Source organism: Pseudomonas sp. BNK-7 (assembly GCF_048072025.1).
Lineage (GTDB): Bacteria > Pseudomonadota > Gammaproteobacteria > Pseudomonadales > Pseudomonadaceae > Aquipseudomonas > Aquipseudomonas danubii.
This window is the reverse complement of record NZ_CP182252.1, coordinates 2172298-2287640: the sequence shown is the minus strand read 5'-3', so window position 1 is coordinate 2287640 and position 115343 is coordinate 2172298. Positions and strand designations below refer to the sequence as shown.

103 protein-coding genes (2 of these 103 only partly in view) are annotated in these 115343 nt (G+C 62.4%); 49 read left to right on the top strand and 54 right to left on the bottom strand.

Annotation, left to right across the window (positions count from 1 at the left end; all coding sequences use genetic code 11):
* Together ACMGF8_RS10560 and ACMGF8_RS10555 are read right to left on the bottom strand one after the other, a co-directional pair.
* Nucleotides 1-325, bottom strand: partial view of a PspA/IM30 family protein gene (locus ACMGF8_RS10560; protein WP_102861313.1) — the 5' end (the start) only. It extends 371 nt beyond the left edge of the window; 325 of the gene's 696 nt are visible here — the first part of the coding sequence; the start codon lies at nt 323-325; its stop codon lies beyond the left edge, outside the window.
* Between the two features lie 15 nt (nt 326-340).
* Nucleotides 341-961, bottom strand: coding sequence for a YjfI family protein (locus ACMGF8_RS10555; protein ID WP_102861312.1), 621 nt, complete (start codon nt 959-961; stop codon nt 341-343).
* A gap of 318 nt (nt 962-1279) precedes the next feature.
* Between ACMGF8_RS10555 and ACMGF8_RS10550 the strand changes: the two genes are divergently transcribed.
* Nucleotides 1280-2479, top strand: a complete 1200-nt coding sequence (locus tag ACMGF8_RS10550) for a CaiB/BaiF CoA transferase family protein (RefSeq protein ID WP_102861311.1) — start codon at nt 1280-1282, stop codon at nt 2477-2479.
* A gap of 76 nt (nt 2480-2555) precedes the next feature.
* Nucleotides 2556-3407: a TIGR02285 family protein gene (locus tag ACMGF8_RS10545; protein ID WP_374704511.1), complete on the top strand. Its 852-nt coding sequence runs from the start codon at nt 2556-2558 to the stop codon at nt 3405-3407.
* Between the two features lie 168 nt (nt 3408-3575).
* On the opposite strand, the gene ACMGF8_RS10540 is transcribed toward ACMGF8_RS10545, so the two are convergent.
* Nucleotides 3576-3863 carry a DUF3509 domain-containing protein gene (locus tag ACMGF8_RS10540; RefSeq protein ID WP_102861309.1) on the bottom strand — a complete coding sequence of 96 codons (288 nt, stop codon included), beginning with the start codon at nt 3861-3863 and terminating at the stop codon, nt 3576-3578.
* A 218-nt stretch (nt 3864-4081) separates the two neighbouring features.
* Here ACMGF8_RS10540 and ACMGF8_RS10535 point away from each other — a divergent pair, with 218 nt between their 5' ends.
* Complete coding sequence (locus ACMGF8_RS10535) at nt 4082-4735, top strand: response regulator transcription factor (RefSeq protein WP_180988524.1); 654 nt, start codon at nt 4082-4084, stop codon at nt 4733-4735.
* Nucleotides 4736-4753: 18 nt separating this feature from the next.
* Here the strand turns inward: ACMGF8_RS10535 and ACMGF8_RS10530 are convergent, their stop codons facing one another.
* From ACMGF8_RS10530 to xerD, 6 genes are all read right to left on the bottom strand, one after another.
* Nucleotides 4754-6019 carry an EAL domain-containing protein gene (locus tag ACMGF8_RS10530; RefSeq protein ID WP_102861307.1) on the bottom strand — a complete coding sequence of 422 codons (1266 nt, stop codon included), beginning with the start codon at nt 6017-6019 and terminating at the stop codon, nt 4754-4756.
* Nucleotides 6020-6108: 89 nt separating this feature from the next.
* Nucleotides 6109-9723, bottom strand: coding sequence for an ATP-binding protein (locus ACMGF8_RS10525; RefSeq protein WP_207815511.1), 3615 nt, complete (start codon nt 9721-9723; stop codon nt 6109-6111).
* 91 nt (nt 9724-9814) lie between these two features.
* Complete coding sequence (gene thrC, locus ACMGF8_RS10520) at nt 9815-11224, bottom strand: threonine synthase (protein WP_207167113.1); 1410 nt, start codon at nt 11222-11224, stop codon at nt 9815-9817.
* A 107-nt stretch (nt 11225-11331) separates the two neighbouring features.
* Nucleotides 11332-12636, bottom strand: a complete 1305-nt coding sequence (locus ACMGF8_RS10515; RefSeq protein ID WP_060842565.1) for a homoserine dehydrogenase — start codon at nt 12634-12636, stop codon at nt 11332-11334.
* Between the two features lie 135 nt (nt 12637-12771).
* Nucleotides 12772-13503 (bottom strand): thioredoxin fold domain-containing protein, encoded by a 732-nt coding sequence (locus tag ACMGF8_RS10510; RefSeq protein WP_102861304.1) that lies wholly within the window; start codon nt 13501-13503, stop codon nt 12772-12774.
* 149 nt (nt 13504-13652) lie between these two features.
* Complete coding sequence (gene xerD / locus ACMGF8_RS10505; protein WP_102861303.1) at nt 13653-14549, bottom strand: site-specific tyrosine recombinase XerD; 897 nt, start codon at nt 14547-14549, stop codon at nt 13653-13655.
* Between the two features lie 107 nt (nt 14550-14656).
* On the opposite strand from xerD, the gene ACMGF8_RS10500 reads away from it, so the two are divergent.
* Nucleotides 14657-16459, top strand: coding sequence for a cation:proton antiporter (locus ACMGF8_RS10500; protein WP_207815512.1), 1803 nt, complete (start codon nt 14657-14659; stop codon nt 16457-16459).
* Between the two features lie 57 nt (nt 16460-16516).
* On the opposite strand, the gene ACMGF8_RS10495 is transcribed toward ACMGF8_RS10500, so the two are convergent.
* Nucleotides 16517-16930, bottom strand: a complete 414-nt coding sequence (locus ACMGF8_RS10495) for an acyl-CoA thioesterase (RefSeq protein WP_102861301.1) — start codon at nt 16928-16930, stop codon at nt 16517-16519.
* A gap of 326 nt (nt 16931-17256) precedes the next feature.
* Here ACMGF8_RS10495 and ACMGF8_RS10490 point away from each other — a divergent pair, with 326 nt between their 5' ends.
* Nucleotides 17257-19383 (top strand): DUF4132 domain-containing protein, encoded by a 2127-nt coding sequence (locus ACMGF8_RS10490; protein ID WP_416759512.1) that lies wholly within the window; start codon nt 17257-17259, stop codon nt 19381-19383.
* A gap of 58 nt (nt 19384-19441) precedes the next feature.
* Here ACMGF8_RS10490 and rplS read toward each other — a convergent pair whose 3' ends face one another.
* The 5 genes from rplS to ffh all read right to left on the bottom strand — a co-directional run bounded on the left by rplS (nt 19442) and on the right by ffh (nt 23012).
* Nucleotides 19442-19792, bottom strand: a complete 351-nt coding sequence (gene rplS, locus ACMGF8_RS10485; protein WP_007927677.1) for a 50S ribosomal protein L19 — start codon at nt 19790-19792, stop codon at nt 19442-19444.
* 45 nt (nt 19793-19837) lie between these two features.
* On the bottom strand, nt 19838-20611 hold the full coding sequence (trmD, locus tag ACMGF8_RS10480; protein ID WP_170001093.1) for a tRNA (guanosine(37)-N1)-methyltransferase TrmD: 774 nt from the start codon (nt 20609-20611) through the stop codon (nt 19838-19840).
* Nucleotides 20593-21129 carry a ribosome maturation factor RimM gene (gene rimM / locus ACMGF8_RS10475; protein WP_102861299.1) on the bottom strand — a complete coding sequence of 179 codons (537 nt, stop codon included), beginning with the start codon at nt 21127-21129 and terminating at the stop codon, nt 20593-20595. Before rimM ends, trmD begins: the two co-directional genes overlap by 19 nt.
* A 5-nt stretch (nt 21130-21134) precedes the next feature.
* Nucleotides 21135-21386 (bottom strand): 30S ribosomal protein S16, encoded by a 252-nt coding sequence (gene rpsP, locus ACMGF8_RS10470; RefSeq protein ID WP_007927680.1) that lies wholly within the window; start codon nt 21384-21386, stop codon nt 21135-21137.
* Between the two features lie 249 nt (nt 21387-21635).
* A complete protein-coding gene (gene ffh, locus ACMGF8_RS10465; RefSeq protein ID WP_102861298.1) occupies nt 21636-23012 on the bottom strand; it encodes a signal recognition particle protein in 1377 nt (458 codons plus the stop codon).
* Nucleotides 23013-23220: 208 nt separating this feature from the next.
* Here ffh and ACMGF8_RS10460 point away from each other — a divergent pair, with 208 nt between their 5' ends.
* The 3 genes from ACMGF8_RS10460 to ACMGF8_RS10450 all read left to right on the top strand — a co-directional run bounded on the left by ACMGF8_RS10460 (nt 23221) and on the right by ACMGF8_RS10450 (nt 26890).
* Nucleotides 23221-24033, top strand: a complete 813-nt coding sequence (locus ACMGF8_RS10460; protein ID WP_102861297.1) for a cytochrome C assembly family protein — start codon at nt 23221-23223, stop codon at nt 24031-24033.
* Between the two features lie 9 nt (nt 24034-24042).
* Nucleotides 24043-25272: an HlyC/CorC family transporter gene (locus ACMGF8_RS10455; RefSeq protein WP_207167111.1), complete on the top strand. Its 1230-nt coding sequence runs from the start codon at nt 24043-24045 to the stop codon at nt 25270-25272.
* Between the two features lie 301 nt (nt 25273-25573).
* Entirely contained in the window at nt 25574-26890 is a 1317-nt protein-coding gene (locus tag ACMGF8_RS10450) for an MFS transporter (protein WP_115581666.1), read from the top strand.
* A 77-nt stretch (nt 26891-26967) separates the two neighbouring features.
* Here ACMGF8_RS10450 and purT read toward each other — a convergent pair whose 3' ends face one another.
* The 5 genes from purT to ACMGF8_RS10425 form a co-directional block, all read right to left on the bottom strand.
* On the bottom strand, nt 26968-28149 hold the full coding sequence (gene purT, locus ACMGF8_RS10445) for a formate-dependent phosphoribosylglycinamide formyltransferase (protein ID WP_102861294.1): 1182 nt from the start codon (nt 28147-28149) through the stop codon (nt 26968-26970).
* Between the two features lie 99 nt (nt 28150-28248).
* Nucleotides 28249-28716, bottom strand: a complete 468-nt coding sequence (locus ACMGF8_RS10440; RefSeq protein ID WP_047301943.1) for a VUT family protein — start codon at nt 28714-28716, stop codon at nt 28249-28251.
* Nucleotides 28717-28848: 132 nt separating this feature from the next.
* Complete coding sequence (locus ACMGF8_RS10435; RefSeq protein WP_102861292.1) at nt 28849-29064, bottom strand: DUF1289 domain-containing protein; 216 nt, start codon at nt 29062-29064, stop codon at nt 28849-28851.
* Complete coding sequence (locus tag ACMGF8_RS10430) at nt 29061-29585, bottom strand: gamma carbonic anhydrase family protein (protein ID WP_102878493.1); 525 nt, start codon at nt 29583-29585, stop codon at nt 29061-29063. The genes ACMGF8_RS10435 and ACMGF8_RS10430 overlap by 4 nt, the downstream gene beginning before the upstream one ends.
* Nucleotides 29586-29640: 55 nt before the next feature.
* Nucleotides 29641-30240 carry a CoA pyrophosphatase gene (locus ACMGF8_RS10425; RefSeq protein WP_102861290.1) on the bottom strand — a complete coding sequence of 200 codons (600 nt, stop codon included), beginning with the start codon at nt 30238-30240 and terminating at the stop codon, nt 29641-29643.
* 146 nt (nt 30241-30386) lie between these two features.
* Here ACMGF8_RS10425 and ACMGF8_RS10420 point away from each other — a divergent pair, with 146 nt between their 5' ends.
* The 7 genes from ACMGF8_RS10420 (at nt 30387) to nagE (ending at nt 38915) form a co-directional block, all read left to right on the top strand.
* On the top strand, nt 30387-30938 hold the full coding sequence (locus tag ACMGF8_RS10420) for an NUDIX hydrolase (protein WP_102861289.1): 552 nt from the start codon (nt 30387-30389) through the stop codon (nt 30936-30938).
* Nucleotides 30939-30987: 49 nt separating this feature from the next.
* Nucleotides 30988-31491 carry a L,D-transpeptidase family protein gene (locus tag ACMGF8_RS10415; protein WP_305948917.1) on the top strand — a complete coding sequence of 168 codons (504 nt, stop codon included), beginning with the start codon at nt 30988-30990 and terminating at the stop codon, nt 31489-31491.
* Between the two features lie 274 nt (nt 31492-31765).
* Nucleotides 31766-32497 (top strand): GntR family transcriptional regulator, encoded by a 732-nt coding sequence (locus tag ACMGF8_RS10410; RefSeq protein ID WP_102861287.1) that lies wholly within the window; start codon nt 31766-31768, stop codon nt 32495-32497.
* Between the two features lie 29 nt (nt 32498-32526).
* A complete protein-coding gene (nagA, locus tag ACMGF8_RS10405) occupies nt 32527-33633 on the top strand; it encodes an N-acetylglucosamine-6-phosphate deacetylase (protein WP_102861286.1) in 1107 nt (368 codons plus the stop codon).
* A complete protein-coding gene (locus tag ACMGF8_RS10400; RefSeq protein WP_102861285.1) occupies nt 33614-34636 on the top strand; it encodes an SIS domain-containing protein in 1023 nt (340 codons plus the stop codon). Before nagA ends, ACMGF8_RS10400 begins: the two co-directional genes overlap by 20 nt.
* 27 nt (nt 34637-34663) lie before the next feature.
* Nucleotides 34664-37186: a phosphoenolpyruvate--protein phosphotransferase gene (gene ptsP, locus ACMGF8_RS10395; protein ID WP_416759503.1), complete on the top strand. Its 2523-nt coding sequence runs from the start codon at nt 34664-34666 to the stop codon at nt 37184-37186.
* A gap of 22 nt (nt 37187-37208) precedes the next feature.
* Entirely contained in the window at nt 37209-38915 is a 1707-nt protein-coding gene (gene nagE, locus ACMGF8_RS10390) for an N-acetylglucosamine-specific PTS transporter subunit IIBC (protein WP_207167108.1), read from the top strand.
* A 123-nt stretch (nt 38916-39038) separates the two neighbouring features.
* Here the strand turns inward: nagE and ACMGF8_RS10385 are convergent, their stop codons facing one another.
* Both ACMGF8_RS10385 and purL read right to left on the bottom strand, forming a co-directional pair.
* Entirely contained in the window at nt 39039-39350 is a 312-nt protein-coding gene (locus ACMGF8_RS10385) for a YqfO family protein (RefSeq protein ID WP_102861282.1), read from the bottom strand.
* A 5-nt stretch (nt 39351-39355) separates the two neighbouring features.
* Nucleotides 39356-43252 carry a phosphoribosylformylglycinamidine synthase gene (purL, locus tag ACMGF8_RS10380; protein WP_416759500.1) on the bottom strand — a complete coding sequence of 1299 codons (3897 nt, stop codon included), beginning with the start codon at nt 43250-43252 and terminating at the stop codon, nt 39356-39358.
* A 286-nt stretch (nt 43253-43538) separates the two neighbouring features.
* Between purL and mltF the strand changes: the two genes are divergently transcribed.
* The gene (gene mltF / locus ACMGF8_RS10375) at nt 43539-44999 is read left to right on the top strand and encodes a membrane-bound lytic murein transglycosylase MltF (RefSeq protein ID WP_207167107.1); all 1461 of its coding nucleotides are present in this window, start codon (nt 43539-43541) and stop codon (nt 44997-44999) included.
* A 64-nt stretch (nt 45000-45063) separates the two neighbouring features.
* Here the strand turns inward: mltF and pdxJ are convergent, their stop codons facing one another.
* The 8 genes from pdxJ to lptF form a co-directional block, all read right to left on the bottom strand.
* Nucleotides 45064-45810, bottom strand: coding sequence for a pyridoxine 5'-phosphate synthase (gene pdxJ / locus ACMGF8_RS10370; protein ID WP_416759498.1), 747 nt, complete (start codon nt 45808-45810; stop codon nt 45064-45066).
* A gap of 133 nt (nt 45811-45943) precedes the next feature.
* The gene (gene recO, locus ACMGF8_RS10365) at nt 45944-46633 is read right to left on the bottom strand and encodes a DNA repair protein RecO (RefSeq protein WP_102861279.1); all 690 of its coding nucleotides are present in this window, start codon (nt 46631-46633) and stop codon (nt 45944-45946) included.
* Between the two features lie 118 nt (nt 46634-46751).
* The gene (gene era / locus ACMGF8_RS10360) at nt 46752-47654 is read right to left on the bottom strand and encodes a GTPase Era (protein WP_019094760.1); all 903 of its coding nucleotides are present in this window, start codon (nt 47652-47654) and stop codon (nt 46752-46754) included.
* On the bottom strand, nt 47647-48336 hold the full coding sequence (rnc, locus tag ACMGF8_RS10355; RefSeq protein WP_102861278.1) for a ribonuclease III: 690 nt from the start codon (nt 48334-48336) through the stop codon (nt 47647-47649). The genes era and rnc overlap by 8 nt, the downstream gene beginning before the upstream one ends.
* 216 nt (nt 48337-48552) lie before the next feature.
* Nucleotides 48553-49407, bottom strand: a complete 855-nt coding sequence (gene lepB, locus ACMGF8_RS10350) for a signal peptidase I (protein WP_102861277.1) — start codon at nt 49405-49407, stop codon at nt 48553-48555.
* Between the two features lie 5 nt (nt 49408-49412).
* On the bottom strand, nt 49413-51212 hold the full coding sequence (gene lepA, locus ACMGF8_RS10345) for a translation elongation factor 4 (protein ID WP_102861276.1): 1800 nt from the start codon (nt 51210-51212) through the stop codon (nt 49413-49415).
* A gap of 167 nt (nt 51213-51379) precedes the next feature.
* On the bottom strand, nt 51380-52441 hold the full coding sequence (gene lptG / locus ACMGF8_RS10340; protein WP_102861275.1) for an LPS export ABC transporter permease LptG: 1062 nt from the start codon (nt 52439-52441) through the stop codon (nt 51380-51382).
* Nucleotides 52434-53552 carry an LPS export ABC transporter permease LptF gene (gene lptF, locus ACMGF8_RS10335; RefSeq protein WP_102861274.1) on the bottom strand — a complete coding sequence of 373 codons (1119 nt, stop codon included), beginning with the start codon at nt 53550-53552 and terminating at the stop codon, nt 52434-52436. Before lptF ends, lptG begins: the two co-directional genes overlap by 8 nt.
* Nucleotides 53553-53859: 307 nt before the next feature.
* Here lptF and ACMGF8_RS10330 point away from each other — a divergent pair, with 307 nt between their 5' ends.
* The 5 genes from ACMGF8_RS10330 to rlmF all read left to right on the top strand — a co-directional run bounded on the left by ACMGF8_RS10330 (nt 53860) and on the right by rlmF (nt 60499).
* Nucleotides 53860-55350, top strand: coding sequence for a leucyl aminopeptidase (locus tag ACMGF8_RS10330; RefSeq protein WP_102861273.1), 1491 nt, complete (start codon nt 53860-53862; stop codon nt 55348-55350).
* A gap of 60 nt (nt 55351-55410) precedes the next feature.
* Complete coding sequence (locus ACMGF8_RS10325; RefSeq protein ID WP_102861272.1) at nt 55411-55839, top strand: DNA polymerase III subunit chi; 429 nt, start codon at nt 55411-55413, stop codon at nt 55837-55839.
* Nucleotides 55840-55846: 7 nt separating this feature from the next.
* Entirely contained in the window at nt 55847-56332 is a 486-nt protein-coding gene (locus ACMGF8_RS10320) for a DNA polymerase III subunit chi (protein ID WP_102861271.1), read from the top strand.
* Nucleotides 56333-56451: 119 nt separating this feature from the next.
* The gene (locus tag ACMGF8_RS10315; protein ID WP_102861270.1) at nt 56452-59298 is read left to right on the top strand and encodes a valine--tRNA ligase; all 2847 of its coding nucleotides are present in this window, start codon (nt 56452-56454) and stop codon (nt 59296-59298) included.
* 175 nt (nt 59299-59473) lie between these two features.
* Nucleotides 59474-60499, top strand: a complete 1026-nt coding sequence (gene rlmF, locus ACMGF8_RS10310; RefSeq protein WP_102861269.1) for a 23S rRNA (adenine(1618)-N(6))-methyltransferase RlmF — start codon at nt 59474-59476, stop codon at nt 60497-60499.
* Nucleotides 60500-60593: 94 nt separating this feature from the next.
* Here rlmF and ACMGF8_RS10305 read toward each other — a convergent pair whose 3' ends face one another.
* Nucleotides 60594-60875: an HU family DNA-binding protein gene (locus ACMGF8_RS10305; RefSeq protein WP_003440137.1), complete on the bottom strand. Its 282-nt coding sequence runs from the start codon at nt 60873-60875 to the stop codon at nt 60594-60596.
* 394 nt (nt 60876-61269) lie between these two features.
* On the opposite strand from ACMGF8_RS10305, the gene yejK reads away from it, so the two are divergent.
* The gene (gene yejK / locus ACMGF8_RS10300) at nt 61270-62274 is read left to right on the top strand and encodes a nucleoid-associated protein YejK (RefSeq protein WP_060837659.1); all 1005 of its coding nucleotides are present in this window, start codon (nt 61270-61272) and stop codon (nt 62272-62274) included.
* Nucleotides 62274-62627 carry a glutaredoxin family protein gene (locus ACMGF8_RS10295; protein ID WP_102861268.1) on the top strand — a complete coding sequence of 118 codons (354 nt, stop codon included), beginning with the start codon at nt 62274-62276 and terminating at the stop codon, nt 62625-62627. The genes yejK and ACMGF8_RS10295 overlap by 1 nt, the downstream gene beginning before the upstream one ends.
* 105 nt (nt 62628-62732) lie before the next feature.
* Here ACMGF8_RS10295 and ACMGF8_RS10290 read toward each other — a convergent pair whose 3' ends face one another.
* The 5 genes from ACMGF8_RS10290 to ACMGF8_RS10270 form a co-directional block, all read right to left on the bottom strand.
* Nucleotides 62733-63668: a glutathione S-transferase family protein gene (locus tag ACMGF8_RS10290; protein WP_102861267.1), complete on the bottom strand. Its 936-nt coding sequence runs from the start codon at nt 63666-63668 to the stop codon at nt 62733-62735.
* An 87-nt stretch (nt 63669-63755) separates the two neighbouring features.
* On the bottom strand, nt 63756-64076 hold the full coding sequence (locus ACMGF8_RS10285; RefSeq protein WP_102861714.1) for a GIY-YIG nuclease family protein: 321 nt from the start codon (nt 64074-64076) through the stop codon (nt 63756-63758).
* 54 nt (nt 64077-64130) lie between these two features.
* Entirely contained in the window at nt 64131-64601 is a 471-nt protein-coding gene (locus ACMGF8_RS10280; protein WP_102861266.1) for a nuclear transport factor 2 family protein, read from the bottom strand.
* A 99-nt stretch (nt 64602-64700) separates the two neighbouring features.
* Nucleotides 64701-65972, bottom strand: a complete 1272-nt coding sequence (locus ACMGF8_RS10275) for a CynX/NimT family MFS transporter (RefSeq protein WP_102861265.1) — start codon at nt 65970-65972, stop codon at nt 64701-64703.
* Nucleotides 65973-65985: 13 nt separating this feature from the next.
* Nucleotides 65986-66645: a FadR/GntR family transcriptional regulator gene (locus ACMGF8_RS10270; protein WP_102861264.1), complete on the bottom strand. Its 660-nt coding sequence runs from the start codon at nt 66643-66645 to the stop codon at nt 65986-65988.
* A 165-nt stretch (nt 66646-66810) separates the two neighbouring features.
* On the opposite strand from ACMGF8_RS10270, the gene ACMGF8_RS10265 reads away from it, so the two are divergent.
* Both ACMGF8_RS10265 and ACMGF8_RS10260 read left to right on the top strand, forming a co-directional pair.
* Nucleotides 66811-67122 (top strand): type II toxin-antitoxin system MqsR family toxin, encoded by a 312-nt coding sequence (locus tag ACMGF8_RS10265; protein ID WP_102861263.1) that lies wholly within the window; start codon nt 66811-66813, stop codon nt 67120-67122.
* Entirely contained in the window at nt 67119-67601 is a 483-nt protein-coding gene (locus ACMGF8_RS10260) for a type II toxin-antitoxin system MqsA family antitoxin (RefSeq protein ID WP_102861262.1), read from the top strand. Before ACMGF8_RS10265 ends, ACMGF8_RS10260 begins: the two co-directional genes overlap by 4 nt.
* Nucleotides 67602-67666: 65 nt before the next feature.
* Here the strand turns inward: ACMGF8_RS10260 and ACMGF8_RS10255 are convergent, their stop codons facing one another.
* The 4 genes from ACMGF8_RS10255 to ACMGF8_RS10240 form a co-directional block, all read right to left on the bottom strand.
* Nucleotides 67667-68431: an amino acid ABC transporter ATP-binding protein gene (locus ACMGF8_RS10255; protein WP_207167099.1), complete on the bottom strand. Its 765-nt coding sequence runs from the start codon at nt 68429-68431 to the stop codon at nt 67667-67669.
* Between the two features lie 10 nt (nt 68432-68441).
* Complete coding sequence (locus ACMGF8_RS10250; RefSeq protein ID WP_102861261.1) at nt 68442-69539, bottom strand: amino acid ABC transporter permease; 1098 nt, start codon at nt 69537-69539, stop codon at nt 68442-68444.
* Nucleotides 69540-69549: 10 nt separating this feature from the next.
* Complete coding sequence (locus tag ACMGF8_RS10245) at nt 69550-70731, bottom strand: amino acid ABC transporter permease (protein ID WP_102861260.1); 1182 nt, start codon at nt 70729-70731, stop codon at nt 69550-69552.
* A 65-nt stretch (nt 70732-70796) separates the two neighbouring features.
* A complete protein-coding gene (locus ACMGF8_RS10240; protein WP_102861259.1) occupies nt 70797-71825 on the bottom strand; it encodes an amino acid ABC transporter substrate-binding protein in 1029 nt (342 codons plus the stop codon).
* Nucleotides 71826-72299: 474 nt separating this feature from the next.
* Here ACMGF8_RS10240 and ACMGF8_RS10235 point away from each other — a divergent pair, with 474 nt between their 5' ends.
* From ACMGF8_RS10235 to ACMGF8_RS10215, 5 genes are all read left to right on the top strand, one after another.
* On the top strand, nt 72300-72956 hold the full coding sequence (locus ACMGF8_RS10235) for an alpha/beta hydrolase (RefSeq protein ID WP_102878469.1): 657 nt from the start codon (nt 72300-72302) through the stop codon (nt 72954-72956).
* 97 nt (nt 72957-73053) lie between these two features.
* On the top strand, nt 73054-74550 hold the full coding sequence (gene rhlB, locus ACMGF8_RS10230; RefSeq protein WP_102861257.1) for an ATP-dependent RNA helicase RhlB: 1497 nt from the start codon (nt 73054-73056) through the stop codon (nt 74548-74550).
* Between the two features lie 121 nt (nt 74551-74671).
* On the top strand, nt 74672-75625 hold the full coding sequence (locus tag ACMGF8_RS10225) for an ornithine cyclodeaminase family protein (RefSeq protein ID WP_416759485.1): 954 nt from the start codon (nt 74672-74674) through the stop codon (nt 75623-75625).
* Nucleotides 75626-75659: 34 nt separating this feature from the next.
* Nucleotides 75660-76787, top strand: a complete 1128-nt coding sequence (locus ACMGF8_RS10220; RefSeq protein ID WP_416759483.1) for an NAD(P)/FAD-dependent oxidoreductase — start codon at nt 75660-75662, stop codon at nt 76785-76787.
* A 90-nt stretch (nt 76788-76877) separates the two neighbouring features.
* Nucleotides 76878-77507, top strand: a complete 630-nt coding sequence (locus ACMGF8_RS10215) for a helix-turn-helix transcriptional regulator (protein WP_102861254.1) — start codon at nt 76878-76880, stop codon at nt 77505-77507.
* Nucleotides 77508-77583: 76 nt separating this feature from the next.
* Here ACMGF8_RS10215 and ACMGF8_RS10210 read toward each other — a convergent pair whose 3' ends face one another.
* The 4 genes from ACMGF8_RS10210 to moaC all read right to left on the bottom strand — a co-directional run bounded on the left by ACMGF8_RS10210 (nt 77584) and on the right by moaC (nt 79746).
* On the bottom strand, nt 77584-78360 hold the full coding sequence (locus ACMGF8_RS10210) for an ABC transporter substrate-binding protein (RefSeq protein WP_102861253.1): 777 nt from the start codon (nt 78358-78360) through the stop codon (nt 77584-77586).
* Between the two features lie 219 nt (nt 78361-78579).
* Nucleotides 78580-79032, bottom strand: coding sequence for a molybdopterin synthase catalytic subunit MoaE (gene moaE, locus ACMGF8_RS10205; RefSeq protein ID WP_102861252.1), 453 nt, complete (start codon nt 79030-79032; stop codon nt 78580-78582).
* 1 nt (nt 79033) lies between these two features.
* Nucleotides 79034-79276, bottom strand: a complete 243-nt coding sequence (locus ACMGF8_RS10200; RefSeq protein WP_102861251.1) for a MoaD/ThiS family protein — start codon at nt 79274-79276, stop codon at nt 79034-79036.
* Nucleotides 79273-79746: a cyclic pyranopterin monophosphate synthase MoaC gene (gene moaC, locus ACMGF8_RS10195; protein ID WP_416759479.1), complete on the bottom strand. Its 474-nt coding sequence runs from the start codon at nt 79744-79746 to the stop codon at nt 79273-79275. The genes ACMGF8_RS10200 and moaC overlap by 4 nt, the downstream gene beginning before the upstream one ends.
* Before the next feature lie 190 nt (nt 79747-79936).
* Here moaC and ACMGF8_RS10190 point away from each other — a divergent pair, with 190 nt between their 5' ends.
* Nucleotides 79937-80383 (top strand): DMT family transporter, encoded by a 447-nt coding sequence (locus ACMGF8_RS10190; protein WP_047301890.1) that lies wholly within the window; start codon nt 79937-79939, stop codon nt 80381-80383.
* A gap of 9 nt (nt 80384-80392) precedes the next feature.
* Here ACMGF8_RS10190 and ACMGF8_RS10185 read toward each other — a convergent pair whose 3' ends face one another.
* The 3 genes from ACMGF8_RS10185 to ACMGF8_RS10175 all read right to left on the bottom strand — a co-directional run bounded on the left by ACMGF8_RS10185 (nt 80393) and on the right by ACMGF8_RS10175 (nt 84292).
* Nucleotides 80393-81310 carry a LysR family transcriptional regulator gene (locus ACMGF8_RS10185; RefSeq protein ID WP_102861249.1) on the bottom strand — a complete coding sequence of 306 codons (918 nt, stop codon included), beginning with the start codon at nt 81308-81310 and terminating at the stop codon, nt 80393-80395.
* Between the two features lie 116 nt (nt 81311-81426).
* Nucleotides 81427-82821 carry a PhoH family protein gene (locus tag ACMGF8_RS10180; protein ID WP_102861248.1) on the bottom strand — a complete coding sequence of 465 codons (1395 nt, stop codon included), beginning with the start codon at nt 82819-82821 and terminating at the stop codon, nt 81427-81429.
* Between the two features lie 346 nt (nt 82822-83167).
* Entirely contained in the window at nt 83168-84292 is a 1125-nt protein-coding gene (locus ACMGF8_RS10175; protein ID WP_102861247.1) for a polysaccharide deacetylase family protein, read from the bottom strand.
* Nucleotides 84293-84452: 160 nt separating this feature from the next.
* Between ACMGF8_RS10175 and yaaA the strand changes: the two genes are divergently transcribed.
* The 13 genes from yaaA (at nt 84453) to ACMGF8_RS10110 (ending at nt 102817) form a co-directional block, all read left to right on the top strand.
* Nucleotides 84453-85232 (top strand): peroxide stress protein YaaA, encoded by a 780-nt coding sequence (yaaA, locus tag ACMGF8_RS10170; protein WP_102861246.1) that lies wholly within the window; start codon nt 84453-84455, stop codon nt 85230-85232.
* Between the two features lie 813 nt (nt 85233-86045).
* On the top strand, nt 86046-87362 hold the full coding sequence (locus tag ACMGF8_RS10165; protein WP_102861245.1) for a nucleotide sugar dehydrogenase: 1317 nt from the start codon (nt 86046-86048) through the stop codon (nt 87360-87362).
* Nucleotides 87363-87504: 142 nt separating this feature from the next.
* Nucleotides 87505-88986, top strand: a complete 1482-nt coding sequence (gene alg8, locus ACMGF8_RS10160) for a mannuronan synthase (RefSeq protein WP_115581653.1) — start codon at nt 87505-87507, stop codon at nt 88984-88986.
* Between the two features lie 35 nt (nt 88987-89021).
* On the top strand, nt 89022-90191 hold the full coding sequence (locus tag ACMGF8_RS10155; protein WP_102861243.1) for an alginate biosynthesis protein Alg44: 1170 nt from the start codon (nt 89022-89024) through the stop codon (nt 90189-90191).
* Between the two features lie 83 nt (nt 90192-90274).
* A complete protein-coding gene (gene algK / locus ACMGF8_RS10150) occupies nt 90275-91714 on the top strand; it encodes an alginate biosynthesis TPR repeat lipoprotein AlgK (protein WP_243433797.1) in 1440 nt (479 codons plus the stop codon).
* Nucleotides 91715-91875: 161 nt separating this feature from the next.
* Complete coding sequence (locus ACMGF8_RS10145; protein WP_207815831.1) at nt 91876-93330, top strand: alginate export family protein; 1455 nt, start codon at nt 91876-91878, stop codon at nt 93328-93330.
* A 41-nt stretch (nt 93331-93371) separates the two neighbouring features.
* Nucleotides 93372-94946, top strand: a complete 1575-nt coding sequence (gene algG, locus ACMGF8_RS10140; RefSeq protein WP_374704512.1) for a mannuronan 5-epimerase AlgG — start codon at nt 93372-93374, stop codon at nt 94944-94946.
* Nucleotides 94947-94957: 11 nt separating this feature from the next.
* Nucleotides 94958-96406 (top strand): alginate O-acetyltransferase, encoded by a 1449-nt coding sequence (locus ACMGF8_RS10135; protein WP_207167096.1) that lies wholly within the window; start codon nt 94958-94960, stop codon nt 96404-96406.
* 8 nt (nt 96407-96414) lie between these two features.
* Nucleotides 96415-97539, top strand: coding sequence for a mannuronate-specific alginate lyase (locus ACMGF8_RS10130; RefSeq protein WP_207167095.1), 1125 nt, complete (start codon nt 96415-96417; stop codon nt 97537-97539).
* A 210-nt stretch (nt 97540-97749) separates the two neighbouring features.
* Nucleotides 97750-99315 (top strand): MBOAT family O-acyltransferase, encoded by a 1566-nt coding sequence (locus tag ACMGF8_RS10125; RefSeq protein WP_115581649.1) that lies wholly within the window; start codon nt 97750-97752, stop codon nt 99313-99315.
* Between the two features lie 11 nt (nt 99316-99326).
* Nucleotides 99327-100502 carry an alginate O-acetyltransferase gene (locus ACMGF8_RS10120; protein ID WP_416759473.1) on the top strand — a complete coding sequence of 392 codons (1176 nt, stop codon included), beginning with the start codon at nt 99327-99329 and terminating at the stop codon, nt 100500-100502.
* Nucleotides 100503-100517: 15 nt separating this feature from the next.
* A complete protein-coding gene (locus tag ACMGF8_RS10115) occupies nt 100518-101186 on the top strand; it encodes an alginate O-acetyltransferase AlgF (RefSeq protein ID WP_253083702.1) in 669 nt (222 codons plus the stop codon).
* 179 nt (nt 101187-101365) lie between these two features.
* A complete protein-coding gene (locus ACMGF8_RS10110) occupies nt 101366-102817 on the top strand; it encodes a mannose-1-phosphate guanylyltransferase/mannose-6-phosphate isomerase (RefSeq protein ID WP_108544362.1) in 1452 nt (483 codons plus the stop codon).
* Nucleotides 102818-103368: 551 nt separating this feature from the next.
* Here ACMGF8_RS10110 and ACMGF8_RS10105 read toward each other — a convergent pair.
* From ACMGF8_RS10105 to ACMGF8_RS10095, 3 genes are all read right to left on the bottom strand, one after another.
* Nucleotides 103369-103641 (bottom strand): DUF3077 domain-containing protein, encoded by a 273-nt coding sequence (locus ACMGF8_RS10105; RefSeq protein WP_108544359.1) that lies wholly within the window; start codon nt 103639-103641, stop codon nt 103369-103371.
* 390 nt (nt 103642-104031) lie between these two features.
* The gene (locus tag ACMGF8_RS10100; protein WP_108544357.1) at nt 104032-104616 is read right to left on the bottom strand and encodes a putative adenosine monophosphate-protein transferase Fic; all 585 of its coding nucleotides are present in this window, start codon (nt 104614-104616) and stop codon (nt 104032-104034) included.
* Nucleotides 104609-105088, bottom strand: coding sequence for a YhfG family protein (locus ACMGF8_RS10095; RefSeq protein WP_180988522.1), 480 nt, complete (start codon nt 105086-105088; stop codon nt 104609-104611). Before ACMGF8_RS10095 ends, ACMGF8_RS10100 begins: the two co-directional genes overlap by 8 nt.
* Before the next feature lie 422 nt (nt 105089-105510).
* Between ACMGF8_RS10095 and ACMGF8_RS10090 the strand changes: the two genes are divergently transcribed.
* From ACMGF8_RS10090 to ACMGF8_RS10075, 4 genes are all read left to right on the top strand, one after another.
* A complete protein-coding gene (locus ACMGF8_RS10090) occupies nt 105511-105975 on the top strand; it encodes a multidrug transporter (RefSeq protein ID WP_102861233.1) in 465 nt (154 codons plus the stop codon).
* Between the two features lie 36 nt (nt 105976-106011).
* Nucleotides 106012-106836: an SDR family oxidoreductase gene (locus ACMGF8_RS10085; RefSeq protein ID WP_207167092.1), complete on the top strand. Its 825-nt coding sequence runs from the start codon at nt 106012-106014 to the stop codon at nt 106834-106836.
* Between the two features lie 177 nt (nt 106837-107013).
* Nucleotides 107014-108042, top strand: a complete 1029-nt coding sequence (locus ACMGF8_RS10080) for a sel1 repeat family protein (RefSeq protein ID WP_242553902.1) — start codon at nt 107014-107016, stop codon at nt 108040-108042.
* A gap of 275 nt (nt 108043-108317) precedes the next feature.
* A complete protein-coding gene (locus ACMGF8_RS10075) occupies nt 108318-109343 on the top strand; it encodes a sel1 repeat family protein (protein ID WP_242553901.1) in 1026 nt (341 codons plus the stop codon).
* Nucleotides 109344-109536: 193 nt separating this feature from the next.
* Here the strand turns inward: ACMGF8_RS10075 and ACMGF8_RS10070 are convergent, their stop codons facing one another.
* From ACMGF8_RS10070 to ACMGF8_RS10055, 4 genes are read right to left on the bottom strand one after another with little or no spacing between them, the layout of a single operon-like run.
* Nucleotides 109537-110397 carry an HlyD family secretion protein gene (locus tag ACMGF8_RS10070; protein ID WP_102861229.1) on the bottom strand — a complete coding sequence of 287 codons (861 nt, stop codon included), beginning with the start codon at nt 110395-110397 and terminating at the stop codon, nt 109537-109539.
* 10 nt (nt 110398-110407) lie between these two features.
* Nucleotides 110408-110608 (bottom strand): DUF1656 domain-containing protein, encoded by a 201-nt coding sequence (locus ACMGF8_RS10065; protein ID WP_007930063.1) that lies wholly within the window; start codon nt 110606-110608, stop codon nt 110408-110410.
* A complete protein-coding gene (locus ACMGF8_RS10060) occupies nt 110598-112805 on the bottom strand; it encodes an FUSC family protein (RefSeq protein WP_115581644.1) in 2208 nt (735 codons plus the stop codon). The genes ACMGF8_RS10065 and ACMGF8_RS10060 overlap by 11 nt, the downstream gene beginning before the upstream one ends.
* Before the next feature lie 11 nt (nt 112806-112816).
* The gene (locus ACMGF8_RS10055; RefSeq protein ID WP_207167091.1) at nt 112817-114328 is read right to left on the bottom strand and encodes an efflux transporter outer membrane subunit; all 1512 of its coding nucleotides are present in this window, start codon (nt 114326-114328) and stop codon (nt 112817-112819) included.
* Between the two features lie 265 nt (nt 114329-114593).
* Between ACMGF8_RS10055 and ACMGF8_RS10050 the strand changes: the two genes are divergently transcribed.
* Nucleotides 114594-115343, top strand: the 5' portion of a protein-coding gene (locus ACMGF8_RS10050) for a LysR family transcriptional regulator (RefSeq protein ID WP_102861226.1). The gene runs 219 nt beyond the window's last position; 750 of the gene's 969 nt are visible here — the first part of the coding sequence; it begins with the start codon at nt 114594-114596; the stop codon falls past the right edge of the window.

Sequence of the window (115343 nt, the reverse complement as noted above, 5' to 3'; positions counted from 1 at the left end):
GCTCGCGCTCGACCGCCAGGTCATTTTCCAGATTGGCGATCTTCTGCGCCACTTCCTGGGCAAGATTTTCATTACCCGCTTCCAGGGCCTTGAGGGCGTAGCTTTCATACTCGGCGATCTTCGCCGCGCTGCCATTGGCGCGCTCGGCGGCGAGTTTCTGCCGGGCCATGATTTCGGCCAGGGCTTCCTTGGACTTGCGCAGTTCCTGGTCGGCGTCGCGGATTTCCTGATCGAGAATCCTCAGGGCCTGGCTGTCCACCATGGCTTCGCCCGCCTCATTGGCGCCACCGCGCAGGGCGGTAAGCAACTTGCTCCATACGTTCATGTGCATTCCTCCAGGTCAGGCCTGAGCCTTCAGGTAGCCTTCATAGGCCTCGGTAGCCCTGATCACGTTGCTGGCCAGGGTTTCGATCTCGTAAAGCACGTTGGAGAGGATCGAGGTGGCGCTGAGCGCACCGAACATCATGTAGAAGCGCTCGCCGCCCAAGCCGGTTTCCAGGCCGATGCTCGACAGCGGGAACAACTGGCGGCTGAGCAGCACTTCTTCATTGAAGGCTTGCACATCGGTGACTTCGCTTTGCGGCCAGAGCAGGGCTTCGACCAGGATCTGCTCGCCGGACAGGGCGACAAACAGCGGCAGGTCGCCGTATTCGCGCATGGTCACGTGCAAGCTCGGTTCGGCGCCTTCAAGCAGTTCAATGCTGGCTTCGCCGCTGCTGAACAACTCGGTGGCCATCAGGGCCTGGCACAGCGATCGGGCATTCCAGATCTGCGGCATGCTCATTTCTCCATCCTTTTCCACAGGAGCCAGCCCGTCAAAGGGCTGACGCAGTTTGCGTTCAACCGCCAGCAACGCCTGGGCGTTCTCGGGCAGTATCCAGACTTCCTTTTTCACCAAGCCCTGATCACGCAGGCGCTGGCGGAATAAACGTTGGTAATGGGCTGAGGATTTGTTTTCCATGGCGCACAGACTAGAGCATCACATGTAAGACTTTCAATTCATCACATGTAATTTTTTAATGAGGTATTTGTAACAATAGTTTTCTATCGACCCACTCGGAACAAAACGTCGAACCTGTCACGGGGCATAGACCAGATCGAAGGATTTGCAACCGCCCTTCTCATGAAAGGCGCCATTAAACCCGCCACCCAAGAGAATGAGAAGCACAATTATCCCGCCATCGACCTGAAAATAATGAATGAAGGCCACCGTCCAGCGCTGCCTTAATGGCAACCAATGGTCTAGGCTAGGCGGATTTTCCTGCCCAGCGGATGCCCCATGAACAGCCTCAGCAAGCCCCTCGCCGGATTGAAAGTGATCGAACTCGGCACCTTGATCGCCGGCCCCTTCGCCTCGCGCATCTGCGCCGAGTTCGGTGCCGAGGTGATCAAGGTCGAGTCTCCGGACGGCGGCGATCCGCTGCGCAAGTGGCGCAAGCTGTATGAAGGCACTTCGCTGTGGTGGTTCGTCCAGGCCCGCAACAAGAAATCCCTGACCCTGAACCTCAAGCATCCCGAAGGCTTGGCGGTGCTCAAGCAACTGCTGGCCGAAGCCGACATCCTGATCGAAAACTTCCGCCCCGGGGTCCTGGAAAAGCTCGGCCTGGGCTGGGACGTGTTGCACGCCCTCAACCCCAAACTGGTGATGGTGCGCCTGTCGGGCTTCGGCCAGACCGGCCCGATGAAGGACCAGCCGGGCTTCGGCGCCGTGGGCGAGTCCATGGGCGGCCTGCGCTATATCACCGGCTTCGAGGATCGTCCGCCGGTACGCACCGGGATTTCCATCGGCGACTCCATCGCGGCCCTGTGGGGCGTGATCGGCGCGCTGATGGCCCTGCGTCATCGCGAGGTCAACGGCGGCCAGGGGCAAGTGGTGGACGTGGCGCTGTATGAGGCGATCTTCGCCATGATGGAAAGCATGGTTCCGGAGTTCGACGTGTTCGGTTTTATCCGCGAGCGCAGCGGCAACATCATGCCCGGCATTACCCCGTCTTCGATCCACACCAGCGCCGATGGCAAGCATGTGCAGATCGGCGCCAACGGCGATGCGATCTTCAAGCGCTTCATGCTGCTTATCGGTCGCGACGACCTGGCCAACGATCCCGCCCTGGCCAGCAACGACGGACGCGATACCCGCCGCGATGAACTCTATGGCGTGATCGACCGCTGGGTGGCCTCCCTGCCCCTGGACCAGGTACTGCAGCAGCTGAATCAGGCTGACGTCCCGGCGAGCCGGATCTTCAGCGCCGAGGACATGTTCCACGACCCGCAGTTCCTCGCTCGGGAAATGTTCCTCCAGGCCAAACTGCCCGACGGCAAGCCCTTCAAGATGCCCGGCATCGTGCCGAAACTCTCTGAGACGCCCGGCTCCGCGGACTGGGTCGGCCCCGAGCTCGGCGAGCATTCGACAGAAGTCCTGGCGAGCCTGGGCTACAGCAGCGAACAGATCCAACACTTGCGCAACTCTGGGGCGATCTAAGCTGAAAAACCGGTTTTCCATCAGCGCCCTGTCCGGCGCCCATCCACCCTTCCTACGCCGTCGCCTTAGGTGCTGCGTGACGTTTCTGCTCGCCCTGCTGTGGCTGCCGAACGCCTCCAGCGAACCCAAGGAGACGCTGTTCTGGCTGCTGCGAGACCTGCCGCCGCTGAGCATTTTCGAGGGCGAGCAGAAAGGACAAGGGGTCATCGACCTGCTGATGCCGCAACTGATCGCCAGCCTGCCGGAGTACCCACAACAGATAGTGCGGGTCAATCGCGCCCGGGGCTTGCAGATGCTGCGCGAGCCGACCTTCGTCTGCGACCCGTCGCTGATCATGAACAAGGAGCGCGAACAGTGGGTGACCTTCTCCATCACCAGCTTCCGAGTCCTGAGCAATGGCCTGGTGATCCGCCGCGCCGACCATGAACACCTGACCCCGTTCGTCCGGGAGGGCAAGGTCGATCTGCGCGCCCTGCTCGCCAGCGGCCAGGAAAAAGTCGGAGTGGTTGCCGAGCGCAGCTATGGCCAGCAAGTCGATAACCTGCTGCAAGCAGCCCCCGCGGACTCGGTCAATGCCCACCACGGCAACGACGCCCTGGGCAGCCTGTTGCAGATGCAGCGCCTGGGGCGCCTGCGTGTGTTGCTGGGCTACTGGCCGGAAATTCGCTACCAGGCAATGCAGCAAGGCATGGACCCGCAGGAGCTGGAGTTCTATCCGATCCAGGGCACCCAGCAGTATCAGGAGATCCATATCGGCTGCAGCAAGACCGCCCAAGGGCGACAAGCCATAGCCCGGATCAACCAGGCCCTGCTCAAGCTGCGTGAGGATCGCCTGGTTGAGCTGTATGCCGCCTGGCTGGAGCCGGAGATGCGCGACCCATACCGTGCCGACGCCCGGGCCTATTTCCGCGATCTGCACGACCACTGACAAATCCCGGGCAAAAAGAAACCCCGAGAAGTGGGGAGACGACTCGGGGTTAAACGCGGTCTTTGACGACCGGTATCAGCCGGCTACAAGCACCGGAGCACAATGCCTGATCCTGCTGATACTGAGTCTGACTGACCGGGTGACAGGAAGGTTCCGCAAAAATTTGCATCAGTTGCGCTGATCGAACACCTTGCCTTCAGCTGCATGGCGCAACGCGGCGATCACACAGGGTTCCAGCCGGCCTTCGGCGATCAGCACGTCACGGTGCAGACCATCGACTACGTCGGTAAGCAGGCGCTTGTCGGTGAGCTGGGCCTGATTGACCTCACGCTCCAAGACCATGGCGCCAGCCGCGTTCTTCAGGGTCACCAGGCATTCGCCATGGCCGCCGCAAGGCGTCAGTGTGACCTGGTACGGACTCAGCGACTCGCTCAACAAAAGACTGATACTTTCCATCTAGATCACCACTCAATAGCTCGAATTAGAGGTTCGAAAACAAAAATGCCGGTAGCTTTCTGACATTCAAGTGACCATCGCTCAGAGAAGAAAGTTCGCCACACCTACTGCTGCCGACCTGAGTCATTCGAGCATGCACGGGTAACATGACAGATATAAAACGGCCGACCAGGCGCAAACCACGCCGCCGTTGCATTGGAGCCCAAGCTTTGAAAGCAATGTCGAACAACAAATTGCGCATCATCCTTGCCGACGATCATCCGATCTTCCTGATTGGCTTGCGTGCCGTGCTGGAGCAGGACGACAGCCTGGCCATTGTCGGTGAAGCCCGCTCGCCTTCTGCCCTGAGCCAGCTGATGCAGGAAGTCGAGTGCGACGTGCTGGTCACGGACTTCATGATGCCCGAGGAGCAGCAGAACGACGGCCTGCGCCTGATCGAGCAATTGCGCCGGCATCATCCCGACCTGCCCATCGTGGTGGTGACCATGCTCAATCACGCCGGGCTGTTTCGCTCGATCCTCGACCTGGGGGTGATGGGGTTGCTGAGCAAGGCCAGCCTGGCCGATGAACTGCCGTCAGCCATTGCCCATGCGCGACAGCACAAACGCTATGTGGCCCAGGCCATCAAGCGAGCATTGAGCCTTGCCGGTGAAGTGGGACCGGATCGACTGGTCTCCAAGGATCAGTTGTCGCCCCGGGAACTGGAAGTGATCCGCCTGCTGGCCGCCGGCCATGCAGTGGGAACCATCGCCACTCAGCTCAACCGCAGCAAACAGACGGTCAGCGCACAGAAAGTCAGCGCCATGCGCAAACTGGGCCTGGCCAGCGAAGCCGCGCTGTACATCTATGTCCAGGAACACGGGCTGTCCTAGGCGCTACGGGCAGCGACCTTAAGCACACAGACCGGCAGCCTGCCCATCCAGGCCATTGCTGCCCACGCCTGGGGTCTCGGCCAGCCATTGGCGCATCTGGGCGGCGCTCATCGGCGGGGCGATGAAACAACCCTGCAGATGAGCCGCCCCCAGGCCCCTGGCCGCCACACAGTCGGACTCGGTCTCGATACCGGTCACCACCACCCCCAGGGACATGCGTCGCGCCATGTTCATCGCACCGCCGACCAGCGCCCGCTTGCGCTCATCCGCGGCCATGCCGGCGACAAACACCGGAGGGATCTTCAGCTCGGTGAACGGCAACTCCAGCAAGCGCTGCAGGCTGGTTCCACCGGTGCCGAAATCGCCGATGGACAACTTGCAACCAATCATCCGCAGGCGCAGCAGCGCCTCCACATGGGCGGTATCGGTCTGCAGTTGTGTGGTGTCGATGACTTCCAGGGTCAGCATCCGGGCCGGCACTTCGAAGCGCCTCAGCAACGCCTCCAACTGACGGGGGAACAACGGCCGCTCGAGGATGCCGGTGGGAATGTTCACGGCAACCGGCAGCCAGTAGCCCAGCACCAGTTTCACCCCGGCCACCAGTTCCAGTGCCTGCTCCAGCATGTGCCAGGTGAAGACCTCTTGCAGGCCGGCGAACTCGATCAGCGGAAGAAATTCGCCGGGCATCAGCAGGCCCCGCTCAGGATGCTGCCAGCGTGCTAGCGCCTCGACACCTTGAAGCTCGCCATGCTCATGGATGACCGGCTGAAAATGCGCAACCCCACAACCCAGCACCGCCGCAAGCCCCTCATCCTGAGTCACGTCCTCGAAGACAAAGGGCTCAAGGCCCAGCAAGTCCCGGAGCAATGTCTGGTTCAGTTCGGGGCCGGCTGCCCTGGCGTGCTGTTGATAGGCACAGAGCAAGTCGCCGAGCACAGCAGCCGAAGCCGGCTTGGGCAAGCACGCGAGCACTTTCAAGCCCAACTCGCGAGCCATGCCGGCTGTACCTTCAAGGACATCCGGCTCTGCGTCGCTGAGAATGATCAGGGCCTTGGCCAGTTGCTGCTGGGCCAGTTCGCGGATCAACTCCAGGCCATCGGTCTGCTCCAGGTACAGATCGCAGATGGCGATATCCACCGGCCCCTTGCTGTCCAGCGAGCGCCGCGCGGACTGCTGGTTCTCGGCGGTCAGCACGTTGAAGACACCATTGGCGTTGAGCATCTGGTGCAAGGCCATCAATTGGAACGAGTTGTCTTCGAGAATCAGCACTTTTAGCGAATGCATGGGGCAACCTCCGATCGGCGCAGGTGGGAACAGTCCACTACGGGCCGATACGGTAATCAGACAAGTCCTAATCACACATAGGACAAGTCTTATTCGTCCAGAGCCATCTGAATATCGCTGCGTAAAATCCCCATGACCTCAAGCAGCAGCGGCCATTGACGGCCCAGCGCCTGCTCCTGGCGCTCCTTGACCAGCACCTCCAGCTCGATACAGGCCTTGGCCAGGGGCAAGGCGTCGATCAGGCAGCACACACCCTTGAGCCGATGCAAGGTGCCTCTCAGGCGCTCCCAATCCAGCACCGCCAAAGCCTCTTCCAGCGCTTGCTGCTCTTGGGCAAGGTTACGCAACAGCTCCTGCAACATGCGCTGCAACACGTGTTCGTCGGCCTGGGTCATGCCGCGCAAGGTCTGGATGTTGAAGGATGGCGACGGCAGGAAACGGGCCAGAGACTGGGCCAACTGATCCAGGGTCACCGGCTTGACCAGCAACTGATCCATGCCGGCGCGCTCACAACGCTCGCGCTCGTCTTCGAACGCGTTGGCCGTGCAACCGATCACCGGGCAGGGCGAACGCCCTTCCTGCGCCTCGATCTGGCGGATGGCCTCGGTCAGGGCGTAGCCACTCATGCCCGGCATGTTGCAATCGGTCATCAGCACATCAAAGGTCCCGGAGCGCCAGCGCTGCAACGCCTCACGGGCGTTGTCACAGGCCACGACCCGATGCCCGAGAAACATCAGCTGCTGGCTCAGGACCATGCGGTTGGCGCTCAAGTCATCCACCACCAGCACTTCGATGCTGCGGCTCGGCGGACGCTCGGCAGGCGGCGAGACTTGCGGATCGAGATCCTCGCTGACCCGCTCCAGATACAGCTCGATGACAACAACGGTTCCGGCTCCTGGCTCACTCAGCAGGTGAATGCGCCCGCCCATCAACTCGATCAACTGCCGGCAGATGCTCAGACCCAGCCCGGTGCCGCCATAGGTTGAAGAGGTCATGGCATCGGCCTGGACAAAGGGCGTGAATATCCTCGCTTGCTGCTCGGCACTGATTCCCGGGCCGGTATCCGCGACGCTGATACGCAGACACGGGATACCGGACTCATCCGGCTGGCGCTCCACCGTCACCCGCACTTCACCTTCAGCGGTGAACTTCAAGGCGTTGCTCAACAGGTTGTGCAGCACCTGGCGCAAGCGCAACGGATCAAAGAGATAACGCCCCCGGGCTTCCTCGTGGAAGACCAGCTGCAAATGCACGCCCTGGTTGCGCGCAGTCACTTCGAAGAGCTGCCGGACGCTGTCGAAAAAAGGCTTGAGGGCGGTGACCTGCGGCACCAGCTGCATATGGCCGGCCTCGATCTTGGCCAGATCAAGGCTGTCCCCCATCAGGCTGATCAACTCCTGGGCAGACTGATAAGCCACCCGCAGAGCCTCGGAAAAAGGCGCGCCACGCACCCTGGCCTGCTCTTTCTCCAGTTCCAGCAAGCCAACGATGGCGGTCATCGGCGTGCGGATCTCATGACTCATGGTGGAGAGAAAAGCACTCTTGGCGGCATTGGCCTGGTCGGCGGACTGACGCGCTTGTACCAACTGGTTCTCCAGACGCTTGCGCTCGGTGATATCGATCCAGCCACCCAGCAAGCCCTGCAGACGGCCCTCGGCACTGTAGAACGGCACCGTCCATTGATAGGCGTGGATCGATCCGTTGCGCGTCTGCACCTGGCGGTCGGCGAATACCGACTCCTCGGACGCCAGCAACTGCATGATCTCGCCATGCAGCTGGCGCGCGGTGGCTGCAGGCAGCAGATCCAGCTCTGTCAGTTGTCGCCCCCGAATCTGTTCCAGGCTCGTCCCCAACTGCTGTTCATAACTCTTGTTGCAGGTGATCAGGCGCCCTTGCAGATCACGGACAAAGATCGGGTTGGGGATGCCGTCAAGCAGGGCCCGCATGAACACCAACTGATCGTTGAGCCGTTGCTCGGCTTGCAATCGCTGCTGAATCTGCAGCTTGAGCCGACTGCTCCAGGCCAGGGAAATCAGACCGAACAGCAGCGCGGTGGAAATGGCCCAGTACACCCAGGTCGGCACCCGCTGCCAGACCGGCATCGGCACCGGCGTGGCCCCCAGCCACTTGAGACGGATGGCGCTAAGCTCCGCCACGGGCAGCGCCTCCAGCGACTTGTTGAGGATACTCAGCAGCTCGGGTTGATCCTTGCGCACGGAAAACTCGTCGGCCGACCAGGTACCTTCGACGCTGCGCCCCACCCGCAATCCATCGTCAGCGGGCCCCAACCCCAGCGCCTGGACCTGGACCTCGTTCTGAATGGTGGCCATGGCTTCACCACTGCTGACCAGGGCCCGGGCTTGCTCATAGCTGTCGACACTGCGCAGCCGAATATCGGGATAGTAGCGCCGGATGTAGCTCTCAAGGGTGTGCCGCGCCGGCAACGCCAGCACCTCACCGGCCATCTGCTCCAGGCTGCTCAGGCGGCGATCCTCGGGACGCACGACAAAGACCCAGGCGGCACCACCGAAGGCATGGGAGAAATTCAGGAACAACCGCCGGTCCTCACTGGCCGTGAGGGTAGAAGTCATCTGCGCCTGCCCACTCTCCAGCCACTCCAGGGTCTGCGCTGTGGAAAGGCTCTCCTTGTGCACAAAATGCAGGCCGGTCATGCGCGAGATACGGTTGAGCAGGTCGATGTTCAGACCGGCCCAGCGCCCCTCCTTGTCCTTGAACACATGGGGCGGATATTGCTGGGAGGCAACCATCACGTGGGGATGCTGGAGAATCCAGGCCTGCTCCTCGGCACTGAGCTCGATCCGCTCACCGGAGATATTCGCCCCCAGGCCGGTGGTCCAGCGCGCCTGTATTTCCCGCTGCAGGGATTCGTCAATGCTCTGCAGTGCCTGCTCCAGCAGGCCTGCCAGCAGGGCGTTGTCATCACGGGTGGCAAAAGCGAAGCCCGTCGGCGGCAAACGGCTTTCATCCTGAATCCGCACCGCCAGGTAAGGGCGCAGGGCCTTGTAGGCACGCACGATGATCTCATTACCGATGAAGGCGTCGGCGTCGCCCTGGTTCAATGCCTCCAGGCCGCTGTAAAGATTGGGCGAGAGCATGATCTGACTGTTCGGATACGCCGCATGCACCTGTTCGGCGTTGGCATAACCGTCCAACAACACCAGTTTCTTGCCGGCCAGATCATCACTGGGGCTCGACCCGTCGCGGCGCACCACCACCACCGCCCTGTCGGGCATGTAGTCGCTGGTGAAGCGCAGCCCCGAAAGGCCGCGCTCATAGCCATTGGCGCTGGTCAGCACATCGATGGTGCCGTTACGCAGCGCTTCGACCGCCTGCTCGCGCTCGGAAAACCCCAGGACTTCCATTGTCACGTCCAATCGCTCGCCCACCAGACCGAGGTAATCGGCGCTGATGCCCTGATAGCGATTGCGGTCACGGGTGATGTCGATGGGCTGGTAGTCATCAATGGCGATCCCCACCCTCAGGCGCGGATGCCTCGCCAACCATTGCTGTTCGGCAGGCGCCAAGGCCAGAGGCTGCAGATCGGCGAACGCCGGCACCAGCTTGAAGGGCAGGTTCTTCGCCGTGCCGGCCAGCGCGACACCCCAGAGCACGGCCCAGGCCAGCAGGCTCGCCACTAGCAGGCCCAGAACGCGCCCTACCCTGTACGTTTGACGAAGCATCATCCGGGCCTCCCTGCCCCTGGCGGGCCAAGCTTGCGCATGAAAAAACAAAGCCCGTCAGGAGACGGGCTTCGTGGACGACAAGACCAAGGGATCAGAGTGGCTTGCCACGATTGCCGTGCTGGCTGACAAAAGCCTGCACCGCTTTCAGGTCATTGGCCAGGACCGTGCAGCGTTCTTCGCGCTGGAACAGGTCGGACAGGTGCGCCGGCAGTTCCAGAGCCTTGCCGATACCGGCCTTCTCCACCGCGTCCGGGAACTTGACCGGGTGCGCCGTGCCCAGGATCACCATCGGTGTATCCAGGCTGCGACGGCACTCACGGGCGGCCTTGACGCCAATCGCGGTATGCGGGTCGAGCACCTCGCCGGTCTGCTCGAAGACTTCGGCGATGGTCTCGCAGGTCTGCTCGTCGTTCACCGCCAGGGAGTCGAACAGCTTGCGCGCTTCGCTCCAGCGATCCTCTTCGACGCTGAAACCGCCGCCTTGCTTGAAGCTCTCCATCAACCCCGCCAGCGCCGCGCCATTGCGACCGTGCAGGTCGAACAGCAGGCGCTCGAAGTTCGACGAGACCATGATGTCCATGGACGGCGACAGGGTCGCGTGCAGGGTTTCCTTGACGTACTGATTGCCGCTCATGAAACGGTGCAGGATGTCGTTGCGGTTGGTGGCGACGATCAGCTGGCTGATGGGCAGGCCCATGTTGCGTGCCAGGTAGCCGGCGAAGATGTCACCGAAGTTGCCGGTGGGCACCGAGAACGCGATGGAGCGCGCCGGGCCGCCCAACTGCAGGGCCGCGTGGAAGTAGTAGACGATCTGGGCCATGATCCGCGCCCAGTTGATCGAGTTCACCGCCACCAGACGGGTGCCCTTGAGGAAGCCCTGGTCGGCGAAACTGGCCTTGACCATTTCCTGGCAGTCGTCGAAGTTGCCTTCGATGGCGATGTTGTGGATGTTCTCGCCGAGGATAGTGGTCATCTGCCGGCGCTGCACTTCCGAGACACGGTTGTGCGGATGCAGGATGAAGATGTCGACGTTGTCGCAACGCTTGCAGCCTTCAATGGCCGCCGAACCGGTGTCACCGGAAGTGGCGCCAATGATCACCACGCGCTCGCCGCGCTTCTCCAGCACGTAGTCCAGCAGGCGCCCCAGCAGTTGCAGGGCGAAGTCCTTGAACGCCAGGGTCGGGCCGTGGAACAGCTCCAGCACCCACTCATTGCCGTTCAGCTGACGCAGCGGGGCAATGGCGTTGTGAGAGAAGGCCGCGTAGGTTTCTTCCAGGATCTTCTTGAAGTCGGCATCCGGAATGCTGCCGGTGACGAACGGGCGCATGACCCGGAACGCCAGCTCGTGATACGGCAGGCCGGCCCAGGAAGCGATTTCTTCCTGGGTAAAGCGCGGCAGGTTCTCCGGCACATAGAGACCGCCATCACTGGCCAGACCGGCCAGCAGCACATCTTCGAAATTCAGGGCCGGTGCCTGGCCACGAGTACTGATATAGCGCATGGGGACAAACCTTCGGTTTGAGCCTCAAGCCGCAAGCTTCAAGCCTCAAGTCAAAGCACATCAGCTTCTGACTTGGCGCTTGCCGCTCGCCACTTGCGGCTGCTTCATTAATTCAAATGTTCGACGCGGATACGGACCACTGGGCCGACGACGCCCTGCAGGGCCTCCAACGCGGTAATCGCATCGTTGATGTGCTGCTCCAGAACGCGGTGGGTCAGCAGGATCATCGGCACCAGGCCATCCTGTTCTTCCACTTCCTTCTGCATGATCGATTCGATGTTGATGCCGCGCTCGGAAAGAATGCTCGCCACCTGGGCCAGTACGCCCGGGTGATCCTTGGCCTGGATGCGCAGGTAGTAGGCGCTTTCGCAGGACTCGATCGGCAGGATCGGGTGATCGGACAGGGAATCAGGCTGGAAGGCCAGGTGCGGCACGCGGTTTTCCGGATCGCTGGTCATGGCGCGAACCACGTCCACCAGATCGGCCACTACCGAGGAAGCGGTCGGCTCCATGCCGGCGCCAGCGCCGTAGAACAGGGTCGAACCGGCAGCGTCGCCATTGACCATCACCGCGTTCATCACGCCGTTGACGTTGGCGATCAGGCGGTCGGCCGGGATCAGGGTCGGGTGCACCCGCAGCTCGATGCCGGCCTCGGTGCGGCGCGCCACACCCAGGTGCTTGATGCGGTAGCCCAGGGCTTCGGCGTAGTTCACGTCGGCCGTGGTCAGCTTGGTGATGCCTTCGGTGTAGGCCTTGTCGAACTGCAGCGGGATACCAAAGGCGATGGACGCCAGGATGGTCAGCTTGTGCGCGGCGTCGATACCTTCAACGTCGAAGGTCGGATCGGCTTCGGCATAACCCAGGGCCTGGGCTTCAGCCAGCACGTCTTCGAAGGTACGACCCTTCTCGCGCATTTCCGAGAGGATGAAGTTGCCGGTGCCGTTGATGATCCCCGCCAGCCAGTTGATGCGGTTGGCCGAGAGCCCTTCGCGGATCGCCTTGATCACCGGAATGCCACCGGCCACGGCGGCTTCGAAGGCCACGATCACGCCCTTCTCCTGGGCCTTGGCGAAAATCTCGTTACCGTGGACGGCAATCAGCGCCTTGTTCGCGGTAACCACATGCTTGCCATTCTCGATGGCCTTGAGCACCAACTCACGGGCCACGGTATAGCCGCCCACCAGCTCGATAACGATATCGATTTCAGGGTTGGTGGCCACGGCGAAGACATCGTTGGTAATCGCAATACCGGTCGTCTGGAACTGAGGCTTTGGCGTACGGGTAGCAATTTGCGCTACTTCGATTCCACGCCCGGCACGGCGGGCAATCTCCTCGGCGTTGCGCTGAAGTACGTTTAGGGTACCGCCACCGACAGTACCCAGCCCACAGATGCCTACTTTGACCGGATTCACTCTGAACTCCCCATAAAACGGCCGACTCAAGGCCGGCCGTGGAAAACAGCCGCAAACAGCACGGCTCTCTATTAATGCCCCTTCGGTTGCAACCGGAGGAGCATGATCGTCAAAGGCTAGCGTGACGATGCAGGATTATTTCGCACCCAGGGCCAGTTTGGCGATCTGCGGTGCCGGCTGGTAGCCGGGAATGACTTGGCCATCAGCCAGGACGATGGCCGGCGTGCCATTGACGCCGATCGACTGACCCAGGGCGAATTGCTTGGACACCGGGTTATCGCACTTGGCGGCCTTGATTTCCTTGCCGTCGACCATCTTGTCCATGGCGGCTTTCTTGTCCGCCGAACACCAGACTGCCTGCAGCTGTTCGTCACCCGGCGAACCCAGGCCCTGACGCGGGAACGCTACATAGCGCACTTCCACACCCTGCTTGTTCAGTGCCGGTATTTCCGCGTGCAGCTTGTGGCAGTACGGGCAGGTGGTGTCGGTAAATACGGTGATGTGGGTCTTGGTCTCGCCGATGGCCGGATAGACCACAGTTTCTGCGACCGGAATGCCGTTGATCAACTTGGAAATGCCCAGGCGCTCGGTTTTTTCCGTCAGGTTCACCGGTTTGCCGTCCTTGAGCTGGAACAGATAGCCCTGGACCACGAACTGGCCATCAGCGCTGGCATAAAGCACGCGACTGCCCTTGAGCTTGACCTCGTACAGCCCGGCCAGAGGACTGGCGGTGATGCTCTCCACCGGCACTTCGAGCTGCAGCGTCTCGAGGCTCTTGCGGATGGCTTTCTCGGCACTGTCATCGGCCACGGCGAAGGTGCTGAGCAACGCCAGGGAGGCGGCGGCAAAAATCTGGGTCAAACGCATGGGAACTCCTGAAGGCGGGCAAATGGGCAACTGGGAGCGGTCGCAATGGCAACGGCCCGCAAACACCCGTTTTGCAAACCGGCAAAGCCTACCACATCTGTTTGCCGGCACCGACTACGGGCGACGCAAAGCGCCACCCGGGAGCCAAATCAACCCCGCGGGTGATGCTTGGCGTGCAGATCCTGGAGGCGGGCACGCGCCACATGGGTATAAATCTGGGTGGTGGACAGATCACTGTGGCCCAGCAACATCTGCACCACTCGCAGATCGGCCCCGTGATTGAGCAAGTGCGTGGCGAAGGCGTGGCGCAGGGTGTGAGGTGACAGCGCCTTGCCGATCCCGGCGACCTTGGCCTGGTGCTTGATCCGGTGCCAGAAGGTCTGCCGCGTCATCTGCTCGCCACGCAAGCTGGGAAACAGTACATCGCTGGGCCGCCCGCCCAGCAGCTCGGCCCGGGCATCACGCATGTAGCGCTCGACCCAGACAATCGATTCCTCGCCCATAGGCACCAGGCGCTCCTTGCTGCCCTTGCCCATGACCCGCAACACGCCCTGGCGCAGGTTGACCTGTTCCAGGGTCAGGCTGATCAGCTCAGTCACCCGCAGGCCGCAGGCGTAGAGCACCTCCAGCATGGCGCGATCGCGCTGGCCGATGGCCTCGCTCAAATCCGGTGCCGCCAGCAACGCCTCGACATCGGCCTCCGACAGGGACTTGGGCAGCGGGCGCCCCAGTTGCGGCATATCGATCTGCAAAGTCGGATCGATCTCGATCAGTTTTTCTCTCAGCAAATAGCGATAGAAGCCCCGCACCCCCGAGAGGAATCTGGCCGTGGAACGGGGCTTGTAGGCTTGCTCCACGCGCCAGGCCAAATGATCGAGGATCAGCTCGCGTCCGGCCTGCGGCAACTCCACCCCCTGCTCCTGCAGCCAGCCGTTGAACAGCGCCAGGTCACTGCGATAGGCATGGCGGGTGTTGTCGGACAGGCCTTTCTCCAGCCACAGGGCATCGAGAAAACGGTCGATCAGGGGGTGGTCGATGGCGGGCATAAAGACTCGAAAGGCACGGCCCAGGGGCCACGCGTAAAAAAATAGTGAACTGCGCAGAGGGTCGCTAGTCTTTCATAGCCAGCCATTTCAAGGAACAGGGTGCATTGATGAGCGAACAACAGATTCTGCTGGCCTTCGGCGGCATCGGCGCGGCAGCACTGGGCTGCCAATGGCTGGCCTGGAGGCTGAAACTGCCAGCCATTCTGTTCCTGCTGCTGAGCGGCATTCTTGCCGGTCCAGTGCTGGGCTGGCTCGATCCCCAGGAGATGTTCGGCCCGCTGCTGATGCCCCTGGTGTCCCTGGCGGTGGCGCTGATCCTGTTCGAGGGCAGCCTGACCCTGCACCTCTCGGAATGGCGTGAAATCGGCAGCGTGGTGCGCCGCATGGTGACCATCGGCGCGCTGTCCACCTGGGCGGTGATCACCCTGGCCACCCATTGGCTGCTGGGCTTCGACTGGATGCTGGCCCTGCTGTTCGGCACCTTGACGCTGGTCACTGGGCCGACGGTGATCGTGCCCATGTTGCGAGTGGTACGACCCAAGGCCTCGATCGCCAATATCCTGCGCTGGGAGGGCATCGTCATCGACCCTATCGGCGCCCTGCTGGCGGTGGTGGTCTACAGCTTCATCATCGCCAGCGCCGCCGGCGAGGGCCTGAGCCACAGCCTGCTGACCTTTGGCGGAGTGATTCTGTGCGGCAGCCTGTTCGGCATCGCCGGCGGCTGGGCCCTGGGCACCATCATGCGTCGCCAGTGGCTACCGGAGTACCTGCACAACCTGGCGACCCTGGCCGCAGTCCTGGGAATCTTCATCGCGTCCAACCAGGTGATGCACGAATCCGGGCTGCTGGCGGTGACGCTGATGGGCATGTGGATGGCCAACATGAAGGGCGTGGACGTAAGACACATCCTGCACTTCAAGGAAAACCTCAGCGTGTTGCTGATCTCCGGACTGTTCATCCTGCTGGCAGCGCGCCTGGACCTCAAGGCACTGATCGCCCTGGGGCCGCTGGTGCTGATCCTGCTGCTGGTGATCCAGTTCATCGCTCGCCCGCTGAATGTGCTGCTGTCCACTGCCGGCTCCAGCCTCAACTGGCGTGAACGCGCCTTGCTGGCCTGGATTGCGCCACGGGGGATTGTTGCGGCAGCGGTGTCGGCCATCTTCGCCATCCGCCTGGATGAAGCCGGTCACGAGGGGGCTTTGCTGCTGGTGCCACTGACCTTTGCCGTGATCATCGGCACCGTGGTCCTGCAAAGCGCTACTGCCCGGCCCTTGGCGCGCCTGCTCAAAGTCGCGGAGCCCGCTCCCAGCGGCTTCCTGATTGTCGGCGCCAATGGCCCGGCACGCACCATTGGCAAGGCCTTGCAGCAGCTGGGCAGCCGAGTGCTGCTGACCGACTCCAGTTGGGAGAATATCCGTGCAGCACGCATGGAAGGCCTGCCCACCTATTTCGGCAACCCGGCCTCGCAGCACGCCGACGCGCATCTGGATCTGGTGGGATTGGGGCATTTGCTGGCGCTCTCACCTTCAGGCGAACTCAATACCCTGGCAGCCATGCGCTTTCGACACGACTTTGGCCATCAGCGCCTTTTTGCCCTGGCCAACAGTCAGGAGAGCCGACGCACCGACAAGCACCGCGCCAGCCACGAACATCGCGGCCAGCTACTGGGCAGCGAGGCCCTGACCTACACCAAGCTGGCCAGCCTGCTGGGCCAAGGCGCAGAGCTGTACAGCACGCACCTGACCGAAGCCTTTGGCTGGAACGACTACCAGACTTTGCACGGCGAACGCGCAACCCTGCTGTTCGCCCGCGACAGCAACGGCTGGGTGCATGTAATCACCCCGGAAAGCGGCCTCAAGCCGACGGCTGGCTGGACCCTGCTGGCACTGATCCAACCCGAGTCTCTCTAGGAAGCGGGTTTGCCGGCGAAGGGGCCCGCAGGAACGCCTTCGCCGGCAAACCGGCTCCTACGCTGCGAATCCCGGAAGCACCGGCACCGGACGTTTGTCGTCATCGATGGCGACGAAACTGAACAGACCATGAATGGCCTTTTCCCGTCCGTCGCAACTCATGCTCTCGACAAACACCTCTACCTCAACCTTGAGGCTGGTGTTGCCCACCTTCACCACCCGCCCTACCAGCTCGACAATAGAACCAGCGGCAATCGGATGATTGAAGTCGATACGGTCGGTGGACACTGTCACCAGTGGCAACCGGCAAAAGCGCGTGGCGGCGATAAACGACACTTCGTCCATCCAAGCCAGGGCGGTGCCGCCGAACAGGGTGTTGTGATGATTGGTGGTGGACGGGAATACCGCCTTGGTCACACGGGTCACCGAGAGTTCGGTACGACGCTGGATTTCTTGCTCACGAAGGGTCATCGGACTACTGCCTGAATGGATAGATCCGCGCAGGGGCACGCTGCGGGCATGGAACGCCGATGAGCGCGGCAAGGCAGCGACCAAAGGCTTGATGGGAACAATCGGGGGCTGCCTGCCTGTGGATAACAACAGGCCAGTAACGCCGGGAGGGTGTGACGCACCCTGGGCGTTCCGTGCAGGCTGCACGGCGCGGGCGATCACACTTTATTGGGTCGGCGAGTATATCGCCGCCCGGCAGGGGCCGAAAGAACCCGGCAGGGGTCAGAGGTCACGATCGGCGATAAAAAATGCGATCATCCGCGCCCCCAACAAGGAGAACCGCCGTCATGGATGCCCTTTCCGCGCCTTCGCTCGTCGAGCACCTGCAGCAACGCCTGAGCACCGCGACAACGGATCATCCGAGTTTCATTGGCGCGCCCATCGATATCAGCTCACTGACACCCGCTCAATTGGGCAGCTTGTGGCCAGCTATCCGCCGAGCACTGCGTACCCCTGAAAACCCGGCTGCGCAGCAGATGGCGAACTCAATTGTGCAGCAGGCCGCACAGCTGGAACTGTGCCCACAACTCGATCAGACCACCCTGCTGGAGGTGCTGCGCACTTGTCTGAGCGGGCAGGAGGCGGTGGAGCAACTTGCCTATCACAGCGGCAAACCGAGCAGTGCAGTGAGCCGCGAGTTACATAGAATCCTCGGCGAACCCTCGATACGCTGGGCTGCGGACTACCACCAGACGTACGTATTGGCACAATGGCTGGATGCACAAGCCCAGGCAGCCCTGCACCGTTGCGTGGAACAACACTACGCCGATGCGCCCTACGTCCGGCAGGAGTTCGAACTGCTTGAACAACTGGAACCGCAATCCCGACTGGCCCTTGCCAGCAGCGAGTACTGGACCGGTCATCACTCACTGAGCAGCGACCCCGCAACGGCGCTGGCCGACGATGCTGCCTACGTCGAGTTCTCCCAGCAGATCCTCAACACCGCCGCCCAGCGCCTGGAAGATATTCACAGCGGCGCCACCCCCTATGTGGCCGATGGCGCCTTCAGCACCCATGACACGCCAGTAATCGCCCGTGCCGCCCGGATCGCCCTGCGGCGCGATGCGCCCTGGCTACCGCCACTGATGGACACTTTGCTGACCAAGGCTTGCGTCGCCCCAACCCAGGCCAAAACCGCGCCGTCGCAATCCCTGGCCATTGCCCTGGGTCATTGCATCGAACAGATACCAACGCCGGAAAGCGTGCAAACGCTGCGCAGCGCCCTGAGCCTGGTGCGACATGCCGGCCTGCAGAAAAAACTCACGCGCAATCTCAAACCCGCCGAGCGCGGGCTGGCCCAACGCCCCGAGATTGCCCTGCGCCTTGCCCCAGTCAGTGCTCCCGGAAAAGCCCAGCACGCGCTTCTGGCCAGTTGCCTGGAGTCAGGACTGTGGCAACACTTCGAGCTGTCTTTGAGCGACTGGCGAAGGCAGCTGGTGGATTCTGCCGTGGGCGCGCCCTTTGCCCACTCGTTGATATGGGTGGCTCACAACGACTGTGGCCAACGCTGCAGTTTCCTATTGACCCAAAACGCGCAAGCTCTTGACGTGCGGGGTCAGCCGCTGTCCCTGGACGCCGGATGCCGGATTTCGCTGTGGCACCCCCTGTCGAGCGACGAAGCAGAGCGCCAAGCCTGGCAAGCCGTGATCACCGAGCGCCAGATCAGGCAACCACTGCGCCAGGTATTTCGCGAGCACTACCAGGCGCCTGACCATGAGCTGGAAAGCCCCTCCTACCAAGCATTCGCCGGGTACAGCCTATCCATTCGCCCATTGATCGGCCTGGCACGCCGCGAGGGCTGGAAGATCGACAGAGACGGTAGCCTGAGCCGGAACCTGAGCGACATCCGAGTGACTCTGAATGTCGACGTGCCACTCTATCCCGGCTTACAGGGGCACTGCTTGTCCGGCGCCACGTGCTTCGCTCGTCGCACCGAGAAACACTGGCAGCCTGTGCTGCTGAAAAATGTGCCGGTGCAGGTCTTTTCAGAGGCTTGCCGAGCCATCGATCTGCTGGTCAGCATCAGCGCTTTCGCCGTTGAAGAACTGACGCAGACCGCCGCTGGCATTCCTCTTCCCCAGGCCTCGCCAGGCAAGCGCGAAGAGCGCCTGAATCGACTGGCCGGGCACAATCTCACGCAAATGACATTGATGCGCCAACAGGTGCTGAATACAGCCTTTGCGACGCACATCAAGGCAGGAAAGCTGAGTATGGATGAGCGCCATGTGCGGGTCGGTGACTACGCCGTGCACCTGGTGACCGGGCGCGTGTCACGCGATGGAGCCGCGGTGGACCTGCCACTGGCGGCACAAAGTGGCAAATTGGCCGCCCTGCCCTGGCTGCCTTATGACGAGGTACTGCTGGAACGGATCGCCAACACGGTCTGCGCCCTGCTGAACCGCTCCGGGCATTAAATGACAGGCAACAAAAAAGCAGCCCGTAGGCTGCTTTTTTCTGCATCGGAAGCTGGACTTAAACCAGTTTTTCCTTGATGCGAGCTGCTTTGCCCGACAGGTCGCGCAGGTAGTACAGCTTGGCTTTACGCACGTCACCGCGACGCTTGACAGCCATGCTGTCGATCTGCGGGCTGTAGGTCTGGAAAGTACGCTCTACGCCAACACCGTTGGAGATTTTACGTACGGTGAACGCGCTGTTCACACCGCGGTTGCGCTTGGCGATAACTACGCCTTCGAACGCCTGCAGACGGGAACGATCGCCTTCCTTCACTTTCACCTGAACGACAATGGTGTCGCCCGGGGCAAAGGCTGGGATCTCTTTGGTCATCTGCTCTGCTTCGAGTGCAAGGATGATTTTGTTGGTCATGCTGTGCTCCTAAGGTAAATCGTCGGATCTACCATCGATACGTTGTTAACTATCGTCCCGCTCGCGGAGATATTCCTCGAGCAGCTTCTTCTCTTCTCCAGAAAGCGAGCGGCTTTCCAGAAGATCGGCGCGTCGTTCATAGGTCCGACCAAGGGACTGCTGTAAACGCCAACGCCGGATGTGTGCGTGGTTGCCACTTAGCAACACGTCGGGAACACGCTGATCCGCATACACCTCCGGTCGGGTGTAGTGCGGGCAATCCAGCAGACCGTCCGTGAAGGAATCTTCCTCCGCGGAATCCACATGCCCTAAAGCTCCGGGCAGCAGTCGCGTAACCGCATCAATCAGGACCATCGCCGGCAGCTCGCCACCGGAGAGTACATAGTCGCCAATCGACCACTCTTCATCGACATGAGCTTCAATAAACCGCTCGTCAATGCCTTCATAACGACCAGCAATCAGGATCAATGCATCCTCATTCGCCAACTCGCGTACCGCCGACTGATTCAGTTGACGGCCTTGGGGCGACAGGTAGATCACCTTCGCACCCTCCCCGGCTGCGTTTCTGGCCTGAACCAGTGCATCCTCCAGGGGCTTGATCTTCATCACCATGCCAGGGCCACCGCCAAACGGGCGATCGTCCACAGTGTGATGTCGATCCGTGGTGTAGTCTCGCGGATTCCAACAAGTGAGCTGCAAGAGCCCCTGTTTCACCGCGCGGCTGGTTATGCCGTATTCGCTGATGGCGGAAAACATCTCGGGAAACAAACTGATCACTTCTACGCGCAAGTTAGCCACGCTTAGAAGTCCGCATCCCATTCCACCTTCATCTCGCCCGCTGCCAGATCGACGGCCAACACGCATTGCTCGGTATAGGGCAACAGGCGTTCGCGATCATCCAGGCTGCCAGCGCAAGGCTTGACCACCATTACATCGTTCGAGCCGGTCTCCAGCAGGTGATCGATCTGCCCGAGCAGTTGCCCGAGGGTGTCGATGACCTTGAGACCTTGCAGCTGGTACCAGTAGTACTCGCCGTCGGTCAGTTCAGGGAACAGGTTGCGCGGCACGCAGATCTCGTAACCGGCCAGAAGACGAGCTTCTTCGCGATCATCAAGACCCTTGAGCTTTGCGACCAGGAACTTGTCGTTCCCGCGTCCGCTGACCAGCTCAACCTGTTTCACGCTACCTTCGCGCTTGAGCGTCCAGGTTTTGTAGTCCAACAGGTTTTTAATCGGATCAGTAAAGGAAAAGACCTTCACTTCGCCGCGAACGCCATGAACAGAGTAGATTTTGCCGATAACGATCAAATCATCAGCAGGAGCTGGCGTCGCGTTCATAGGGTTCAGGCTGCAGCCTTAGCCGATTCCTTCAGCAACTGAGCAACACGCTCAGAAGGCTGTGCACCAACGCTCAGCCAGTAGGCTACGCGCTCTTGGTTCACGGACAGGCGGACTTCTTGACCACGAGCGATCGGGTTGAAGAAGCCAACTTGTTCTTTGTGCGAACCGTCGCGTGGGTTACGGCTGTCGGTCACGGTCAAGTGGTAAAACGGGCGCTTTTTGGAGCCGCCAAGGGCAAGACGGATTGTTAGCATGTGAACATCGTTCCTGTAGTCGGTGCTGCAAATCTAAATGCACAGCGGGCATGGGTGCCCGAAAGGCCGCATATTCTAAGGAATATCCGGACTTTTGCAAATGACTTTTTCCGGCGCCTATCGGCTGCCACTCAGATTTGCTATGGAGCCGCCGCAAGCGGCAGCGAGTGAGCACGCCCCAATCGAGGGTTTGCTCGAGATTCCACGTCCCCGTGGAATAGCGCCGACATGACTGCCGGCGCGGATTCTTCACATTTTCGGCATACCGCCGCCGGGCAACATGCCGCCCATGCCGCGCATCATCTTGGCCATCCCGCCCTTGGCGGAGAACTTCTTCATCATCTTCTGCATCTGCTTGTGCTGCTTGATCAAGCGGCCGATGTCCTGCACCTGGGTACCGGAACCCATGGCGATCCGACGCTTGCGCGAACCGCTGATCAGCTCAGGGTCGCGGCGCTCGGCCGGGGTCATGGAGTTGATGATGGCTTCCATCTGCTTGAACTGCTTTTCAGCGGCATTCTGTGCGTTGCCCATCTGTGCCAGATTGACGCCGCCGATGTTCGGCAGCTTGTCCATCAGGCCGCCCAGACCGCCCATGTTCTTCATTTGTTGCAGCTGATCGCGGAAGTCTTCGAGGTCGAAGCCTTTGCCCTTCTTCAGCTTCTTGGCCAGTTTGTCGGCCTTTTCCTTGTCGAGGGTCTGCTCGGCCTGCTCGATCAGGCTGAGCACGTCGCCCATGCCAAGAATCCGCGAAGCGATACGTTCAGGGTGGAATGGCTCCAGCGCCTCGGTCTTCTCGCCCATACCGATGAACTTGATCGGCTTGCCAGTGATGGCCCGCACCGACAGTGCTGCACCGCCACGGGCGTCACCATCGACCTTGGTCAGGATCACCCCGGTCAGCGGCAGCGCGTCACCAAAGGCCTTGGCGGTGTTGGCGGCGTCCTGACCGGTCATGGCGTCGACCACGAACAGGGTTTCCACCGGCTTGATCGCCGCATGCAGCGCCTGGATCTCGTCCATCATCTCGCTGTCGACGTGCAGGCGACCGGCGGTGTCGACGATCACCACGTCGATGAACTTGAGCTTCGCTTCCTTTATGGCTGCTTCGGCGATGGCCACCGGCTTCTGGCTCAGGTCCGACGGGAAGAAGGTCACGCCGATGTCGTTGGCCAAGGTCTCCAGCTGCTTGATCGCCGCCGGGCGGTAGACGTCGGCGGACACCACCATCACGCTCTTTTTCTTGCGCTCTTTAAGGAAGCGCGCAAGTTTGCCGGCGGTGGTGGTCTTGCCCGCACCTTGCAGACCGGCCATCAGCACCACGGCTGGCGGCACGGCGCTGAGGTTGAGGTCTTCGTTGGCCGCGCCCATCAGGCTTTCCAGCTCGGCCTGGACGATTTTCACAAAGGCCTGGCCCGGGGTCAGACTGCGGGACACTTCGGTGCCGACCGCACGCTCCTTCACCGAGTTGACGAAGTCCTTGACCACCGGCAACGCAACGTCGGCTTCGAGCAGCGCCATGCGCACTTCGCGCAGGGTGTCTTTGATGTTGTCCTCGGTCAGCTTGGCCTTGCCGGTGACATGGCGCAGCGTCTGCGAGAGACGGTCGGTTAGGTTTTCAAACATGCTCGATCCTTTCAGGCCCAAGGTAGACCGGGGTAATGGCGGCCCAGAGCGGAATAAACAAGTGCTCGATGAGCCTGCGGCGTGGGCAGGTCGCGGATTATAGCGAAGACTGTGCGTGGCGGACACCTCGCCGTCTGCTTGCGTGGTCTTTCAGGGCTGTGGGTTCTATGCCAAACTCAGCGACTTTCGGGCTTGCCTAACAGGATTTATGCTCCCCTTGTCACCCAGTTTGCTACCCACCCTCGCCGCCGCCGTCCTTTATGCCGCTGCGACCTTCTATCAAGGCTCTCGCCTGGCCACCGGCGCCAAGGCAAACAAGCGCCTGCTGGTTATGCTGGGCATCCTGGCCCTGCTCGCCCACGGCATCAGCCTGCTGACCCATTTGCTGACCCCGACGGGCCTGGGCCTGGACTTCTTCAGCGCTGCCAGCCTGATCGCTGCCGCGGTCATCGCCCTGACCTTGCTGGCCTGCTGGCGGATTCCCGTGGAAAACCTGCTGGTGCTGCTGTTCCCCCTCGGCGCCCTGACTGCGCTCCTGGCGCAGTTCGTGCCTACCGGAACCGTGCCGGTGATCGATGAGGAACCGGGAATTCTCGCCCACATCCTGCTGTCGATCCTGGCCTACGGCATGTTCACCATTGCGGTGTTCCAGTCCCTCTTACTACTGGTGCAGGACCATCAGCTGAAGAACAAGCACCCCTCCGGGCTGATCAGGAACTTCCCGCCCCTGCAAACCATGGAAAGCCTGCTATTCGGTTTTCTCTGGGCCGGTTGGACCCTGCTGTCGCTGTCGCTGATCTCCGGCTGGCTGTTCGTCGAGAACCTGTTCGCCCAGCACCTGGTGCACAAGACTCTGCTGGCCTGCCTGGCCTGGGTGGTGTTCAGCGTGCTGCTGTGGGGCCGCAACCGCCTGGGCTGGCGCGGGCACAAGGCGATTCGCTGGACCCTCGCGGGTTTTTGCCTGCTGATGCTGGCGTACTTCGGCAGCAAGCTGGTTCGTGAATACATCCTGCACATCTGACGACCGGCCATGACCGACTCCCTGCCCTCCGGGCCCATGCTCGCGGTAATCGCCCTGCTGATCGTCTGGTCGGGGCTGTTCACTGCCATCGATGCCGCCCAGCAGCACCTGCTGACCCAACGCAACGGCTCACGCTCAGGCGACAAACCGGCGGCACAGCTGGCCTTCCCCAAGGAAAGCCTGATCCTGTGCAACACCCTGTGCCGAGTCCTGGCGGTGATCATCAGCACCTTGCTGGCGCTGTTCTACTGGGCGGAAAACGGCCCCTGGCTGGCCTGCCTGATCAGCACCAGCGGCTTGCTGGTACTGGCCGAGTACTTGCCCCGCACCCTGGCTTTGCGCTACCCGGAAAGCACTCTGAGCTTTGGCAACAGCCTGCTGGCCATCCCCATGAAGCTTGTCTATCCCCTGGCCTGGCTGCTGCAGGCCATCGGCCAGTTGCTGTTGCGCCCGTTCGCCGCCAAGGCCAGCGCGGTCAGGCACAGCGACGACGATCCGGCGCTGCTGGACGATGAGCCCGCGCCTCAGGAACACCACGCCCTGTCCGGCATCCACGCCCTGGACAACATCACCGTCAACGACATCCTGGTGCCCCGCAGCGAAGTGCAGGGCATCAACCTCGACGACCCGATCGAAGAGATCATTGCCCAACTGCGCCTGAACAAGCGCACCCGGCTACCGGTATTCCACAGTGATATCAACCAGGTCGAAGCGGTGCTCAACACCCGCCAGATCCGCCACCTGCTGCCGGACGCCAGCCTGACCAAGGAAACCCTGCTGGCCGCCTGCCACGAACCCTACTTCGTCCCCGAAAGCACCCCGTTGCAGTTACAACTGCTCAATTTCCACAAGCAGCAACGGCGCCTGGGCATGGTGGTGGACGAATACGGCGAAGTGCTGGGTATCGTCACTCTGGAAGACATCCTCGAAGAAATCGTCGGCGAGTTCGAAAACGAGCACAGCCTGGACAACCCTCATATCCAGCCACAGGCCGATGGCCGTTATGTGGTGGAGGGCGCGGCATCGATCCGTGAACTGAACAAGAGCCTGGGCTGGCACCTGCCCAGCGACGGCCCCAAGACCCTCAACGGCCTGGTCACCGAAGCCCTGGAAACCATTCCCGACAGCGCCGTGTGCCTGAAGATCGGCCGCTACCGCCTGGAGATCCTCGAAACCGAGGAAAACCGCGTCAGCCGCGTGCTGCTCTGGCACACCAGCAGCGTTCCCGCCCGGGCCTGACTCGATGCTGATGCCTGCGCCTTGAACCTCTGCAAAGGAGTTTCGAGGCCTGGCGCAGTCACGCAAGACCACCAACGACCACAGCCCTTGTTGGATCGTTAGCAGCCTTTCTATAATCGCGCTGCTTACCCAAGCCCCGCAGATCCGCGTGCTACCCGCACCGAGAACGATCCTGCAGGCATCACCCGCCACTGTTCGACGCCACTCCCATCCCGAGTGACGACCGCGCCAAACCCACATCCCTGGGTGCTCGACCATAATAATTCGCTCCACTGGAGCACAGACTGTCAGGGATATCCGCATGACGACCAACACCGCCTACAGCGCCTGCGCGCCCGCTCAACCGAGCAATTCCACCACCCGGGTGGCCACCGCCAGTTTTATCGGCACCGCCATCGAGTTCTATGATTTCTACGTCTATGCCACCGCCGCTGCGCTGGTGATCGGACCGGTATTCTTCCCCCAGACGTCCGGCACCGCCCAGATGCTCTCGGCCTTTCTGACCTTTGGCATTGCCTTCCTCGCCCGCCCCCTGGGCTCGGCGCTGTTCGGCCACTTTGGCGACCGTATCGGACGCAAATCGACCCTGGTCGCCTCCCTGCTGCTGATGGGGGTGTGCACCACCCTGATCGGCGTGCTGCCGGGCTACGACAGCATTGGCGCCTGGGCACCGATCCTGCTTTGCGTGCTGCGCTTCGGCCAGGGCCTCGGACTGGGCGGTGAATGGGGCGGCGCCGCTCTGCTGGCCACGGAAAACGCCCCGGCAGGCAAACGCGCCTGGTTCGGCATGTTCCCGCAACTGGGCCCCTCCATCGGCTTTCTCGCCGCCAACGGCCTGTTCCTGGCCCTGGCCATGGGCCTGGATGACGAACAGTTCCGCTCCTGGGGCTGGCGCATTCCGTTTCTGCTCAGCGCGGCGCTGGTGATGGTGGGCCTGTATGTGCGCCTGAAGCTGCACGAAACCCCGGTGTTCGCCAACGCCGTGGCACGCCAGGAACGGGTGAAAATGCCACTGGTGGAGCTCTTCAGCCAGTACTGGCTGCCAGTGCTGCTGGGCGCCGCGTCGATGGTGGTGTGCTACGCGCTGTTCTACATTTCCACGGTATTTTCCCTGAGCTACGGCGTCGCGACCCTGGGCTACAGCCGGGAAACCTTCCTCGGCCTGCTGTGTTTCGCAGTGCTGTTCATGGCCGCGGCCACGCCCCTGTCAGCCTGGGCCAGCGACCGTTTCGGGCGCAAGCCCGTGCTGGTTGTCGGTGCCGTGCTGGCTATTCTCTCCGGCTTCACCATGGAACCCTTGCTGACTCAGGGCTCCACCGCCGGTGTAGCACTGTTTCTGTGCATTGAGCTGTTCCTGATGGGGGTGACCTTCGCCCCGATGGGCGCACTGCTGCCGGAACTGTTTCCGACCCACGTGCGCTATACCGGCGCTTCAGCGGCTTACAACCTGGGGGGCATTGTCGGTGCATCGGCCGCCCCCTTCTTCGCCCAGAAACTGGTGGCGATGGGCGGGTTGAGCTGGGTAGGCGGGTATGTGTCGGGGGCGGCGATCCTGAGCTTGATCGCGGTGCTGTGCTTGAAGGAAACGCGCAATAACGATCTGAATCGGGTCGTCTGAGCGACCGCTTCGCGAGCAAGCTCGCTCCTACAGGTTCAATGCAAACCTTGTGGAAGCCAGCTTGCTCGCGATGTTTCTCAGAGTTCGACCACTACCGCTTGCGCAGCGCGGGTCGCCTTGGCCCGGGCGGCCTCGATCGACTCATCACGAGCCAGAGCCACGCCCATGCGGCGCTGGCCGTTGACCTCAGGCTTGCCGAACAGGCGCAGCGCAGTGTCCGGCTCGCTCAGGGCGACGCCGAGGTTGGCGAACGCGGTCTGGGTGGATTTGCCTTCTACCAGAATCACTGCCGAAGCCGATGGACCGAACTGACGGATCAGCGGAATCGGCAAGCCGAGGATCGCCCGCGCATGCAGGGCGAACTGCGACAGATCCTGGGAAATCAGGGTCACCAGGCCGGTGTCATGGGGACGCGGCGACACTTCGCTGAACCACACCTGATCGCCCTTGATGAACAGCTCCACGCCGAACAGGCCGCGGCCGCCCAGGGCTTCGGTCACTGCCTTGGCCACCCGCTCGGATTCGGCCAGGGCTTTGGGGCTCATGGCCTGAGGCTGCCAGGATTCCTGGTAGTCGCCCTTTTCCTGACGATGACCGACCGGCGCACAGAAAGTGGTGCCGCCTACGTGGCGCACGGTCAGCAGGGTGATCTCGTAGTCAAAATCGATGAAGCCCTCGATGATCACCCGGCCCTTGCCGGCACGCCCGCCTTCCTGGGCGTAGTCCCAGGCTTTCTGTACGTCATCGTCACTGCGCAGCAGGCTCTGGCCCTTGCCCGAGGAGCTCATCACCGGCTTGACCACGCAAGGGAATCCCAGGTCTTGCACCGCCTTGGAATAGTCTTCGAAGGTATCGGCGAAATGGTAAGGCGAGGTCGGCAGGTCCAGCTCCTCAGCCGCCAGACGACGAATGCCTTCACGGTTCATGGTCAGCGAAGTGGCCCGGGCGGTGGGGATTACGGTGAAGCCTTCAGCTTCCAGTTCCACCAGGGTCGCGGTAGCGATGGCTTCGATTTCCGGAACGATGAAGTGCGGCTTCTCAGCCTCGATCACCGCCCGCAGGGCCGCACCGTCGAGCATGTTGATCACGTGGCTGCGATGGGCCACCTGCATCGCCGGCGCATTGGCGTAGCGGTCCACGGCAATCACCTCGACACCCAGGCGTTGCAGCTCGATCACCACTTCCTTGCCCAACTCACCACAGCCACAAAGCAAGACGCGGGTCGCGGTTGGCGACAATGGAGTTCCGATACGAGTCATCTGAAGGTCCTCAAAGGAGCGGATCATCGAGGGCCGAGCGCCAGGCGGGCGACCCATGGGGAAAGAGCGCGGCATTTTACATGAACCGCGAGGTTTGACTCAGCCGGCGCACGCCGCTTTGCGCAAACGCCAGGCCATCGCCAGCCAGACCACGGTGACCCCGGCGAACTTCGACCCCAGGGCGGTCAGCACGACCCCGGGGGTCAGCGCATCGATCATGCCGTAGAAGATGAAGGTATCCAGGGGAATGCTCAGGGCCGAACTGATCCATAGGCGATCATGCAGGGGCCGCTTGGTGATGCTGAACACCAGCCAGTCGATGCATTCCGAGACGGCGAATGCCGTGGCACTGGCCAGAGCAATGGTCGGGTCGGAGGTGACATAGGACAACACCAGGGCCGCCAGCATGGCGACGATGGCGCCATGGCCGAAGCGTGTCTGCACCATGTCCCGCAGGACAAACACCAGCCCGCCCCAGGCCGACCAGACGATATCCAGTTGCGGCGCGACGGAAAAGGCGTAATTGATCAGCACGACGCTGCTGATATAGGTGATCAGGAAAAGCATGGGGGCCAAGGGTACCTATCGGGAAGGAGCACAGGTTACTGCAGGCCCGGGGTTGGGCCAAGAAACCCTTGCGCCGGCAAGCGGGCTCCTACGCATCGCCTGCGGGAGCTGGCTTGCCGGCGAACGGGCGGATCAGCTTGCCGAGCTGGAGCCGATCATCCACAGCAAGCCACTGGATTTGGCTCGCTCATGGCACAGGGCCAGGACTGCGCGGCGCTCGCTGTTGTCCATGCGACTCCAGCGGGTGATTTCATCCACCGTGCGCTGACAGCCGGTGCAGATGTCCTGCTCATCCAGGGCACAGATGCTCACGCAAGGCGAGGCGACGGGTCTTTCAGGGGCAGTCATTGTTCTTGCTCAACCAGGTCTCGGGCATAACGTTGAGCATTATGAACGTAGTGGGCGGCGCTGGCTTCGAGCATTTTCTTCTGAGCCTCGGTCAGTTCGCGAACCACTTTGCCCGGCGAGCCCATGACCAGCGAACCGTCAGGTATTTCCTTGCCTTCGCCGATCAGCGAATTGGCGCCGATGATGCAGTTCTTGCCGATCTTCGCGCCATTGAGAATGACCGCGTTGATACCAATCAGGCTGTAATCGCCCACGGTGCAGCCATGCAGCATGGCGTTATGGCCGATGGTCACACCGGTGCCCAGGGTCAGCGGAAAGCCCATGTCGGTGTGCATCACGGCCCCGTCCTGGACGTTGCTGTGCTTGCCGATCAGGATCAGCTCGTTGTCGCCACGCAACACGGCGTTGAACCACACACTGGCCCCCTCTTCCAGCTTGACCTTACCCACCAAGGTGGCGTTCGGGGCCACCCAACTCTGTGGATGGGTGTCGACTCGGGCATCGCCCAGGCGGTATTTCATCTTGTTGTCCTTATGGGTCAGGCAGCCGCGGTTTATGCCATGCCAAGCCATGGCTTCAGGTGTCGATAAAGGATTTCGGCGGGTGATGCAGGCTGATATCGGCGTCGTACAGCAGGTTGACCAGTTCGACCACCATGATCGCGGTCAGACCCCAGATCTTGTACTCGCCGAAGCGGTAGCTGGGGACGTACCAACTGCGGCCCTGATAGTCGATGCGGTGGGTGTGTTCACGGGGGTCCTGGCGAAAGAACTCCAGAGGGACGCTGAAAACGGCAGCGATCTCGGCATCATTGGCCTGGTATTCGACATAGTCGGGAATCACCCCGACGTAGGGTGTGACCTTGATCCCGTGCAGGGAAATCAGTGGGCTCAAGGGGCCGATGACTTCCACCAGTCCCGGCGGCAGGCCGATTTCTTCTTCGGCCTCCCGTAGCGCGGTGAAGATCAGATCCGGGTCTTCCGGATCGCGCCGACCACCGGGGAAGGCCACTTCACCACCATGGGTCGAAAGCCCGCTGGCGCGCAGGGTCAGCACCAGCTCCGGTTCATCGCTGCGGGTGATGGGCACCAGCACCGCAGCCTCGGGAAAACGTCGGTCGGTCTCCAGCGTTCTTGGCGTGTAATGGCTTACCCGATGAAGTAGCTCGTCCAGCATGAGGCATCTCGATCTGTTGGCTACCGTGCATCATGCACCAATCCAATCGGTGGCCCAACCCCTGCTCTCGGGCATGTCGCTTAACGACAACTTGCCGACAATCGGGCGGCGCGCCAAGATAGCCCCAGCCTTTTCGGATACCCCTCATGAAATTTTGCAGCCAGTGCGGCAACCCGGTGACCCAGCGCATTCCCGAAGGCGATTCGCGCCTGCGCTTTGTCTGCGATCACTGCCAGACCATCCATTACCAGAACCCCAACATCGTTGCCGGCTGCCTGGCCACCTGGGAGGGCAAGGTATTGCTCTGCCGTCGCGCCATCGAACCGCGCCTGGGCTACTGGACCCTGCCGGCGGGTTTCATGGAAAACGGCGAAACGGTGGAACAGGCGGCCATCCGCGAAACCTTCGAGGAAGCCTGCGCCCGGGTGCGCAACCTGAATATCTACACCCTGATCGACGTGCCGCACATCAGCCAGGTGCATGTATTCTTTCGCGCCGAGCTGGCGGACCTGGACTTTGCCGCCGGTCCCGAGAGCCTGGAAGTGCAGCTGTTCGATGAAGCCGATATCCCTTGGTCCGAGCTGGCTTTCCGCACCGTCGGTCGTACCTTAGAATGCTTCTTCGCTGACCGGCGGGCACAGGCTTATGCCGTACGCTCCGAATCCATTCCGCCGCTCTCTCAGCCTGCCATCAGTTAAACAATAAAAACGTGCACGGACTCTGTGCGCGCCTGGGGATATCGTGTCAATGCGCTGGTTGCTTGCCCTGCTGTGCTGTTCCGTCGTCACTCTGTCTCAGGCCTCCACGGTGGAAACCCTGGACGGCAAGGTCATCGAAAAGGTCCTGGTGCTCAAGTCCGCCCATCAACTGCAGTTGATCAATGGCGGCAAGCCCCTGAAAACCTATCGGATCTCCCTGGGCAAGAAGCCCAAGGGGCCCAAGCTCATGGAAGGCGATAAACGCACCCCCGAAGGCCTCTACTGGCTCGACTGGCGCAAGACCAGCGACCGCTACAACCTGGCCATGCACATCTCCTACCCGAACATCACCGATGCCGCCCGTTCGCGTCGCGAAGGGGTCGATCCCGGCGGCATGATCATGATCCATGGCACTCCAGACACCGAAGAGTTTCCCGAGCAGTACTTCCACACCCTGGACTGGACCGACGGCTGCATCGCCATGCGCAATGTCGACATGCGCGAAGTCTGGAGCCTGGTCAAAGACGGCACCCTGATCGAAATTCGCCCTTAATCCCCCCAGCACAAAAAATATTTTCCTCCCCGCCGCCCTCCCCCGGCGCGCATACCACTTGGCGACCCACCGCGGGTCGCCACCTCGAGCTATAGCCTTCGCGGCCAGACCTGCCTAATACCACTTCAATCCTTTATCCTCCTAAGCACCCCGAAAGCGCCGGATTTACTGCACCTCCACCTGATAGGTGGCGTTGACATGGTATTTAAGTGGTATTAGTTTTTCGGCATTACCGGGCGACAACAACCTCATAACCGCATCGGAAAACCTACAGATGAATCACCTCCTGACCCTGCGTCCCGACGACACTCAGCCGACCCCGCTGTACCTGCAACTGGCTCGCAACCTGGAAGCGGCGATTCACTCCGGCCAATGGAAAGCCGAGCAGGCGCTGCCTTCGGAACGCAACCTCAGCGAACTGCTGGGCATCTCCCGGGTGACTGCGCGCAAGGCCCTGGAAGTCCTCTTCGAACGGGGCCTGATCCGGCGCAGCCAGGGCTCGGGCACTTTCATTACCCCGCGCCTTGAGCAACCGCTGTCGCGCCTTTCCGGCTTCAGCGAAATGCTGCGCCTCAAAGGTTTCGTCCCCGGCTCGCAATGGCTGGAACGCACACTGACCCCGCCGACCCACGAAGAGCTGATCCGCCTCGGGCTGTCGCCCAACGACAAGGTGGCGCGCCTCAAGCGCCTGCGCAAAGCCGACGATGCGGTCATGGCGATCGAGATGAGTACCTTGCCGGCCAGCATCATTGCCCAGCCCGAGGCCGTCGGCGATTCGCTCTACGAGTACCTCGACAGCATCGGCCGTCCCGTGGTCCGGGCCCTGCAGCACATCCAGGCGATCAACGCGTCGGACGAATTCGCCGCCCTGGTGGGCATCGCCCCCGGCACCGCCATGCTGCTGATGACCCGGGTTGGCTACCTGGAAGACAACACACCGATCGAAGTCACCGACACCTATTGCCGCAACGACTACTACGACTTCGTCGCTGAACTGCGACGCTGAATCCGCCCCCTGGAGCCAGAGAAACGCCCATGTCCGAAGACAATATCCTCACGCCCCAAGGCTGGGTCCGCGGCCGCCTGATCCACCAGGACGGCAAGGTCGTCGCCATCGAAGGCAGCCCCTGCGACCCGGCGGACAACGACCTGCCCTACCTGCTGCCGGGCTTCATCGACCTGCACGTCCACGGCGGTGGCGGCAAGGACGTCATGCAAGGCCGCACAGCCTTCGAGACCATCACCCGTACCCATGTGCGTTTCGGCACCACCTCGCTGCTGGCCACCACCATGACCGCACCCAGCGCGGAAATCAGCCAGGTTCTGGCTGAGCTTGGAACCTACGCCGAACAGCGTCCCCAGGGCTGCGCCAGGGTCCTCGGCGTGCACCTGGAAGGCCCGTACATCAATCCCGGCAAGCTCGGTGCGCAACCCAACTTCGCCCACACCGCGCTCATGGCGGAAGTGGAGAAGTACCTGCAATTGGCGCCCATCCGGGTGATCACCATCGCCCCGGAAATCGCCGGCCACGACGCCCTGATCCGTGCTCTCAGCGCCCGTGGCGTGCGCATGCAGATCGGCCACACCCTGGGCAGCTACGAAGAAGGCGTGGCCGCCCTCGCCGCCGGCGCCACCAGTTTCACTCACCTGTACAACGCCATGAGCCCGCTGCATCACCGCGAGCCGGGCATCGTCGGTGCGGCCCTGGCTCATGCCCAGTACGCCGAACTGATCCCAGACCTGCTGCACGTGCACCCCGGCGCCATGCGCGTGGCCCTGCGCTCGATCCCCTGCCTGTATTGCGTCACCGACTCCACCGCGGCCGCCGGCATGCCCGACGGCGAGTACCAACTGGGCAGCCACACCGTGACCAAGTGCCTGGGCGGCGTGCGCCTGCCGGACGGCACCCTGGCCGGCAGCACCCTGACCATGGACCAGGCCCTGCGCAATCTGGTGAAGATCGGCCTGCCCCTGGCGGACGCTTCCCAACGCCTGTCGCAATTTCCCGCCGACTACCTCGGCATCCCTGAACGCGGCCGTCTGCAACCTGGCAGCTGGGCCGACAGCGTGCGCCTGGACCGCGCACTCACACTGACCGCCGTCATGGTCGAAGGAGAAGACATTGACTTCAAAAATGCTTGAAGAGGCCCTGTCCTCGCACGCTGCCGTAAGTAGTCAACTGCAGCACTTGGATGCGTCGCTGCTCGAAGTCGCCGGCCGCCTGCGTCGCCAGCCGCCACAAGTGGCCATGACTGTGGCCCGGGGCAGTTCCGACCATGCCGCCAGCTACTTCGCCTACCTGACCATGCAACAGGTGGGCATCCCGGTGGCCTCACTGCCGATGTCGGTGGTGACCATGCAACAGGCCCCCCTGCGGGTCAGCGGCCAGGCGGTGTTCGCCTTCTCGCAATCGGGCCAGAGCCCGGACCTGGTGAACAGCGTGCGCCTGCTGCGCAAGCGCGGTGCCCTGAGCGTGGCCATGGTCAACGCACAAAACAGCCCGCTGGAAGCCGCCAGCGAATTCTCCCTGCCGCTGTACGCCGGCACCGAGCAGAGCGTGGCCGCGACCAAGAGCTTTATCGCCACCCTCAGCGCCAGCGCCCGGCTGATCGGTCACTGGAACGAGGACAGCCACCTGCTGGAAGCCGGCCTGGCCCTGCCCGAAGGCCTGCAACAGGCCGCGACCCAGGACTGGGACCTGGCGGTCAACGCCCTGCGCGATTGCCAGCGGCTGATGGTCATCGGCCGCGGTGCCGGCTTTGCCATCGCCCAGGAAGCCGCGCTCAAGCTCAAGGAGACCTCGGCGATCCAGGCCGAAGCCTTCAGCAGCGCCGAAGTGCGCCACGGCCCGATGGCCCTGATCGACCACGACTACCCGTTGCTGGTGTTCGCCCCCCGGGGCGCCGAACAGGGCGGCCTGCTGAGCCTGGCCGCCGACATGCGCCAGCGCGGCGCCAAGGTGCTGCTGGCGGCACCGGATGACATCGGCGAACGGGACCTGACCCTGAGCCGCGCGGAACACCCGGCACTGGACCCGATCCTGGCGATCCAGAGTTTCTATGTGATGGCCGCCGGCCTGGCCGAAGCCCGCAGCATGGACCCCGACCAGCCGCGTCACCTGAGCAAAGTGACCCGCACGCACTAAGCCCTTTTGATCGATGAGTACTGCGCCATGCACAACAACAATAACGACCTGACGCTCAGTGCCCCCCTCAGCGGGCCTGTCCTGCCGCTACACAGCGTCCCCGACCCGGTATTCGCCAGTGGCGCCATGGGTGACGGGATTGCCATCGACCCGCTCAACGACACCCTGCACGCCCCTTGCGCCGGTGAAGTGATCCAAGTGGCTCGCACCGGGCACGCCGTGACCCTGCGGGCGGCCAACGGCGCCGAACTGCTGTTGCACCTGGGGCTGGACACCGTCGAACTGCAAGGTGAAGGGTTTGCCCTGCTGGTGGAGCAAGGCCAGCAGGTCAGCGCCGGCCAGCCCCTGCTGCGGGTTGACCTGGACCATGTGGCGCAGCATTGCCGAAGCCTGATCAGCCTGTTGATCCTGACCAACGGCGAGAGCTTCGACCTGCGCCCCCTGCCCCTGTCCGCGGTCAAGGTGGGCGAGCCGTTGCTGCACATCAGCCGCCGTGCCAACGCTGACCCGCAACCGCTGGCGCAAGAGCCATCCGAGCAGCAGGCCAGCGCCCGGATCAAGGTGGCCCATCGCGGCGGACTGCATGCCCGCCCAGCCGCCCTGGTGCGCCAGACCGCCCTGGGTTTCAACAGCCATTCGCAACTGACCTTCAAGGACAAGAGCGCCCCCTGCACCAGCCTGATCGCCCTGATGAGCCTGGGTATCGGTGAACAGGATGAAGTGCTGGTCAATTGCCAGGGCGCCGATTGCCAGGACGCCTTGCAGGCGATGCTGCTGACCCTCGGTACCGCCATGGCCGCAGATGCCCATGGCGAAACCCCGGCACCGGCACCGGTCGCCCAACGCCCCGTGGAAGATGGCGTGCTGCCGGGCGTCTGCGCCGCACCGGGCCTGGTGTCCGGGCCATTGGTGCGGCTCAACGCCATGGTCCTGGCAGAGGATCATGGCCAGCATCCGCCCGAGCCCCAACGACAGGCATTGAGTGCTGCCCTGGAGCAGGTGCGCGGAGAAATCCGCCACACCCTGGAGCAGGCCCGGCAACGCCGCGACCAGCAGGAACAGGACATTTTCAGCGCCCACCTGGCCCTGCTCGAAGACCCGACCCTGCTGGACGCGGCCGACGCGGCCATCGCCCAGGGACGCGCCGCCACCCACGCCTGGAGCGCAGCGATTGCCGAGCAGTGCCAGGTCCTGCAACAACTGGACAATCCGCTGCTGGCCGAACGCGCCAACGACCTGCGAGACCTGCAGCAACGCGTTCTGCGGGCCTTGCTGGGCGAAGCATGGCACTACGACCTGCCACCCGGAGCGATCGTCGCCGCCGAGGAGTTGACCCCTTCCGACCTGCTGCAACTCAGCGCCCAGGGCGTGGCCGGGCTGTGCATGGCCGCCGGTGGCGCCACCTCCCATGTGGCGATCCTCGCCCGCGGCAAAGGCCTGCCCTGTCTGGTGGCCATGGGTCCGGAAGTGCTGGGCCTGGACGGCGACCGCCAGGTGGTGCTGGATGCCGACGGCGGGCGCCTGGAACTGGCACCCGACCCGCAGCGCATCGCACAGGTGCAACAGGCTGGTGAAACCCTACGCCAGCGCCGTGCACTGCAACAGCAAAAAGCCCATGAGTCCGCCCTGACCCAGGACGGCCAGCAGATCGAGGTGGCAGCCAACGTGGCTTCCAGCAATGAAGCCCGGGACGCCCACCAGGGTGGCGCTGATGGCGTCGGCCTGCTGCGCACCGAGTTCCTGTTCGTCGATCGCCTGACCGCTCCGGATGAAGCCGAGCAGCTACAGGCCTATCAAGCGGTGCTGGATGCCATGGGCGACAAGCCGGTGATCATCCGCACCATCGATGTCGGCGGCGACAAGCAACTGGACTACCTGCCTCTGCCAGTGGAAGCCAACCCGGTGCTGGGCCTGCGGGGCATCCGCCTGGCCCAGGCCCGCCCGGAACTGCTGGACCAGCAACTGCGGGCGCTGCTCCAGGTCAGCCCGGTGCAGCGCTGCCGGATCATGCTGCCCATGGTCACCGAAGTGGCCGAACTGCTGCATATCCGTCAGCGCCTGGATCGGCTCGCGGTGGAACTGGGACTGAGCCAGCGCCCGGAGCTGGGGGTGATGATCGAAGTACCGGCTGCCGCGCTGATGGCCGAGCAACTGGCGGAACACGCCGACTTCCTGTCCATCGGCACCAACGACCTGTCCCAGTACACCCTGGCCATGGACCGCGACCACGCTGGCCTGGCAGCCCGGGTCGATGCCCTGCACCCCGCCCTGCTGCGGCTGATCGCTCAGACCTGTGCCGGCGCCGAGCGCCACGGACGCTGGGTCGGGGTTTGCGGTGCACTGGCTTCCGATCCGCTGGCCACCCCCGTCCTGATTGGCCTGGGGGTCAGCGAGCTGTCGGTCAGCCCGCCTCAGATCGGCGAGATCAAGGACCGGGTTCGCCAACTGGACGCCGGCCAATGCCGCCACCTCAGCCAACCGCTGCTCAACCTGCCCGGCGCCACCGCAGTCCGTCAGGCCTGCGAACGGCTTTGGCCTCTGCACTCATAACAAGAATTCCAGGAGAGACGCCATGTACCAGTATTTCATCGAGGGCCTGCAACGCCTCGGCCGGGCGCTGATGCTACCCATTGCCATCCTGCCGATTGCCGGCCTGCTGCTGCGCCTGGGTGACACCGATCTGCTGAACATTCCCATCATCCACGATGCCGGACAGTCGATCTTCGGCAACCTGGCGCTGATCTTCGCCATCGGCATCGCCGTGGGCTTTGCCAAGGACAACAACGGCACCGCCGGACTCGCCGGGGCCATTGGCTACCTGGTGATGATCTCGACCCTCAAGGTGCTGGACGCCAGCATCAACATGGGCATGCTCGCCGGGATCATCAGCGGGCTGATGGCCGGCGCGCTGTACAACCGCTTCAAGGACATCAAACTGCCGGAGTACCTGGCGTTCTTCGGCGGTCGGCGCTTCGTGCCCATCGCCACCGGCTTTACCGCCGTGGGCCTGGGGGTGGCGTTCGGTCTGATCTGGCCGCCAATCCAGCACGGCATCAACAGCTTTGGCCAGTTGCTGCTGGAAAGCGGCAGCTTCGGCGCCTTCGTCTTCGGTGTGTTCAATCGCCTGCTGATCATCACCGGCCTGCACCACATCCTCAACAACATGGCCTGGTTCATCTTTGGCAGTTTCACCGACCCGAGCACCGGCGCGGTGGTCACTGGCGACCTGACCCGCTATTTCGCCGGCGACCCCAAAGGCGGCCAGTTCATGACCGGGATGTTCCCGGTGATGCTGTTCGGCCTGCCCGCCGCCTGCCTGGCGATGTACCGCAACACCCGGCCGGAGCGGCGCAAGGTGATGGGCGGGATCTTCCTGTCCATGGCCCTGACCTCCTTTCTGACCGGGGTCACCGAGCCCATCGAATTCGCCTTCATGTTCCTCGCGCCCCTGTTGTACCTGGTGCATGCACTGCTGACAGGCCTGGCCATGGCCCTGACCAATCTGCTGAACATCCACCTGGGCTTCACCTTCTCCGGTGGCGCCATCGACATGGCCCTGGGCTGGGGCCGCTCCACCAATGGCTGGAAGGTGTTTCCGGTGGGGCTGCTGTATGCGGTGGTGTACTACCTGGTGTTCGACTTCTGCATCCGCCGCTTCAACCTGAAGACACCGGGACGCGAAGACAGCCCATCCGGCGAGAAATCCGAACTCAACGCCGATCAGCGTGCCGCGGCCTACATCAAGGCCCTGGGCGGCGCGAGCAACCTGATCACTGTCGGCGCTTGCACCACGCGCCTGCGCCTGGAACTGGCGGATCGCAGCCTGGCTGTGGACGCCGAACTGAAAACCTTGGGCGCCATGGCTGTGGTACGCCCCGGCAAGGGCGGCAGCTTGCAGGTGGTGGTGGGACCGATGGCCGACAGTATCGCCGACCAGATTCGTCTAGCGCTGCCGGTGGCAACCCCGGTCGCGGCGCCAGCGGCACCAGTCGAGGCGTCCCAACCGATCGAAGTCTCCAACCAGGAAGCCCAGCAGTGGCTCAACGCCTTGGGTGGTCGGGAAAATCTGTTGCAGATGGATTGCGTGGCCCTGACCCGTTTGCGGGTGCAACTCAGTGACAGCCGCAGTCTGTCGGAGTCGGCGCTCAATGCCCTGGGCTGCCAGGGTACGCGGCGCCTGGAGGGGGATGTCTGGCACGTGCTGATTGGCGAGAAGGCTGGGGGATTGCAGGCCGCTCTGCAAACGCTGCTACACAAGAAGGTGGAGGCGAGCGTCTGAAGCCGCCTTCGCCGGCAAGCCGGCACCTACACCGTTCCTATAGGTGCCGGCTTGCCTGAAAAGGCCCACAAAAAAGCCCGCTGACCGTCTCCGGTGCAGCGGGCTTTTTATCGGTGGATAACCTCAGAACGCTTCCAGACGCCAGACTTCATAGGCCGGCGTCTCGTAGGGATGGCTCTGCTTGAGGGCCGCCACTGCATCAGCAATCAGTTCATCGGCCACCACCAGCTCGACTTTCCATTCCTCCACTCGCTCCACCTGACCGGTCTGCCCGAGAAACGGCTGGCTGCCGTCCAGCGGGCGAAACTGGCCCTGGCCGAGCACCTGCCAGGCGCACTGGTCATAGGCGCCGATACGTCCGCCACCGGCGGCAAAAACGGCGCTCTTGACCTGCTCCACATGGCTGGGAGGCACGAAGAAGCTGAGCTTGTACATCAGTCTCAGTTCACCCAGGCGCGAGCGTTGCGGAACATGCGCATCCACGCCGCGTCTTCGTTCCAGTCATCCGGACGCCAGGAGTTCTGCACGGCACGGAACACCCGCTCAGGGTGCGGCATCATGATGGTGACGCGACCGTCGCGGCTGGTGAGGCCGGTGATCCCGCGCGGCGAGCCGTTCGGGTTGGCCGGGTAACGCTCGGTGACCTTGCCATGGTTGTCGACAAAGCGCAGGGCCACGCAACCGGACAGATCGGCTTCCAGCAGCGCCTCTTCGCTTTCGAACTCCGCATGACCTTCACCGTGGGCGATGGCAATCGGCATCCGCGAACCGGCCATGCCCTGCAGGAAGATCGAGTTCGACTCCTGGACCTGGACCATGGCCACCCGGGCTTCGAACTGCTCGGAGCGGTTGCGCACGAAGTGCGGCCAGAACTCGCTGCCCGGGATCAGCTCGTGCAGGTTGGACATCATCTGGCAACCGTTGCACACACCCAGGGTGAAGCTGTCGGTACGTTCGAAGAAGCCCTGGAAGGCATCCCGCGCGCGGCTGTTGAACAGCGCCGACTTGGCCCAGCCTTCACCGGCACCCAGTACGTCGCCGTAGGAGAAGCCGCCGCAGGCAACCATGCCCTTGAAGTCGTTGAGGTCGACACGACCGGCGAGGATGTCGCTCATGTGCACGTCGATGGCATTGAAGCCGGCGCGGTCGAAAGCCGCAGCCATTTCCACCTGGCCGTTGACGCCCTGCTCACGCAGCACCGCCACCTGGGGACGCACGCCTTTCTTGATGTACGGCGCGGCGATGTCCTGGTTGACGTCGAAGCCCAGCTTGACACTCAGGCCCGGGTTGTCTTCTTCCAGCAGGACATCGAATTCCTGCTCGGCGCACTCGGCGTTGTCCCGCAGGCGCTGGATCTGGTAGCTGGTTTCTGCCCACTGACGCTGCAGCAGACGACGCTGGCCGGTGAATACGCTTTCGCCGTTGTAGGAGATGCTCACTTCACCGTTGTTGATCGGCTGGCCGATCACGGCCACGCAGTCGCCCAGGCCGGCGGCGCTGAACTGGGCCAGCACGTCAGGAGTGGCGTCCTGACGCACCTGGATCACCGCACCCAGCTCTTCGTTGAACAGGATGGCGGCGATTTCCGCAGCGTTTTCCGCGACAGCGTCGAGGCTCAGGTTCAGGCCGCAGTGACCGGCGAAGGCCATTTCCACGGCAGTGACCAGCAGACCGCCATCGGAACGGTCGTGGTAGGCCAGCAGGTGACCGTCGGCGTTGAGGCCCTGGATCACCGCAAAGAAGGCTTTCAGGTCTTCGGCGTCATCGACGTCCGGCGCTTGCTTGCCGAGCTTGCCGTGGGTCTGGGCCAGGATCGAGGCGCCCATGCGGTTCTGACCGCGACCGAGGTCGATCAGGATCAGGTCGGTGGTGCCCTTGTCCATGCGCAGTTGCGGGGTCAGGGTCTGACGAATGTCCGCCACAGGCGCGAAGCCGGTCACGATCAGCGACAGCGGCGAGGTGACGCTCTTGTCCACGCCTTCTTCGTTCCAGCGGGTGGCCATGGACATCGAGTCCTTGCCCACCGGGATGGTGATGCCCAGCTCTGGGCACAGCTCCATGCCCACGGCCTTGACGGTGTCGTACAGACGCGCGTCTTCGCCCGGGTGGCCGGCAGCCGACATCCAGTTGGCGGAGAGCTTGATGTCGCTGATCTTGTTGATCCGCGAGGCGGCGATGTTGGTCAGGGTTTCGCCGATGGCCATGCGGCCGGACGCTGGGGCATCCAGCAGGGCCAGCGGCGTGCGCTCGCCCATGGCCATGGCTTCACCGGTGTAGACGTCGAAGCTGGTGGCGGTCACGGCCACGTCGGCCACCGGCACCTGCCATGGGCCGACCATCTGGTCACGGGCCACGAGGCCGGTGATGGTGCGGTCGCCGATGGTGATCAGGAAGCTCTTGCTGGCCACGGCCGGGTGGTGCAGAACGCGCTCGATGCTCTCGGCGATATCCAGGCTGCTTGGATCGAAATCATCACCCAACTCGGTTTCCCGAACCGCCGAACGGTGCATGCGCGGGGCCTTGCCCAGCAGCACTTCCAGCGGCATGTCCACCGGGCTGTTGCCGAAGTGGCTGTCGGTCACGGTCAGCTGTGGCTCGGCAGTGGCTTCGCCGACCACCGCGAATGGGCAACGCTCGCGCTCGCAGATGGCCTTGAAGCGCTCGAAGTCTGCTGCGCCCACCGCCAGGACATAACGCTCCTGGGATTCGTTGGACCAGATTTCGTGCGGGGCCATGCCCGGCTCGTCGTTAGGGATGTTGCGCAGTTCGAAGCGACCGCCACGGCCGCCGTCGTTGACCAGTTCCGGGAAGGCGTTGGACAGGCCGCCGGCACCCACGTCGTGGATGAAGCTGATGGGGTTGTTGTCCCCCAGTTGCCAGCAACGGTCGATGACTTCCTGGCAACGGCGTTCCATTTCCGGGTTTTCACGTTGTACCGAAGCAAAATCCAGGTCCGCCGAGCTGGTGCCGGTGGCCATGGAGGATGCTGCGCCGCCGCCCAGACCGATGAGCATGGCCGGGCCGCCGAGGACGATCAGCTTGGAGCCGACGGTGATCTCGCCTTTCTGCACGTGTTCGTCACGGATATTGCCCATGCCGCCTGCCAGCATGATCGGCTTGTGGTAACCACGAACTTCATCGCCACGAGGCGTGGTAATGGATTGCTCGAAGGTACGGAAATAACCGGTCAGGGCCGGACGGCCGAATTCGTTGTTGAACGCAGCGCCGCCCAGCGGGCCTTCGATCATGATGTCGAGGGCGGTGACGATGCGCTCTGGCTTGCCATACGGCACTTCCCACGGCTGCTCGAAGCCCGGGATCTGCAGGTTGGACACGGTAAAACCGGTGAGGCCGGCTTTCGGCTTGGCGCCGCGACCGGTAGCGCCTTCGTCACGGATTTCGCCGCCGGAACCGGTGGAGGCGCCAGGGAATGGAGCAATGGCAGTCGGGTGGTTGTGGGTCTCGACCTTCATCAGGATGTGCACCGGCTCCTGCACCGCACCGTATTGGCGGGTATCAGGGTTCGGGTAGAAACGCCCGGCAACGGAACCGACGATGACCGCCGCGTTGTCCTTATAAGCAGAAAGCACACCTTCGCTGTGCATCTGGTAGGTGTTCTTGATCATGCCGAACAGGCTTTTTTCCTGGCTCTGGCCGTCGATGTCCCAACTGGCGTTGAAAATCTTGTGGCGACAGTGCTCGGAGTTGGCCTGGGCGAACATCATCAGTTCGATGTCGTGGGGATTACGCTTGAGGCCCTGGAAGGCGCTCATCAGGTAATCGATTTCGTCTTCGGCCAGGGCCAGGCCCAGTTCGCTGTTGGCTTTTTCCAACGCGGCGCGACCACCGCCGAGAATGTCGATGGCCGTCAGCGGCTTGGGTTCCGCGTGGCTGAACAAGCCGGCAGCCTGCTCCAGGTTACCCACGACGATCTGAGTCATGCGATCGTGCAGCGCTTCGGCGATCAACTGCGCGTCAGCGTCGCTGAACTCTCCGGCGACGTAGAAAGCGATACCACGCTCCAGGCGCTGGATCTTCGCCAGGCCACAGTTACGGGCGATGTCGCTGGCCTTGCTCGACCAGGGCGAGATGGTGCCGAAACGCGGCAAGACCAGGAACAGACGGCCGGTCGGCTCTTGTACCGGAACACTTGGGCCGTACTTCAGAAGGCGCGCAAGCACCTGCTGTTCGTCGCCGGTCAGGACGCCGGTGACTTCGGCGAAGTGAGCGAATTCAGCATACAAGCCACTGACAGCCGGAACCTTCTGGCTCAGTTGCTCAAGGAGTTTGCTGTGGCGAAAGGCAGAAAGGGCAGGAGCGCCGCGCAGGATCAACATCTTCGGGACAGCCTCGGGAAGGGGGTGTGCTTTGAGGCCGTGCATTCTAACGTAAACCGTTGGCATCGGCACTCGAAACGCAAACCGGGGTGCCCCCGGACGTCGGCCCAGACCCGACGGCCTATAACAAAGGCTCATCAAGGTCATTGCCGTAGGTTATTTTAATCGTCACATAGACGGCCGAAGCCCCATTCTTGAGGCCTCCAGCCCAGGCCACCCGGCGCTAGCAGACAAGCCCTTCGCTGTCGAGATATGGCGGCCGTTATCCTTTGCGTATACTGCGCCAATGTTTTCCCCTATGGCTTTACGTCCGCGCTGCGCCAAGTGGCTCATCGTAACCGGACTCTTCCTGATGCTCGGCGCCTGTGTTGAGAAACCCAGCACCCTTGAGCGCGTAAAGGAGGATGGCGTGCTGCGGGTGATCACCCGTAACAGCCCCGCCACCTACTTTCAGGACCGCAACGGCGAAACCGGCTTCGAGTACGAGCTGGTGAAGCGCTTCGCCGATGATCTGGGGGTGGAGTTGAAGATCGAGACCGCCGACAACCTCGACGATCTGTTCAACCAGTTGGCTCAACCCAAGGGCCCGGTGCTGGCCGCCGCCGGCCTGGTCGGCAGCGAAAAGCGCAAGCAGCAAGTCCGGTTTTCCCATCCGTATCTGGAAGTCACCCCGCAAGTCATCTATCGCAATGGCCAGTCCCGGCCCACCAGCGCACAGAACCTGGTGGGCAAGCGCATCATGGTGCTCAAGGGCAGCAGTCACGCAGAGCAACTGGCGGAGCTCAAGCTCAAGTACCCCGGGATCGAATACGAAGAGTCCGACGCCGTGGAAGTCGTGGACCTGCTGCGCATGGTGGACGAGGGACAGATCGACCTGACCCTGGTGGACTCCAACGAACTGGCGATGAACCAGGTGTACTTCCCCAAGGTGCGGGTGGCCTTCGACCTCGGGGACGCCCGCAGCCAGAGCTGGGCCGTGGCCGCCGGTGACGACAATAGCCTGCTCAACGAAATCAACAGCTTCCTCGACAAGGTCGAGAAGAACGGCACCCTGCAACGCCTCAAGGACCGCTATTACGGTCACGTGGACGTGCTCGGTTATGTCGGCGCCTACACCTTCGCCCAGCACCTGCAGCAGCGCCTGCCCAAGTACGAGAAGCACTTCAAGGCCTCGGCCAAACAGGAAAAGGTGGACTGGCGACTCCTGGCGGCCGTGGGTTACCAGGAATCCATGTGGCAGGCCGAGGTCACCTCCAAGACTGGCGTGCGCGGACTGATGATGCTGACCCAGAACACGGCCCAGGCCATGGGCGTGTCCAACCGCCTGGACCCCAAGCAGAGCATCAGCGGCGGCGCCAAGTACCTGGCCTACATCAAGGAACAACTGGACGACAAGATCGAGGAGCCGGACCGTACCTGGTTCGCTCTCGCCGCCTACAACGTCGGCACCGGCCACCTGGACGACGCCCGCAAGCTGGCAGAACGGGAAGGCCTGAACCCGAACAAGTGGCTGGATGTGAAGAAGATGCTGCCGCGGCTGTCGCAGAAGCAGTGGTATAGTAAGACCCGCTACGGCTATGCCCGAGGCGGCGAGCCGGTGCATTTTGTGGCCAACATCCGGCGCTACTACGACATCCTGACCTGGGTGACCCAGCCGCAGTTGGAAGGCGATCAGGTCGCCGAGGGCAACCTGCACGTCCCCGGGGTCAACAAGACCAAGCCGACGGAAGACAATCCGCCGCTCTGAAAACCTTCGCTGGCAAGCCGGCTCCTACAGAGGTTGCAGGAATCAGCTTGCCGGCGAAGAGCAATCAGGCCTTGGCTGCAGCCGCCAGGATCAGCGCTTTCATCTCGGCTACCGCTCCCTTGAAACCGACGAACAGGGCATGAGCCACCAGGGCATGGCCGATGTTCAACTCATTGATGCCCTTGATCGCCGCCACCGCTTCAACGTTGTGGTAATGCAGGCCATGGCCAGCATTGACGATCAGCCCCTGGGCCAAGCCCAAGGCAACCCCGTCGACGATACGCTGCAGCTCATCGGCCACTTCACTCGGCGTCTGGGCATCGGCATAGCGACCCGTGTGCAACTCGATGGCCGGTGCGCCAACGCGCTTGGAGGCCTCGATCTGACGCTCGTCAGCGTCGATAAACAGGGACACTTCGGCACCGATTTTCGACAAGCGTTCCACCGCCGCCTTGATCCGCGCTTCCTGCCCGGCCACGTCAAGTCCTCCTTCAGTGGTCAGCTCCTGGCGGGTTTCCGGCACCAGGCAGATATGCGCCGGGCGGATGCGCTCGGCAAAAGCCATCATTTCCTCGGTGACGCCCATCTCGAAATTCATGCGGGTCTGCAGTACGTCCTTGAGCAGCAGCACATCGCGCTCCTGGATATGCCGACGGTCTTCGCGCAGGTGCACGGTGATGCCGTCGGCGCCCGCTTCTTCAGCGTCCAGCGCGGCCTTGACCGGGTCCGGGTAACGAGTGCCGCGGGCCTGACGCAGGGTGGCAACGTGATCGATGTTCACGCCGAGAAGAATGCGATTGCTGGTGGTCACGAAAGCGCTCCTGAGTAAATGAAGATTCGGCGCACAGCATACGGGGAGAACAGGGTCTGTTGCCATTTGCTCGAACGCAGAATGACGGCGCCAGCTGGGCTATCGCGGCGAGCGGCCAAAACGGCAGCCACGCCTAGGGCTTGCGAAACAGCTCGCGACTGACCAGAGGACGCCCGCCCAGATGAACTGCCAGAGCCTGGCGCATCAGGCGCTTGGCTGCCGACAACGCGCCAGGAGCGCTCCAGTCGGCCTCGGCCATGGCCAGCAGCTCGGTGCCATTGAACAGGCCCGGTTGCAGCAGGAACACCTGCTCCAGTCCGGCATCCACCTGCAGGCGATACAGGCCATCGGCAGCGATGGGCGCGCCGTGGATGTCGCTGTCCAGGGCGAAGCCGTAGCCCAGATCGTCCAGCAGGCGCCACTCAAAGGCCCGCAGCAGGGGCTCCAGGGGCCGGCCTTCGGCCAGGGCCAGCAAGGTGGCGGCGTAGTGGTCGAATACCGCCGGATGGGGATCTTCCGCCGGTAGCAGGCGGATCAGCAGTTCATTCAGATACAGACCACTGAACAGCGCTTCGCCATTGAGCCAGGATGCGATGCCGGCACTTTCCATGCGCCCGACGTTCTTCAGCTCGCCGCGGCCGCGAAACTCGACTTCCAGAGGAACGAAGGGTCGCGCCAGGGTACCGGCCTTGCCCCGTGCGTTGCGCAGGACAGCACGCAGGCGACCTTGGGGGGTAAGGAAATCCACCAATGCACTGCTTTCGCGGTAGGCGCGGCTGTGCAGGACGTAGGCAAGTTGGCCGACTGGAGCGGTGCTGGACATGGTTGCGAGGGATCTCAGGGGCAGAGAGGGAACCGGGTCCGAAAGAAGTGTTGGAACTGTTCGCCGGCCAGCCGGCTCCTACAGGGCGCTGCAGGAGCCGGCTGGCCGGCGAAGGGCGTCAGAGGTCGCCGTAGCCCAGGGAGCGCAAGGCGCGCTCGTCGTCGGACCAGCCGCCCTTGACCTTGACCCAGAGGTTGAGCATGACCTTGGAGTCGAACAGCAGCTCCATGTCCTTGCGCGCTTCCATGCCGATGCGTTTGATCCGCTCACCCTTGTCGCCAATGATGATTTTCTTCTGTCCGTCGCGCTCGACGAGAATCAAGGCATGAATATGCAGGGTCTTGCCCTGCTGCTTGAACTCTTCGATTTCCACGGTGATCTGGTACGGCAGCTCGGCACCCAGCTGGCGCATGATCTTCTCGCGCACCAGCTCGGCCGCCAGGAAGCGGGAACTGCGGTCGGTGATCTGGTCTTCCGGGAAGAAGTGGTCGTTCTCCGGCAGATGCTTGGCAATCAGGCCTTCCAGGGCTTCGAGGTTATGCCCCTGCTGCGCGGAAACCGGCACGATCTCGGCGTTCGGCAGTTGCTCCTGCAGCCAGGTCAGGTGCGGCATCAGCTCGGCCTTGTCCTCGATGCGGTCGGTCTTGTTGATCGCCAGGATCACCGGCCCCTGCACGTACTGCACGCGCTCAAGGACCAATTGGTCCTCGTCGGTCCACTTGGTGCGGTCGACTACGAAGATCACCACGTCCACGTCTTTCAAGGCCGCCGAAGCGGTCTTGTTCATGTAGCGGTTCAGCGCCTTCTCGTTGCTCTTGTGCATGCCGGGGGTGTCGACGTAGATCGCCTGGATGGCGCCTTCGGTCTTGATGCCGAGCATGTTGTGACGAGTGGTCTGGGGCTTGCGCGAGGTGATCGCCAGCTTCTGGCCGAGGATGTGGTTGAGCAGCGTCGACTTGCCCACATTGGGGCGGCCGACGATGGCGACATAGCCACAGCGTGTTGCGGTTGAATCAGTCATGGCCATTCTCCACGCCCAGGGCAATCAGTGCTGCGGCGGCCGCTACCTGTTCGGCAATACGACGGCTCACACCCTGACCTCGGCTTTTTTCATTCAATAAGGTGACTTCACATTCAACGAAGAATGTCCGGCAGTGCGGTTCGCCCTGGATATCCACCACTTCGTAGCGTGGCAGTTCACAGGCGCGAGACTGGAGGAACTCCTGCAGCCGGGTCTTGGGGTCCTTGTTGGTGTCCACCAGGGTCAGGCTCTCGAACTCCGAGGCCAGCCAGGACAACACGCGGTCACGGGCGGTTTCCATGCCGGCGTCCAGGTAGATCGCACCAATCAGGGCTTCCAGGGCATCGGCCAGGATCGACTCACGACGGAAACCGCCGCTCTTCAATTCGCCGGAGCCCAGGCGCAGGTATTCGCCCAGGTCGAAACCACGGGCCAGTACTGCCAGTGTTTCACCTTTCACCAAGCGTGCGCGCAAACGCGACAGCTGGCCTTCGCGGGCCTGGGGGAAGCGTTCGAACAACGCCTCGCCGGCCACGAAGTTGAGGATGGCATCACCGAGGAATTCCAGGCGTTCATTGTTGCGCCCGGCAAAGCTGCGATGGGTGAGGGCCAGAAGCATCAGTTCCTGGTCCTTGAAGGTATAACCGAGCTGACGCTCGAGACGGCTCAAAGAAACGCTCACGGTTTACCCACGCTGATTTCGTTGCCGAAACTCACCATCCTAGGGGCCGCGCACGAGGTGCGGGTGGCAATTAACGCTGTGTTCAAATCCACATCCTGAATATCGTTGACTGCATGCTTCTGGTCACAAAGCTGTTACGCGATGCCCGAGGGCAAGGGCGTTTTATACAAGAGCCAGAAAAGCATTCGGCGCTGTGTTCAACAGCGCCGTGTGTGATTACTTGATCAGGCCAACCCGCGAGAAGTTCGGCAGGTGGCTGAGTTTCGGTTCGGGCCAGCTCATCCAGACTGCGAAGGCCTTGCCGACGATATTCTTGTCGGGAACCATGCCCAGCAGATCCTTGGGAATACTTGGATCGTCCCAGTAGCGACTGTCGTTGGAGTTGTCGCGGTTGTCGCCCATCATGAAGTAGTGCCCGGCGGGAACCACCCAGCGCCCGTCCGGAGCGGGCCGATAGCGACTCATTTCCTTGCGGATCAAGTGCTCGGCGGCACCGAGTTTTTCCTTGTACAGCTCAGCGCTGCCCAGGGTGCCGGGTTCAGCCCCGACCAACTGCTCCGCCACCGGCTGACCATTGACGAACAAGCGTTTGTCGCTGGTGTAGCGCACTTCATCGCCCGGCAGGCCGACCACACGCTTGATGTAGTTGACGTTCGGGTCGCTTGGGTAGCGGAACACCATCACATCGCCGCGCTGCGGATCACCGACTTCGATGACTTTCTTGTCGATCACCGGCAAGCGAATCCCGTAAGAAAACTTGTTCACCAGGATGAAGTCGCCCACATCCAGGGTCGGCTTCATCGAGCCCGAGGGAATCTGGAACGGTTCCACCAGGAACGAACGCAGCACCAGGACGATGAACAGCACCGGAAAGAACGACTTGCCGTACTCAACCAGCAGCGGTTCCTTGCTCAGCTTTTCGACCACCAGCCCATCCGGCTGGCTGACGCTGCCCTGATAGTTGGCGATGGCCGAGCGCCGACGCGGTGCCAGAAACACCAGGTCGAGCAACGCCAAGAGACCGCAGACAAAGACAGCGATGACCAGCAACAGCGGGAAATTTAGTGACATAGGACCTAACTATCCAACCTGAGCACGGCAAGGAAGGCTTCTTGTGGAATTTCCACGTTGCCCACTTGCTTCATGCGTTTCTTACCGGCCTTCTGCTTTTCCAACAGCTTGCGCTTACGGCTGACGTCGCCACCGTAGCATTTGGCCAGTACGTTCTTTCTGAGCGCCTTGACGGTTGTCCGCGCCACAATCTGCCCGCCAATGGCGGCCTGGATTGCCACGTCAAACATCTGCCGAGGAATCAGTTCCTTCATCTTCTCGGTCAACGCACGCCCTTTGTAGTGGGCGTTGTCACGGTGGACGATCAACGCCAGGGCGTCGACTTTCTCACCGTTGATCAATACATCCAGCTTGACCAGATTAGCCGACTGGTAGCGATCGAAATGGTAATCCAGCGAAGCATAGCCGCGGCTGGTGGATTTCAGGCGGTCAAAGAAGTCCAGTACCACTTCGTTCATCGGCAGATCGTAGGTCACCTGGACCTGGCTACCAAGGAACAGCATGTCGTGCTGCACGCCACGCTTCTCGATGCACAGGGTTATGACGTTGCCCAGGTGCTCTTGCGGCACAAGAATATTGGCCCGCACGATCGGCTCGCGCATGTCTTCAATCGCCGACAGATCCGGAAGTTTGGACGGGTTGTCGACATAGATCGTTTCACCGTTCTTCAACTGCAGCTCGAAGATCACCGTCGGCGCCGTGGTGATCAGGTCCAGGTCGTATTCGCGCTCCAGGCGCTCCTGGATGATCTCCATGTGCAGCATGCCGAGGAACCCGCAACGGAAGCCGAAGCCCAGGGCGTCGGAGCTTTCCGGGGTGTACTGCAGCGACGAGTCGTTGAGGGTGAGTTTCTGCAAGGCTTCGCGGAAATCCTCGAAGTCGTCGGAGCTGACCGGGAACAGGCCGGCATAGACCTGCGGCTGAATGCGCTTGAAGCCTGGCAGTACTTCCACGTCCGGGGTCGAACTCAAGGTCAGGGTGTCACCCACCGGTGCCCCGTGAATGTCCTTGATGCCGGCGATGATGAAGCCCACTTCACCGGCCTTGAGGTCAGTGGTGGCGGTGTGTTTCGGGTTGAAGACGCCGACGCTGTCCACCAGGTGGATCTTGCCGGTGGATTTCACCAGGATCTTGTCGCCCTTCTTCACCCGGCCGTGACGCACACGCACCAGGGACACAACGCCCAGGTAGTTGTCGAACCAGGAGTCAATGATCAGTGCTTGCAGTGGGTCTTCGATATTGCCGGTAGGAGCCGGGATAGTGGCGACCAGGCGCTCAAGCACCTCGTCCACGCCCAGGCCGGTCTTGGCGCTGCAAGTCACGGCATCGGTGGCATCGATACCGATGATCTTCTCGATCTCTTCCTTGACCCGCTCCGGATCGGCCTGTGGCAGGTCGATCTTGTTCAGCACCGGCATGACTTCCAGGCCTTGCTCAATGGCGGTGTAGCAGTTGGCTACCGACTGGGCCTCAACACCCTGACCGGCGTCCACCACCAGCAGAGCACCTTCACAGGCCGCCAGGGAGCGACTGACTTCATAAGTGAAGTCCACGTGGCCCGGGGTATCGATGAAGTTCAGCTGGTAGGTGATGCCATCTTTGGCTTTGTAATAGAGGGTGACGCTGTGGGCCTTGATGGTGATCCCGCGCTCACGTTCAAGGTCCATGGAGTCCAGAACCTGGGCTTCCATTTCGCGATCGGCCAGGCCGCCGCACATCTGGATAAAACGATCGGCCAGAGTCGACTTGCCATGGTCAATGTGGGCGATGATGGAGAAATTGCGGATATGACTCAAATCACTCACGGATGAACACTCAAAAAGGCTGCAGGCAGGGCCCGCCGAAAAATAGCCGGGAATTGTACCTGATACTCGGCACGAGCGTCACGCTCGCCTATCAGCGTTTGTCAAATGCAAAAACGCCCCGATCAAGGACCGGGGCGTTGCGCTAATCGCCTGGTAGAGCCAATGAATCAGCCGGCTCGGCGCAATAGCCAGAAACCGGCAATGGCACAGATACCCGCCGGCACCAGCACCGCGAACAGCGGCGAGAAGCCGAACACCAGGCTCGAAGGGCCCAGCAGGTCCTGGGCGATACGGAAGGTGAAGCCCACCAATACGCCGGTGAATACCCGCTGCCCCAGGGTCACCGAACGCAGCGGTCCGAAAATGAAGGAAATCGCCATCAGCACCAGGGCCGCCGTCACCAACGGCTGCAGCACCTTGACCCAGAACGCCAGCCAGTAGCGGCCGTTGTTCAAACCCTGGTCGGCCAGATAGTGGATATAGCCCCACAGACCGCTGATGGACAGGGACTCCGGCGCCATGACCACGGTGCTCAGCAGTTGCGGACTCAGGGCCACATCCCAACGTTCATCAGGCACGCTGATGACCTCGGTGTGACCGTCACGGAAATAGGTGGTGGTGACATCAGTCAACTGCCAGTAGTTCTCGTGGAACCGTGCCTGACGGGCAAAACTCGACGACAACATGTGGTGACTGTCATCGAAGTGATAGCGAGTCACGCCATACAGCAGGCCATTGGGCTGCACTGCGTTGATATGGATGAACTCCTCGCCCTGGCGGTGCCACAGACCGCGCTTGGAGCTCTGGGCATCACCGGAACCCTGGGCCAGGGCGCGACTGGCCTGGGCCTGGGTCTCAGTGGCCGGCGCGACGTACTCGCCCACCAGCACGCCCACCAGCATCAGCACCAGCATCGGCTTCATCACCGCCCAGACGATACGACCGACAGAAACGCCGGCAGCACGCATGATGGTCAGCTCGCTGTTGCTGGCCAGGGAGCCAAGACCGATCAGGCAGCCGATCAGGCCGGCCATCGGCAACATTTCATAGACCCGGCGCGGAGCAGTGAGCGCCACGTAGCTCATCACATCCATCACGGTGTAGGTATCGCTGACACTGCCCATCTCATCGATGAAGGCAAACAGCGAAGCCAGCCCGAGGATGATCCCCAGGACCGCGAGAATAGCCATGAACACACTGCTACCGATGTAGCGATCGAGCTTAACCACGAGCCATCTCCTTCATGCTGCGACGACTCGCCATCTTCAAACGCAACGGTTCCCAGTACATCAAACCCAGACCAATCGCCAGGAACATCAGGTGAACCCACCACAGCCCCAGGGCTGGCGAGATCTTGCCTTTCTCCATGGCGCCACGTACCGCGATCAGGATAGTCAGGTACGCCATATACAGCAGGATGGCCGGGATCAGCTTGAGGAAGCGGCCCTGGCGTGGGTTGACCCGAGACAACGGCACCGCCATCAAGGTCACGATAAACACCAGCAATGGCAGGGACAGGCGCCATTGCAGCTCGGCACGGGCCCGCAGGTCATCCTTGCCGATCAAGTCAGCAGTGGGCATGGCATCGCGATCGGTGACTTCGTCGCTGACATCAGGCCGCTCCAGCAGCACGCCGTAGGTGTCGTACTTGATCACCCGGTAGTTGGCCTCACCTGGATTGCCGTCATAGCGATAGCCGTTTTCCAGGATCAGGTAGCGATTGCCATCGGGACGAATGTCCTGGTGCCCCTTCTCGGCCACCAGCACCGAAATGCCCTGGTCCTTTTTCTCCCGGCTCAGGCGTTTTTCGGAGATGAACACTCCGGAAAGATTGGTGCGATCCTCGGATAGCTGCTCGGTATAGGTCACCCGAGTGCCATCATTGAGCGCCTGGAAGCGCCCGGCCACCAGGGTGTCGAACTCGGTCAGTGCATCCTGTTTGTTCAACAGCAACTGGAACTGATTGGCCCCCTGCGGCGCCAGACTCAGGCTCAACCAGGCCACCAGCAGGGCCACAAGGGCCGCCGGGATCATGGTCATGCCCAGCAAACGCTGCTGACTCATGCCGGTAGCCGACAACACGGTCATCTCACTTTCGAGATAGAGCCGGCCGTAAGCCAGGAGAATGCCCAGGAACAGCCCCAATGGCAGGATCAGTTGCAAAAAGCCCGGCAGACGAAAGCCCATGATCAGGAACAGCGAGCCCGGGTCCAGGGCGCCCGAGGCGGCTTGTGCGAGGAACTTGACGAAGCGTCCGCTCATGATGATGACCAGCAGCACCGCACTCACGGCACTCAGGGTCAACAGGACTTCGCGGGATAGATAACGAAAGACGATCAAACCAGACACTCCAGGGTTGTCAGGCTAAGGCGGCCGAACAAGCAAACGTATCGAGCCGGCCCCAGAGACAGGGCCGCCGAAAAAAAGATGGCGCATTATCCTGTGATTGCGCGCGCCTGTCACGGAGGATGCTCACCCGACGCTCTAAAGCAGCGAACTTGGCCAAGACGAGGGTTGTCAGCCGCAACGGGCGAGGTTCAAACTGGCGGCTTTGTCGTCGGCAGCACGCGACGCCTTCTTCTATATAGACAAGCCCCGCGCCGGAGTCTTTCCTGCGCTCTTTGACCATTCATTCAGGGACCCAGACATGGAACTGGTTGTAAAAAGCGCTAGCCCGGAAACGTTGAAGACCGCCACCCTGGTGGTCGCCGTCGGCGAAGGCCGCAAACTCGGCAACGTGGCCAAGCAACTCGACGAACTCAGCGGCGGCGCCATCAGCGCCGTACTCAAGCGCGGCGATCTGGCCGGCAAGGTCGGCCAGAGCCTGCTGCTGCACGGCGTGGCCAAGCTGAAGGCGGAACGCCTGCTGCTGGTGGGCGTCGGCAAGGATGAGGAACTGGGCGACCGCCCGTTCCGCAAGATCATCAGCGGTGTACTTGCCACCCTCAAGGGCCTGGGCGGCAGCGATGCCGTGCTGGCTCTGGACGAAGTCGTGGTCAAAGGCCGCGACAGCTATGGCAAGACCCGTCTGCTGGCCGAAACCCTGGTGGACGGCGGTTACGTATTCGATCGCTACAAGAGCCAGAAAGCCGAACCCCGCGCCCTGAAGAAAATCACCCTGCTGACCATCAAGGCCGCCCAGGCTGAAGTCGAGCGCGGCGTGACCCACGCCCAAGCCATCGCCAAAGGCATGGCTTTTACCCGCGACCTGGGCAACCTGCCGCCGAACGTTTGCCACCCGACGTTTCTGGGTGAACAGGCCAAGGCCCTGGGCAAGGAGTTCAAGGGCCTGAAAGTCGAAGTCCTTGATGAGAAGAAGATCAAGGAACTGGGCATGGGCTCGTTCTATGCCGTAGGCCAGGGCAGCGACCAGCCGCCGCGCCTGATCGTCATGCAATACAACGGCGGCAAAAAATCCGAGAAACCGTTTGCCCTGGTGGGCAAGGGCATCACCTTCGACACCGGCGGCATCAGCCTCAAGCCGGGCGCCGGCATGGACGAAATGAAATACGACATGGGCGGCGCCGCCAGCGTGTTCGGCACCCTGCGCGCCGTGCTCGAACTGCAACTGCCGATCAACCTGGTATGCATCCTGGCCTGCGCCGAGAACATGCCCAGCGGCGGCGCTGCACGGCCTGGCGATATCGTCACCACCATGAGCGGCCAGACCGTGGAAATCCTCAATACCGACGCCGAAGGCCGTCTGGTGCTGTGCGACGCCCTGACCTACGCCGAACGCTTCAAGCCCCAGGCCGTGATCGACATCGCCACCCTGACCGGTGCTTGCGTGGTCGCCCTGGGCGCCCACACGTCCGGCCTGCTGGGCAACAACGACGAGTTGATCGGCCAACTGCTCAGCGCCGGCCAGCAAGCCGACGACCGCGCCTGGCAACTGCCGCTGTTCGATGAGTACCAGGAACAACTGGACAGCCCGTTCGCCGATATCGCCAACATTGGCGGGCCGAAGGCCGGGACCATCACTGCCGCGTGCTTCCTCTCGCGCTTCACCAAGAACCTGAACTGGGCGCACCTGGATATCGCCGGCACCGCCTGGACCAGCGGCGGCAAGGACAAGGGCGCCACCGGCCGCCCCGTCCCCCTGCTGACCCAATACCTGCTGGACCGCGCCAAAGCCTGAAAACCATGACCGCGGAGGGTGTCGCTTGAAGGCGGCGCCCTTTCCGGCTCAGGAATCCCAATGACCAAAGTCGACTTCTACATTCTTCCCAGCGCGGACCCTGCGGCGCGCCTGGATTTTGCCTGCAAGCTCACCGACAAGGCCTGGCGCATGGGCCATCGCATCTACCTGCATTGCAGCGACGCACAACAACGGGACGAACTCGATGCCCGCCTGTGGCGCTTCAAGGGCGAAGCCTTCGTTCCCCACGGCCCGGCAGAAAGCGAAGCCGACGGCCTGATCGTGCTGGGCTTGGGCCAGGACCCTGGCGAACACAACGACCTGCTGGTGAACCTGGACCTGAAAGTACCGGCCTTTGCACCGCGCTTTGCCCGAATTGCCGAAGTAGTGGTGGAAGACCCGACTATTCGTCAGGCGGCCCGCGAGAGTTTCCGTTTCTATCGCGAACAGGGCTATCCTCTGCAAGATCACCGTTTACAGCGACTCTGAGCACCCGATGGACACTCCCAACCCGCTGCAAAAACCCGCGCATCTGCTGGACGACCTCGAGTCGATCCGTCAACTGCTCGGCGATGACAATCTGCAACCGCCACTGCTGACCGAAACCGTGAGCGGCGAAGTGCAAATCCCCCTGCTGTTCGACATGGTCGGCAGCCAGCAACCTGACGAAACCGAAGCTGCACCCGCAGCGCAAGCCAAACCGCAAGCTGCACCGGCACCGGCACCAATTCAAGTGACGGCACCAGCCCCTGCTCCAGCTCCAGCTCCAGCTCCAGCGACCGCTCCCGCAGCCAAACCTGCCCCTGCCAGCAACAGCGCCGATGCCCTGCTGCACCTGGATACCGAACTGCGCGCCGCTGCCCAGCTGATCATGCAAGACGTGATCGACGATTTCGCCCCGCACATCGAAACCGAAATCAAGCGCCGCCTCGACGCCCGCCTGGAACGCCTGCTCGCAGCAGCCACCAGCGGCAAACCATAAGCCACACGCAAAAGTCGGGCATGGCCATCTTGTCGCTTGCCGCTTGTGGCTTGCTGCTGCCGCCCTCCGCTATACTTCCCGGCTTTTCCTGAATAAATGCCAATAGGGTCCCGCCGCGCATGGATAAGACCTACCAGCCGCACGCCATTGAAACTTCCTGGTACCAGACCTGGGAGTCCGAGAACTACTTCGCCCCGCAAGGCGCGGGCGACTCCTACACCATCATGATCCCGCCGCCGAACGTCACCGGCAGCCTGCACATGGGCCACGGCTTCAACAACGCGATCATGGACGCCCTGATCCGCTTCCGCCGCATGCAGGGTCGCAACACCCTGTGGCAGCCGGGCACCGACCACGCCGGTATCGCCACGCAGATGCTGGTGGAGCGTCAGATCGAAGCCCAGGGCCAGAATCGCCACGATCTGGGCCGGGAAAAATTCCTCGAAAAAGTCTGGGAGTGGAAGGATCAGTCCGGGGGCAACATCAGCCGCCAGATCCGCCGCCTGGGCTCCTCCGTGGACTGGAGCCGCGAGCGCTTCACCATGGACGACGGCCTGTCGGAAGCGGTGAAGGAAGCCTTCGTGCGCCTGCACGAAGATGGTCTGATCTACCGCGGCAAGCGCCTGGTGAACTGGGACACCAAGCTGCACACGGCGATTTCCGATCTGGAAGTGGAAAACCACGACGAGAAAGGCTTCCTGTGGAACCTGAAATACCCACTGGCCGACGGCGCCAAGACCGCTGAAGGCAACGACTACCTGATCGTCGCCACCACTCGTCCGGAAACCATGCTCGGCGACTCCGCCGTTGCGGTGAACCCTGAAGACGAGCGTTACAAGGCGCTGATCGGCAAGTTCGTCGAACTGCCCCTGGTCGGCCGGCGCATCCCGATCATTGCCGATGACTACTGCGATCCTGAATTCGGCACCGGCTGCGTGAAAATCACCCCGGCCCACGATTTCAACGACTACGAAGTCGGCAAGCGCCACAACCTGCCGCTGCTCAATATCTTCGACAAGAACGCCGCCGTGCTGCCGGCCTGCCAGGTGTTCAACCTGGACGGCAGCCTCAACGAAACCGTCGACGGCAAGATCCCGGCCGAGTACGTGGGCCTGGATCGTTTTGAAGCGCGCAAACAGATCGTGGCCGCCTTCGACGCCGCCGGCCTGCTGGTCAGCGTCGACGACCACGCCCTGAAAGTGCCGAAGGGCGACCGCTCCGGCACCGTCATCGAGCCATGGCTCACCGACCAGTGGTACGTCTCCACCAAGCCGCTGGCGGAACCTGCCATCGCTGCTGTGGAAGACGGCCGCATCGCCTTCGTGCCCAAGCAGTACGAGAACATGTACTTCTCCTGGATGCGCGACATCCAGGACTGGTGCATCAGCCGCCAGCTGTGGTGGGGCCACCGGATTCCGGCCTGGTACGACGAATCGGGCAAGGTCTATGTCGGCCGCGATGAAGCCGAAGTGCGAGCCAAGCACAACCTCGGTCCGGACGTTGCCCTGCAGCAGGACAACGACGTGCTCGACACCTGGTTCAGCTCGGGCCTGTGGACCTTCTCCACCCTGGGCTGGCCGGAACAGACCGACTTCCTCAAGACCTTCCACCCGACCGACGTGCTGGTCACCGGCTTCGACATCATTTTCTTCTGGGTCGCCCGGATGATCATGCTCACCATGCACCTGGTGAAGAACGAAGACGGCACGCCGCAGGTTCCGTTCAAGACCGTGTACGTGCACGGCCTGGTCCGCGACGGCCAGGGCCAGAAGATGTCCAAGTCCAAGGGCAACGTCCTCGACCCGCTGGACATCATCGACGGTATCGACCTCGAAACCCTGGTGCAGAAGCGCACCACCGGCCTGATGCAGCCGAAACTGCAGAAAGCCATCGAGAAGCAGACCCGCGCCGAATTCGCCGACGGCATCGCCAGCTACGGCACCGATGCCCTGCGCTTCACCTTCTGCTCCCTGGCCACCACCGGCCGCGACATCAAGTTCGACATGGGCCGCGTCGAGGGTTACCGCAACTTCTGCAACAAGATATGGAACGCCGCGCGCTACGTGCTGGATAAGGGCGAGGACTGCGGTCAGAACGGCGAGGCCTATGAGCTGTCCCTGGCGGACCGCTGGATCATCTCGCAACTGCAGCGCACCGAAGCCGAAGTCACCCGTCAGCTCGACCAGTTCCGTTTCGACCTGGCCGCCCAGGCCTTGTACGAGTTCATCTGGAACCAGTACTGCGACTGGTACCTGGAGCTGTCCAAGCCGGTGCTGTGGGACGAGAACGCGCCGGTTGAACGCCAGCGCGGCACCCGTCGCACCCTGGTGCGCGTGCTGGAAGTGGCCCTGCGCCTGGCCCATCCGTTCATGCCGTTCATCACCGAAGAAATCTGGCAGCGCCTGGCGCCGCTGGCCGGTAGCACCGGCAAGACCATCATGCTGCAACCTTGGCCGGTGGCTAACGAAGCCCGCATCGACCAGGCCGCCGAAGACGACATCGAATGGCTCAAGGGCCTGATGCTCGGCACTCGCAACATTCGCGCGGAAATGAACATTGGTCCGGGCAAGCCCCTGGCCCTGTTCCTGAAGAACGTCAGCACCGAAGACCAGCGTCGCCTGACCGAGAACGAAGCCTTGCTGAAGAAGCTGGCCCGACTCGAATCCATCACTGTGCTGGGTGCCGGCGACGAAGCGCCGCTGTCCGCCACCGCTCTGGTGGGCGAGATGGAAGTGCTGGTGCCCATGGCCGGCCTGATCGACAAAGGTGCGGAACTGGCCCGTCTGGACAAGGAAATCCAACGCCTGCAAGGCGAAGTGCAGCGAGTGGGTGGCAAACTGTCCAACGCCTCCTTCGTCGACAAGGCTCCGGCCGAAGTGATCGAGAAGGAACGCGCCAAACTGGCCGAAGCCGAACAGGCTCTGGGCAAGCTGGCAGAGCAGCACGCACGGATCTCCAGCCTGTAACGGCGATTCGCGCGATGTGAAAGAGGGAGGCCCATACAGGCCTCCCTTTTTTATGCGCGCAGTCCTAGCTAGCCAGAAGGCACGCTTGCATCACTTGTCGCTCGCCGCTTGAAACTTACCGTTGCTCCTGTGTGACAATGCCCGCCACTTTGAACCAGCCCCGAATCGATCCCCCATGACCGCCCCCAACACCCCAAAGCCTGCGCGCAAGAAGCCCAAACCCGCCTCCCCGGCCAAAAACGCCGCCCCCCGGGAAAAGGCCAGCCTGCATCCGCGCAATCGTCACCAGGGGCGTTACGACTTCCCGCAACTGATCAAGAGCACCCCGGAACTGGGGCAGTTCGTGATCCTCAATCCCTACGGCAAGGAAAGTATCGACTTCGCCGACCCGGCGGCCGTGCGGGTGTTCAACCGCGCCCTGCTCAAGGCCTTCTACGGCATTGCCCACTGGGACATTCCGGCGGACTTTCTCTGCCCACCCGTACCCGGTCGCGCCGACTACGTGCATTTCCTCGCCGACCTGCTGGCCAGCCACAACCAGGGTGAAATCCCGCGTGGCGCGGCGGTACGGGTGCTGGACGTCGGAGTCGGCGCCAACTGCATCTACCCGCTGATCGGCTACAGCGACTACCGCTGGCAATTTCTCGGTTCGGACATCGACAGCACCGCCCTGGCCGCCGCCAAGGCCATCGTCCAGGCCAACGGCTTGAACAAGGCCATCAGCCTGCGCCAGCAGGGCAATCCCAGGCAGATCCTCAACGGCCTGCTGGAAAGCACCGAGCGTTTCGACCTGACCATGTGCAACCCGCCGTTCCACGCCTCCCTGGATGAAGCCACCCGCGGTAGCCAGCGCAAATGGCGAGCCCTGGGCAAGGCCGATCCCAAGCGCAAGCTGCCAGTGCTGAATTTCGGCGGCCAGGCCCGGGAGCTGTGGTGCGAAGGCGGCGAGATCCGTTTCGTCAGCCAGTTGATCAGCGAGAGCGCCGGCGTCGGCCAGCAAGTGCTGTGGTTCAGCACCCTGGTGTCAAAGGCCTCGAACCTGCCGGCGATTGAAAGCGCGCTGAAAAAGGCCGGAGTCCTGGAAAGCCAGGTGGTGGAGATGTCCCAGGGACAGAAACAGAGCCGCTTCGTCGCCTGGACCTTCAAGGACAAGGCACAGCAACAGGCCTGGAGTCAGGAACGCTGGGTTAGGAAGAGCTAGAGAGGCGGGAGATTCAAAGACGATTCACCTTGCGTGAATCGGTGTCACACAAACCGTGCCCGGAGAACTTCTGAGCACGGTTTCACTGCAAGTCTTACTTGTTAACAGCGTCGGTCAGGCCTTTAGCCACAACCAGCTTGATAACTTTCTTGGCAGCGATTTCGATGGCAGCGCCAGTCGATGGGTTACGGCCAGTACGGGCAGGACGCTCGGTCACTTTCAGCTTGCCGATACCTGGCAGAGTGATTTCGCCGCCATTTTCCAATTGATCAGCAACGATCTGGGCCAGTTGGTCCAGAGCGTTACGCGCGGTGGTTTTCGGCGCGTCGATAGCTTCAGCGATATCAGCGATCAGTTGGTCTTTAGTAATAGCCATTGTGGTGTTCCTTCCCTATCAAATTCATTTGGATTGCAGAGTGCAGTGTCAGCCATCGAGCCAGATCTTGTGAATCTGGCACCCCGGTTACAACCACGACAGATCGGGGTTATAGATACCGAAATCAGGGTTTGGTTCGACCCGACAAATGCTGAATGCACGCTTAACGCTGAGACATCGCGTAAGACGGGGCAAAACTAGCACACAGACGGGGAAATATCCGCCTCTACCTAGCCATTTGGTCAGCTTTATTGCTCTAAATCGGTAAAAAAATGCATAAGCGTTACCGACAGGCCGTTCATCGCCTGGCAAACCGCGCCAAAACCAGCGGGTGCGGTACACTGGGCACTTTTTCGGGGAGTCCGCCCTCCCCCTTCAATCAGCCGAGAAGCCCATGCCGATCCGTCATTGCATCGTCCACCTGATCGACAAAAAACCCGACGGCAGCCCCGCAGTTCTGCATGCCCGAGACTCCGAACTGGCAGAGTCCGCGGCCATCGAGAACATGCTCGCCGACCTCAACGAAAGCTATAACGCCAAACAGGGCAAAGCCTGGGGCCTGTTCCATCCCGAGTCCGGCGCTTTCCCCTTCAGCGGCTGGCTGAAGGAGTATCTGGACGGCGGCCAGGACTTCACCGCATTCAGCCGGGTGGCGGTGGAGCATCTGCAGAAGCTGATGGAAGAATCCAACCTGTCGGTGGGCGGCCACGTGCTGTTTGCTCATTACCAACAAGGCATGACCGATTACCTGGCGATCGCCCTGCTGCACCACAGCGAAGGCGTGGCGGTGACCGACCAACTGGACGTGACCCCGTCGCGCCACCTGGACCTGGGCCAGTTGCACCTCGCCGCTCGGATCAACATCTCCGAGTGGCAGAACAACAAGCAGTCCAAGCAGTACATCTCCTTTATCAAGGGCAAGAACGGCAAGAAGGTCTCGGAGTACTTCCGCGACTTCATCGGCTGCCAGGAAGGCGTCGACGGTCCGGGCGAGACCCGCACCCTGCTCAAGGCCTTCAGCGACTTCGTCGAAAGCGAAGACCTGCCGGAAGAATCGGCCCGGGAAAAGACCAAGACCCTGGTGGACTACGCCAGCAGCCAAGCCAAGCTTGGCGAACCCATGGGCCTGGAAGAACTCTCGGAACTGATCGACGAAGACCGCCCCAAGGCCTTCTACGACCACATCCGCAACAAGGATTACGGGCTATCGCCGGAAATTCCCGCGGATAAACGCACCCTCAACCAGTTCCGCCGCTTCACTGGTCGCGCCGAGGGCCTGTCCATCAGCTTCGAAGCCCACCTGCTGGGCTCGAAGATCGAGTACGACGAAGAAGCCGGGACCCTGATCATCAAGGGCCTGCCGACCCAACTGACCGACCAGCTCAAGCGCCGCAACTGATGCTCCAGGGAGTACTGAAGAAGTTCCTGCTGATCCTGCTGCTGGTGGTGGTCTATCAGAACTGGGGCAAGATCGAGCGGCTGTTCAACCCTTCGGCGGTGGTCAGCGAAGAGATCCGTAGCCAGGCCTGGGTGGTGCTGTACGCCACCGACTGGTGCGGCTACTGCAAGGCTACCCGGCGATTTCTCGATCAGAAGGGCATTCCCTATCGGGAGTTCGACATCGAGAAAGACGCGGAGGCGCGTAAGGCCTATACCGCTCTGGGCGGTGCCGGGATTCCGATCCTGGACGTGAATGGCAGCCTGATCCGTACCTACGACCCCGACGCGATCATGGCTGCGCTGAAACCTTAGTCGGAGCCGGCCGGGCGGCGTTCCGCTTGCCGGCGAAAGGGCCAGTAGATCGAGCATCGATCTTGAGCACGCCTTCGCTGGCAAGCCAGCTCCTACAGGTGTGGATCACTGTGCCTGGATACGGAAACCCAACCGCGGGAAGTGCACGTGGACCAAACCGGCACGTGGATCTTCACGGCGCAGGATCAACTCTTCAGTACCGGCAAACAGCAACTCGCCCGCCACCGGATCGACTCCATAGTCGGTCGCAGCAATCACCACCTGCTGCCCTGCCACAAAGCCATTGGGATCGACAAACCGCTCATCCGGCAGCGGCGCCGGGGTCGCACCGCGCGACACCTCAAGGGCCTCTTCAGCGCTCATCTCGGTGAAGGAACCGTGACCAAAGCCCAGCACTCGCGCCAACCAGGCTGATACCGCCGGATACTCGTCCACCAGCGGCGCCGTCACCGGCGTACCCTTGAGGAACCACAGCGGGTGCGCCAGGGCGATATCGGCGATCGAGGGCTCACCAAACAGGAAGTCCCCCGGCTCGCGCTGCAGTTGCTGCTCCAGACGCGCCATGATGGTCGGCCACTGATGCTTGACCACTTCCAGGGGCAGACGACTGGCGCTGCCGCCACTGAACAACCCGGCGCGGTCGGCCATGAAGGCCTTGACCACCTCCGGCGGCATCTTGCCGAAACGTGCTGCGGCAGACTCGGGCTGGAACACCAGGGTCACCGCATGCTGGAACACCACCGAGTCGACCCAGGCGGCGAAGGTCGCGCTGATCATTTCCTGGCCTTCGGGAAACAGCGCCGGCGAGGCCTTTTCCCGCTCCAGACGCCGGGCGATCAAAGCCGTGTCGCAATAGATATCAGCACCGACCTGCAGTACCGGCGTCTTGCGATAGCCACCGGTCAGGGCCGTCAGATCAGGCTTGGGCATCACCGGGGAAATCTTCACGGAGCGCCAGGACAGGCCCTTGAAGCCCAGGAGCAAACGGGCTTTTTCCGCGAAGGGAGAGGTCGGGTAATGGTGCAGGATCAACTCTGACATGCTGGGGTCCGCCGGAAGAAGGAAAGCGCTGAGCTTAGCGCGCAATCCATGGACGGCCTACCGATCCGACTGATGAGCACCTATCAGTCAGATTGATGCTGCTGCCCCGGCAGACGCCACCAGACACTCCTTGGCGCTTTTCCTGAGCTTCTTGATCAACCGCTCCTGACGCAGAGCCTCGCTCTTGTCCCGACAAGCTTCGGTATAGACCAGGGCCACCGCCGGGCTGGAGAGAAAGAAACGCGCGCCCTTGCCACTCTGGTGCTTGGCGAAGCGCTTCACCGGGTCGTCGCTGATGCCGCAATAAAGGGCGCCATTGGCCGCACGCACCAGATACACAAACCAGGGTTTGCTGGCAGGCGCGGGCAGTTCGCCGGCAATCACGGGGTTTGGATCGGGGCTGCTCACAAAAACCATCGGGGCCTGTGGATAACAAGCCGCGATCTTAGCAGAGGATGGCTTTCAGCGACCGCTCTGGAAGGCCTTGAGGCCTTTACGGGCCTGGGCGCGAACGGCATTTTTCAACAGCGGCGTCCAGCCCAGCAAAAGCCCCTTGGCCCCCAGGGCCTGGCGCGCCCAACGCCACAGGTCGAAATGGTCGTGGTGCTCACAGATCTTGCCATCGCGAAACACGAAGCGCGCCTGGATATCGTTGACCACCGTGTTGCCGGTCTGACTGAACAGGTAGGTGGCGACCCAGTGCGCGCCACCCGAACGCTCGTCGGCATGCACCTGATCGAAGGTCAGGGAAAAGTCCTTGGCCCGGGAAGTGAGCATGCGCCACATGTCGCCGGCGTCACGTCCGCGCAATTCGCCGAAGGCCGGATCACTGAATACAACGTCCTCGGTATAGCAGGCGCTCATGGCCTCGGCATCGAGCCGCTGGAAGGCCTGGTAGAACTCAGTGATCAGGACGCGGTGGGCATCACTCATGGGCGGACTCCGGAAGGACAAAGGGATGTCTGCACAATAATCCGCACGCCCAGAGAAGACTATCGGCATTTGCCGTGCAAATACCGACAGTGACGCTCCTCAGATCCTCTCGCTTTGCGCCTGCACATACAGCGAGCGGCCGGCGCCCAGCCCGGCAATGATCGCCCCGCTGCCCAACACCGCGAAGATCCAGCCCACGGCGTTCCAGCCGCCGGTCCAGTCATGCACCAGCCCCACGGCAAACGGCCCCATGGACGCCAGGGTGTAGCCAATGCCCTGGGCCATGCTCGACAGGTTGGCGGCCACATGGGTATCCCGTGAGCGCAGGACGATCAGGGTCAGGGCCAGGCTGAAAGTGCCTCCTTGCCCAAGGCCCAGCAGAATGGCCCAGCCCCACAAGCCATCAAGCGGTGCATACAGGCAGCCGAACAGACCGCCCAAGGTCATCAGCATGACGATCACGATGGCCAGACGCTGGTCCTTGCCGCGAGTCGCCAGCCAGGGCGCCGCCAGGGAGCTGGCCAGTTGCACGATGACCGAACCCGACAGCACCAGTCCGGCCTGGGTCGGAGTCAGCCCACGACCGATCAGGATCGATGGCAGCCAACCAAACACGATGTAGGCCAGGGAGGACTGCAGGCCCATGTACAAGGTCACCTGCCAGGCCAGGCGATCACGCAGCAACCCGCGCACACGGAAGGCGACATGGTGGGCGCCGTGTTTGTGCCCCACTTGCGGCAACCAGAACAGCGCCGCCGCCAGCGCCGGCACGACCCAGAACCCCAGGCCCATGGCCCAGCTGCTACCGAAGTGCTGGCTCAGGGGCACCGTCGCGCCTGCCGCCATCGCCGCCCCCAGGCACAGGGCCATGGTGTAGACCCCGGTCATGGTGCCTGCATGGCGGGCAAAATCGCGCTTGACGATGCCCGGCAGCAGCACCCCGATCACACCGATGCTGGCGCCGGCCAGGATGCTCCCGGCAAAGACGCCGAACTCCCCCAGGGAACTGCGCAGCACAATGCCCAGGGCCAGGGTCAGGAGAATCCCCAGCACCACCCGTTCGGCGCCGAAACGCCGGGCCAGCAGCGGCGCCAACGGCGCGAACAGCCCCAGGCACAACACCGGCAAAGTGGTCAGCAACCCCGCCTTGGCGGCCGACAGGCCCAGGCTCTGGGATACATCACTGAGCAACGGCGCCATGCTCGACAGCGCCGGACGCAGGTTCAACGCCACCAGAATCAGCCCCAGCAGCAACAGCCAGGGCCGCCGCAAAGGTGGCGGGGACTGCTGGACTTCTTCGTCATCGGCCTCGGCATCGATCAACAACTCGGGAGGCGACGGGGTGTTCGGAGGGGACTGCTGGTTGGACATAAAGGTCTCGGATTCAGGATTCGTTGATCAACTGGCGGGACAGCTGCTTGGCCCGCTCGGGGTCGCCCTGCTCGATGGCGTCCAGCAGATGCTGGTGGAGATCGAAGACGTCCTGGCGGCGCGGAGTAACCGTCAAGGTCTGGCGCAACTGAGCGCCCACCACACTGGAGAAATAGCGGTACAGCTGGCTCAGGGTCGGATTGTGCGCGGCATCCACCAGGCCCTGATGAAACACCAGGTCGCAGGCGATGTAGCTTTCCAGATCGCCATGAAAATGCCCGCCGCTGGCCTGCAAGGCTTCGCTCAAGGCGCGCAGGTCCTCGTCGGTGCGACGCAGGGCCGCCAGGCCGACCGCCTCCACTTCAAGGATCTGCCGGGTTTCCCGGGCCTGCTCCAGAGAGCATTGGGACAGGGCCTGGAGCATGTCCAGTGGATCGGCCACCGCTCGCAGGTAGCTGCCGTCGCCCTGGCGGATCTCGATCAGTCCGGAGAACGCCAGCACTCGCATGGCTTCGCGCACGGTATTGCGGCTGATGCCCAGTTCTTGGGCCAGTTCCGGTTCGGTGGGCAAGCGCTGGCCGACCCGCCAGACACCGCTGTTGATGCGTTTGCGCAGTTGTTCCAGGGCCTGGTCGACCAGGGATTTTTTGATCAGGGGGGATGTTTCGCTCATGGGACTCACTCAATCATCCAATCATCGGATGAATTGTCCGACATGGTATTCAGGCTTTTCCGAGAGTTCAACGATTTAGGCTGGAGGAGGCACTTTCGCCATTGCAAACAGGTCTTGACAAAAAACCCTATAAGGGTAATTTCGATCAAGCCTCAAGGGTGTCTCATGGAAAAGAAAACACCTCATTACGACCTGTCGCTGATCAAGGCACAGGTCGTTCGGCAAGGAGCACAAGCCTTCACTCGAAGCGCATTGCGCTGCGGCAAGGAACTCGGATTGTCCCTGGCCGCCATGCAACGAGTAGTAGCCGGACTGCAGGGCAGCCTGTTCTACAAATCGATGACCACCTATGGCGATCACCGGCTGTGGCAGGACGTGTATTACACCCGCATCGATAACCGGACGCTCTACATCAAGGTCACCTACCGCCCCGGTGCAGGGCCTCCGGTGATCTCCTTCAAGGAGGCAGAGACATGAAACGACAACAATGCTACAGCTGCGGCACTCCCACCGGCATGCTGGCCTTCGAGCAGCGCAGCGAGCTCATCGACTACCGGCACCTGCAGCGTCAGCTCCATGGCCTGGCGGGCTGGGAATGCCAGGAGTGCGGTGAAATCGAATTCGATGCCCAGAGTGCAGAGCGCTATGCCGCCGCGGGCGACCACTTGCTGGAGGAGTACCGGCAGAGCGTCGCCGCCGACCTGAAGCGCATCCGCCGCAAGCTGCACCTCTCGCAGAAAGAAGCGGTCAAACTGCTGTCCGGCGGCGGGCACAACGCCTTTTCCCGTTACGAGCGCGGCGAAGTCGGCGTGCCCCAACCGCTGTACGTGCTGATGCGCCTGCTGGATCGCCACCCACGGTTGATGAAGGACGTACTGGAGCTTGGCGAACCACGGCTGGCGCCCTCAGCCTTGGGCGACCACCCCGAACCACAGCTCGGCGCAGCCGGCAGCTGAATGCCGGGCAAAAATAAACCCGGAGCCAGTCCGGGTTTATCGTCAGCACCAGCCGTGCATCAGGATCAATGCAGGATCTGGCTCAGGAACAGCTTGGTGCGATCATTTTGCGGGTTGTCGAAGAAGTCGTTCGGTGCCGCCTGCTCGACGATCTCGCCCTTGTCCATGAAGATCACCCGGTTGGCCACGGTGCGAGCAAAACCCATTTCATGGGTCACGCAAAGCATGGTCATGCCGTCTTCGGCGAGGCCGATCATGGTATCGAGCACCTCCTTGACCATTTCCGGGTCCAGGGCCGAGGTGGGTTCGTCGAACAGCATGATCTTGGGCTTCATGCACAGCGCCCGGGCAATCGCCACCCGTTGCTGCTGGCCACCGGACAGCTGGCCCGGGTACTTGTTGGCCTGCTCCGGAATCCGCACCCGCTCCAAGTAATGCATGGCAATTTCCTCGGCCTTGCGCTTGGGCATCTTGCGCACCCACATCGGCGCCAGGGTGCAGTTTTGCAGGATGGTCAGGTGCGGGAACAGGTTGAAGTGCTGGAACACCATGCCCACTTCCCGGCGAATGGCCTCGATCTGCTTGAGGTCGTTGGTCAGCTCGACGCCGTCCACCACGATGCGTCCCTGCTGGTGCTCTTCCAGACGGTTGAGGCAGCGGATGGTGGTGGATTTGCCCGATCCCGAAGGCCCGCACAGGACGATGCGCTCGCCCTGCTGGACGTTGAGGTTAATGTCCTTCAACACGTGGAACTGGCCATACCACTTGTTCACACCCTGCATCTGAATAATGCCTTCAGGGCCCACAGGCTTTTTGTTCGCTTCACTCATGGAGGTACTCCTAACGCTTGTGGCCTGTGTCCAACTTACGCTCCAGATGCATGGAGTAGCGGGACATACCAAAACAGAAAATCCAGAACACCAGGGCCGCGAAGACATAGCCTTCGGTGGCCATGCCCAGCCATTTGGGGTCGGCGGCGGCTTGCTTGACGCTGTTGAGCAGGTCGAACAGGCCGATGATGATCACCAGGCTGGTGTCCTTGAACAGGGCGATGAAGGTGTTGACGATGCCGGGAATCACCAGCTTCAGGGCTTGCGGCAGAATCACCAGGCCCATCGCGCGCCAGTAACCCAGGCCCATGGCGGCAGCCGCTTCGTACTGGCCCTTGGGAATGGCCTGCAAACCGCCACGCACCACCTCGGCCACATAGGCCGACTGGAACAGGATCACCCCGATCAACGCCCGCAGCAGCTTGTCGAAGTTCATGCCCTCGGGCAGGAACAGCGGCAACATCACCGACGACATGAACAGCACCGTGATCAGCGGCACGCCACGCCAGAACTCGATGAAGGTCACGCAGACCACGCGGATCGCCGGCAGGTTGGAACGTCGTCCCAATGCCAGCAGGATACCCAGGGGCAACGCCCCGGCAATGCCCACCGTGGCAATCACCAAAGTCAGCATCAGGCCGCCCCACTGGCTGGTGGCGACTGTGCTCAGGCCCAGGTAGCCGCCGTGCAGCAGGGTGTAGGCCAGCACCGGGTACCACACCAGGAAACACAGGCCGTAGATCGCTTTGCGAGCGAAGCGCGAGATGAACAAGGGAGCCACGCCGATCACCGCCAGCCATACGGTCAGGTCCACCCGCCAGCGCAGTTCCACTGGGTAGTAGCCATACATGAACTGGCCGAAACGCTGCTGGATGAACACCCAACAGGCACCGTCCTTGGTGCAGTCGGCACGGGTGGTGCCGACCCAGTTGGCGTCGAGGATCGCCCACTGCAGGATCGGCGGTACCACCAGATAGATCAGGTAGAAGGCAAACAGGGTCAACAGAGTGTTGAGCCAGTTGGAGAACATGTTGGCGCGCATCCACGCCAGCACGCCGATACTGCGGCTGGGCGGCGGCATATCGGGCTTGAAAGTATGAGTCGTCATGGGCGCTTCCTCACCGCTCGATCAGCGCAATGCGCTTGTTGTACCAGTTCATCAGCAGGGAAATGCTGATGCTGATTGCCAGGTACACGCTCATGGTGATGGCAATGACCTCAATGGCCTGGCCGGTCTGGTTGAGCACCGTGCCGGCGAACAGCGAAACCATTTCCGGGTAACCGATACCGGCGGCCAGGGACGAGTTCTTCGCCAGATTCAGATACTGGCTGGTCAGTGGCGGAATGATCACCCGCAAGGCCTGGGGAATGATCACCTTGCGCAGGGTCGGACCGTTGCGCAGGCCCAGGGAGCGGGCCGCCTCGGTCTGGCCGTGGCTCACCGACTTGATCCCGGAACGCACGATCTCGGCGATGAACGCCGCGGTGTAGACGGTCAGGGCCAGGGTCAGGGCCAAGAGTTCGGGGATCAGCACCCAGCCGCCGACGAAGTTGAAGCCTTGCAGCTTCGGCAACTCCCAATGCACGGGCGATCCGAAGACCAGCGCGCACAGCGCCGGAATCACCAGCAGCAACGCCAGGCCGGTCCAGAACTTGTGGAACGGCACCCCGGTGTCTTCAAAGCGTTTGTTGGCCCAGCGGCACATCAGCACGATGGCGACGATGGCCAGCACCACACTCGCAAAGAACGCCCAGAACCCTGGAGCCATCTGCGCCGCCGGCATGTTCAAGCCACGACTGCTGACGAAGAAGGTGTCGCCGAAGTTATGGCTGTTACGCGGCCCCGGCATGGTCAGGAACACCGCGAAGTACCAGAACAGGATCTGCAGCAGCGGCGGAATGTTGCGGAACACTTCCACATACACCGTCGCCAGCTTGCTGATGATCCAGTTCTGCGACAGCCGCGCCACCCCGATGATGAACCCCAGCAAGGTCGCCAGGATCACCCCGATAAAGGTCACCAGCAGCGTATTGAGCAGACCGATGACGAAGACCCGGGCATAACTGTCCGCTTCGGTGTAGGCAATCAAGTGTTGAGCGATGCCGAAACCGGCGCTGCGCTCAAGAAAGTCGAAACCCGAGGTAATACCCCGGTGCTGGAGGTTGGTTTGCGTGTTGTCGAACAGAAACCAGCCCAGCGAAACCACCGCCACAAGGGTGATGATCTGGAACAGCCAGGCGCGCACACGCGGATCGCTGAGGCTAAGCCTCTGCTTGGGTGCGCCGATTGAATTTTGCATGAAGTGCCCCAGGAATAATGGAACAGAACATCACCCGGCGGTTGGCCCGCCGGGTGATAGAACCATCAGCGCACAGGTGGTGCGTATTGGATGCCGCCGTTGTTCCACAGCGCGTTCAGGCCGCGGTCGATGGCCAGTGGCGTGCTCTTGCCGAGGTTTTTCTCGAACACTTCACCGTAGTTACCTACTTGCTTGACGATCTGTACTACCCAGTCCTTCGGCAGTTTCAGGTCTTTGCCGTATTCACCGTCCGCGCCCAGCAGACGTGCTACATCAGGGTTCTTGGTGGACTTGGCTTCAGCCTCGACATTTTTCGAGGTGATGCCCGCCTCTTCGGCGTTGAGCATGGCGAACAGGGTCCACTTGACGATGCTGAACCACTCTTCGTCGCCCTTACGCACCACCGGGCCCAAAGGCTCCTTGGAGATGGTTTCCGGCAGCACGACATAATCGGTCGGGGTCGCCAGCTTGCTGCGCTGTGCGTAGAGCTGGGACTTGTCGGATGTCAGCACGTCGCAACGCCCGGATTCCAGGGACTTGGCGCTTTCATCGGAAGTATCGAAGGTGATCGGGGTGTATTTCAGACCATTGCCGCGGAAGTAGTCCGACACATTCAGCTCGGTGGTAGTACCGGCTTGAATACAGATGGTCGCACCGTCCAACTCCTTGGCACTTTTCACACCCAGTTTGTTGTTCACCAGGAAGCCAATACCGTCGTAATAAGTGACGCCGGCGAACATCAGGCCCATACCCGCGTCACGGGAACTGGTCCAGGTGGTATTGCGCGACAGCACGTCGATCTCGCCGGATTGCAGCGCAGTGAAGCGCTCCTTGGCGTTCAACTGGCTGAACTTGACCTTGGTCGCATCGCCGAATACGGCTGCGGCCACGGCACGGCAGACATCGGCATCAATGCCGAGAATCTTGCCGGTAGCGTCCGGTACCGAGAAGCCCGGCAGACCATCGCTGACGCCGCACTGTACGAAACCTTTCTTCTGTACTGCATCGAGGGTCGCACCCGCCTGTGCGAAACCGCTTGTAGCCAGTACCGTGGCCGCCGTAACGACGGCCAGGGTGGATTTCAACATCTTCATTCAAACCTCCAGTTTTGCTCTTGTTGTGTCGGAGCTTGAGTCCTGCCGCACCCTCATGAGGCGCTGTTGACCCGTGTCGGCTTTTTATAGGGTCAAGCGGCGTAAGACCTTCGCTATGAGTCTAGTAGGAGAAATCCACGTAATGGGGGACCTACATCTCACCAATCGGCCGAACGGGCTTTAGCCCTTTGCAGTTCACAGAGCCCGTAGCGGCCGTAGGCGAACCTGTATCAGAGGAGGTGGGTATGCCATCGCCCGCGGTAGCCTGTTAGTGTTACCGCCGGCAGAGCGTGCTATCACATCCGCTCCTCTTTCTGAGCCATAGCAAAGCCCGTACCACAGTTTCGGCTAAAGCGTTTCAGCCAGTGGTCAATAGCAAAACGTTCAACCGTGCGACATCTTCTTCACCGATCAACCGGGCGCGCCCCTTAACCTCGCACTCAATCAGCGCGCACGCACATAAATGGAGCAGCCATGACCGAGCCCTTGATTCTTCAGCCCAGCAAGCCCGCAGATGCCTGTGTGATCTGGCTTCATGGCCTGGGAGCGGACCGTTACGACTTCCTGCCGGTGGCCGAGATGCTGCAGGAAAAACTCTTGAGCACCCGCTTCGTCCTGCCCCAGGCACCGACCCGTGCCGTGACCATCAATGGCGGATACGCCATGCCCAGCTGGTACGACATTTTGGCCATGAGCCCGGCTCGCGCGATCAGTCGCGAACAGCTCGAAGAATCATCTGACGAGGTCATCAGACTTATCGAAGAGCAACGCGCAAGCGGAATAGACGCATCGCGCATTTTCCTCGCGGGTTTCTCCCAAGGTGGCGCCGTGGTACTGCACACCGCCTTCCTCAAATGGCAGGGTCCCTTGGGTGGCGTACTTGCCCTCTCCACCTATGCCCCGACCTTCAGCGATGAACTGCAACTGTGCGCCAGCCAACAGCGAATTCCGGTGCTGTCCCTGCACGGCCAGTACGACGAAGTGGTGCAGAACGCCATGGGACGCACCGCATACGAGTACCTGAAACAGCACGGTGTCACCGTGACATGGCAGGAATACCCAATGGGACACGAGGTGTTACCGGAAGAAATCCGTGATATCGGCACCTGGCTGAGCGAGCGTTTGCGCTAGAAAAAGTGCCTCGCGCCAGGACCACAAGCAACAGACTACGCCGCGCCCGTTTCTTGCATTACACTGGCCGGCGTACATTCCTTAACCAATTGATGAGATGACCGTGCTCAAAGCACTCAAGAAAATCTTCGGTAAAAGCGAGGCTGAGCCGCTCGCGCCAAGCCCCAGCGCCCCTTCCCCCAGTTCCAGCAGCCGCAATGACGGCCGTCAGCCGGAGCGGAGCGCACCTGCTACCGCAGCTAAAAAAGAACCGGTGAACACACCGGCCGCCCCTTCCGCTCCCAAAGCACCGCGCCAAGAGAAGCCCAAGGCCGAGCAACCCAAACCTGAGCAAGCGCAGCGCCCGCGGCCGCCAAAACCAGCGGCCAGCACCTGGAAACTCGAAGACTTCGTGGTGCAACCCCAGGAAGGCAAGACCCGTTTCCACGACTTCAAGCTCGCTCCGGAACTGATGCACGCCATCCAGGACCTGGGCTTTCCCTACTGCACGCCGATCCAGGCCCAGGTACTGGGCTTCACCCTGGCGGGCAAAGACGCCATCGGCCGTGCCCAGACCGGCACCGGCAAGACCGCCGCGTTCCTGATCTCGATCATCACCCAGTTGCTGCAGACCCCGCCGCCGAAAGAGCGCTACATGGGCGAACCACGGGCACTGATCATTGCCCCGACCCGGGAACTGGTGGTGCAGATCGCCAAGGACGCCGCGGCCCTGACCAAATACACCGGCCTCAACGTCATGACCTTCGTTGGCGGCATGGATTTCGACAAGCAGCTCAAGCACCTGGAAGCTCGCCACTGCGACATCCTGGTGGCCACCCCGGGCCGCCTGCTGGACTTCAACCAGCGCGGTGACGTGCACCTGGACATGGTCGAAGTGATGGTGCTGGACGAAGCCGACCGCATGCTCGACATGGGCTTCATCCCGCAAGTGCGGCAGATCATTCGCCAGACCCCGCCCAAGAGCGAGCGCCAGACCCTGCTGTTCTCCGCCACCTTCACCGAAGACGTGATGAACCTGGCCAAGCAGTGGACCACCGACCCGGCGATCGTCGAGATCGAGGCCGAGAACGTCGCCAGCGAAAACGTCGAACAGCACATTTATGCCGTGGCCGGGGCCGACAAGTACAAGCTGCTGTACAACCTGGTCACCGACAACGGCTGGGAGCGGGTCATGGTCTTCGCCAACCGCAAGGATGAAGTGCGGCGCATCGAAGAACGCCTGGTGCGCGACGGCGTGAACGCCGCCCAACTGTCCGGCGACGTGCCCCAGCACAAGCGGATCAAGACCCTGGAAGGCTTCCGCGAAGGCAAGATCCGGGTCCTGGTGGCCACCGACGTGGCCGGCCGCGGCATCCACATCGACGGCATCAGCCACGTGATCAACTTCACCCTGCCGGAAGTGCCGGACGACTACGTGCACCGCATCGGCCGGACCGGGCGTGCCGGTGCCGACGGCGTGTCCATCAGCTTCGCCGGCGAGGACGACTCCTATCAGCTGCCATCGATCGAAGCCCTGCTGGGGCGCAAGATCAGCTGCGAGATGCCGCCGGCCGAGCTGTTGCGCCCGGTAGAGCGCAAACGCCCGCAAGCCTGATAGCAGGCGCGCCGAAAAAACGCAGCCCATCACCGGCTGCGTTTTTTTTCGCCTGGATGTTGCTCAAGGAAACTAAAAGTCCATAATGGACAAATAAGTTCAACTCTTTGGGAACGCCTACATGCCCAGCACGCCCTACCTGATTGCCCAGACCGAAGCCCGCCAGTTGCTCGCGCAAATCGACGTCCCGCAGATCCTGCGCAAACTGTTTCGCGACCTGGCCGCCGGACTCGCCGTACAACCGCCACAACAGCTGGTGGAGTTTCCCCAGGACGCCGGCGACTTCATCAACTACCTGGGCGTGCTGACTGAAGATCGGGTCTACGGGGTCAAGACTTCGCCCTACATCGTTCGCGCCGAAGGCCCGCTGGTCACCGCCTGGACCCTGCTGATGTCCATGGACAGCGGCCAGCCCCTGCTGCTGTGCGACGCCGCCGAACTGACCACCGCACGCACCGCCGCCACTACGGCGGTCGCCGTCGAGGCACTGGCCACGCCCGAGGCCCGGCACCTGGCAATCATCGGTAGCGGCGCCGTGGCCCAGGCTCATCTGCACTACGTGAAAGACCTGCGCCCCTGGCAGAGCATCCGCCTCTTTTCCCCAAGCCTTGCGAGCAAATCCGCCGAGGAGCTTGCGCGTCTCAAGGCCCTCGATCCGCGCCTGCAAATCGTCCCGCAGCTTGAAGAGGCTGTCGAAGATGCCGACGTGGTCATGCTTTGCACTTCGTCCGCCGGACCGGTCATCGACCCACGCACCCTCAACAAGCCGGCGCTGATCACCTCCATCAGCACCAATGCGCCACGGGCCCACGAAGTGCCGCCCGCCGCACTGCAGCAGATGCAGGTCTATTGTGACTATCGCCGTACCACCCCGGGCTCGGCCGGCGAGATGCTGATTGCCGGTGAACAGCACGGCTGGGACAACGCGGCGATTCTCGGCGACCTGCCGGAGCTGCTGAGCAACCAGGCTCAACGCCCCAGCGCCGAGCGCCATGTGTTCTTCCGCTCCATCGGCCTGGGCCTGGAAGACATCGCCCTGGCCAATGCCCTGTACCACCTGAGGCACCCGCACTAAGGGCCTGTCACTAGCACTTTTCCAGGAGCCTTGAATGATCCAGGCAGATTTCATCATCATCGGCGGCGGTATCGCCGGAGCCTCCACCGGTTACTGGCTGTCGCGCCACGGCCGCGTCATCGTGCTGGAGCGCGAATCCCATCCGGCCTATCACTCCACCGGCCGCTCTGCCGCGCTCTACACCGCCGCCTATGGCACCGCCCAGGTGCGGGCCCTGACCCTGGCCAGCCGGGACTTTTTCGACCATCCGCCGGAGGGCTTCTGCGACCACCCGCTGCTGACGCCACGAGGGGAAATGACCGTGGACTTCACCGGCGATCCGGCCGAACTGAACAACCAGTACCTGAGCGCCAAGGCCACGGTGCCGGAGATGCAACTGCTCAGTGCCGACGAAGCCTGCGCTCGTCTGCCAATCCTGCGTCGCGAAAAGATCCATGGCGCCCTCTACGACCCCAGTGCCAGCGACATCGACACCGACGCCCTGCATCAGGGCTACCTGCGGGGCATCCGCCGCCATCAGGGCCAGGTCTATACCGACCATGAAGTGCTGGGGCTGCACCGTGATGAACAAGGGCTGTGGCAGGTTCAAACCAGCGGCCAGGGCTTCAGTGCGCCGGTGCTGATCAACGCTGCCGGGGCCTGGGCCGACCAGATCGGCGCGATGGCCGGTGCCCGCCCCTTGGGCCTGCAACCCAAGCGCCGCGCGGCCTTTATCTTTGCCGGCCCGGAAGGGGTCGATATTCACCACTGGCCGATGTTGGTGAGCCTGGACGAGTCCTTCTACATGAAGCCCGACGCCGGCATGTTCCTCGGTTCGCCGGCCAACGCCGACCCGGTGGAGCCCCATGATGTGCAGCCTGAAGAGCTGGACATTGCCCTGGGCATCTACCAGATCGAAGAGGCCACCACCCTGAGTATTCGTCGCCCGACCCGGACCTGGGCCGGCCTGCGCAGCTTTGTCAGCGACGGCGATCTGCTGGCCGGTTTTGATCCACAGGTGCCCGGGCTGTTCTGGGTCGCCGGGCAAGGCGGCTACGGCATCCAGACATCTCCGGCAATGGGCCAGGCCAGCGCCGCCCTGGTGCGTGGCCACCCCCTGCCGGAGCAGTTGACCCGCTTCGGCCTGGAGTCCGCCATGCTCTCCCCTGCCCGCCTCGGTTGAACCCGCCTGCGGGGTGACGCGCCCGAACGATTGCGGCACACTCCCAGCGCCCGCTAACGGCGGGCGCTGAAGCCGCCTGGAGTACGACCCATGACCTCACCCGCAAAGGACCCAGCCCTGGATAATTTCCGGGCGATTGCCGATGCCATCGCCACGCTGTTTTTCCCTCACGCCGAGGTGGTGCTCCACGACCTGCGCACGCAGAAGATCGACTACATCGCCAACAACCTGTCCAAGCGCGAAGTGGGCGACGATGCGGCCCTGGAAGACTTGCTCAGTGGCGACAGCGACGAACGCAATATCGGTCCCTATGAAAAGCTCAACTGGGACGGCCAGAAGATCCGCAGCCTCAGCAGCGTGCTGCGCGACAGCCACGGTCAGCCAATGGCCGTGCTGTGCATCAACCTGAATATCTCGCTGTTCGAAAATGCCAAGGCCGCGCTGGACCTGTTTCTCTCACCGAGCAAACTGATTCCCCAGCCCGATTCACTGTTTCGCGACGACTGGCAGGAACGCATCAACACTTTCTTGCACAACTGGCTGCGCGAGCGCCAGCTGGGGCTGAACCTGCTGACCCGCGACCACAAGCGCGAACTGGTACTGGCGCTGCACGCCGAAGGTGCCTTCAAGGGCAAGAGCGCCTCCAACTACGTGGCCAACGTGCTGAACATGGGCCGGGCGACGGTGTACAAGCACTTGAAGGAATTGAAGGGACAATAAAGGTTCCCGAGCTCGCCCCTGCACATACCCCCTAGGAACGAGCTCGCGAAAGCGTCCTCAAGCACGCCGCAACGTCTCAATCCCCATAAATATCCGACTTGAAGTACTTGGCCTGGATCTTCTGATATTCGCCCTTGGCGCGAATCTCATCGATGGCCTTGTTCAACTCGCCCACCAGTTCACTGTTGCCCTTGCGCACCGCAATCCCGGCGCCTTCCCCAACGTATTTCGGATCTTTCAACTCAGGCCCGACAAAGGCGTAGTCGGCGCCCCGCGGCATCGACAGGAAATCCTCCAGGGGAATGGTGTCGGCGAAGATCGCGTCCAGGCGCCCGGCCGCCAAGTCCATGTAGATCTCTTCGTTGTTGCTGTAGCGCACCACCTTGATGCCCTTGGGCTCGAAGACCTCGGTGGCGAAACGGTCGGTGGTGGTGGAGCGCTGCACGCCCACGGTCTTGCCCTTGAGGCTGGCGTACTGGTCGTCCACCACCGCGCCCTTCTTCATCACCAGGCGCGACGAAGTGAAGTAGTACTTGTGGGTGAAATCCACCGATTTACGCCGTTCCGCGGTGATGGTCATGGAGGACAGCGCGGCGTCGATCTTCTTCACTTTCAACGAGGGAATCAGGCCGTCGAACTCGCCCTCGATCCACTCGCACTTGACCTGCATCTGCGCGCACAGGGCATTGCCGATGTCGTAGTCGAATCCGCCGATCTTGCCGTCGGCGGTCTTGAAGGCAAACGGCGGATACGCCGCCTCGATGCCCAGGCGCAAGGTTTTCTCGGCAGCCATCAGGCTGCTGCACGCCAACAAGCTCAAGGCCAGGCCACTGATGAGGGGGAGTTTTTTCATGTTCGTTCTCTCGCGGGTTGTTGTTGGTTTGGCAAGACAGAAGGAAAGGATGAAACGGAGGACGCTGCATTTGTACTTGTAAATCCATACTGGACTTTTACGTACATATCGTCAACGGCGCGCACAGCGACTTTTCCCCAGCGGTCGGCGGGAACAGTCGCAGTCGATTACAGGTTGAATTGGGGCGGGCTCAAGCCCCGCCGGCCAGCATCAGGGGGATCAGTCTTTCCAGCGCGCGGCCGCCGCGTGATCACTGTCGCGGCCTTCTACCCAACGGGGGCCGTCGGCGGTGTTTTCCTTTTTCCAGAACGGCGCCCGGGTCTTCAGATAATCCATGACAAAGGCGCAGGCCTCGAACGCCGCCTGACGATGGGCACTGGCTGCGCCGACGAAAACAATGGGCTCGCCCGGCTCCAGGGCGCCGATGCGGTGCAGCACCTCCAGTTGCAACAGCGGCCAACGCTGCTCGGCTTCGGCCGCAATCTTGCCCAGGGCCTTTTCGGTCATGCCCGGATAGTGCTCCAGGAACATGCCATGCACGTCCTGGCCGTCATTGAAGTCGCGCACGTAGCCGACAAAGCTGACCACCGCGCCAACCCCGGTATCGGCAGCGTGCATGGCGTTGACTTCGGCGCCGGGATCGAAGGCCGCGGTTTGCACACGGATTGCCATCTCAGCCTCCGGTCACAGTGGGGAAGAACGCCACTTCATCGCCGTCCGCCAGGGGCTCGTCAAGCTGGCACAGCTCTTCGTTGCGGGCGCACATCAGGTTCTGTTCGGCGAGCACGGCGGCCCCGTCACGGGACAACAGCGCCTGGCGCACATCGTCGACACAGGCAAAGTCGCCCTCGACAAGCAGGCCATCGAGCCCCAGGGCCTCACGGTAGCGGGCAAAGAACTTCACCGAGATCCTCATGCGTCAGCCACCCGGTAATCACCGCTCTTGCCGCCGGATTTCTCCAGCACTCGCACGCCGTCGATGGTCATGCCGCGGTCCACGGCCTTGCACATGTCATAGATCGTCAGCGCGGCGACGCTGGCGGCGGTCAACGCCTCCATCTCCACCCCGGTCTGCCCCGACAGCTTGCAACGCGCCACGATGCGCACGCTGTCCTCGCCTTCGGCACTGAGCTCGACCTTGACGCTGGTGAGCATCAACGGATGGCACAGGGGAATCAGCTCACTGGTTTTCTTCGCCGCCTGGATTCCGGCGATGCGCGCCACGGCGAACACGTCACCCTTGGGGTGACCACCACTGACGATCATGTGCAGGGTTTGCGGGAGCATGCGCACCCGGGCTTCGGCCACTGCCTCGCGGAAGGTCACGGCCTTATCGGTGACGTCGACCATATTGGCGCGACCTTGGGAATCGAGATGAGTCAGCACGGTGTTACTCCTGATCAGGTGGGCCGATTGTAAACCTGCGGGTCAGTTTTTCGCACGGGGCATCTGCCCGGCGTTTGGCTGCGCCAACCGGCAATCAGCCTGGCGAATAACCCGCATCAAAACAACGAATTGGAGCCCGACTGCGGATAAACGTACAACAGCGCAAAAACCCGCAAAAGGAAGTCACTTCATGGCCTTGTTCGTTTCGATCCTGCTCAGCCTGCTCGCCGGTTTCGCCGTGCCCCTCCAGGCCGGGACCAACGCCCGCCTGGGCACCCTGCTGGGGCATCCACTGTGGGCCACCGGTGTTTCGCTGCTGGTCAGCCTGCTGGTGCTGGGGGTCCTGCTGCTGTTCATTAAAGTGCCCAAGCCCAATCTCATGGCCGCGCTGCAAGGCCCCTGGTGGATCTGGATGGGTGGCCTGGCCGGGGTGCTCTACATCACCGTCGCGCTGTTGATGGCGCCGCGCCTGGGGGCGCTGAACTTCATCATGGTGGTGATCATCGGCCAGTTACTGATCTCGCTGATCATCGACTACTTCGGGCTGGTGGGTCTGCCACGCAAGGACATCAGCCTGCAGAAGCTGATCGGCGTGCTGGTGGTGATCGGCGGTTTCGTCATCACCACCCGCGGCTGAGGCGCCATTTCAGGCCTTGGCCACGCTGGCCAGCTTGACCTGTTCACGCAACCAGCGATGGGCCGGGTCATCGCTCAAGCGCGAGTGCCAGATCTGCACGAACTTGAAGGGCGCAATGTTCAAGGGCGGGGTCAGCCGCAGCAGCCCTTCCGGCAGCGGAATCTCGTCCAGGGTGCGGCTGGCCACGGTAAGAATCAGGTCGGTGCCGCGGATCATCCCAGGCGCGATGCCCCAGTGGGGCACGCTGACCGCGATCTGCCGTTGCAGTCCCTCCTCCCCCAGGCGGTGATCGACTTCACCATTGAAACAACCGTCCATCGACACCTGCAGATGGGGACGCTGCAGATAGGCCGTCAGGTCCAGGCCGCCGTCACCCTCAAGGGTGGCGCGGTCCACCAGACAGGAAAAAGTTTCCTCGAACAGCACTTCCTTGACGATCTCGTCCGAGGAGGTGGGAAACACCCCCAGGGCCAGGTCGATCTTGCCTTGGGTGATCTGCTCGAACATCTCGTGGCGGCTGCCCTGGGTTACCACCAGACGCATCAAGGGCGCTTCGCCACGCAGACGCACCAGCAACCTGGGGAGCACGATCGCCGCACCGTAATCCGACATCGCCAGGTGAAAGATCCGCTGGGAGGTGGCCGGATCAAAGTCGAGGGACTTGCCGAACAGGGTTTCGATCTGACTGAGAATCTCCTTGAGGGGCGCTTGCAGGCTGCGGGCCAGGGGGCTGAGCAGCACGTCGTTGCCCTGGCGGATCAGCAACGGATCATCCAGTAGCACCCGCAGCTTGCCCAGGGAATGACTGATAGCAGGCTGGCTCAGGTGCAGGCGCTCGCCAGTGCGGGTCACGTGCTTTTCCGTCAGCAAGGCATCGAGTACCACCAACAGATTCAGATCGATATTGCGCAGGGAAACGCGGGTCATCCGGTGTTTTCCAACTGGGAAGCGCTCTACGGCGGGGAGCCGCAGAATAACCCAGTGGCGCAGGCCGAATGCAAAACGGGCGACCCGAAGGCCGCCCGTGCTGGAAGCAATTGCCGTTACAGATGGCTCTCCGCGTACTCCGCCAGGATCGAGCGCGGCACCCCTTGCAAGGTGATGTGCACGCCGTTGGGGAAGTCCTTGAAGCGTTCGGTGAGGTAGGTCAGGCCCGAGCTGGTGGCCGACAGGTAAGGGGTATCAATCTGTGCCAGGTTGCCCAGGCACACCACTTTGGAACCGGCGCCGGCGCGGGTGATGATGGTTTTCATCTGGTGCGGGGTGAGGTTCTGGCATTCGTCGATCAGGATCAGGCTCTGCTGGAAGCTGCGACCGCGGATGTAGTTCAGGGATTTGAACTGCAACGGCACCTTGCTGAGGATGTAGTCGACGCTGCCGTGGGTGTTCTCGTCATCCATGTGCAGGGCTTCGAGGTTGTCGGTGATGGCGCCCAGCCAGGGTTCCATCTTCTCCGCCTCGGTGCCCGGCAGGAAGCCGATCTCCTGGTCCAGCCCCTGCACGCTGCGGGTGGCGATGATGCGCCGGTAGCGCTTGCTGACCATGGTCTGCTCGATGGCGGCAGCCAGGGCCAGGATGGTCTTGCCGGAGCCGGCGGCGCCGGACAGGTTGACCAGGTGGATGTCCGGGTCGAGCAGCGCGTACAGCGCCAGGCCCTGGTAGATGTCGCGCGGTTTCAGGCCCCAGGCTTCCTGGTGCAACAGGGGTTCCTGATGCAGGTCGAGGATCAGCAGCACATCGGCGCGGATTTCCTTGATCCAGCCGACAAAGCCCTGTTCGTCGATGATGAATTCGTTGATATGCACCGCCGGCAGGTTGTCGATCAACTGCACCTGGTGCCAGGTACGGCCGTGATCCTGACGGGTTTCCACCTTGCTTACGCGGTCCCAGAACGAGCCGCTCATGTTGTGGAAACCATTGGGCAGCAGGGACACGTCGTCCACCAGCTGGTCGGTGCTGTAGTCCTCGGCGGCGATCCCGCAGGCCCGCGCCTTGAGGCGCATGTTGATGTCTTTGGTCACCAGCACCACGGGCAAGTCCTTGTTGCGCGCGTGCAGGTCGATCAACTGGTTGATGATGATGTTGTCGTTGAGATTGTCCGGCAACAGGCTGTTGGGCTCGTTGCGCTTGCTCATCAGAATCGACAGCAAGCCCTTGGGCCCGCTCTTGCCACGCTGGATCGGCACGCCCAGCTCGACATCCTCGGGCGAAGCCTCGCCCAGAGTCTTGTCGATCAGGCGGATCGCCTGACGGCATTCGGCGGCCACGCTGTGATGCCCGCTCTTGAGCTTGTCCAGCTCTTCAAGGACGGTCATGGGGATGGCGACGTGGTGTTCTTCGAAATTCAGTAAGGCGTTGGGATCGTGAATCAATACATTGGTATCGAGTACATAAAGGATTGGCTGGTTGGAGGAAGCGCTACGTCCGTGGTCATCCATACTCGGTCACCTTATGTGGGAGCCAGTCGACGCAATACCATGGGGTATCGCGCCTCGAATGACCACCGAATTCACCCGCAGGGGTTCAGGTGAGCTGCACACACAAGGAGTCTTGGGAGACGCCACCTGTGTCGCAGGTTTCGGCGGTCTGAGTTCGTAATACTCCAAAAACCGTGACAGGAAAACGCACTTTGACGCTTTTTTGATGTTTATTTTTCAGGGTGACGAAAAGCCCTTGGCGCGCTGCCCGGTCACCGTTAAAGTCGGAAGTCCGCCTGCCTCGAAATCCCGCCGAAATCCGCCCCCTTTTGCGCCCACGCCCCTTGTTTACGGGCACTTGGCCGTTTCAGCGAAACGCGTCCTGACAATCCTCCCAACCGATGCCACTTTGCGCGGTCTGCGCCAGCAGCCAGGGCAAGCTGCTCTTGACCCCGTCCTGTTTGGCATTGAAAGCGATCACCCCACGCCGCCATAGCAACATCAAGGTCAGCACCCGCTGGCCACTGTCCTCGGCCTTGAGCTTGCCGGCACCGTCCTGGGCGTCGATGTCCCACAATGCCACCTGCATGCCCTGGGCATTGAAGAAGCCCTCGGCGTCGGCACGACGCTGGCCAAAGGGCGGGCGGAACAAGGGCACATAGTTTTCCGGCAGTTTGCTCTTCACCAGATCGGCGCTGCGCTGGATCGAATACTGCCAGTCCTGCCAGTGGCTGTGGGAGCGGAACTCCCAGCCTTGCACGCCAACGCACTGCCTGGAGTACAGCGATTGCAGGCTGGCCACCGAGGCCTTGTCGAGGCGATTCTGGATGTCGTTGCCCAGGACAAAGAACGTCCCGCTGAGATTGGCCTTGCGCAGGTAGTTGGTGAGCCAGGGCGTGTTGTCCGGCGCCAGGTTGGCGGCGCTGTCGAAGGTCAGCAGAAACAGCCGGTCGTTGAGTTCGTCGCCATTGCGCTCGTAGTCGCCGTAGCGCAGCACCTCGCTGCTGGTCTGGGGAGCCAGCGCCGCCTTGCGCAGCAACTCGTCCAGGTACTGCTCATGGAAGGTCCGGCTCGGCTCGCCCCAACGGGCGTAGTAGGAATCCTCCGCCAAGTGGAACTTGCCGGCCTGCTTGCGCAGTTGCTGCATGTTTTCCACCAGGTAGCAGAACGAAGCGTCCTGGTCGCAGCTCTGCTGGGCGAAGTTGTAGTTGTCCAGCAGGCGTTTCCAGAGATGCTCGCGCAGCTCAGAGATCGCCTCCATGTTGATCATGCGCAAGCCCAGGCGCTGCTTCAGGGACGCCTCGTCCCAGGCCTCGCTGACCAGCAAGGCGCGGGCAAAGGTCAGGATCTCGGCCCGCGAGGCGACGTCGAACAGGGTCGGGTTGTCGAGCTTTTCCGGCCAGGTGCTGCGATCCAGGGTCGCCACATCATTGGGCGCCGCCAGCACACTGAGACTCAGAAGCCAGGCCGAGAAGAAAAACGCGATACGCAAAAGAGACGCCTCCAGAACAAAACCCGCGCGGCACTATAGCCGATATGCCGCGCAGCGAAGGCATTCACCCGGCATCCGCCACGCGTCAGCTATCGCCTTGATAGGTGGAGTCCGAACGCCCGAGCCAATAGAATCCCCCGACGCTAAAAGGAGACGACTCATGCTGATGGTGATTTCACCCGCCAAGACCCTCGATTACGAGACGCCGCCGGTCACCCCGCGCTTTACCCAGCCGCAATACCTCGACCATTCCCAGGAACTGATCCAGCAACTGCGGGAACTGAGCCCGGCGCAGATCAGCGAACTGATGCACGTGTCCGACAAGATCGGCGGCCTGAATGCCGCGCGCTTCGGCAGCTGGACTCCAGCCTTCACTCCCGACAACGCCAAGCAGGCGCTGCTGGCCTTCAAGGGCGACGTCTACACCGGGCTCAATGCCGAATCCTTGAGCGAAGCGGACTTCGACTACGCCCAGCAGCACCTGCGCATGCTCTCCGGCCTGTACGGCCTGCTGCGCCCCCTGGACCTGATGCAACCCTATCGCCTGGAAATGGGCACCAAGCTGGCCAACGCCCGTGGCAAGGACCTGTACGCTTTCTGGGGCACGCGCATCAGTGAATGGCTGAACGAGGCCCTGGCCGATCAGGGCGACGATCTGCTGCTGAACCTGGCCTCCAACGAGTATTTCTCGGCAGTCAAGCGCACGGCCCTGAACGCGCGGATCATCAACACCGAGTTCAAGGACCTGAAGAACGGCCAGTACAAGATCATCAGCTTCTATGCCAAGAAGGCCCGGGGCCTGATGAGCCGTTTCGTCATCCAGGAACGCATCAACGACCCCGCACAACTCAAGCAATTCGACGTCCAGGGCTATCGCTTCAGCGCGGAGCAATCCAAAGCCGACAACCTGGTGTTCCTGCGCGACCACGCACCGGAATAAAACGTTCCCCTGCCGCGCTCGTTGCCACCCGGCGAGCGCGCCAGAATGTGATCACTCGCACATTCCCCGCCTCCTTTTAGCCATTTTTTTGGCGCCATAAAATCTTCATCTATTTCTATAACTTTTCTTTCACTCGACAACAGTGATTTTTTTCAGTAGTGGCACCACTTTTTTTATTAGGTAGTGGCACAAAACTATCTACGCAGTTCAACTCCCCACAACTAAAGGCCCAAACCTTAAGTGCTATCAGTTTGAAAGCAGTGCCATCTTTCTCAATATTTCAAGAAATTTCGCAAAACAGGATGAGCGGGCCGGAACTATGCCTGCGGACACCGCTCATACCACCGGTAACGATTCTCAACGAGCTTGTAGGAGATGACTTACACGGACTCAACTGAAACTAATCAAGTTGCGTCCACCTTTGACCAATGAGTCACAAACTTGAACTAAAGGGTAAACAACAGGAGATAAGGCAGCACAACTATCCCCTAACGAGCCAAGGAACAGCTGGCCTTCAAGGGCCGCGAGAACCAACTGAAAAGCCCGTATTACGTGGCCTTCAGCCATCCCAAGGATAGCGGATGGTTTTTCTCGCGAACCCTGCAGCAGGAGCCGCCGGCAACATTCAAGGGCAAATCAGAACAACAAGGATCGGTTGCGCACAACTTGAGTGCACTTATTTAGACACTCGGAACTTAGTCTGCCTGCACGCGGCCCTACAACGTACTTCGTTGTACTTCCGAGTGCGCAACAACAGCTGGCAAACATTAACTCCGGCCATCTAATGGCGTGAATAACACAGAGGTAAATGCGATGCGCATCAGCATATTTGGTTTGGGTTACGTCGGTGCAGTCTGTGCCGGTTGCCTGTCCGCACGGGGCCATGAAGTGGTTGGCGTAGATATCTCCAAAGACAAGATCGACCTGATCAACGCCGGTAAATCGCCGATCGTTGAACCGGGTCTGGGTGAACTTCTGGCGCAAGGTATCCAGACCGCTCGTCTGCGCGGCACCACCAACTTCGCCGAAGCCATCCGCGATACCGACCTGTCGATGATCTGCGTCGGTACCCCGAGCAAGAAGAACGGCGACCTGGAACTGGACTACATCGAATCGGTGTGCCGCGAGATCGGTTTCGTCCTGCGCGACAAGGCCACCCGCCACACCATCGTGGTGCGCAGCACGGTGCTGCCGGGCACGGTGAAGAACGTGGTGATCCCGATTCTCGAAGACTGCTCGGGCAAGAAGGCCGGGGTGGATTTCGGCGTCGCGGTGAACCCGGAGTTCCTGCGTGAAAGCACCGCGATCAAGGACTACGACTTCCCGCCCATGACCGTGATCGGCCAGTTCGACCAGGCCTCCGGTGACGTGCTGCAAGCGCTGTACGAAGAGCTCGACGCGCCGATCATCCGCAAGGACATCGAAGTCGCCGAGATGATCAAGTACACCTGCAACGTCTGGCACGCCACCAAGGTCACCTTCGCCAACGAGATCGGCAACATCGCCAAGGCGGTGGGTGTGGACGGCCGTGAAGTGATGGACGTGGTCTGCCAGGACAAGACCCTCAACCTGTCCCAGTACTACATGCGCCCCGGCTTCGCCTTCGGCGGTTCGTGCCTGCCCAAGGACGTGCGCGCTCTGACCTACCGCGCCAGCTCCCTGGACATCGAAGCGCCGCTGCTCAACTCGCTGATGCGCAGCAACGAATCCCAGGTACAGAACGCCTTCGACATCGTGTCCAGCCACGACAAGCGCAAGGTCGCCCTGCTGGGCCTGAGCTTCAAGGCCGGCACCGACGACCTGCGCGAGAGCCCGCTGGTGGAACTGGCGGAAATGCTCATCGGCAAGGGCTTCGACCTGAGCATCTACGACAGCAACGTCGAGTACGCCCGGGTCCACGGCGCCAACAAGGACTACATCGAGTCGAAGATCCCCCACGTCTCGTCCCTGCTCAACTCGGACTTCGACGCGGTGATCGGCAAGTCCGACGTGATCATCCTCGGCAACCGCGACGAGAAGTTCCGCGCCCTGGCCGAAGACGTGCCCCACGGCAAGCAGGTCATCGACCTGGTGGGCTTCATGTCCAAAGCCTCCAGCGTCCAGGGCCGAACCGAAGGGATCTGCTGGTAAAGGCATGCGCCTGTAGCCGCTGCCGCAGGCTGCGATCGTCCCCGAAGGGGCGTGCTCCCGAGGGCATCTCGAGGCCCTGCGGACCTATCGCAGCCTACGGCAGCGGCTACAGGGTACCGCTTAGAATTTTAGGACGCAGATTATGCACAGGCTAAAGCACGGCCTGCTTCAGGCCGCCGGTTGGCTGTTTTACTTGAGTTTGCTGATGGGCATGGCCTTGCTGCTGCCCGCATCGACCTTCGACTCGCAGTCCAAGGACTTCATTTTCCTGATTGGCGCCGTGGGCATCTGGCGCTACTCCATGGGCGCCACGCACTTCGTGCGCGGCATGCTGTTTCTCTACGTGGTCTACCCGCACCTGCGGCGCAAGGTGCGCAAGCTCGGCAGCGCGGCCGACCCGTCCCACGTGTTCCTGATGGTCACCAGCTTTCGCATCGATGCGCTGACCACCGCCCAGGTCTACGGCTCGGTGATCCGCGAAGCCATCGACTGCGGCTTCCCCACCACCGTGGTCTGCTCGATCGTGGAAATGTCCGACGAGTTGCTGGTGAAAAGCCTGTGGACGCGGATGAATCCGCCGGAGCGGGTCAAGCTGGACTTCGTGCGCATCCCCGGCACCGGCAAGCGCGACGGCCTGGCCTTCGGTTTCCGCGCCATCTCCCGCCACCTGCCGGACAACCGCGCCGTGGTGGCGGTGATCGACGGCGACACCGTGCTCGGCGAAGGCGTGGTGCGCAAGACCGTGCCCTGGTTCCAGCTGTTCGGCAATGTCGGTGGCCTGACCACCAACGAATTCTGCGAAGTGCGCGGCGGCTACGTCATGAGCCAATGGCACAAGCTGCGCTTCGCCCAGCGCCACATCAACATGTGCTCCATGGCCCTGTCCAAGCGCGTGCTGACCATGACCGGGCGCATGTCGGTGTTCCGCGCCACCGTGGTCACCGACCCGGACTTCATCGCTGACGTGGAAAGCGACTCCCTGCAGCACTGGCGCCTGGGCCGCTTCAAGTTCCTCACCGGCGACGACAAGTCCAGCTGGTACAGCCTGATGCGCCTGGGCTACGACACCTTCTACGTGCCCGACGCGGCGATCAACACCGTGGAACACCCGCCGGAGAAGAGCTTCATCAAGGCCAGCCGCAAGCTGATGTTCCGCTGGTACGGCAACAACCTGCGGCAGAACGCCCGGGCCTTGGGCCTGGGAGTCAAGCGCCTGGGACTGTTCACCAGCGTGGTGCTGTTCGACCAGCGCGTGTCGATGTGGACCTCGCTGCTGGGCCTGACCGTGGCCATCATCGCCAGCGTCAAGTACGGCACCGCCTTCATCCTCGCCTACCTGCTGTGGATCGGCATCACCCGGCTGATCCTGACCCTGCTGCTGTCCTGCTCGGGGCACCACATCGGCCCGGCCTACCCCTTGATCCTCTATTACAACCAGATCGTCGGCGCCCTGGTGAAGATCTACGTGTTCTTCCGCCTCGACCAGCAATCCTGGACCCGCCAGGACACCAAGCTGACCCGCGACCTGGCCAGTTTTCAACGTTGGTTCAACACCTGGTCGTCTCGGACCATGACCTTCTCGGCCGGCAGCGTGTTCGTCGCTGTCCTGCTGCTGATGGTCTGAACCGCCTTGCCTGAATTAACTAGGAAATCGACCCTATGAACACCGCCGTGAACGTCAATGTAGTGCATGAATCCGAAGCCCAACGCCAGCACGCCCGGGTCAAGATCCCGGCCAAGCTGCGCTTCTTCGGCAACGAGGCCAAGCCCCTGGAAGTGCGGGTCCACGACCTCTCGGCCGGCGGCCTGAGCTTCAACGCCGGGCAGCAGATGCTGACCGTGGGTGCCGTGCACAAGGGCCGCCTGCAGTTCGTCATCGACAACCTGGGCCTGGCCATGGACGTGGAGCTGCAGATCCGCTCCTTCGATCGCCAGAGCGGCCGCGTCGGCTGCCAGTTCCAGAACCTCGAACCCCAGGACATTTCCACCCTGCGCCACCTGATCACCTCGCACCTGGCCGGCGACATCGTCAGCATGGGCGACGTGCTCGCCACCCTACAGCGCGACAACTTCACCAAGGCGCGCAAGGTCAAGGACAGCGGCAGCGGCATGACCGCCATGGGCCGCCTGCGGGCCGTGACTTTCAGCGCCGGGATCTTCGTGGTGGGCCTGGCGGCGTTCGGCTTCATCCTCAAGTCGGTGTACGGCATGTACTTCGTCAGCCACGCCCAGGCCGGCCTGGTCAGCGTCCCGGGGATGAACGTCACCATGCCGCGCGACGGCACTGTGCAAAGCCTGGTGCAGAGCGACGGCATCGCCGCCAAGGGCGCGCCACTGGCCACCTTCAGCACCAGCATGCTCGACGTGCTCAAAGGCCACCTGGCTGAAGACCAACTGCAACCGGCCAAGGTCGAGGAACTGTTCGGCAAGCAAATGACCGGCACCCTGACCTCCCCTTGCGACTGCATCGTGGCCCAGCAAATGGTCGCCGACGGCCAGTACGCCAGCAAAGGCGACGTGATCTTCCAACTGGTGCCCCGCAACAGCCAGGCCAACGTCGAGGCGCGCTTCTCCTACCGCCAGTTCGGCGACGTGCGCCCGGGCACCCGGGTCAACTTCCAGATCGCCGGCGAGGATGAAGTACGCACCGGCACCATCGTCAGCAGCACCAGCCTGAACAGCAGCGACCTGTCCTCTGACATCCGCGTGCAGATCAAGCCCGACGCGCCGCTGAGCAGCACCTTCGCCGGCCGCCCGGTGGAAGTCAGCAGCGACCGCGGCCCGTCGATGAACTGGCTGATCGACAAAGCCATGGCTGCGGGTCTGTAACCATGACAGTGCCTACCCAGCTCTCTGTAGCCGCTGCCGCAGGCTGCGCCCAGCCGCGCAGTGGACGCAATCCGGTCGACTCGATGCACCCCGACAACCAGCACGAGCGCTGCGCGCTCGATCGCAGCCTGCGGCAGCGGCTACAGGGTTCGGTGTTGCCCTTGGTCGCCGCCCTGGCCCTGGCCGGTTGCGCCGGCTTGCCGGACCAGCGCCTGGCCAACGAAGCCCTGAAGCGCGGCGACACCGCGCTGGCCGAACAGAACTACCGGCAACTGGCGGACCTGGGCTACAGCGAGGCCCAAGTAGGCCTGGCCGACATCCAGGTGGACAGCCGCGACCCGGCGCAGATCAAGCAGGCCGAGGCCACCTATCGCGCCGCAGCCGATGTGTCGCCCCGGGCCCAGGCACGCCTTGGCCGCCTGTTGGTGGCCAAGCCCGGTTCCACCGAGGCCGAGCAGCACGAAGCCGAAGGCCTGTTGAAAAAAGCCTTTGCCAACGGTGAAGGCAACACCCTGATTCCCCTGGCGATGCTGTACCTGCAATACCCCCACAGCTTCCCCAACGTCGACGCCCAGCGGCAGATCAGCCAATGGCGCAGCGCCGGTTACCCGGAAGCCGGCCTGGCCCAGGTGCTGCTGTACCGCACCCAAGGCAGCTACGACCAGCACCTGGCCGAGGTGGAAAGCATCTGCAAGGCCGCACTCAACAGCACCGACATCTGCTACGTGGAACTGGCAACCGTTTATCAGAAACGCGGCCAGCCGGAGCAACAGGCCGAGCTGCTCAAGCAGCTGCAGGCCAGCTACAGCCGTGGCACGGTCAGCGCCCAGCGCGTCGACAGCGTGGCCCGGGTGCTGGGCGATGCCAGCCTGGGCAAACCGGATGAAAAAACCGCCCAGGCCCTGCTGGAGCAGGTCGCTCCGGGTTACCCGGCGTCCTGGGTCAGCCTGGCCCAGCTGCTCTACGACTTCCCCGAACTGGGTGACGTCGACAAGATGATGCAGTACCTGGACAACGGCCGCGCCGCCGACCAGCCCCGCGCCGAACTGCTGCTGGGCAAGCTCTACTACGAAGGCAAATGGGTGCCGGCCGACGCCAAGGTCGCCGAAGCACACTTCCAGAAAGCCGTGGGCCGCGAAGTGGCTGCCGACTATTACCTCGGCCAGATCTACCGCCGTGGCTACCTGGGCCAGGTCTACCCACAAAAGGCCCTGGACCACCTGCTGACCGCCGCGCGCAACGGCCAGAACAGCGCCGACTTCGCCATTGCCCAGTTGTTCTCCCAGGGCCGCGGCACCCAGCCCAACCCAGTCAACGCCTACGTCTTCAGCCAACTGGCGAAGGTCCAGGACACACCGCAGGCCAACGAGCTGGCGCAACAACTGGAAAGCCAATTGCCGCCTGCACAGCGCGCCGAAGCCCAACGCCTGCTGCAACAAGAGCAGGCCGTGCGTGGGGCCTTGAGCCAGAACGCGCTGCAACTGCACGCCCTGCAAGAAGAAGACGGCGAGGAAACCCTATGACGCTCCCCCCACTCAATACACCTCCTGTAGCCGCTGCCGCAGGCTGCGATCGAGCGCAAAGCGCTCGCCACACCAGCCCCCGCCAATCGCGGCTGCTGCGCGACCGGGCGCAGCCTGCGGCAGCAGCTACAGGCAAGCGCTTCAGCCTGTCGAAACTGGGCATGGCCCTGGGTTTTGCCATGCTCGGGTCCAACCCGACCCTGGCGGCGATGACCGATACCCAGAACTTCGGCCTGGAAGTGAAGATCACCGGCCAATCCGAAGATGATCGCGACCTGGGCACCCTCAGCGGCGGCGACGTCAACGGCCTGGGCCTGGACCTGCGGCCGTGGGTCTACGGTGAACGCGGTGCCTGGAGCGCCTACGCCATGGGCCAGGCGGTGACCTCCACCGACATCATCGAAACCGATACCCTGCAGCAGTCGGACGCCGACGGTACCCAGCAGTCGAGCAATGACGACCGCAAGACCAAGAAAAACTACCTGGCCCTGCGCGAGTTCTGGATCGGCTACAGCGGCTTCACGCCCTACCCCGGCGAGCAGTTGAAACTGGGTCGCCAACGCCTGCGCAACGACGACGGCCAGTGGCGCGACACCAACATCGAAGCCCTGAACTGGACCTTCGACACCACCTTGCTGCGGGCCAACGTTGGCGCCGCCGAGCGCTTCAGCGAATACCGCACCGACCTCAAGGAACTGGCGCCCAAGGACAAGGACCGCCTGCACGTCTACGGCGACGCGGCCTACCAGTGGACCCCAGGCAACTGGGTGGGGATTCGCGGTCATCACACTCACGATGACGGCAAGCTCGACTATCCGGTGCCCGGCGAAGCCGCCGATTCCCTGGACAAGAAAGAGAACGGCGACCTCACCTGGCTCGGCCTCACCGCCGACAGCGACGCCTATAACTGGCGCAACACCAACACGGTCAACTACTGGGCCAGCCTGACCGGCATGCGCGGCGAGCGCGACACGGTCAACGCACTGGACGCCAATGGCAACCGCCCGGCCCAGGCCAAGCGCGGCGACAACCTCGACGGCTGGGCCACCGACCTGGGCGTACGCCTGCGCCTGGACCCCAACTGGCAAGTCGGCGCCGCCTATGCCCGCGCCAGCGGCGACTACGAGCAGAACGGCCTGGAAAGCAACCGCTCCAACTACACCGGCACCCGCTCCCGCGTGCACCGTTTCGGCGAAGCCTATCGCGGCGAAATGAACAACATGCAGACCGCCACCCTGTTCGGTTCCTGGATGCTCAACGATGAATACGACGCCAGCCTGATCTACCACAAGTTCTGGCGCGTGGACGGCAACAAGCCGGTGGGCAGCAACGGCATCAACGCCGTGGACAACGACTATGACGGCAACGGCAACCTGCTCTCCAGCACCGCGCTGCCCCTGCAGGACGGCAAGAAAGACTTGGGGCAGGAAATGGACCTGGTGGTCACCAAGTACTTCAAGCAAGGCCTGTTGCCGGCGGCCCTGAGCCAGTCCATCGATGAGCCGTCGGCCCTGGTGCGTTTTCGTGGCGGCGTGTTCAAGCCCGGCGATGCCTATGGCAAAGACGTCGACTCGTACATGCACCGCGCCTTTATCGACGTGATCTGGCGCTTCTGATGCGAACCGCGAAGGGAGTGCCCGAAATGAACTGCTACCCCATGAACAGCCCCGCTGCGAAAGGCGCCATCAGCCTGTTGGCGGGCGCTCTGTTGCTGGCCAGCAGCTCGGCGTTCGCCACTGCCGAGCCGGCCAAGACGCCGATCGTCGCCAAGGAACTGCAACAGGCCAAGACCTATACCGTCAGCAGCGCGCCCACTGAGCCGTTGAACCTGGCCACGCCGACCCTGCCCGATCTCTCCGGCTACACCGCCGAGGCCGTTGCGGCGAAGATCGTGCGCAGCCAGCCGGGCAAGATCAGCGTGCGCCGGATGATGCAGGAAGACGCCCTGAAAGACTTTATCGGCGGTGACAACAAGATGGCCGAATGGGTGGTGCGCCAGCACGGCATTCCCCAGGCGATCTTTATCGACGACGGTTACATCAACCTCAAGGACCTGGCCAAGAAACTGCCCAAGCAGTACATCAGCGAAACCGCGCCGGGTGTATTCCTCGCGCGCCTGCCGATCGTGGTCGGGCGCAAGGGCATCCTGGAAATCGACAAACAGACCCAGGAGCTGCGCCTGTCCCAGGAAGGCGGTTCGTTCCTGGTCAACGATGGCCAGCTGTTTGTGCGCGACACCAAGGTCACCGGCTGGCGCGAGAAAGACAACGGCCCGGCGACCTTCCGCTCGCCCAAGGAATTCCGCCCGTTCCTGTTGGCCTGGGGCGGCACCGAGACTTACATCGTCAACAGCCAGATGGCCAGCTTCGGCTACGCCAACTCCAAGTCCTACGGGGTGAGTATTTCCCAGTACACGCCGAACATGGCCAAGGTGCTCAAGCGCGATGAACCCACCGGCTGGATCATCGGCTCGGATTTCTCGGACATGTGGTACGGCTTCTACTGCTACGAAACCCGCGACTTCGTGGTCAAGGGCAACACCTACAAGGACAACATCGTCTACGGCATCGACCCCCACGACCGTTCCCACGGTCTGATCATCGCCGACAACACCGTCCACGGGACCAAGAAGAAGCACGGCATCATCATTTCCCGGGAAGTGAACGACAGCTTCATCTTCAACAACCGTAGCTACGACAACAAACTCTCGGGCCTGGTGATCGACCGTAACAGCGTCAACAACCTGATCGCCTACAACGAGATCTACCGCAACCACACCGACGGCATCACCCTCTACGAGAGCGCCGACAACCTGCTGTGGGGCAACAAGGTGATCAGCAACAAACGCCACGGCATCCGCATTCGCAACAGCGTGAACATCCGCCTGTACGAAAACATCGCCATGGCCAACGGCCTGACCGGCGTCTACGGCCACATCAAGGACCTGTCCGACACCGACCGCGACATCAAGCTCGACCCATTCGACGCTCAGGTTTCGCTGATCGTGGTCGGCGGCGAGCTGGCGGCCAATGGCAGCGGCCCGCTGTCCATCGACTCGCCGTTGAGCGTGGAGCTGTATCGCGTGTCCATGCTCGCGCCCACCAAAAGCAGCGGCATCAGCTTTTCGGGGATCCTTGGCGAACGCCAGGATGAAATCCTCGACCTGATGGTGCGCCAGCAAAAAGCCGTGCTGATCGACCCTGTCGAACGCCAGACCGAAATGCGCGATTGAGGATGACTGTCATGCCCCCACACCTGATCAAACTGTTGAGCCTGTCGGCGCTGACCGCCGGCATTCTCGCCGCCAGTGCCGGCGCCCGTGCCGATGAGCCCCAGGCGCCGAACTTCACCGCCGAGCCGTGCTGCAACCTGTGCCCGGCCGCCCATGATGCGAAGAACTACACCACCCGCTACCAGCAGAACTTCACCACCCTGGTGCAAGCCCAGGGCGACTGGCTGTTCCGCACCCAGGAAGACCTGCGCACCGAATTTGACACCACGCCGCAAGGCTATCGCCGCCTCAAGCAATTGCACCAAGCCTTCAAGAGCAAGGGTGTGGAACTGGTGCTGGTCTACCAGCCGACCCGCGGCCTGGTGAACCGCAACAAGCTCAACCCGGAACAGAAAGCCCGCTTCGACTACGACAAGGCCCTGAACAACTACCAGGCCATGCTCGGGCGCTTCGCCCAGATGGGCTACGTGGTGCCGGACCTGTCGCCGCTGACCAACGAACAACTGCCCGAGACCCTGCCGGCCCACGACTTCTACTTCCGCGGCGACCAGCACTGGACCCCTTACGGCGCCCAGCGCACGGCCAAGATCGTCGCCGACAAGGTCAAGCAACTGCCGGCCTTCGCCGACATTCCCCGGCGCGAATTCGAGACCCACAAGTCCGGGCGCATGGGCAAGACCGGCACCCTGCACAACATGGCAGGGCAGCTGTGCGGCACCAGCTACGCCATCCAGTACATGGACCAGTTCACCACCGAGCCCAAGGGCGAGGCCGGCGACGGCGACCTGTTCGGTGATTCCGGCAACCCGCAGATCACCCTGGTGGGCACCAGCCACAGTGGCAAGAACTACAACTTCGCCGGCTTCCTGGAAGAGGCCATCGGCGCCGACATTCTCAACGTTGCCTTCCCCGGCGGTGGCCTGGAAGGCTCGATGCTGCAGTACCTGGGCAGCGACGAATTCCAGAAGTCCCCACCGAAGATCCTGATCTGGGAATTCTCGCCGCTGTACCGCCTGGACCAGGAAACCATCTACCGGCAGATGATGGCCCTGCTGGACAACGGCTGCGAAGGCAAGGACCCGCAGATGAGCGCCAGCACCACCCTCAAGCCGGGCAAGAACGAATTGCTGGTCAACAGCAAGAACCTGGACCTGCGCAACAGCGGCCATCAGGTCGACATCCGCTTCGCCGACCCTTCGGTGAAAACCCTGCAAGCCACCCTCTGGTACATGAACGGCCGCCACGAGGACATCAAGATCGAAAAACCGGAAACGTCCGACACCGACGGGCGCTTCGCCTTCGAACTGCGCACTGACGAAGACTGGGCCTCGCAGAACCTGCTGGCGGTGGAAATCCAGGGCCCGGAAGCGGGCACTGCCGGGCAGAAGGTCGAAGCGAAAATTTGCAAACGCAACGTATTCCCGAGCGCCGAGCAACGCACCGCGCAGATCGGGCAATGAGGTTACCTATGCAAAGCACACACCTGAAACGCCTGTTGATCCCCAGCCTGCTGGGGCTGGCCATGGTCACCGGCAGCGCCCAGGCCGCCGCGCCGCTGCGTCCGCCCCAGGGCTATTACGCCCCGGTGGACAAGTTCAAGAGCGGTGACGACAGCGACGGCTGCGACGCCATGCCCGCGCCCTACACCGGCGCCCTGCAGTTTCGCAGCAAGTACGAAGGCTCGGACAAGGCCCGGGCCACCCTCAACGTGCAGTCCGAACAGGCCTTTCGCGACACCACCGCGGACATCACCAAGATCGAGCGCGGCACCAGCAAGCGGGTCATGCAGTTCATGCGCGACGGCCGCCCGGAGCAGCTGGACTGCACCCTCGCCTGGCTCAGCGCCTGGGCCCAGGCCGACGCGCTGATGTCCAAGGACTTCAACCACACCGGCAAGTCCATGCGCAAATGGGCCCTGGGCAGCATGGCCTCGGCCTACCTGCGGCTGAAGTTCTCCGACTCCCGCCCCCTGGCCAGCCACCAGGAACAGGCGCAGAAGATCGAGGCCTGGTTCAGCAAGATGGCCGACCAGGTAGTCAGCGACTGGGACAACCTGCCCCTGGACAAGACCAACAACCACTCCTACTGGGCCGCCTGGTCAGTGATGGCCACCGCCGTGGCCACCAACCGCCGCGACCTGTTCGACTGGGCCGTGAAGGAATACAAGGTCGGCGCCCACCAGGTCGACGCCGACGGCTTTTTGCCCAACGAACTCAAGCGCCAGCAACGGGCCCTGGCGTACCACAACTACGCCTTGCCGCCCTTGGCGATGATCGCCAGCTTCGCCCAGGTCAACGGCGTCGACCTGCGCCAGGAAAACAACGGTGCGCTCAAGCGCCTGGGCGAGCGAGTGCTGGCTGGGGTCAAGGACCCGGACACCTTCGAGCAGAAAAACGGCAAGGCCCAGGACATGACCGACCTCAAGGTCGACTCCAAATTCGCCTGGCTGGAACCCTACTGCAGCCTCTACACCTGCGCCCCGGATGTGCTGGAACGCAAGCACAAGATGCAGCCGTTCAAGACCTTCCGCCTGGGCGGCGACCTGACCAAGGTCTACGACCCGACCCACGAAAAAGGCAGCAAGGGCCCGTAACAGCAACACCTGTAGCCGCTGCCGAGGCACGAGGCTGCGACGCGGTCCAAAGGACCGCCACCAGGGGGCCGCTTCGCAGCCCATCGCAGCCTCGTACCTCGGCAGCGGCGACAGAGAGCGTCATGAATGCAATACGCCCCCGCGGTTTTTCACGGGGGGGTTTGGGGGGGCTGCGGCCTCTGACTATTGGTTAAACATGGAGAGATCGGGATGGTTTTCTCGTCCAATGTGTTCCTGTTCCTGTTCCTGCCGATCTTTCTCGGCTTGTACTACTTGAGCGGGCAACGCTATCGCAACCTGCTGCTGCTGATCGCCAGCTACGTGTTCTATGCCTGGTGGCGCGTGGACTTCCTGGCGCTGTTCGCCGGGGTCACCCTGTGGAACTACTGGATCGGCCTGAAAGTCGGCGCCGCCGGGGTCCGCACCAAGCCGGCCCAACGCTGGCTGCTGCTCGGCGTCGGCGTCGACCTGTGCATCCTCGGCTACTTCAAGTACGCCAACTTCGGCGTGGACAGCATCAACGCGATCATGACCTCCTACGGTCTGGAACCGTTCATCCTGACCCACATCCTGCTGCCGATCGGCATCTCGTTCTACATCTTCGAGTCCATCAGCTACATCATCGACGTCTACCGCGGCGACACCCCGGCCACCCGCAACCTCATCGACTTCGCGGCGTTCGTGGCGATCTTCCCGCACCTGATCGCCGGCCCCGTGCTGCGCTTTCGCGACCTGGCGGACCAGTTCAACAATCGCACCCACACCCTGGACAAGTTCTCCGAAGGCTGCACCCGCTTCATGCAGGGCTTCATCAAGAAAGTGTTCATCGCCGATACCCTGGCGGTGGTCGCCGACCACTGCTTCGCCCTGCAAAACCCCACCACGGGCGATGCCTGGCTCGGCGCCCTGGCCTACACCGCGCAGCTGTACTTCGACTTCTCCGGCTACAGCGACATGGCCATCGGCCTGGGCTTGATGATGGGTTTTCGCTTCATGGAAAACTTCAAGCAGCCCTACATCAGCCAGTCGATCACCGAGTTCTGGCGGCGCTGGCACATCAGCCTGTCCACCTGGCTGCGCGACTACCTGTACATCACCCTGGGCGGCAACCGCAAAGGCACGCTGATGACTTACCGCAACCTGTTCCTGACCATGCTCCTGGGCGGCCTGTGGCACGGTGCGAACATCACCTACATCGTCTGGGGCGCCTGGCACGGCATGTGGCTGGCCATCGAAAAGGCCCTGGGCATCAACACCACTCCACGCAGCCTGAACCCGGTGCGCTGGGCCCTGACCTTCCTGCTGGTGGTGATGGGCTGGGTGATCTTCCGTGCCGAGAACCTGCACGTGGCCGGGCGCATGTACGGCGCCATGTTCAGCTTTGGCGACTGGTCGCTGTCGGAACTCAATCGCGCCAGCCTCACCGGCCTGCAAGTGGCGACCCTGATCCTGGCCTACGCCACCCTGGCGTTCTTCGGCCTGCGTGACCTGTACCGCAACCCGGCACCGGTCAAGGCCAAGCCCGACGTCGCTAGCCCCGCCGACGGCCCGGCCAGCGCCCAGCCCGGCCTGATCAAGGCAGTGCCCGGGGACACCCCCGGCAGCATTCACCAGCCCGGCTACATCGTCGGCACCGAGGCCCAGGTGCAACCGGCCTACTGGAGCGCCGACTGGTCGCGCTACGTGATGCGCGCCCTGGTGCTGCTGCTGTTCATCGCCTCGATTCTCAAACTCTCGGCGCAAAGCTTCTCGCCGTTCCTTTACTTCCAGTTCTGAGGGATCTGCCCATGACCCGCTCATTACGTGTGTTCTACATCGCCCTGTTCCTGGTGACCCTGCTGGCGCTGGGGCTGTGGTCGGTGCGCAGCTTCTTCGGCTTTAGCACCAACAATGACGCCACCGTGCTCAACGGGCGCTGGGCCAAGGCCGTGGAAACCCACTACGACGACCAGTTCCCGATCAAGCGCCTGGGCACCAACCTGTGGGCCGCCCTGGACTTCAAGCTGTTCAACGAAGGCCGCCCCGGGGTGGTGCTGGGCCGCGACCAGTGGCTGTACAGCGATGAAGAGTTCAACCCGGTGGTCAACGAGGAGCTCAACCTGCAAGGCAACTACGCCCTGGTGGAAGGCGTGCGCCAGACCTTGAAAGAGCACGGAGTGAAACTGGTGATGGCCATCATTCCGGCCAAGGCGCGCCTGTACCCGGAGCACCTGGACGAGGTGCGCCCGGCGCGCATTCACGCCAACCTCTACCAGGACTTCCATGCCCGGGTCGCCGCCAACAAGATCCTTGCCCCCGACCTGCTGGGCCCCCTGCAACAGGCCAAGCAACAGGGCCAGCAAGTGTTCCTGCGTACCGACACCCACTGGACCCCGGCCGGCGCCGAAGTCGTCGCTCGCCAGTTGGCCCAGGCCATCGCCGCCAAGACCCCGCTCAGCGGTCAGCCACAACGCTTCATCACCGAGACCCAAGAGACCGTGAAGCACCAGGGTGACCTGCGGCGCTTCCTGCCCCTGGACCCGCTGTTCGAAAACCTGATGCCGGCCGAAGAGCCCCTGCAAAAGCGCGTGACCCGCGCCAGCGAGGAACAGCCGGCCGCCGACGACGCGCTGTTCGCCGACCACGAAGTGCCGGTGACCCTGGTGGGCACCAGCTACAGCGCCAACCCCAACTGGAACTTCGTCGGCGCCCTGAAACAGGCCCTGCACAGCGACGTGCTGAGCTATGCCGAAGACGGCCACGGCCCGATCCTGCCGATGCTCAGCTACCTGAAAAGCGACGACTTCAAGAACCACCCGCCCCAGGTGCTGATCTGGGAATTCCCTGAACGCTATCTGCCTGTGAACAACGAAATCGGCGACGCCGACCCGCAGTGGGTCGCAGCGCTCAAGCAAGCCGGTGCTCGCCAACAGAACGTAGCTGCACTCAACAAATCCGAGACGCCCGACCGGGCGCAAAACTGAAAAGAGGTAACACTCATGACTTTCACTACTACTCCTCGCCGTCTCGCTGCCAAATCCCTGAAAGCTGCCGTATTGGCCGCGAGCCTGGGCCTGCTATCAGCCCCGGTATTCGCCGGTGGCGACGCTGCCCTGTACGGTCCAACCGCGCCCAAGGGCTCGACCTTCGTGCGCCTCTACAACGCCAGCAACAGCGAAGTCAGCGCCACGGTGGGCAGCACCAACGTCAACGACGTCGCGCCCCTGGCCAGCAGCGACTTCAGCTTCATGCCCGGCGGCGACTACACCGCCAAGGTGGGCAGCCAGAGCGTGCCGGTGAAACTGGCCGCCGATCACTATTACACCCTGGTCAACAACGCCAGCGGCCAGCCGCAACTGATCGAAGAACCGCCGTTCAAGAACAAGCAGAAATCCCTGGTGCGGGTACAGAACCTCAGCGACCAGGCCCTGACCCTGAAGACCGCCGACGGCAAGACCGACGTGGTCAAGGCGGTGGCTGCCAAAGGCCGCGGCGAGCGCGAAATCAACCCGGTGAAGGTCAGCTTCGCCCTGTACGACGGCGATAAAAAAGTCAGCGACCTCAAGCCCGTGGCCCTGGAGCGCGGCGAAGCGGCGGTGCTCTACGTCACCGGCAACGGCAGCAACCTGTCGCCGGTGTGGGTGAAACGCCCCGTCTCCACCCGCTAAGACCTGTAGCCGCTGCCGAGGCCCGAGGCTGCGACGCGGTCCGCAGGACCGCCCTCCGGGGCCGCTTCGCAGCCCAGCGCAGCCTCGTACCTCGGCAGCGGCTACACCGAGACAAAAACAAGAGTGAAACGACAGAACGCAGTAGCTCTAACCCATACGATGTTTGAAGGAGTAACAACATGATTCCGGTGATCTTGTCAGGTGGTAGCGGCTCACGTCTTTGGCCGCTTTCGCGCAAGCAATTCCCCAAGCAATTCCTCGCCCTGACCGGCGAACACACCTTGTTCCAGCAAACCCTGGAGCGCCTGGTGTTCGAAGGCATGGACACCCCGATCGTGGTCTGCAACAAGGACCACCGCTTCATCGTCAACGAGCAACTGGCAGCCCGTAAGCTCGAGTCCCAGCGCATCCTCATGGAGCCCTTCGGCCGCAACACCGCCCCGGCCGTGGCCCTGACCGCGATGATGCTGGTCAACGAAGGCCGTGACGAACTGATGCTGGTGCTGCCTGCCGACCACGTCCTGGACGACCAGAAAGCCCTGCAACGGGCCCTGGCCCTGGCCACCGTGGCCGCCGAGCGGGGCGAAATGGTGCTGTTCGGCGTGCCGGCGACCAAACCGGAAACCGGCTACGGCTACATCAAGTCCAGCAACGATGCGCTGCTGCCGGAGGGCATCAGCCGGGTCGCGCAGTTCGTCGAGAAGCCCGACGAAAAACGCGCCAACGAATTCGTCCAGGCCGGCGGCTACTTCTGGAACAGCGGCATGTTCCTGTTCCGCGCCAGCCGCTTCCTCGAAGAGCTGAAGAAACACGACCCGGACATCTACGACACCTGCCTGCTGACCCTGGAACGCAGCCAGCAGGACGCGGACACCGTAACCATCGACGAAGCCACCTTCGCCTGCTGCCCGGACAACTCCATCGACTACGCGGTGATGGAAAAGACCCAACGCGCCTGCGTGGTGCCACTGAGCGCCGGCTGGAGCGATGTCGGCTGCTGGTCGTCACTGTGGGACGTGCATGAAAAGGACGCCAACGGCAACGTCAGCAAAGGCGATGTGGTGATCCAGGACAGCCACAACTGCATGATCCACGGCAACGGCAAGCTGGTGTCGGTGATCGGCCTGGACAACATCGTCGTCGTAGAAACCAAGGACGCCATGATGATTGCCCACAAGGACAAGGTCCAAGGGGTGAAACAGATGGTCAACACCCTCAACGAACAGGGCCGCAGCGAAACCCAGAACCACTGCGAAGTCTACCGCCCGTGGGGCTCCTACGACTCGGTGGACATGGGCGGGCGCTTCCAGGTCAAGCACATCTCGGTCAAGCCGGGGGCCTGCCTGTCGCTGCAGATGCACCACCACCGCGCCGAACACTGGATCGTGGTCAGCGGCACCGCCGAAGTCACCTGTGACGAGAACGTGTTCCTGCTCACCGAGAACCAATCCACCTACATCCCGATTGCCTCGGTGCACCGCCTGCGCAACCCGGGCAAGATTCCGCTGGAGATCATCGAAGTGCAATCGGGCAGTTATTTGGGCGAGGACGATATCGAGCGGTTTGAGGATATCTACGGCCGCTCGACGCCGGTGGAACGTGGTGTTTCGGTGAAAACTATCGCTCAGTAACAGCAGCAAGTTTCAAGCGGCAAGCTGCAAGTAAAAGCAGGGAGCCGTGCTAGCAAGACCTTTGTGCTCCCCCTGTCCAGGTGCCGGCGTCCCCTATCCGCAGGCACTTGGACAGGGGGATTTTTGTAGCCGCTGCCGCAGGCTGCGAAAAGGGCCGCAGGACCTTCAGCGATCTCAAGCCCCCTGCGCCCGCTGCGCGGTCGTTCGCAGCCTGCGGCAGCGGCTACAAGAAACAGCGATCAGTAGAGGCAGCCGTAAGCTTCAAGCGCCAAGCTGCAAGTAAAAGCAGGGAGTCGTGCTAGCAAGACCTTTGTGCTCCCCCTTTCCAGGTGCCGGCGTCCCCTATCCGCAGGCGCTTGGACAGGGGGATTTTTGTAGCCGCTGCCGCAGGCTGCGAAAAGGGCCGAAGGACCTTCAGCGATCTCAAGCCCCCTGCGCCCGCTACGCGGTCGTTCGCAGCCTGCGGCAGCGGCTACAAGAAACAAAAAAGCGCTGCGTCCCTCCCACGAAGACACAGCGCTCTTTCGACTCCCTCCATCAGGAAACATCGATCAGGCGTGCAACACCTCTTCCTTCATTCCCAATCCCACGTCATCGATCAGCGCCTTGCCCATCTCCGCCAGGAAATGCGCGGCCCAGGCGTAACGCTCGCCCTGGTCTTCCATGGCCGCATCCAGGGCGAGTTTCTTGGCGTAGTACAGCAGGGTCGACGCGTGCTCCAGCGCCTGCTGCAGAGGCACGTCGGCATTGACGCGGAACAGGGACTGATCGGCATCACCACAGGAACCGAAGGTGACGAAGCCCGAGGTTTTGATAGCGCACATGATTGAACCTCCCGTATCAAAGTGAGGACTGCCACGTTCGCGACCAAACGAATGGGTGGCAGCCGTGCGTGGATTGGTCGACCGGAGATACAGGAACCCGGCAGGGCCGAAGCCCTTCCACGCACAGCCGCCATTGCACGGAAATGCGGGCGCAAAAAAAGCGCCTGCAATCGTCAAGGGGCGCTGTTGCGCCTGTATCAAGTCGGGCGACCAAACCCGATCACTGCTTTCGCAGCGACGCTCAAAGGCTAGTCCCGGGTCTTATACGGAGCAACGACAAAGGCGTCGCAGTTTATGTCCAAGCCACGGGTGTTGGGAATGTTGAGGATGGCGGCACGCCGTAGCACGCCAGAACAAGCAGGCCATTGCGGCCAACTTCGATAGGAGGTTTTAGGCAGTGACGATGCGCTTGAAGATCTCTGCCATGGGCGCGTAGTTCACATAGACGCCATTGATATTCGCTTCAAGCCACTCATCCTGGCTGACCTCTTCCCAGTCCAGTTCGTAACCGGCCGATAGCGCGAGGTGTTCAAAGAAGATCCGCTGGACTCGGCCATTGCCCTCGCGAAACGGATGAATCATGTTCAGCTCGCAGTAGAATTCCGCCAACTTTTCACAGAAATCGTTTCGTTCAAGTCCACTCAGCCAGTTGTTTTCTTGAAGATTGGAAAAAATCTTCAGGGCTTCCGCCTCGATTCTTCCGCAGTTACAGAAACGCGTCCCGCCCTTGGAGATATCAACATTTCTTATCTCTCCCGCCCAGGCATAGAGGTCGGAAAACAACTGTCGATGCAGCAGCTTGAGATTCTCCAGGCTGTAGGGCGGAGCAACATAGCGAACCCGACTGACGGTCAGCGCGGTGATGTCCCTCTCCGCCGCCTCAAGGGCGGCCATTTCCTGAATATTCAGCTTGTTTTTAAGCACTGAGGAGGCGGGGTAGCAGTAATGATCATGAGAAGCGTCGTATTTATCTATTCAACGGTCTTCCATGCTTGGCCAAGACTTTTTCCAACGAGGCTTTTTCGTCGAAGATCGGTATGTCTATGCCTTCCAGTCTTGAACTGCTTACAAAGTTTTTAAGCTTGTTCTTTTCGAAACGTTCGTAAGGATCAAACCTAGGACGAACAGCGCATTTCGACAACAAGGACAAAGCGTCTCTTAGTTCTGCAACATTCCTGGCGCACATCCTGAAGCCGATTCTTTTTGAAACTTCATTGCGCACAACCGGATAGGGCAAGGCATCACTGAGCGCACGTTCGCACTCTCGCCCCTCTTCTGCGAGGGCACTGAGGCGCTTCAACTTCAAAGATAAAGAGCTCCAGCCATTTGCCCCTAACTTCAAATAGAGCTGAGTTTCGACAAAGCGTTTGACCTCAAGAAACGTCCCCAGCTTCTTCAGATCGCTGATCTGTGCAGTTTGCAAAATCTGCTGCAGTGATACGTCCATCATCGCCCCATGATTGATGCCAAAGCCCGGAGATTATACACCTCATAGATCGCCACCACGGGCATGTCTCGTCCTTGGCACCAGCACTCTTCACAGTCGAAAGCGGAGTCCACCCCTTCAGCTAGCATTCGCCTCGCTCGATGTTTGCAGCCCTTAGAACCTGAGCATTTTCCAGTCCCGGTAAAGGTGTTCCAGGAGTGAATAGAGGCCCCGGGAGCATGCCAACCACCCGCTCGGGCGGGCACCAGAGTGGACCACATGATGTCCACTATCGGCATAAATCCGCTTTAACGGACCGTCTGTTGTCCCTAACACCCCCATCAAAACCAGGCCTGTGGATAACGTCACAACAGCCCTCCTCCATCGCCAACCCCACCTACGCTTAGGTAGGATGTCCCCTCCTTTTCCCCGAGGCTCACCTCATGTTCATCGGCGTTCTGCTGGTCATCACCTGGCTGATCCTGCTTCTGCGCTACCCCGCCAAAGCCCTTCCCGTGTCCCTGGCCGCTGCGTTCGGCCTGGCCCTGGTGGCCTGCTGGGTGGTCTGGCTGGACAACCGCGAAGCCCAGCAACTGGCGCGCCTGGAGCTGCGCCTGAGCTACGCGCCGGACCACTGCCCCGCCGACCGGCCGCTGCAGGTCAAGCTCAACAACGGCAACAAGGTGCCCCTGGTGGAACTGCGCTGGCGGGTCGCCGCCTATGCCCCGGGGGATACCGTCAACCTCGCCGACAACCAGTACAGCGCCCCGCGCTACCGTGGCCCCGGCGAGTTGCAGGCCGGCGCCAACTGGCAGGACTGCCTGCCGCTGCCACCGCTGCGCCCCGGCTATCGCCCGCAAACCCTGGAGTTTCGCGCCGAGCGTCTACAGGGTAGTTTCTCCGACTGATTCGCCCCTCCCCTCACCCAGCACAAGGACCGCGCCATGCCCGTAGCGTTGATCACCGGTTGTTCCAGCGGCATCGGCCGCGCCCTGGCAGATGCCTTCAAGGGCGCCGGTTTCACCGTGCTCGCCACCGCTCGCAAGGCCGAGGACGTAAACACTTTGCAAGCCGCCGGTTTCAAGGCCGTGCAACTGGACGTGAATGACGCCCCGGCCCTGAGCGCCCTGGGCGAGGAGATCAACCAGCAATACGGCGGCCTGGATGTGCTGATCAACAACGCCGGCTACGGCGCCATGGGCCCGCTACTGGATGGCGGTGTGCAAGCCATGCAGCGCCAGTTCGAAACCAATGTGTTCTCGGTGGTCGGGGTGACCCGGGCGATGTTCCCGGTGCTGCGCCGCAGCCGTGGCCTGGTGGTGAATATCGGCAGTGTGTCCGGGGTGCTGGTGACGCCGTTTGCCGGCGCCTACTGCGCCTCGAAGGCCGCGGTGCATGCCTTGAGCGACGCCCTGCGCATGGAGCTGTCGCCGTTCGGCATCCGGGTCATGGAAGTGCAGCCCGGGGCCATTACATCGAGCTTCGCCAAGAACGCCGGGCATGAAGCCGAACAGTTGCTCAACGAACAATCGCCCTGGTGGCCCCTGCGCGAGGGCATCCGCGCCCGGGCCAAGGCCTCCCAGGACAAGCCGACCCCCGCCAGCGAATTTGCCGCCGGCTTGCTCAAGGCCGTGCAGCAGGACAACCCGCCGCGCCTGGTGCGCCTGGGCAATGGCAGCCGCGCCCTGCCGCTGCTGGCCAACCTGCTGCCCAAGGGTTGGCTGGAGAAGGGACTGATGAAGCGGTTTGGCTTGAACGCCAAGCTCTGAGCACCCCACGCAGGGGATCCGTTGCATGACACCGTTGTATGCCGCGCCGATGCCCATAGAATGCCCGCACTCAAATTCCAGGGAAGCGGCACCTCAGGCACGCAACGGCTGCACCCCGCCCCTGCTCATGCCCTCTTGGCGTCCTGCCTTTTACGATTGAACCTCAGGGACTCTTCATTGAAATCTCGTAGCCTGCTGCCCTTGGCCATCCTCACTCTGCTGCTGGGCTGCAATGCCTCGTCACCGGACGAAAAACTCAATGCCACCCTGCCGGACCTGAGCCTGGAACAGATCCTGCCCAAGGTCGAGGCCAACCCGTACTGCTCACCGGAGATGGACAGCGAACGGCTGGTCGGCCTCGGCATCCGACTGATCAATGAGGACGAGGTGCGGCATGGCGCAAGCCGTACCCTGCTGGCAAGCCAGGCCATACAGATGGCCCGCGCCTGCCTGATCATGGCCGCCCCCCACAACACCATGAGCCTGTGCATCCTGGGCGGGATCGTCGGCTCCAGGCAGAAGGACTATGACAAAAGCGAAGCCTTCAACTACATCGCCTACGCCGCCCAGCACAATGAATCCTGTGCGGAAGCGGGCCTGTACCACATCTATAACGTCGGCAAGCTGGACCAGCCCCCGAACAAGGCATTGGCCATGGCCTGGCTGGAACGCGCCGCTCGGCACGGCGACCAGGACTCGCAACAGGAGATGGTGCGCCGCAACGAACAGGACAATTTGCCGCTGGCCTTCGCCTGGGCCCGAACCCTGGATGACGCCCAAACGCTCGCAGCGCTGAAACGCAAGATGAGCCCTCAGCAGTTGGCCGAAGGCGAGCAGCATTACACCCGATTGCTCGGTCAACTCACGCCGAAACAGGAGATTGAGCAGGCGCTGCGCCAGGACCTCATCGCCCTGGGCACAGGGGATCTGTACTTCAGCTACCCGGAAGTATTCACGGGCATGTCGCCTGAGCAACGGCATGCGTTCGTCGCCCAGTTGGTGGACATGCAGGAGCGCCACCCGAAGTTCCACACCCGCGGCCAACTGGTGGCCTACGCCTTGATTTCCCGCCTGGTGCAAAGCACCGGCCCGGCCGTGGACCTGTGGCAAGACCCGGCGCTGCAGGCCGTGCTGGAGGACGATGACCTGAGCGTGGAAGACAGCGTAGCCAAGGCCAAAACCATTCTGGCCAAGCGCAAGTCATAACGGGAGCGGCGGCGCTAGCGCTGTTGAAGCCGTCGCCGAGGTGTCATCCGCTCAAGGCCTCAGGGCCCTTGCCGCGGTCAACCAGAGGCCGCGGTTTGGGTTGTACGCCCTCTCAAACCCCGTAGAATGCGCGACCTTGAGCCCTTAGGGCTCATGCAGCATGGAATCGCTGGCGTCGACACCCAAGCACGGAATGGCTAACGCTCCACCCTCTCCCGTCCTGTCCCAGCCTGATTTCATGCGCGCCTTTTCATTCGCCGATCAGGGAATACCCATTGAAATTGTTCAACGCGCTGCCACTGGCCTTGGCTGTCTTGCTGGCGGCCTGCGCCTCCACAGCTCCGGAAAACACCGAACCGAAAGTCCCCGAACTGAATGACACCCTGCCCAAGCTGACGCTGGACAGCGTCTTGCCCAAGGTCAGCAGCAACGAATACTGCAACCCGGCCATGGAGGCCGATCTGCTGTACGGCATCGGTTACAAGCTGAACGAGATCGAGGACTACAAGAACGCCAAGGGCTGCTTCGCCATGGCCGCGCCGCACTACACCCGGGCCTTCTGCTACCTGTCCACCACCACTGACCAGGAAACGGACAAGCCCAAGGCCGAGCGCGACCGCGAGTCGTTCAACTACATCGCCTACTCGGCGTCGCAGAACGATTGGTGCGCCGAGTACGGCATGTACGCCACCTACTGGTTCGGCGACAAGGACATTCCCAAGGACCGGGACCTGGCCCTGCGCTGGCTGGAACGCTCGGCGCTGCACGGCAACCCGGAACCGCAGCAGAGCCTGGCCGACGCCGCCGAAGAGTCCGGCGATCTGGTGAAGGCCTACGCCTGGCTGAAAGTCATCGACAACACCGAGGACACCAGCCAGCTGGATGCCCTGAAAGGCAAGATGAGCCCAGAGCAACTGGCCGAAGGCGAACAGCGCTTTGCCGACCTCAAGAAGCGCGTGACCAGCAAGCAGGTGATGTACGACGAAGCACGAGATGAGGAGGTAGCGATTTTCTCGGCCGAGATCCATTTCGATCTCCCCGACCTGTTCCAGGGCATGACCACGGCCGAGCGCCAGGCCTTTGTCAAAGCGGCCATTGCCAAGGCCCGGGACAGCGGCAAGTTCGATCTGCATTACGCGGTGACCCAGTACATCATCGTCTCGCGCCTGGCCCAACAACGTTACCCCGGTGTCGACGTGCTGCAGAACCCGAAGCTGGTGGCCGCGATCAACCACGTCAACGACGGTCTGGAAGCCACGGCGAAGAAGTCCCTGGCGATCATGCAGAAAACCTACAAATAACCGTCGCCCCCACTGTCGTAGGAGCCGGCTTGCCGGCGAAAGGGCCCGCGAGCCTCGCATCACCCATGCCGACGCTTTCGCTGGCAAGCCAGCTCCTACAGCCGATGCCTCCCTCGTAGGAGCCAGCTTGCCGGCGAAGAGGCCCGCGAGCCTTGCATCGCCCCTGCCGGCGCTTTCGCTGGCAAGCCAGCTCTTACAGGGGCTCGGGGTTGACGATGACGGTGCAGGTGATGCCCGCCGCCAGCAGCACGCCTTCCGGCACTTCATCGATGTGGATGCGCACCGGCACGCGCTGGGCCAGGCGCACCCAGTTGAAGGTCGGGTTGACGTCGGCGATCAGTTCGCGGCTTTCCGGGTTGTCGCGGTCGTAGATGCCGCGGGAAATGCTTTCCACGTGGCCCTTGAGCACTTCGCCGCTCATCAGTTGCATGTCCGCTTTATCCCCCACGCGCACGTGGGGCAGCTTGGTTTCTTCGAAGAAGCCGTAGACCCAGAACGAGTTCATGTCGACCACCGCCATCTTCGCCTCGCCAATGCGTGCGTAGTCGCCGCGGTGCACGTTGAGGTTGGTGACGTAGCCGTCCACCGCCGCGCGCACCTGGGTGCGTTTGAGGTTGAGTTCCGCCGCTTCCAGCTGGGCCTGGGCGTGCTGGTAATCGGCCAGGGCCGAGTCGGCGATGTTGCCGGCGTCGTCGCGGTTTTCCTTAGAGATCACCAGGTTGTCCAGGTCGGCGCGGCGCTTGGCGTTGACCTTGCGCATCTCCCAGGTGGCCTTCTTCGACGCCACCAGCGATTGCGCCTGCTTGACCGCGATCTGGTAGTGCTCGGGGTCGATCTGCATCAGCAGATCGCCCTTGTGCACCAGCTGGTTGTCCTTGACCGGCACGTCCACCACTTCACCGGTGACGTCGGCGGCGACGTTGATGATGTCCGCCCGCACCCGGCCGTCACGGGTCCAGGGGGTGTACATGTAGTGCTCCCACAGGGTACGGCCGATCCACAGGGCCAGGGCCAGCACGAGCAGGGTGGCGAGCAGGCTGAAAAACTTTTTCATTGGGCGAATCTCAACGGTAGACAGTGAGCGCCATGGCGCCGAACAGACAGCAGAACAGGCTCAGGCGCAGCAGCGCCGGGTGCCAGAAGAAGCGATACAGGTCATAGCCGGAAATGAACCGGTCCAGGGCCCAGGCCAGGGCCGCGGCGATGAAGAACATCAGGGTCATGGTGGGCATGTAAACGCCGTGGAAGGCGATTTCACGAGGCATGGTCAAGTCCTTGGGGTGCAGGCGCCGCCGGCTTGGCCACGGCATAGGCCGCCAGCGGCGATTGCGGGTCGAGCAGTGAAGTGCGGATGAAGTGCAGGTAGCTCTTGACCCGGCGCAGGGCCGAGGTGTCGAAGTGCGGGGCAAAGGGTTCGTCGGTGGCCTGGACCCGGCTGATGGCGTGGTCCACGGCGATCAGCCCGCGCTCCAGGTTGCTCTGGCTCGGTTGCAGGAACAGCCGCACCAGGGAGCGCCCCATGACCCGGATCGCCTGGCGCCAGGGCTGGGATTCGGCATAGGCCGGGTGCACCGGGAGGATCGCCTGTTCCTTGCGCAACTCGATGATGGCGTGGCCGACTTCCAGCACCACGAACATCCAGCGCAGCAGTTCGCTCTGCACCTTGGGCTGACCCACCGCCAGGCCATAGGCCTGGTGCAGCAGGTCGCGGGTGCGGCTCTCGAAACTGGAAGCCAGGCCCTTGAGCTTGCCGCTGATGGCGTACACCACCTGGCCGCGCAGGTCCTGCTCCAGGCGCCGCCACAGCCAGCGACTGTTGGGCGGCAGGATGATCGCCCCGGCCGCGGCGCAGACCAGCATGCCCATGACCATGGCGATGTAGTCGTTGATGAAGGTGTAGGGGTTGTAGACGGTCAGGTTGTCCGGCACCGAACCGGTGCTGAAGAAGATCAGCAGGCCCAGGCCGACCCCGGCGTACTTGGGCCGCGAGGCGAGGAATGAACCGAGCACGATCACCGGCGCCAGCATCAGGCACAGCAGCGGGAAGCCGTCGATCCAGGGGAACACGAAGAACATTTCGACGAAGCCCACCAGGGCCCCGATCAAGGTCCCGCAGGCCATCTGGAAGGCCATGCGCTTGGGGTTCGGCGTGGCGGCGGACAGGCCGATGGTGGCGGCGGCGATCAGGGTCATGGTGGCGCCGCTGGGCCAGGCGGTGGCCACCCAGTAGCTGCCCAGCACCACCAGCACAAAGGCCGCGCGGATGCCCGAAGCGGCGCAGGCCAGCCAGTTGGTCTGCGGCGTGTAGGGCTCGTCCCAGCGCTCGCGTTCGTGACTGTGGTCGGCCAGGGATGCGTGGGTCTGGGCGTAGCTGTGCATCTCGTCGACGAAGCGGTACAGCAGCTCGTAGGCGGTGTGGAAATCCAACTGCTCGGCATCGCTCGGACCGCTCTCCTGGAAGGCCGCCCGCAGGCTGCGCACCCGCGCCGGCAGCTCGCTCTTGTAGGCCGCCAGGGCCGTGGCCAGGCGCCCCGCATCGGGGCTGGTCAGGGCCCGGCCGGAGAAACCGTCCAGCAGTTCCGCCAGGTCCTGCAGGCCCGGTTTGATCGCCGCCACCACATGGTCGGCGCCACTGCTGCGCAGGCGTTCGAGCAACTGGTGCAGGGCGTTGAAACGCGTGGTGATGCCCATGAATTCGCTGTTCAAGCGGCTCAGGCGGCCATTGCGCCGGCGCATGTGCGGGTCTTCGAACACAGTGACGCTGCGCAGCCCTTCCAGGCCCACGGCCTCGGCAATGAAGCGCACGTTGCTGCTTTCAAAGCTGTCGCGCTGGCTGCGCCCGCGCAGGCCGTCGGTGACGAACAGGGCGAACACCCCAAAGCGCTGGTACAGGGCGTTGCGCATGGCGGCGCTGGCGGTCTGCGGCAGGATCGCGGCGCTGACCAGGGTCGAGCAGAGAATCCCCAGGGAGATCTCCAGCACCCGCCACACCGCCGCCATGAAGGCACCTTCCGGGTGAGCCAGGGCCGGCAGCCCGACCATGGCCGCGGTGTAGCCGGCCAGCACGAAACCGTAGGCGCGAAAGTTGCGGTAGCGCGCGGCACCGGCCGAGCAGATGCCGACCCAGATCGCCAGTGAGCCGAGGAACAGCTCGGTGTTCTGGGCGAACAGGGCGATCAGCGCCACCATCACCGCCGAGCCGGTCAGGGTGCCGAGAAAGCGGTAGAAACTCTTGGCGAACACCTGGCCGCTCTGCGGCTGCATGACGATGAACACGGTGATCATCGCCGTGCGCGGTTGCGGCAACTCCAGGCGCATGGCCAGCCACAGGGTGAGGAACGCGGCGGCCAGGACCTTGAAGATATACACCCAGGTCACGCCGTCGCTGCGCGCCCAGTCGAAGAAACCCCGGCGCCATTCCAGGGAGTACAGCCAGCGCAAAGGGGCGGGCAAGGAAGTCATGAGGGCCTGCTTCAGTGGTCGAACACGGCCAGGGCCGCGGGGGTCTTGGGTGCCTGGGTGCGATTTTCCGCGGGAACGTCGCGGCCGGCTTCAAGCCCGCCGCCCAGGGCCGTGACCAGGTCCGCCTGGACGGTCAGGCGCGCGGCCTGCACCTGTTGCTGGATCTGCTGCTGGTGGAACAGCAGGCTCTGGGCGTTGAGCACATTCAGGTAGTCGGTCAGGCCGCGCTGGAAGGCCACGGTGGCGATGTCGTAGGTCTTCTGCGCCGCAGCCACCGACTCGGCGGCGAAGGCCTGCTGCTTGTCCATGGACTCGCGGCGGATCAACTGGTCGGAGATGCTTTTCAGCGCGTCCACCAGGGTCTGGTTGTACCTGGCCACGGCCAGGTCGTAGCCGGCCGCGGCGTCACCCAGTTCCGAGCGCAGCCGCCCGCCGTCGAAGATCGGCAGGCTGATGGCCGGTCCGACGTTGTAGTTGAGTTTCTTGCCGGTGAGGAACTCCAGGGCCCCGCCGCCGGTGGCCATGAAACCGATGCTGCCCACCAGGTCGACATTGGGGTAGAAGCCGGCGTGGGCCACATCGATGCCACGGGCCTGGGCCGCCACTTGCCAGCGGCTGGCGACCACGTCGGGGCGCTGCCCCAGGAGTTCGGCGGGCAGGGCCGAGGGCAGTTTCAGCGCGGCGCCCAGGGACAGGCTCGGCCGCTGCAGTTGCGCGCCCTCCCCCGGGCCCTTGCCGGCCAGGGCCGCCAGTTGATTGCGGGTCAGGGCGATTGCTTCGTCCAGGGCGTCCAGCTGGCGATGGGTTTCCGGCAGCGGCGCCTCGGCCTGGCTGACTTCGAAATGGGTGCCCAGGCCGCCGTCCAGGCGTCGTTGCGCCAGTTCGAGAATCTGGTGCTGCTGCTTCAGGGTGGCGGCGACGATATCGCGCTGGGCGAAGTGCAGGGACAGCTGGATATAGCTGCGCACCACGTTGTTCACCAGTTCCAGCTGGGCCTGGCGGGCTTCGGCCACGCTCATGTGGGCCAGGTCGACGGCGCGCTCGGTGCTGTTGCTTTCCCGGCCCCAGAGGTCCAGGGCATAACTCAAGCCCAGGGCGGCGTTGTTGTCCCAGGTGGTGCTGTTGGCCAGGGCGCCGGGGCCGTAGAACTGATCGGTGGGCCAGTTGTGGCGCTTGAGGGTGGCGTCGCCCTTGATCTGCAGCGACTCGGCGGACTCGGCAATACCGGCCAGGGCCTTGGCCTGACGCACCCGGGCGGCGGCCATGGCCAGGCTCGGACTGCCTTGCATGGCGAGGGTGATCCAGCGGTTCAGCTGCGGGTCGCCATAGGCCTGCCACCACTGGGCACTGGGCCAGTGGGCCTCTTGCGCGGCGCTCTTTATCGCCTCGTCGGTGGCCAGTGTATTAGCGGGAAGTGTCTTGCCTTGTGGGGCAATGCCTCCGGTTCCGATGCAGCCGCTGATTGCTAACGATAAAGCCCAAACACTGAGGGTCTTGAACCCTCTGCTGATGCGACGCGGCACTGCTGCGAATTCCTGAAGATCGGGGGGAGTATTTCTCTCGTAGGCATCGGCTGGCCGGCGCAGCGATACGCCTGCTAAACCGCGTTGCGCGGATCGCCGGCAAACCGGCTCCTACGGATCGGCGCAATTCTAGGGGGCGCCCGTGGCGGCGATAAGGTGGGATTCCTGTGAATCTTTGTTACCGTAAACGCGATAATCCCTTGGTCGCCTATCCAAGCCCCCGTAACTTCGTGTCACAATTTGCCATCTCCCCAGAGAGCACCCCATGGACACTTTGCAAAACATGCGCGCCTTCAGTTGCGTCGCCGAAGCCGGTAGTTTCACCGCCGCGGCCGTGCAACTGGACACCACCACGGCCAACGTCTCGCGCGCAGTCTCCAATCTTGAGGCTCACCTGCAAACCCGCCTGCTCAACCGCACCACCCGCCGTATCGCCCTGACCGAAGCCGGCAAGCGCTACCTGCTGCGCTGCGAGCAGATCCTGGCCTACGTCGAAGAAGCCGAAGCCGAGGCCAGCGACGCTCACGCCCGCCCCGCCGGCCAGTTGAAAGTGCACACCATGACCGGCATCGGCCAGCACTTCGTGATCGACGCCATCGCCCGCTACCGCAAGACCCACCCGGACGTGACCTTCGACCTGACCCTGGCCAACCGCGTGCCGGATCTTCTGGACGAGGGCTACGACGTGTCCATCGTCCTGGCCAGCGAGCTGCCGGACTCGGGGTTCGTCTCCCAGCGCCTGGGGATCACCTACAGCATCGTCTGCGCCTCCCCGGCCTACGTGAAAGCCAACGGCTGCCCGCACAAACCCAGCGACCTGCTCAACCATGCCTGCCTGCGCCTGGTGAGCCCGGTGATACCGCTTGAGAAGTGGGCTTTCGACGGCCCGGAAGGCCAGGAGATGGTGACCATCAACAGCTCGCCGTTCCTGGTGAACTCCGCCGACGCCATGAAGACCGCGATCATCAGCGGCATGGGAGTGGGTGTGCTGCCGGTGTACGCCGCCATCGAGGGC

Bases quoted from the DNA above. Each gene is read 5' to 3' on its own strand.
- ACMGF8_RS10425 (WP_102861290.1), bottom strand. From the start codon at position 30,240: ATGCTGGACGAGCTACTTCATCGGGTAAGCCATTACACGCCAAGAACG.
- yaaA (WP_102861246.1), top strand. From the start codon at position 84,453: ATGCTGATGGTGATTTCACCCGCCAAGACCCTCGATTACGAGACGCCG.
- ptsP (WP_416759503.1), top strand. From the start codon at position 34,664: ATGCACAACAACAATAACGACCTGACGCTCAGTGCCCCCCTCAGCGGG.
- ACMGF8_RS10105 (WP_108544359.1), bottom strand. From the start codon at position 103,641: ATGTGCGCTATCAAAACCTCGGGCTTCGTCACCTTCGGTTCCTGTGGT.
- ACMGF8_RS10430 (WP_102878493.1), bottom strand. From the start codon at position 29,585: ATGAAATACCGCCTGGGCGATGCCCGAGTCGACACCCATCCACAGAGT.
- lepB (WP_102861277.1), bottom strand. From the start codon at position 49,407: ATGTCACTAAATTTCCCGCTGTTGCTGGTCATCGCTGTCTTTGTCTGC.
- ACMGF8_RS10115 (WP_253083702.1), top strand. From the start codon at position 100,518: ATGACTTTCACTACTACTCCTCGCCGTCTCGCTGCCAAATCCCTGAAA.
- yejK (WP_060837659.1), top strand. From the start codon at position 61,270: ATGCCGATCCGTCATTGCATCGTCCACCTGATCGACAAAAAACCCGAC.
- ACMGF8_RS10460 (WP_102861297.1), top strand. From the start codon at position 23,221: ATGCTCCCCTTGTCACCCAGTTTGCTACCCACCCTCGCCGCCGCCGTC.
- rimM (WP_102861299.1), bottom strand. From the start codon at position 21,129: ATGAACGCGACGCCAGCTCCTGCTGATGATTTGATCGTTATCGGCAAA.
- ACMGF8_RS10450 (WP_115581666.1), top strand. From the start codon at position 25,574: ATGACGACCAACACCGCCTACAGCGCCTGCGCGCCCGCTCAACCGAGC.
- ACMGF8_RS10180 (WP_102861248.1), bottom strand. From the start codon at position 82,821: ATGGATGACCACGGACGTAGCGCTTCCTCCAACCAGCCAATCCTTTAT.
- ACMGF8_RS10220 (WP_416759483.1), top strand. From the start codon at position 75,660: ATGATCCAGGCAGATTTCATCATCATCGGCGGCGGTATCGCCGGAGCC.
- rhlB (WP_102861257.1), top strand. From the start codon at position 73,054: ATGACCGTGCTCAAAGCACTCAAGAAAATCTTCGGTAAAAGCGAGGCT.
- ACMGF8_RS10455 (WP_207167111.1), top strand. From the start codon at position 24,043: ATGACCGACTCCCTGCCCTCCGGGCCCATGCTCGCGGTAATCGCCCTG.
- nagA (WP_102861286.1), top strand. From the start codon at position 32,527: ATGTCCGAAGACAATATCCTCACGCCCCAAGGCTGGGTCCGCGGCCGC.
- rplS (WP_007927677.1), bottom strand. From the start codon at position 19,792: ATGACCAACAAAATCATCCTTGCACTCGAAGCAGAGCAGATGACCAAA.
- ACMGF8_RS10240 (WP_102861259.1), bottom strand. From the start codon at position 71,825: ATGAAGATGTTGAAATCCACCCTGGCCGTCGTTACGGCGGCCACGGTA.
- ACMGF8_RS10270 (WP_102861264.1), bottom strand. From the start codon at position 66,645: ATGAGCGAAACATCCCCCCTGATCAAAAAATCCCTGGTCGACCAGGCC.
- alg8 (WP_115581653.1), top strand. From the start codon at position 87,505: ATGCACAGGCTAAAGCACGGCCTGCTTCAGGCCGCCGGTTGGCTGTTT.
- nagE (WP_207167108.1), top strand. From the start codon at position 37,209: ATGTACCAGTATTTCATCGAGGGCCTGCAACGCCTCGGCCGGGCGCTG.
- ACMGF8_RS10065 (WP_007930063.1), bottom strand. From the start codon at position 110,608: ATGCCTCGTGAAATCGCCTTCCACGGCGTTTACATGCCCACCATGACC.
- ACMGF8_RS10245 (WP_102861260.1), bottom strand. From the start codon at position 70,731: ATGCAAAATTCAATCGGCGCACCCAAGCAGAGGCTTAGCCTCAGCGAT.
- ACMGF8_RS10215 (WP_102861254.1), top strand. From the start codon at position 76,878: ATGACCTCACCCGCAAAGGACCCAGCCCTGGATAATTTCCGGGCGATT.
- ACMGF8_RS10060 (WP_115581644.1), bottom strand. From the start codon at position 112,805: ATGACTTCCTTGCCCGCCCCTTTGCGCTGGCTGTACTCCCTGGAATGG.
- ACMGF8_RS10070 (WP_102861229.1), bottom strand. From the start codon at position 110,397: ATGAAAAAGTTTTTCAGCCTGCTCGCCACCCTGCTCGTGCTGGCCCTG.
- ACMGF8_RS10415 (WP_305948917.1), top strand. From the start codon at position 30,988: ATGCGCTGGTTGCTTGCCCTGCTGTGCTGTTCCGTCGTCACTCTGTCT.
- ACMGF8_RS10420 (WP_102861289.1), top strand. From the start codon at position 30,387: ATGAAATTTTGCAGCCAGTGCGGCAACCCGGTGACCCAGCGCATTCCC.
- ACMGF8_RS10095 (WP_180988522.1), bottom strand. From the start codon at position 105,088: ATGGACGTATCACTGCAGCAGATTTTGCAAACTGCACAGATCAGCGAT.
- ACMGF8_RS10200 (WP_102861251.1), bottom strand. From the start codon at position 79,276: ATGAGGATCTCGGTGAAGTTCTTTGCCCGCTACCGTGAGGCCCTGGGG.
- ACMGF8_RS10280 (WP_102861266.1), bottom strand. From the start codon at position 64,601: ATGAGTGATGCCCACCGCGTCCTGATCACTGAGTTCTACCAGGCCTTC.
- recO (WP_102861279.1), bottom strand. From the start codon at position 46,633: ATGTCCAGCACCGCTCCAGTCGGCCAACTTGCCTACGTCCTGCACAGC.
- ACMGF8_RS10185 (WP_102861249.1), bottom strand. From the start codon at position 81,310: ATGACCCGCGTTTCCCTGCGCAATATCGATCTGAATCTGTTGGTGGTA.
- ACMGF8_RS10440 (WP_047301943.1), bottom strand. From the start codon at position 28,716: ATGCTTTTCCTGATCACCTATATCAGCAGCGTCGTGCTGATCAATTAC.
- ACMGF8_RS10290 (WP_102861267.1), bottom strand. From the start codon at position 63,668: ATGTCAGAGTTGATCCTGCACCATTACCCGACCTCTCCCTTCGCGGAA.
- moaE (WP_102861252.1), bottom strand. From the start codon at position 79,032: ATGGCAATCCGTGTGCAAACCGCGGCCTTCGATCCCGGCGCCGAAGTC.
- era (WP_019094760.1), bottom strand. From the start codon at position 47,654: ATGACTGATTCAACCGCAACACGCTGTGGCTATGTCGCCATCGTCGGC.
- ACMGF8_RS10495 (WP_102861301.1), bottom strand. From the start codon at position 16,930: ATGACCCTTCGTGAGCAAGAAATCCAGCGTCGTACCGAACTCTCGGTG.
- ACMGF8_RS10165 (WP_102861245.1), top strand. From the start codon at position 86,046: ATGCGCATCAGCATATTTGGTTTGGGTTACGTCGGTGCAGTCTGTGCC.
- ACMGF8_RS10530 (WP_102861307.1), bottom strand. From the start codon at position 6,019: ATGCATTCGCTAAAAGTGCTGATTCTCGAAGACAACTCGTTCCAATTG.
- ACMGF8_RS10190 (WP_047301890.1), top strand. From the start codon at position 79,937: ATGGCCTTGTTCGTTTCGATCCTGCTCAGCCTGCTCGCCGGTTTCGCC.
- algK (WP_243433797.1), top strand. From the start codon at position 90,275: ATGCACCCCGACAACCAGCACGAGCGCTGCGCGCTCGATCGCAGCCTG.
- ACMGF8_RS10385 (WP_102861282.1), bottom strand. From the start codon at position 39,350: ATGTACAAGCTCAGCTTCTTCGTGCCTCCCAGCCATGTGGAGCAGGTC.
- ACMGF8_RS10410 (WP_102861287.1), top strand. From the start codon at position 31,766: ATGAATCACCTCCTGACCCTGCGTCCCGACGACACTCAGCCGACCCCG.
- ACMGF8_RS10125 (WP_115581649.1), top strand. From the start codon at position 97,750: ATGGTTTTCTCGTCCAATGTGTTCCTGTTCCTGTTCCTGCCGATCTTT.
- rlmF (WP_102861269.1), top strand. From the start codon at position 59,474: ATGACCGCCCCCAACACCCCAAAGCCTGCGCGCAAGAAGCCCAAACCC.
- ACMGF8_RS10500 (WP_207815512.1), top strand. From the start codon at position 14,657: ATGAGCGAACAACAGATTCTGCTGGCCTTCGGCGGCATCGGCGCGGCA.
- trmD (WP_170001093.1), bottom strand. From the start codon at position 20,611: ATGGGATGCGGACTTCTAAGCGTGGCTAACTTGCGCGTAGAAGTGATC.
- ACMGF8_RS10155 (WP_102861243.1), top strand. From the start codon at position 89,022: ATGAACACCGCCGTGAACGTCAATGTAGTGCATGAATCCGAAGCCCAA.
- ACMGF8_RS10325 (WP_102861272.1), top strand. From the start codon at position 55,411: ATGACCAAAGTCGACTTCTACATTCTTCCCAGCGCGGACCCTGCGGCG.
- ACMGF8_RS10525 (WP_207815511.1), bottom strand. From the start codon at position 9,723: ATGATGCTTCGTCAAACGTACAGGGTAGGGCGCGTTCTGGGCCTGCTA.
- ACMGF8_RS10130 (WP_207167095.1), top strand. From the start codon at position 96,415: ATGCAAAGCACACACCTGAAACGCCTGTTGATCCCCAGCCTGCTGGGG.
- ACMGF8_RS10210 (WP_102861253.1), bottom strand. From the start codon at position 78,360: ATGAAAAAACTCCCCCTCATCAGTGGCCTGGCCTTGAGCTTGTTGGCG.
- ACMGF8_RS10225 (WP_416759485.1), top strand. From the start codon at position 74,672: ATGCCCAGCACGCCCTACCTGATTGCCCAGACCGAAGCCCGCCAGTTG.
- ACMGF8_RS10305 (WP_003440137.1), bottom strand. From the start codon at position 60,875: ATGGCTATTACTAAAGACCAACTGATCGCTGATATCGCTGAAGCTATC.
- thrC (WP_207167113.1), bottom strand. From the start codon at position 11,224: ATGCGCTATATCAGTACTCGTGGCCAGGCACCGGCCCTGAATTTCGAA.
- ACMGF8_RS10260 (WP_102861262.1), top strand. From the start codon at position 67,119: ATGAAACGACAACAATGCTACAGCTGCGGCACTCCCACCGGCATGCTG.
- ACMGF8_RS10295 (WP_102861268.1), top strand. From the start codon at position 62,274: ATGCTCCAGGGAGTACTGAAGAAGTTCCTGCTGATCCTGCTGCTGGTG.
- ACMGF8_RS10330 (WP_102861273.1), top strand. From the start codon at position 53,860: ATGGAACTGGTTGTAAAAAGCGCTAGCCCGGAAACGTTGAAGACCGCC.
- ACMGF8_RS10265 (WP_102861263.1), top strand. From the start codon at position 66,811: ATGGAAAAGAAAACACCTCATTACGACCTGTCGCTGATCAAGGCACAG.
- ACMGF8_RS10110 (WP_108544362.1), top strand. From the start codon at position 101,366: ATGATTCCGGTGATCTTGTCAGGTGGTAGCGGCTCACGTCTTTGGCCG.
- ACMGF8_RS10535 (WP_180988524.1), top strand. From the start codon at position 4,082: ATGTCGAACAACAAATTGCGCATCATCCTTGCCGACGATCATCCGATC.
- ACMGF8_RS10540 (WP_102861309.1), bottom strand. From the start codon at position 3,863: ATGGAAAGTATCAGTCTTTTGTTGAGCGAGTCGCTGAGTCCGTACCAG.
- ACMGF8_RS10145 (WP_207815831.1), top strand. From the start codon at position 91,876: ATGGCCCTGGGTTTTGCCATGCTCGGGTCCAACCCGACCCTGGCGGCG.
- ACMGF8_RS10085 (WP_207167092.1), top strand. From the start codon at position 106,012: ATGCCCGTAGCGTTGATCACCGGTTGTTCCAGCGGCATCGGCCGCGCC.
- purT (WP_102861294.1), bottom strand. From the start codon at position 28,149: ATGACTCGTATCGGAACTCCATTGTCGCCAACCGCGACCCGCGTCTTG.
- algG (WP_374704512.1), top strand. From the start codon at position 93,372: ATGAACAGCCCCGCTGCGAAAGGCGCCATCAGCCTGTTGGCGGGCGCT.
- ACMGF8_RS10510 (WP_102861304.1), bottom strand. From the start codon at position 13,503: ATGCGTTTGACCCAGATTTTTGCCGCCGCCTCCCTGGCGTTGCTCAGC.
- mltF (WP_207167107.1), top strand. From the start codon at position 43,539: ATGTTTTCCCCTATGGCTTTACGTCCGCGCTGCGCCAAGTGGCTCATC.
- ACMGF8_RS10320 (WP_102861271.1), top strand. From the start codon at position 55,847: ATGGACACTCCCAACCCGCTGCAAAAACCCGCGCATCTGCTGGACGAC.
- ACMGF8_RS10435 (WP_102861292.1), bottom strand. From the start codon at position 29,064: ATGACTGCCCCTGAAAGACCCGTCGCCTCGCCTTGCGTGAGCATCTGT.
- ACMGF8_RS10235 (WP_102878469.1), top strand. From the start codon at position 72,300: ATGACCGAGCCCTTGATTCTTCAGCCCAGCAAGCCCGCAGATGCCTGT.
- purL (WP_416759500.1), bottom strand. From the start codon at position 43,252: ATGTTGATCCTGCGCGGCGCTCCTGCCCTTTCTGCCTTTCGCCACAGC.
- ACMGF8_RS10275 (WP_102861265.1), bottom strand. From the start codon at position 65,972: ATGTCCAACCAGCAGTCCCCTCCGAACACCCCGTCGCCTCCCGAGTTG.
- ACMGF8_RS10490 (WP_416759512.1), top strand. From the start codon at position 17,257: ATGGATGCCCTTTCCGCGCCTTCGCTCGTCGAGCACCTGCAGCAACGC.
- ACMGF8_RS10250 (WP_102861261.1), bottom strand. From the start codon at position 69,539: ATGACGACTCATACTTTCAAGCCCGATATGCCGCCGCCCAGCCGCAGT.
- ACMGF8_RS10120 (WP_416759473.1), top strand. From the start codon at position 99,327: ATGACCCGCTCATTACGTGTGTTCTACATCGCCCTGTTCCTGGTGACC.
- rpsP (WP_007927680.1), bottom strand. From the start codon at position 21,386: ATGCTAACAATCCGTCTTGCCCTTGGCGGCTCCAAAAAGCGCCCGTTT.
- ffh (WP_102861298.1), bottom strand. From the start codon at position 23,012: ATGTTTGAAAACCTAACCGACCGTCTCTCGCAGACGCTGCGCCATGTC.
- ACMGF8_RS10255 (WP_207167099.1), bottom strand. From the start codon at position 68,431: ATGAGTGAAGCGAACAAAAAGCCTGTGGGCCCTGAAGGCATTATTCAG.
- ACMGF8_RS10135 (WP_207167096.1), top strand. From the start codon at position 94,958: ATGCCCCCACACCTGATCAAACTGTTGAGCCTGTCGGCGCTGACCGCC.
- xerD (WP_102861303.1), bottom strand. From the start codon at position 14,549: ATGCCCGCCATCGACCACCCCCTGATCGACCGTTTTCTCGATGCCCTG.
- ACMGF8_RS10315 (WP_102861270.1), top strand. From the start codon at position 56,452: ATGGATAAGACCTACCAGCCGCACGCCATTGAAACTTCCTGGTACCAG.
- ACMGF8_RS10090 (WP_102861233.1), top strand. From the start codon at position 105,511: ATGTTCATCGGCGTTCTGCTGGTCATCACCTGGCTGATCCTGCTTCTG.
- ACMGF8_RS10550 (WP_102861311.1), top strand. From the start codon at position 1,280: ATGAACAGCCTCAGCAAGCCCCTCGCCGGATTGAAAGTGATCGAACTC.
- ACMGF8_RS10555 (WP_102861312.1), bottom strand. From the start codon at position 961: ATGGAAAACAAATCCTCAGCCCATTACCAACGTTTATTCCGCCAGCGC.